69 protein-coding genes and 1 pseudogene (1 of these 70 running past the window's edge) are annotated in these 115343 nt (G+C 62.0%); 52 read left to right on the top strand and 18 right to left on the bottom strand.

The window, feature by feature from the left end:
- From Q0G75_RS01250 to Q0G75_RS01240, 3 genes are all read right to left on the bottom strand, one after another.
- On the bottom strand, positions 1-238 hold the 5' end (the start) of the coding sequence (locus Q0G75_RS01250; protein WP_294415797.1) for a DUF4012 domain-containing protein. Its footprint begins 1847 nt before the window's first position; only the first 238 of its 2085 coding nucleotides appear in the window; it begins with the start codon at positions 236-238; its stop codon lies off the left edge, out of view.
- Positions 239-522: 284 nt separating this feature from the next.
- Positions 523-2295: a hypothetical protein gene (locus Q0G75_RS01245; protein ID WP_294415795.1), complete on the bottom strand. Its 1773-nt coding sequence runs from the start codon at positions 2293-2295 to the stop codon at positions 523-525.
- A gap of 265 nt (positions 2296-2560) precedes the next feature.
- Positions 2561-4186, bottom strand: coding sequence for a DEAD/DEAH box helicase (locus tag Q0G75_RS01240; RefSeq protein WP_294415793.1), 1626 nt, complete (start codon positions 4184-4186; stop codon positions 2561-2563).
- Positions 4187-4586: 400 nt separating this feature from the next.
- On the opposite strand from Q0G75_RS01240, the gene Q0G75_RS01235 reads away from it, so the two are divergent.
- The 7 genes from Q0G75_RS01235 (at position 4587) to Q0G75_RS01205 (ending at position 11468) form a co-directional block, all read left to right on the top strand.
- The gene (locus Q0G75_RS01235) at positions 4587-5252 is read left to right on the top strand and encodes a Wzz/FepE/Etk N-terminal domain-containing protein (RefSeq protein WP_294415792.1); all 666 of its coding nucleotides are present in this window, start codon (positions 4587-4589) and stop codon (positions 5250-5252) included.
- A 3-nt stretch (positions 5253-5255) separates the two neighbouring features.
- Complete coding sequence (locus tag Q0G75_RS01230; protein ID WP_294415790.1) at positions 5256-6062, top strand: CpsD/CapB family tyrosine-protein kinase; 807 nt, start codon at positions 5256-5258, stop codon at positions 6060-6062.
- 3 nt (positions 6063-6065) lie between these two features.
- Positions 6066-6710, top strand: coding sequence for a CpsB/CapC family capsule biosynthesis tyrosine phosphatase (locus Q0G75_RS01225; protein ID WP_294415788.1), 645 nt, complete (start codon positions 6066-6068; stop codon positions 6708-6710).
- A gap of 295 nt (positions 6711-7005) precedes the next feature.
- On the top strand, positions 7006-8049 hold the full coding sequence (locus tag Q0G75_RS01220) for an aldo/keto reductase (RefSeq protein ID WP_294415786.1): 1044 nt from the start codon (positions 7006-7008) through the stop codon (positions 8047-8049).
- Positions 8050-8697: 648 nt separating this feature from the next.
- Complete coding sequence (locus tag Q0G75_RS01215) at positions 8698-9549, top strand: TRIC cation channel family protein (RefSeq protein WP_294415783.1); 852 nt, start codon at positions 8698-8700, stop codon at positions 9547-9549.
- Positions 9550-9743: 194 nt separating this feature from the next.
- Complete coding sequence (gene rlmB / locus Q0G75_RS01210; protein ID WP_042435702.1) at positions 9744-10499, top strand: 23S rRNA (guanosine(2251)-2'-O)-methyltransferase RlmB; 756 nt, start codon at positions 9744-9746, stop codon at positions 10497-10499.
- A gap of 429 nt (positions 10500-10928) precedes the next feature.
- The gene (locus Q0G75_RS01205) at positions 10929-11468 is read left to right on the top strand and encodes an NYN domain-containing protein (RefSeq protein ID WP_042435704.1); all 540 of its coding nucleotides are present in this window, start codon (positions 10929-10931) and stop codon (positions 11466-11468) included.
- A gap of 560 nt (positions 11469-12028) precedes the next feature.
- On the opposite strand, the gene Q0G75_RS01200 is transcribed toward Q0G75_RS01205, so the two are convergent.
- Together Q0G75_RS01200 and Q0G75_RS01195 are read right to left on the bottom strand one after the other, a co-directional pair.
- On the bottom strand, positions 12029-12991 hold the full coding sequence (locus Q0G75_RS01200; protein WP_294417064.1) for a glycosyltransferase family 2 protein: 963 nt from the start codon (positions 12989-12991) through the stop codon (positions 12029-12031).
- Between the two features lie 117 nt (positions 12992-13108).
- The gene (locus tag Q0G75_RS01195) at positions 13109-16156 is read right to left on the bottom strand and encodes a YfhO family protein (RefSeq protein WP_294417065.1); all 3048 of its coding nucleotides are present in this window, start codon (positions 16154-16156) and stop codon (positions 13109-13111) included.
- Between the two features lie 497 nt (positions 16157-16653).
- Between Q0G75_RS01195 and Q0G75_RS01190 the strand changes: the two genes are divergently transcribed.
- The 4 genes from Q0G75_RS01190 (at position 16654) to glmM (ending at position 26536) form a co-directional block, all read left to right on the top strand.
- On the top strand, positions 16654-20208 hold the full coding sequence (locus Q0G75_RS01190; RefSeq protein ID WP_294417683.1) for a DNA-directed RNA polymerase subunit beta: 3555 nt from the start codon (positions 16654-16656) through the stop codon (positions 20206-20208).
- Entirely contained in the window at positions 20209-24621 is a 4413-nt protein-coding gene (locus tag Q0G75_RS01185; RefSeq protein ID WP_294415365.1) for a DNA-directed RNA polymerase subunit beta', read from the top strand. It begins immediately after the preceding gene.
- Between the two features lie 99 nt (positions 24622-24720).
- On the top strand, positions 24721-25200 hold the full coding sequence (locus Q0G75_RS01180) for a hypothetical protein (protein ID WP_294415364.1): 480 nt from the start codon (positions 24721-24723) through the stop codon (positions 25198-25200).
- 1 nt (position 25201) lies between these two features.
- A complete protein-coding gene (gene glmM, locus Q0G75_RS01175; protein WP_276668143.1) occupies positions 25202-26536 on the top strand; it encodes a phosphoglucosamine mutase in 1335 nt (444 codons plus the stop codon).
- Between the two features lie 61 nt (positions 26537-26597).
- Here glmM and Q0G75_RS01170 read toward each other — a convergent pair whose 3' ends face one another.
- A complete protein-coding gene (locus Q0G75_RS01170) occupies positions 26598-28007 on the bottom strand; it encodes a glucosaminidase domain-containing protein (protein ID WP_294415362.1) in 1410 nt (469 codons plus the stop codon).
- A gap of 560 nt (positions 28008-28567) precedes the next feature.
- Here Q0G75_RS01170 and Q0G75_RS01165 point away from each other — a divergent pair.
- The 16 genes from Q0G75_RS01165 (at position 28568) to Q0G75_RS01090 (ending at position 55747) form a co-directional block, all read left to right on the top strand.
- The gene (locus Q0G75_RS01165) at positions 28568-29233 is read left to right on the top strand and encodes a PilZ domain-containing protein (protein ID WP_294415360.1); all 666 of its coding nucleotides are present in this window, start codon (positions 28568-28570) and stop codon (positions 29231-29233) included.
- 5 nt (positions 29234-29238) lie between these two features.
- On the top strand, positions 29239-30396 hold the full coding sequence (locus Q0G75_RS01160) for a hypothetical protein (protein WP_294415358.1): 1158 nt from the start codon (positions 29239-29241) through the stop codon (positions 30394-30396).
- A gap of 481 nt (positions 30397-30877) precedes the next feature.
- Complete coding sequence (locus Q0G75_RS01155) at positions 30878-31768, top strand: hypothetical protein (protein WP_294415356.1); 891 nt, start codon at positions 30878-30880, stop codon at positions 31766-31768.
- Between the two features lie 297 nt (positions 31769-32065).
- The gene (locus tag Q0G75_RS01150; RefSeq protein ID WP_294417680.1) at positions 32066-33121 is read left to right on the top strand and encodes a hypothetical protein; all 1056 of its coding nucleotides are present in this window, start codon (positions 32066-32068) and stop codon (positions 33119-33121) included.
- Entirely contained in the window at positions 33118-33804 is a 687-nt protein-coding gene (locus Q0G75_RS01145) for a hypothetical protein (protein WP_294417676.1), read from the top strand. Before Q0G75_RS01150 ends, Q0G75_RS01145 begins: the two co-directional genes overlap by 4 nt.
- A 12-nt stretch (positions 33805-33816) precedes the next feature.
- On the top strand, positions 33817-34824 hold the full coding sequence (locus Q0G75_RS01140; RefSeq protein WP_294415353.1) for a hypothetical protein: 1008 nt from the start codon (positions 33817-33819) through the stop codon (positions 34822-34824).
- 104 nt (positions 34825-34928) lie between these two features.
- Positions 34929-45998: a hypothetical protein gene (locus Q0G75_RS01135; protein ID WP_294415351.1), complete on the top strand. Its 11070-nt coding sequence runs from the start codon at positions 34929-34931 to the stop codon at positions 45996-45998.
- Positions 45999-46159: 161 nt separating this feature from the next.
- Positions 46160-47026 carry a hypothetical protein gene (locus Q0G75_RS01130; protein ID WP_294415349.1) on the top strand — a complete coding sequence of 289 codons (867 nt, stop codon included), beginning with the start codon at positions 46160-46162 and terminating at the stop codon, positions 47024-47026.
- A 9-nt stretch (positions 47027-47035) separates the two neighbouring features.
- Positions 47036-47887 carry a hypothetical protein gene (locus tag Q0G75_RS01125; protein ID WP_294415347.1) on the top strand — a complete coding sequence of 284 codons (852 nt, stop codon included), beginning with the start codon at positions 47036-47038 and terminating at the stop codon, positions 47885-47887.
- Positions 47888-47904: 17 nt separating this feature from the next.
- Complete coding sequence (locus tag Q0G75_RS01120; RefSeq protein ID WP_294415345.1) at positions 47905-48792, top strand: hypothetical protein; 888 nt, start codon at positions 47905-47907, stop codon at positions 48790-48792.
- Positions 48793-49566 (top strand): hypothetical protein, encoded by a 774-nt coding sequence (locus Q0G75_RS01115; protein ID WP_294415344.1) that lies wholly within the window; start codon positions 48793-48795, stop codon positions 49564-49566.
- Positions 49567-49605: 39 nt separating this feature from the next.
- On the top strand, positions 49606-50391 hold the full coding sequence (locus Q0G75_RS01110; RefSeq protein ID WP_294415342.1) for a signal peptidase I: 786 nt from the start codon (positions 49606-49608) through the stop codon (positions 50389-50391).
- A gap of 65 nt (positions 50392-50456) precedes the next feature.
- Entirely contained in the window at positions 50457-52145 is a 1689-nt protein-coding gene (locus Q0G75_RS01105; protein WP_294415341.1) for a hypothetical protein, read from the top strand.
- 57 nt (positions 52146-52202) lie between these two features.
- Positions 52203-53936: a DUF2357 domain-containing protein gene (locus Q0G75_RS01100; RefSeq protein WP_294415340.1), complete on the top strand. Its 1734-nt coding sequence runs from the start codon at positions 52203-52205 to the stop codon at positions 53934-53936.
- Entirely contained in the window at positions 53936-54628 is a 693-nt protein-coding gene (locus tag Q0G75_RS01095) for a signal peptidase I (RefSeq protein WP_294415337.1), read from the top strand. Before Q0G75_RS01100 ends, Q0G75_RS01095 begins: the two co-directional genes overlap by 1 nt.
- A gap of 201 nt (positions 54629-54829) precedes the next feature.
- Entirely contained in the window at positions 54830-55747 is a 918-nt protein-coding gene (locus Q0G75_RS01090; RefSeq protein ID WP_220240817.1) for a hypothetical protein, read from the top strand.
- Between the two features lie 494 nt (positions 55748-56241).
- On the opposite strand, the gene ppk1 is transcribed toward Q0G75_RS01090, so the two are convergent.
- Together ppk1 and Q0G75_RS01080 are read right to left on the bottom strand one after the other, a co-directional pair.
- Positions 56242-58833, bottom strand: a complete 2592-nt coding sequence (gene ppk1 / locus Q0G75_RS01085; protein WP_294415330.1) for a polyphosphate kinase 1 — start codon at positions 58831-58833, stop codon at positions 56242-56244.
- 261 nt (positions 58834-59094) lie between these two features.
- Positions 59095-60045, bottom strand: coding sequence for a hypothetical protein (locus tag Q0G75_RS01080; RefSeq protein WP_294415328.1), 951 nt, complete (start codon positions 60043-60045; stop codon positions 59095-59097).
- Positions 60046-60529: 484 nt separating this feature from the next.
- Between Q0G75_RS01080 and Q0G75_RS01075 the strand changes: the two genes are divergently transcribed.
- The 5 genes from Q0G75_RS01075 to purM all read left to right on the top strand — a co-directional run bounded on the left by Q0G75_RS01075 (position 60530) and on the right by purM (position 77011).
- Positions 60530-70876: a leucine-rich repeat protein gene (locus Q0G75_RS01075; protein ID WP_294415327.1), complete on the top strand. Its 10347-nt coding sequence runs from the start codon at positions 60530-60532 to the stop codon at positions 70874-70876.
- 156 nt (positions 70877-71032) lie between these two features.
- On the top strand, positions 71033-72772 hold the full coding sequence (locus Q0G75_RS01070; RefSeq protein WP_294415324.1) for a hypothetical protein: 1740 nt from the start codon (positions 71033-71035) through the stop codon (positions 72770-72772).
- 521 nt (positions 72773-73293) lie between these two features.
- Positions 73294-74181 carry a class B sortase gene (gene srtB / locus Q0G75_RS01065; RefSeq protein ID WP_294415321.1) on the top strand — a complete coding sequence of 296 codons (888 nt, stop codon included), beginning with the start codon at positions 73294-73296 and terminating at the stop codon, positions 74179-74181.
- Complete coding sequence (purF, locus tag Q0G75_RS01060) at positions 74178-75683, top strand: amidophosphoribosyltransferase (protein WP_294415317.1); 1506 nt, start codon at positions 74178-74180, stop codon at positions 75681-75683. The genes srtB and purF overlap by 4 nt, the downstream gene beginning before the upstream one ends.
- Before the next feature lie 245 nt (positions 75684-75928).
- The gene (purM, locus tag Q0G75_RS01055) at positions 75929-77011 is read left to right on the top strand and encodes a phosphoribosylformylglycinamidine cyclo-ligase (RefSeq protein WP_294415315.1); all 1083 of its coding nucleotides are present in this window, start codon (positions 75929-75931) and stop codon (positions 77009-77011) included.
- A 748-nt stretch (positions 77012-77759) separates the two neighbouring features.
- Here purM and Q0G75_RS01050 read toward each other — a convergent pair.
- On the bottom strand, positions 77760-79115 hold the full coding sequence (locus Q0G75_RS01050) for a hypothetical protein (protein ID WP_294415313.1): 1356 nt from the start codon (positions 79113-79115) through the stop codon (positions 77760-77762).
- A 671-nt stretch (positions 79116-79786) separates the two neighbouring features.
- On the opposite strand from Q0G75_RS01050, the gene Q0G75_RS01045 reads away from it, so the two are divergent.
- The gene (locus tag Q0G75_RS01045) at positions 79787-80524 is read left to right on the top strand and encodes an aminotransferase class I/II-fold pyridoxal phosphate-dependent enzyme (protein ID WP_294415310.1); all 738 of its coding nucleotides are present in this window, start codon (positions 79787-79789) and stop codon (positions 80522-80524) included.
- A gap of 570 nt (positions 80525-81094) precedes the next feature.
- Here the strand turns inward: Q0G75_RS01045 and Q0G75_RS01040 are convergent.
- Positions 81095-82222 carry a serpin family protein gene (locus Q0G75_RS01040; protein WP_294415308.1) on the bottom strand — a complete coding sequence of 376 codons (1128 nt, stop codon included), beginning with the start codon at positions 82220-82222 and terminating at the stop codon, positions 81095-81097.
- A gap of 399 nt (positions 82223-82621) precedes the next feature.
- Here Q0G75_RS01040 and Q0G75_RS01035 point away from each other — a divergent pair, with 399 nt between their 5' ends.
- From Q0G75_RS01035 to Q0G75_RS01010, 6 genes are all read left to right on the top strand, one after another.
- Positions 82622-83299, top strand: coding sequence for a DUF3800 domain-containing protein (locus tag Q0G75_RS01035; RefSeq protein ID WP_294415306.1), 678 nt, complete (start codon positions 82622-82624; stop codon positions 83297-83299).
- 212 nt (positions 83300-83511) lie between these two features.
- On the top strand, positions 83512-83925 hold the full coding sequence (locus tag Q0G75_RS01030; RefSeq protein WP_294415305.1) for a hypothetical protein: 414 nt from the start codon (positions 83512-83514) through the stop codon (positions 83923-83925).
- Between the two features lie 288 nt (positions 83926-84213).
- A complete protein-coding gene (locus Q0G75_RS01025) occupies positions 84214-84423 on the top strand; it encodes a hypothetical protein (protein WP_294415303.1) in 210 nt (69 codons plus the stop codon).
- A gap of 4 nt (positions 84424-84427) precedes the next feature.
- Positions 84428-85261, top strand: coding sequence for a GIY-YIG nuclease family protein (locus tag Q0G75_RS01020; protein ID WP_294415301.1), 834 nt, complete (start codon positions 84428-84430; stop codon positions 85259-85261).
- Positions 85262-87823, top strand: a complete 2562-nt coding sequence (locus tag Q0G75_RS01015) for a type I restriction-modification system subunit M (RefSeq protein ID WP_294415299.1) — start codon at positions 85262-85264, stop codon at positions 87821-87823.
- 1 nt (position 87824) lies between these two features.
- The gene (locus tag Q0G75_RS01010; protein ID WP_294415297.1) at positions 87825-88475 is read left to right on the top strand and encodes a restriction endonuclease subunit S; all 651 of its coding nucleotides are present in this window, start codon (positions 87825-87827) and stop codon (positions 88473-88475) included.
- Here Q0G75_RS01010 and Q0G75_RS01005 read toward each other — a convergent pair.
- From Q0G75_RS01005 to Q0G75_RS00990, 4 genes and pseudogenes are all read right to left on the bottom strand, one after another.
- The gene (locus Q0G75_RS01005; protein ID WP_294415295.1) at positions 88415-89344 is read right to left on the bottom strand and encodes a site-specific integrase; all 930 of its coding nucleotides are present in this window, start codon (positions 89342-89344) and stop codon (positions 88415-88417) included. The genes Q0G75_RS01010 and Q0G75_RS01005 overlap by 61 nt on opposite strands.
- A gap of 57 nt (positions 89345-89401) precedes the next feature.
- Positions 89402-92599: an HsdR family type I site-specific deoxyribonuclease gene (locus Q0G75_RS01000; RefSeq protein WP_294415292.1), complete on the bottom strand. Its 3198-nt coding sequence runs from the start codon at positions 92597-92599 to the stop codon at positions 89402-89404.
- 331 nt (positions 92600-92930) lie between these two features.
- Positions 92931-93182 carry a hypothetical protein gene (locus tag Q0G75_RS00995; RefSeq protein WP_294415291.1) on the bottom strand — a complete coding sequence of 84 codons (252 nt, stop codon included), beginning with the start codon at positions 93180-93182 and terminating at the stop codon, positions 92931-92933.
- Positions 93183-93212: 30 nt separating this feature from the next.
- A pseudogene (locus tag Q0G75_RS00990) lies at positions 93213-93320 on the bottom strand (Fic family protein); the annotation flags it as partial.
- Positions 93321-93490: 170 nt separating this feature from the next.
- Between Q0G75_RS00990 and purN the strand changes: the two are divergent.
- The 4 genes from purN to Q0G75_RS00970 all read left to right on the top strand — a co-directional run bounded on the left by purN (position 93491) and on the right by Q0G75_RS00970 (position 98038).
- Positions 93491-94105, top strand: coding sequence for a phosphoribosylglycinamide formyltransferase (gene purN / locus Q0G75_RS00985; protein ID WP_276667602.1), 615 nt, complete (start codon positions 93491-93493; stop codon positions 94103-94105).
- Positions 94095-95087 carry an XdhC family protein gene (locus Q0G75_RS00980; protein ID WP_294415289.1) on the top strand — a complete coding sequence of 331 codons (993 nt, stop codon included), beginning with the start codon at positions 94095-94097 and terminating at the stop codon, positions 95085-95087. Before purN ends, Q0G75_RS00980 begins: the two co-directional genes overlap by 11 nt.
- Before the next feature lie 114 nt (positions 95088-95201).
- Entirely contained in the window at positions 95202-96845 is a 1644-nt protein-coding gene (purH, locus tag Q0G75_RS00975; RefSeq protein ID WP_114619850.1) for a bifunctional phosphoribosylaminoimidazolecarboxamide formyltransferase/IMP cyclohydrolase, read from the top strand.
- 293 nt (positions 96846-97138) lie between these two features.
- Positions 97139-98038, top strand: coding sequence for a J domain-containing protein (locus Q0G75_RS00970; protein ID WP_294415287.1), 900 nt, complete (start codon positions 97139-97141; stop codon positions 98036-98038).
- A 171-nt stretch (positions 98039-98209) separates the two neighbouring features.
- Here Q0G75_RS00970 and Q0G75_RS00965 read toward each other — a convergent pair whose 3' ends face one another.
- Positions 98210-98590 carry a CrcB family protein gene (locus Q0G75_RS00965; protein ID WP_294415286.1) on the bottom strand — a complete coding sequence of 127 codons (381 nt, stop codon included), beginning with the start codon at positions 98588-98590 and terminating at the stop codon, positions 98210-98212.
- Positions 98587-99111: a CrcB family protein gene (locus Q0G75_RS00960; protein ID WP_294415284.1), complete on the bottom strand. Its 525-nt coding sequence runs from the start codon at positions 99109-99111 to the stop codon at positions 98587-98589. The genes Q0G75_RS00965 and Q0G75_RS00960 overlap by 4 nt, the downstream gene beginning before the upstream one ends.
- A gap of 273 nt (positions 99112-99384) precedes the next feature.
- On the opposite strand from Q0G75_RS00960, the gene Q0G75_RS00955 reads away from it, so the two are divergent.
- From Q0G75_RS00955 to Q0G75_RS00930, 6 genes are all read left to right on the top strand, one after another.
- Positions 99385-100683 carry a DUF4143 domain-containing protein gene (locus Q0G75_RS00955; RefSeq protein WP_294415281.1) on the top strand — a complete coding sequence of 433 codons (1299 nt, stop codon included), beginning with the start codon at positions 99385-99387 and terminating at the stop codon, positions 100681-100683.
- A 314-nt stretch (positions 100684-100997) separates the two neighbouring features.
- The gene (locus Q0G75_RS00950) at positions 100998-102197 is read left to right on the top strand and encodes an ATP-grasp domain-containing protein (protein WP_294415279.1); all 1200 of its coding nucleotides are present in this window, start codon (positions 100998-101000) and stop codon (positions 102195-102197) included.
- An 8-nt stretch (positions 102198-102205) separates the two neighbouring features.
- Positions 102206-103732 (top strand): flippase-like domain-containing protein, encoded by a 1527-nt coding sequence (locus Q0G75_RS00945; protein WP_294415277.1) that lies wholly within the window; start codon positions 102206-102208, stop codon positions 103730-103732.
- A 46-nt stretch (positions 103733-103778) separates the two neighbouring features.
- On the top strand, positions 103779-104198 hold the full coding sequence (locus tag Q0G75_RS00940; protein WP_294415275.1) for a PaaI family thioesterase: 420 nt from the start codon (positions 103779-103781) through the stop codon (positions 104196-104198).
- 326 nt (positions 104199-104524) lie between these two features.
- A complete protein-coding gene (locus Q0G75_RS00935) occupies positions 104525-104965 on the top strand; it encodes a PaaI family thioesterase (RefSeq protein WP_294415273.1) in 441 nt (146 codons plus the stop codon).
- Between the two features lie 306 nt (positions 104966-105271).
- Positions 105272-106705: a C39 family peptidase gene (locus tag Q0G75_RS00930; protein WP_294415271.1), complete on the top strand. Its 1434-nt coding sequence runs from the start codon at positions 105272-105274 to the stop codon at positions 106703-106705.
- A gap of 13 nt (positions 106706-106718) precedes the next feature.
- Here Q0G75_RS00930 and Q0G75_RS00925 read toward each other — a convergent pair whose 3' ends face one another.
- On the bottom strand, positions 106719-107987 hold the full coding sequence (locus tag Q0G75_RS00925; RefSeq protein ID WP_294415270.1) for an MFS transporter: 1269 nt from the start codon (positions 107985-107987) through the stop codon (positions 106719-106721).
- Positions 107988-108134: 147 nt separating this feature from the next.
- On the opposite strand from Q0G75_RS00925, the gene Q0G75_RS00920 reads away from it, so the two are divergent.
- Positions 108135-109538: an SLC13 family permease gene (locus Q0G75_RS00920; RefSeq protein ID WP_294417689.1), complete on the top strand. Its 1404-nt coding sequence runs from the start codon at positions 108135-108137 to the stop codon at positions 109536-109538.
- A 213-nt stretch (positions 109539-109751) separates the two neighbouring features.
- On the opposite strand, the gene Q0G75_RS00915 is transcribed toward Q0G75_RS00920, so the two are convergent.
- On the bottom strand, positions 109752-112397 hold the full coding sequence (locus Q0G75_RS00915; RefSeq protein ID WP_294415264.1) for an ATP-binding cassette domain-containing protein: 2646 nt from the start codon (positions 112395-112397) through the stop codon (positions 109752-109754).
- A 538-nt stretch (positions 112398-112935) separates the two neighbouring features.
- On the opposite strand from Q0G75_RS00915, the gene Q0G75_RS00910 reads away from it, so the two are divergent.
- Entirely contained in the window at positions 112936-113565 is a 630-nt protein-coding gene (locus Q0G75_RS00910) for a flavodoxin family protein (RefSeq protein ID WP_294415263.1), read from the top strand.
- A 301-nt stretch (positions 113566-113866) separates the two neighbouring features.
- Positions 113867-115090, top strand: coding sequence for an LL-diaminopimelate aminotransferase (locus Q0G75_RS00905; protein WP_294415261.1), 1224 nt, complete (start codon positions 113867-113869; stop codon positions 115088-115090).
- Positions 115091-115343 lie beyond the last annotated feature (253 nt).

Here is a 115343-nt window from a genome sequence, read left to right as displayed (position 1 = left end):
TCGGAAGTGGCTGGAAGTTGAAGTCCTGCCTTCCGTAGGGGTTGCCGTATCCGTTTTGCGGCTGCTGCTGCCCGGGTTGTTGGGCGTAGCGCGGCTGCTGATACGGGGGGCGTTGATATGCTTGCTGGCCGTATGGCTGTTGCGGGCGCGCCGGTGCTTGCCGGCCCATGTTGGCGGGTCGGTTGGCCTGTTGCCCATATGCCTGGTCCGGGCGCGAATGCTTTCCGTTGTTCTGCATAACACTCCTGACTTGCCTGAAACTACAAGAGGAAAGTGTATCACGCGCAATGTCGGCGGGGGACAATTGCACGTGAAGCCCAGATGACGGGCTTATCGGGAAGCCATCTGCCGATGGACCTGTCGTCAACGACGGCTTTTGCGCTATATGCGAGCGTTCGCCAAGTATGCGGGTTTCGGACACATAACGCTACGTCCCCAAGTGTCAGACGGGGAACGATTAGCGAACGCAAAAAGCCTGGGAATAGGCCCCGGGCCTTTTGCGCGCTATGTGCGTCCTGCTTATCAGTGGTTCTCGATGGTGTGCGGGATGACGCGGTGCCATGCCGTCCCGGTTTCCTGGTCGTAGATGACGTCGTTGGCCATCTCGTCGATGTAGAAGGAGATGTACACCCCGCTCGAGTCCCTCGTCCGGCAGGAACACCTTCCCTGGTTCAGCATCATGTCGACGACGCCGCTGCAGTATTCGAACTTCACGGGCGCGGAAGGCTGGGGCCTGCCAAGGGCGCGCGAGTCGATGAGCGAGTAATAGTCGTAGGTCACCAGGTCTCCCTTTGCGAGGAAATCGATATAGCGGGGCTCCTGGGCGTTCTGGTCGGGGCTCCAAAGGCCCACGATCATGTCGATCGTCAGTGCGGTCTCGGGCATGGGCGCCGTTTGTCCGTTGCTGTAAGCGTTCGAGCCGCTGTTGGCTGAGCTGCCGCCGCTCGACTCGCTCGGCTTGCTCTCGGTTGCGGGCAAGCCGCTGTTGGCTGAGCTGCCGCCGGTCGATCCGCTCGACTCGGATTCGGTCTCCTTGCCCGTGCTCGAGCTGTTCGAGCTGCTTGTCGAACCGGAATTCGAGCTGCTTCCAGCGGGCTTGTCCTCGGTTTTGCCCTTGCTCGTCGATGCCGCCTGCACCTTGAGGTCGCCCGCCTCGGTTCCGCCGAACAGCTTCACCTTGACGTTGCGCTGCGATTCGATGAAGTTGGCGTCCGCGCCCACGTGCTCAAGGTATTCGGCGGAATCGTTCCCGATGTTCTTCTTCGCCGTGCTCAGGCTTTTCGACAGCGTGGGGTAGTTGCCGTTCTCGTCGGGGGTCAAAAACGTGGTCAGCACGCCCTGGAGCATGGCGACGTTGTAGACGTGCGAGATCGACCCAGTGTTGCCGAACACGGCCGTTGCGCCGTTGTCCAGGAACGCGTCCGCCAGCTGGCTGTCTTCACCCGTGCTGCAGGCGCACAGGTAGACGACCGACCCGCCCAGGCCGCGCACGTAGCGCTTGACGAAGGAGGGCGTGATCGCAAGGTGGCTGTCGGGATCTCCGGCCACGTTGACGATCGTGGCGCGGTCGTTCTTGATCTCGATGAGCTGGGATTTGTCGCTGAGGTCGGAGTCGATCCCGGTGTCAAGGACGCTGCCGGTTTTGCGGTTGTACCCGCCGTGGCCGGCCCAGATGAGAAGCTGCTGCTTGCCGCCGAGCTCCTTAAGCCCCGCCAGCGTGATGTTGCTCGGGGTCTTCGCCGTGGAGGCGGACCATTTCGAGGAGGTCGAGGAAAACGCGTTGGTGACGGTGCTGATCGCCGCAACCGAATCAAGCCTGCCGGTGGTCTCCACGGAGGAGATGGTGGCTTCGGAGTCGGTGCTCAAGCCGTCGGTTCCCTCGGGCGCGGCTATATAAAGGTACGACAAGCCGTTCTCGAACTTGTAGTACACGCTGTTGTCGTCGACGGTGTAAGAGGACACCACCCCTTGCGCCTCAAGCTCCTTCGCATGGGCCTTTTGCGCCGCTATGGCGTTTTTGACGTCGTCCTCGGTCTGGAATCCGCCCGATGAGTACGCCGCAGCGGCGTTGTCGATTTGCGAAATGGTTTCCTCGAACTCGGCGATCTCGGCTTTGGAGAGCTCGGGGGCGGTGAATTCCTCCCAGATGCCCAAGGCGAAGTTCGTTCCCGTGAGGAAATACTGCACCGCAAGGACGACGATCGCGGCGATGACGATGAACGCCACGGTGTTGTCGCTGCTGCCGTTCTTGGAACCGTTCGATGAACTTTTCGAGGGTTTGTCGGGCGTTGCCATAGCTTCTCCTTGGCGTTCGTCTGCATGATGGAGCGTCGCTTCATATCATACGAGATGAACGCGCTGTTTTGGAGAGCTTTGTGCGCTTACAGATTGCAGAACGAAAAACGCCCCGGAATGGTTCCGGGGCGTTGGTTTCGTGTTGGCGGTCGTCGTCGGCGCTCAGGGGTTGGCGCAGCTCAGCGACTGCATTCGTTCTTATCGTGCAGCTGGGCGCGCGATGCTTCGAACGCTTTCGCTTGCGTGAGCGTTTAGGCGCGCAGTGCTACTTGGAGAAGCGGCTGTAATCGTAACCGCCCTCGCCGCCGCGCTTCTTGTTGTTGGCCTTGTGCGGGGCGCCGTTCTGAGCCTTGCGCTCCTTCTTGTGCAGGCGAGCCTGGGCGTTCTTGGCGTTACGGCGGGAGCGGAACTCCTCGTCGGAGAGCCACTCGCCGTTGCGGCCGGCGCCGCCCTTGCCGCGATAGCCGCCCTTGTTGCCGCCGCGATCGTTGCGGTTGTCGCGGTCGAAGCGGCCGCCACGGTCGTTGCGGCCCTTGCGATCGAAGCGGCCCTTGCCGCCGCGGCCGCCGCGCTCGCCGCGGGTGACCAGCGCGTCGTCCTCGCGACGGCGACGGCCCTCGCCGGCGTTGGGCCTGCGGCCCTCGCGCTCAGCGCGCTCGGCGTGCTTCTCGCCGGTGCGGCGGGCACCCGCCGGCTTGTTGCCGCCGCGGCGCGTGCCGCCCTTGCGCTCGCCGCGCTTGGGCTTCTCCAGCACGGATGGGTCGGTCTCGTAGCCCTCGATGGTGGTGAAGGGGATGTCCTTGCCGATGAGCTTTTCGATTTCCTTGAGCGTTTTCATGGTCTCGCGCGTGACGAAGGAGATGGCGAAGCCCTCCTCGCCGGCGCGGCCCGTGCGGCCGATGCGGTGCACGTAGTCCTCGGCCATGTCGGGCAGGTCGAAGTTGATGACGTAGTTCACATCGGGCACGTCGATGCCGCGCGCCAGCACGTCGGTGGCCACCAGGATGTCGGTCTTGCCGCGGCGGAAATTGTCAAGGGCGCGACGGCGGCGGCCCTGGGTCTTGTCGGAGTGGATGGACTCGGCGTGGAAGCCGGCGGCCTCAAGCGCCTCGGCGCACTCCTCGGTACGGTTCTTGGTGCGGGCGAACACGATGACGCGCTCGTGGCCCTTGTCGTTGAGCACCGCCTCCAGGAGTTCCTGCTTCTTGCGGTTGGCGATGGGCATGATGTACTGGGCCACGGTGGCTGCGGTTTCGCCGTTGCGGGCGATCTCGACGATGGCCGGGTCCTTCAGCAGGTTGCCCAGGTTCTTCTGGATGGAGCTGTCGATGGTCGCGGAGAACAGCAGCGTCTGGCGCTCGGCCGGCGTGTGCTCCACGATCTTGGTGACGTCGGGCAGAAAGCCCATGTCAAGCATGCGGTCGGCCTCGTCGAGCACGAGCACCTTCGTCTCGGACAGGTCCACCACGCCGCGGTCCATCAAGTCGTTCAGGCGGCCGGGCGTGGCGATGAGCACGTCGGTGCCGCCGCGCAGCTCGCGGATCTGCGGGCCGTAGGGGGTGCCGCCGTACACGGTGGTCACGAAGTGGCCGGTCTTGCGGGAGATCTGCATGCAGGTGCGGCTGATCTGCTGAGCCAGCTCGCGCGTGGGGCTGACGACGCACACGCGCGGGGCGCGGCCGCGGCCCTTCATGCGCTCGAGCGTGGACAGCGTGGGCAGCAGGAACGCTGCGGTCTTGCCGGTGCCGGTGGAAGCGGCGGCGATGACGTCGCGGCCTTCCAGGATGTAGGGGATGGACTGCTCCTGAACGGGCGTGGGGGAGTCGTAGCCCATGCGCTCGACGGCGGCGAGGGCGGCCTCGGACAGGCCCAGTTCTGCAAATGCGGTCATGAAAGATCCGTTCTCTTCGCGGAAGCAGCGCGCAGCAAACCAAGGCGTCCGGAAACGGGCGGCATCGGTTTCAGTCAAGCGCTTGCAACCTATGTACCAATTCATCGCACCCGCCCCAGGCGGCGTGCTTGCGCTTGACGCGAGCCGCTTTCTACATGCCTTGCGCGATGCGTGGAAGAGCGCGCGAAAAGAAGATTAGAAAGAATTTCGTGAGAAGCAACCCGCTTATTATGATGGTGTTTTCACAAAATGGAAGCGCTTGAGCCCGAAAAGACCGCGATTGTGCACGAATCTCCACGGCTTTCGGCCTTTTCTGCTGAAGTGGAGCAACTTTGTACCCGCCCCTCCATTGCGGGGTATAATAGCAAGGCTATTGCCCCGAGACTTGAGAGGTTTATTCATGACATTGCTCGAGCTGCTTCAGCTTATGCGCAAGCATCTGAAGCTCATGATCGTCCTGCCTATCGTGTGCGCGCTTGCGACCGCCGTGGTCTGCTTCGTCGCGCTGCCTAACACGTATACCGCTTCTACCAGCATGTACGTGCTTGCGAAGCAGTCTTCTGCGAACTCCGACAATGCTGCGAACTACTCTAACCTCAACGCCAGCCAGATGATGGCCAACGACGTGTCCACGCTGCTCAAGAGCGACCGCATCGAGGCCGACACCGCCAAGGACCTGCACCTCGAGTCTCTGAAGGGGTACTCCACCAAGGTCACTAGCGAAACCACTTCTCGCGTCATCACGCTGTCCGTCACCGGCACCGACCCGGAAATCGCCGCCACCATCGCCAATGATATGGCCAGCAACGTCTCCAAGGTCGCGCAGCAGGTCATGGACGTTCAGTCGGTCAACGTCATCGATCAGGCCACGGCCCCCACGGCGCCCTCCGGCCCTAATCGTCCCATGTACATCGCCGTCGCGCTGCTCGCCGGCTTGTTCGTCGCCATCGCCATCGTCGTGGTGTCCGATATGCTCAACACGAAGGTGCGCAACGCCGACGAGATCGAAGACCTGCTGGGCCTGCCCGTCATCGGCCGCATGCCTGCTCTCAAGGGAGGTAAATAAGCTATGGCTCGCAAACCTAAAGGCGGCGACGATATGGAGATGCAGAACGCCGCGAAGACCTTGATGGCCAACATCCGCTTCATGAGCGTCGATAACCCCATCCGTTCCCTGGTGTTTACCAGCTCCATTCCCAACGAAGGAAAATCCACGGTAACGTGCAACGTCGCCCGCGCCATCGCGTCCTCGGGCATGCGCGTGTGCCTGGTCGAGTGCGATATGCGCAACCGTACGCTGGCCGGCATGCTCGGCGTGCGCTCCACGGGCGGGCTGTATTCGGTGCTTTCCGATACCATGCCCATCCAGCAGGCCATCGTCTCCACCAACACCGAGAACATGTTCCTGCTCGATGCCGAGCCGCATATCCCCAACCCTGCCGACATCCTGGCATCCAAGCGCTTCGCCTCGCTGGTCCACAAGCTTGAGCAGATGTTCGACTACGTCATCTTCGACACGCCGCCTGTCGGCATGTTCGTCGACGCTGCTGTGGTCTCCACCATCGTCGATGCCGCCGTGCTGGTGGTGCGCGAGAACTTCACTAAGCGCCAGACCGTGCTGCAGGCCTACGACCAGCTGAAGAAGGCCGGCGGCAACGTGGTGGGCGTCGTCATGAACTACTGCAACGTCGAGAAGTCCGAGTACTACTACGCTTACTACAACCAGCAGGGCAAGCGCGAGAAGGGCGCCGCTTCCACGGTGAAGGTGGATTCGCGCAATCTCACCCCTAACGTCCCGCGCGGCGGCGGCAAGCACGGCGGTGCTACGAACCCCGCTAACTACGGACGCCAGAACAACGGTGCTCGCAGAGGGTAAAACGTGCTTGACCTGCATTGCCATATCCTTCCCGGCGTTGACGACGGGGCAAGCTGCCTCGGCGAGAGCGTGCGCATGATCCATGCCGCATACAAGGCCGGCATCACCGAGATCGTATGCACGCCGCATTGCCGTGACCCGTACTTCGATTTCGATGCCATGTGGGACGCGTTCAATCAGCTTGCCCCGCGTTCGCCCATTCCCATGCGCATGGGTTTCGAGGTGAACATCCGCAAGCTGCGCGAGCTGGGAATGGACTGGGCGCCCTACCTGTGCTTCCAGGATTCCAAGACGCTGCTGCTTGAGCTTTCCACGCATGCCACCAAGCGCGATTTCGAGGAGTATGAACGCGAAATCTACGAGCTGCAGGGTATGGGGCTCGACGTGATCATCGCTCATCCCGAGCGCTACAAGGCCATCCAGGAGGACGTCTCCATTGCGGAGCGCCTGGTCAGCTGCGGGTGTGTGTTGCAGGCGTCGTCCGACTTCATCCGCGGTGGGCGTATGGGCAAGGAGCGCAAACCCGCCCAGCGTTTGTTCGAAGCCGGTTTATACACCTACATCGGCAGCGACGCCCACTGCGTCGAACACTACGAGGCGTTTTCCGAAGCGGTGTACAAATTCGGGCACATGCTGCGAGCGGAATAGCCGACGAAGGAATAGAATAACAGCTAGGTTTTTCGGCCTGCCCTCTCAACGGAGGGTGGGCCTTTTTTCGAGAGATGAGCGTGAGCGGGGGCGAGTGAACAGGGGACGGAGGCGTGTTCACGTTAGCCATTCGGGATAATGGAGGTTACCCGTGAACACACCTCCGTCCCCTGTTCAGCCTGTTCATCCCGCGGGGGAGCGGGCGATGAACGCCGTTGCGTTCCCCGTTCGTTTACGTGAACACACCTCCGTCCCCTGTTCGCGATTATGGTTGCTAGTGGAGAGAGGAGCGCTTATGCGCACTGTTACGTTGGGATCTACCGGTATCGTCACGCCGCAGAATGCGTTCGGGGCGCTGCCGATTCAGCGCGTTTCCGAGCAGGACGCCGTGGCGCTGCTTCGTCGCGCGTTCGAGGGCGGCATGACGTTCTTCGACACGGCGCGCGCGTACTCCAACAGCGAGGAACGCGTCGGCCTTGCGTTCGAGGGCATGCGCGACAAGGTCGCCATCGCCACCAAAACCCAGGCCCGCACCCCCGAGGCGTTTTGGGAGGATCTGGAGACCTCGCTGCGGCTTTTGCGGACCGATCATGTCGACCTGTACCAGTTCCACTGCGTTGACCAGTGCTACAAGCCCGGCGACGGCACCGGCATGTACGAGTGCATGCTCGAGGCCAAGGAGCAGGGCAAGATCGCCCATATCGGCGTGACGGCGCACAAGCTCGAGGTTGCCTTCGAGTGCGTTGAAAGTGGCCTGTACGAAACCCTGCAATATCCGCTCAGCTACCTTGCCTCCGATCGCGAGCTGGAGCTGGTGGCGTTGTCTGAGCAGCGCAACGTCGGCTTCATCGCCATGAAGGGCCTGGCAGGCGGTCTGCTCAACAACGCTCGCGCCTGCATGGCGTTCATGACGCAGTTCCCCAATGTGCTGCCCATTTGGGGCGTGCAGCGCGAGGAGGAGCTTGATGAGTGGCTTGCGTTCATGGCCGACACGCCGCAGCTTGATGATGAAATGCGCGTGTTCGTCGCCTCCGAACGCGCCGAGCTGGCCGGCGATTTCTGCCGCGGCTGCGGCTACTGCATGCCGTGCCCGCAGGACATCGTCATCAACCAGTGCGCTCGCATGTCGCTCATGATCCGCCGCGCGCCGTCGAAGGGATGGCTCGGCGAAGAGTGGCAGCAGCGCATGAGCGCCATCGAGGAATGCACCGAGTGCTACGCTTGCACCGCGCGCTGCCCCTACGAGCTGGACATTCCCCAGCTTCTGAAGAAGAACCTTGCCGACTACCGCGCCGTTCTGGCAGGAACAGTGAACGTCAAGGGTGCGGGCGAGGAATAAATCCGGATTCGTCCTATGCTCGATGTCGCGTTCGATGCATCCCCTGGGCGATTCGAGCCGAGATGATGCGAGGGTGCTGGCGCTATTGCAGGGACGTCTCCTTCTGCGTTGCCATATCCTCAGGCTTTTGCGAATGCGGCGGCGAATACTTCGAGGCGGTTGCGCGGGTATCTGTTTCCGCGCTGCCGTATCTCGTGGGCTTTTGCGAACGCGTTGGCTCAAGCTTCGCGGTTGCCCCAGAACGAGCTCGTTGCAGCATGTCATCCCTGGTAATTTGACTTCCGATGTGGTTTCATAATCGCTAACAAGCGAAGCGGGCGCGCCCCTTTGGCGCGCCCGCTTTCACGTTCGGCGGGGCGGAATGAGGGCGCCTGCGCCGAACGGGGGAATAAGGTGGCGATGGCGCTGCGTCGGCGCCGGGGCCCGCGGTCGGGCGAAAGGCCGCGCGTCCAGGGCAGACGCTCGCGTCGTGGGTGCTTCGCATGGTGCGGGCCGAAAGCTTAGCGCGCTTCAGGGGGTCTCTTCGCGGCGTGCGAGCTGCAGGTCTTGGGTTCCTGCGGGGCGCTCCGTCGATGCGCGCGCTCGGATGCGGGCATCCTAGGGGCCGTGCAGCCCGCTTTCGCCACTGGCGGCTGAAAAGGGGTTCATATGGAAGCTTGGCTGCAGGGGATCTTCGCTGACACGCCGGTGCTCACGGTGCCGTGGAGCATCGACTATTTTAGCGTAATCGCCGGCGTGCTCACCGGCGCGCTGTTCGCGTGCGACCGCAAGCTCGACATCATCGGCACGGTGGTGTGCGGCCTGATCACGGGTTACGGCGGCGGTGTGCTGCGCGACACGCTCATGCAGGGTACGGGCGTGTACTTCACCTCGCACCCCGACCTTATCGTCACGTGCATCCTCATCTGCGCGTTCGTGTTCTATTTCCGCGGCATATTCAAGCATCTCGAGGCAACGGTGTTCCTGGCCGATGCGCTGTCGGTGGGCCTGTTCGCGCTGGCCGGCGCTTCGAAGGCGGTGGCCTTCGAGCAGGGGATGGTGCTGTCGGTCATCATGGGCGGCATCACCGCGGTCGGCGGCGGCGCCATCCGCGACATTTGCGTCGGTGAAGTGCCCGGCGTGTTCCAGCGCAGCAACTATTACGCTGTTGCCGGATTGGGTGGCGCGGCGGTGTACGTGGTGCTTGCGCGCTTCGGTTGCCCCTTGGCGCTTGCGGGTATCGCGTGCGTGTTCGCCGTGGTGGCGCTGCGCTACTGGAGCGTGTACTTCGATTGGCGCACCACCTCCGAGGCCGACCTGACGCCGCGCATCGCTCGCGGGCTGCATCGTGCCGGCGATGTGCTGTCGGGGGTCTTCCTGCACGGCGGCGATTCCGAGCGGCGTCAGCGCCACGCCGGCGCGCGCATCGCCCGCGGTGCGAGCCGTGATGACGAGGCGTGCAAGGGTGCATCGGGCGGCAGTGATGCCGCCAACAGCGATTGGCCCGCCAACATGCGCTAGCACATCCCGAAAACGACCCCTGAACCGAGTGAGGCTCCCTCGGCAGCCTGGCTTTCAATTTGCATGTCGACGGTGGGAATTCGGTGCATGGGGGTCTTGCGGCGATTGGCGCTGCGGGAAGCCCGCGCGCGCGGCGGCTGGTACAATAGCCCAATCGATCTACGTTATCTTGCAGAACCGAAAGGCCCTATCACATGGCTGATTACATCGAAGGCAAGCGCCCCGTCATCGAGGCGTTCCGTACCGGCGTGCCCATGCGCCGTATCCTCATGGGCGATTACATGAAGCGCGACCCCATGATCGAGGACATCATGCGCAAGGCCAAGCGCAACGGTGTGAAGGTCATCCAGGTGCCGCGCGACGAGCTTGACCAGAAGTCGGCCCGTGGCAGCCATCAGGGCGTCATGGCCGAGGCCGCGCCGTTCAACTACGTGGGCATCGGCCAGGTGGTCGACGCCGCGAACAGCTACGCCGAAGAGCACGACGGCCGCGCGCTCGTGGTCCTGTGCGACCACCTCACCGACGCGGGCAACCTGGGCGCCATCAGCCGCTCCTGCGAGGCCGTGGGCGCATCGGGCCTGATCATCCCCAACAAGCGCAGCGCGCGCGTCGAGGCCTCCACGTACAAGAGCTCCGCGGGCGCCATCACGCACGTGCCCGTGGCGCAGGTGTCCAACATCGTGCAGAGCATCCACCGTTTGCAGGAGGAGGGCTTCTGGGTGTGCGCCGCAACCGAGCACACCGACGATCTGGTGTGGAACGCGAACTTGAAGGGCAAGATCGCCATCGTTCTGGGCAACGAACACGACGGCGTGTCCCGCCTGGTGCTCGAGCATTGCGACATGTACGCGAAGCTGCCGCTGGAAGGCGAAGTGGCCAGCCTGAACGTGGCCCAGGCCGCTACCGCCGTCATGTACGAGTGGCTGCGCCAGAATATCCACACCGCCTAACGGCCAGCGAACCTGCTCGACGTTGCGGGGCGCTCTCGTACCCCGCTTTCGACTTCAGCTTGCACGGGCATGGCCCAAAGGCCTATGCCCGCTTGCTTCAGCCGAATTCGGGGCGCGAGAGCGCCCCTCACTGGCTTTTAGCGAACCTGTAATGTGCAATACGGTGAACAGGGGACGGAGGTGTTCACAGGTGCCATTGGGAACATGCAAGTCTCCGGCGTGAACACACCTCCGTCCCCTGTTCACGACGAAGACGACGCGCAAGCGTCTGCGCTGATTTTGACGGATCCGTGATAACTTTGGTGGACTCGCGTCGATCGATATGCGGGTCTGCTCGTGAACACGCCTCCGTCCCCCTGTTCATCGGGCGTTGGCTTTGATAGACCTGCGGCGGTTAGCTGCTACATTGTATGAAAGGAGGGATGCGTGATGGCAAAACAGCGGAAGAAGATATTACTGGTGGATGGCTATAACGTCTTGCGTTCGGGGTCGCGCTATCAAGAGGCGTTCGCGCATCCCGACTATACCGACGATGCGTTCAACACGGCTCGCGAGCGTCTGATCAACGACGTCATCAACTTCGCCGGTCGCGAATATAAGGCCGTCATCGTGTTCGACGGCGGCGACAACCAGTTCTCCACCGGCGAGGTGGAGACTATCGGCGGCGTGCGCATCATGTTCAGCCCCGCCGGCACCTCGGCTGACAAGGTCATCGAGAAGCTGGCCCACGACGCGCGCGTGCGCAACGTGGAAACCATGGTGGTCACCTCCGACGCCACCATCCAGGACACCGTGTTCGGCGGCGGCATCGACCGCATGTCGGCCAACGGGTTCTCGCGCGAGGTGGGCATGTACTACGAGGACGTGCACCTTGACGAAACGCCGAAGGTGGCGCTCAAGCGCACGCTCGGTGACCGGATTAAACCGGACGTCCTCGAAAAGCTCAAAGCCATGCGCGACGGCGCATAGCGGCTTTCTGGGCTAGCTGACCAGGGGATTTGCACGACAGTGCGTAACAACTATCCCAACTAGCTGACCAGGGGATTCGCGAAACAGGGGGGTCTTGCCCGAACCGCGCTCGAATCATCGGGCAAAGTTCAGGCAAGGCCCCTTTCGTTTTGGATGTCTGTCGTTTAGAACGCTGGGCGTATTCATAACGCCAACCTGGTTATCATCGTTGCTGTATGCGGTCGCCCTTTAACAGGCGGGCATCCTTGAATCGACCTCATCCCTATAGTTCTTGATGGTATTGCAGGTTTTGGGGCCATTTTTTGCCATGAGTTCCGGGTTCTGGGTGGTTTTAACGCCGAGATTTACGGTTGCGCCGACAAAACCCCAGGTCGGCATTGCTTCAAAGTGCACTTCAGCCTGCAAAACCGCCCAGAAGATTCTGCTCGGCATTCGGCATCGACGAATCGTTCTCATTGGGGGGTCGGCTTAGCGGTTCCCGAAACATGGACGAACCGGGGCGCGGACGGCGCGCGAACTGTCCACCCGGGCAAAGAAAGCGCCCCTTTCGGGGCGCTTCGCTATTCCTTCGTGCTGTCCAGGTGCTCTTTTGCCAGGTAGATGGGGCGGCGCTTGTTCTCGATGTAGTCGCGGCCCAGGTATTCGCCGATCACTCCCAGCACCGCTAGCTGCAGGCCGCCGAATAGCAGGATCAGGCAGGCCAGCGTGGGGTAGCCCGGGGCGTTAGTCCCGTACAACAGGTACTCGGCCAACACCGACAGCAGGTATATCACCGCGGCGACGGCGCAGAGGCTGCCCAGCCACACCGCGATCTTGAGCGGCCAGGTGGTGAACCCGAAGATGCCCGTGGCGGCGTAGCGGAACAGCTTCTTGAACGACCACTTGCTGGTGCCGGCGGCGCGCTGCTCGGCCTCGTAGGGGATCTCAAGCGTATTGAAGCCGATCCAGGCGAACAAGCCCTTGCTGAAGCGCTCGCGCTCGGGCAATGCGAGCAGCGCATCGCGCACGGGGCGGCGGAACACGCGGAAATCGCTGACGTTTGCGGGGATGGAGATGTCGTCGGCCATGCCGTTGAACGTACGGTAGAAGGCGCGCTTGAACAGCTTCAGTACGAAGCCCTCCTTGCGGTCGACTTGGCATGCGGCTACGCAGTCGACGTCGGCGTTCTCCATGAGCAGGCGATACATGCGCAACGCGTCGTGGGGCGTTTGCTGCATGTCCGCGTCGATAAGGCAGATGTTGTTGCCGCGCGCCGCCTGCATGCCGGCGTACAGCGCCGATTCCTTTCCGAAGTTGCGCGAGAAGTCGATGGCTTGCACAGCGTGCTTCCCGCGTGCGGATTCCACCACGCGGTGCAAAAGCTGCGCGGTGCCGTCTTGGCTGCCGTCATTGACGAACACGATTTCAACGCCCACGCCCGCTTGCTCGAAGCATTCGGTGGCCGTTTTGTAGAACAGCGGGATGTTGTCCGCCTCGTTGTAACAGGGGACCACCAGCGTCAGGTCGTACAGGGCGTCGCTCATGTGTTCGTTCCAATCTAGCTTTGCCGCCGCGCTCCCCGTCGGGTGCGGCGCTTCCTTGCGAAGTGGGCGTGCGATAGCGCCTTAGGGCTAATCGGTGCGCGCTCGAGCTACGCTCGATTATTCGCCATCTCGCAACATGCTACGCCTGCGCGCCGCTATGCGCCATACGGCGAACAGCGTAACGGACGCAATGCCCACAACCGCCCCCGGGACAAGCCCGGGCGTGAGGTAGCGCAGCTCGACGACGTTGTCACCGGTTTGCACCGGTATCCCCATCAGTCCGTCGTAGGCTGCCTGCACCTCGACCGGCTGGCCGTTGACTGTGGCGGTCCAGCCGTCCTCGTAGGGCTGGCTGATCACGAGCGTCTCATCTTGGGCGGCGTTGAACGTGGCTGCAATCCGTCCGTTTTCGTACGCGGTCAGCGCAAAACCGGCGGAATCGATGCGCGACAGCTGATCTTGCAGGGTTTGCAGGTCCACGGTGCCGGCCTGCGCCAGTTCGGCGGCGGGAACGTCCCAGAACGCGGATTGCGCGTTCGTCACGGTACCGTCCTCGAAGCGCAGCTCATAAGGCTGCTCGGCCAGCGGCTTGATGGCCACCTGCATGGATTGCCCGGCGCGCCCCCAGCCCAGGTACACCTGGTTGCACGACCCACGTCCGCCGATGGTTTGCACGAGCGAGCCGTCGGCCCACACCTCGCACACGACGCCGCCTTCGTAATACAGGTCGTTCACGAACGCCGTCGGCGTGTACAGGTACACCGGGCCGTCAGCCGAAGGGGTCAGCGTGAACGTGCGCGCATTCTGATCGCCGTCGCATTCCTGCACGTCGACAGTGGAAAGCGCGCTCGCGTTATTACCGGCGGCGTTTGCGAGCATGGCGTCCTGGTTGTCAAGCGGGCGACCCTCCTGCCAGTCGACGTGCGTGCTGCCCGTGGTGCCCCAGCCCAGCGGCAGCGCCAGCTCGTTGCGGTACGCGCGCCAGGTGCCGCGCAGTGTGGCCCCTTCGGGCTCGGTCGCGGCAGGAGGCTGGTCGTCCACGATGTCGGTGACGCCGAGCAGCGCGTCGGCGATGACGTTTGAGCTCATGTAATAGGTGCCGAACGGCGTGACCTTGCTATACCCCAGGTCGTGCAGCAGCTGCTGGATGCGGTATTCCTGCGTGGATGAATAGTGGTCGAACGTGCTCACGCCCAGCACAAGCGCCATGTTGTCCGGCCCGTTAACCTTGCTGCCGCCCCAATACGGCGCGGCGTTGCCCACGCGGGCGAAGGCGGAGGCGCCGTCCGCGTTGCCTGCGGCTGCGCCGTTAACGTCGGAAGCGTCGCCAGCCTTGCTCCCATCGGAGCTTGAATCTCCTTCCGAACCGGAAAGGGCATCGCTACCCGTAGTCGCGCCGTCAAGCTGACTGTAGAAGCCCTCCAGCTCCGTGAGCGTGTCGGTGTAGCCGCTGACCGTGTAGCGGCATCGCGAAAGCTGCGCCTGCGCGCTGAACACCTGCTCGCCGACGAACACGCAGGCTAGCGCGACGCACAACGCGGCGCGTAAGATCGGTCGGGCTCCGTGCTGCGGGCAGCCGGCTCGGTTTGCGCTGGGGAAGGCGGCGTCGCGCACGGCGTCTGCGTCCGCACGCTCGGCATTCGCCGTGCGGCTCGCCTGCTCCGCCTTGCTGCCGACCCGTTGCGTACCCCCGCCATCCGCCGTCGCAGCAACGCCGCGCATCCCGGCCGCGCCCGCGATCAGCAGCGTGAACGCCGCCAGCAGCCCGCATTCTAACGCCACCAGCTGGGGTGCTTGCGGCAAGCTTCCCTTTGCTATATACAGCCACGCGGCGGACCCGGCGACGCTCACGAGCGCCGCGCCGCCGCCTACCAGCGCGCAACGGCGTCGCGGCTTCGCATCAAGCCGCGAGAGCGCCAGCAGGCCCTCGGCGGCAAGCACCGTCATGACCAGCAGGATGGCGAACCCGTTGCGATTGGTGTAGGAGCTTTCGGGCACGAACCCGCTCCAGATGGTTGCCACGGGCGTGAGCACCAGGCTCGTGGCCATGACGAGCGCGAAAGCCGCGCCCGTCATGCGCTCGCGACGTCCGATGGCCCCGTTCGTCAGGAACACGCCGATGCCGACCAGCGCCAGCGCCGAAATCGTCAGGGCGGGCAGGTTCGCCTGCGTGGTGATGCCGGGCAAGGTGCCGATGCAGAACAGGTCGGCCACCGCAAGCGGGTTGCGCGCAAGGCCCGTGTTGCATGCGAGCGAGGCCAGCCCCGCGTGCGTGCCCTTGCCGCCAAGAAGCGACAGCGCGGTGGGAATGAGCACCACCATGCCCGCGCCCACGGCAAGCGCCATGGTGGCGGCGAAGCGCCAGCAGCGGCGCAGACGGTGTCCGCGCAGGCTGCGGTCGCGCGCCAGCTCGTAGAAGAACCACAGCACGCACAGCAGGCAGACCATATATCCCGTGTACCAATTGAACACGATGGCGCACGCGCACGCGGCGAACAGCCCGCCGCACGCGCGGCGCTGCACCAGACGGTACGCGCCCAGCGCCGCCAGCGGGGCCATGGTCACACCGTCGAGCCACATGATGTTGCTCGCGTATCCCAGCGCGTACGAGGTGAGCGCGTAGGCGCACGCGAGCAGTACGAGCAGCGCCTGCCTGCCGGCCGGGGCGCTTGCCGCGGCGGTGCGAGCCTCGCGCCAGGTTTCAGCATCCGCCGCCAGAAGCCTTCCGCGCAAAAGCACCAGGCAGCAGACGGCGCATGCGGGAATCTTCACCAGGTACAGGACGCTGAACAGCTGCGGCACGGTCTCAGGCGTGAAGAAGAACGCGATCAGGTTGAATGGGCTGGACAGGTAATAGGTGAACAGGCTGAACATGCCACCGCCCAGGCCGGCGGCGTTGCTGTACAGCAGGTTGCCCTGGCCGTGCAGCACTTGGATGAGCCAGCCGAAGTACTCGGCGTACTGCACGGGCATGTCGTAGAGCATCACCGACATGTCGCCGAACGGGTAGATCCCCCGCATGGCGAAGGCGGCAAGCAGCACGCAGAAGGGGATGGCGAAGGCCGCCAGGTACGGTGCGGCCGCGCGGGCAAAGCGGCTTGCGCGGGTGCGCGCCGCAGGGCGTCGATGCGGTTGCGCGATTGCGTCGTTGCCGGATATATACATGGTAAGGAGGTCCTCTCTTGTCATGCCCGGAAATCGGGTATGCAGCCCATGGTACCCCAGTCGACAGCCTATGGGGCCCCGGTGGCGGTTGTCTACGATAACGGCGGAATCCCGGCGTTATCGCATCCTTCCGCCGGCGAAGGAGAGCAGGTGCCGTCGCGGACGCAGACGGGGGCGACGGCGAGGCTACCGGCACCGCCCCGATCGCGTGGGCGCGCAGACGCCCGGCATCGCCATGGTCGCGCGGCTAAGTCTTAGATGCCGGCACTGCCATATAAGGCTTTTCCGCGCTCGATCGCCGTCGCGCCGCCTGCCGTGCTAGAATGCCTTCCGCACGAGAGAAGTCATATCTGCGTTTCCCCAGGTGAAGCGGCGAAAACCAACAAATTTCCACAGCTCGTGAAAAAATTCCTTGACGGGCTTGACATTTCGCCGTATTCTAACAAATTGCAACTTTTTCGCAGTTTTGCGGATGCACCTGAAGGAGGAAAAGCCTCGTGGCCCAAGACAAAAATGCTGGTCAGACAGTACTTTATCGCAATCGCTGCTCGTTTGCGAAGATTCCTGACGTCATGGACGTGCCCAACCTCATCGCCATTCAAACGGATAGTTTCAAATGGTTCATGAGCGAGGGTCTCGACCAGGCGTTCCAGGACATCGCTCCGATCGAGAACAATACGAAGGACATGTGCGTCGAGTTCGGCGACCATCGCTTCGGCGACCCGAAGTACACCGTCGACGAGTGCAAGGAAAAGGACGTCAGCTATCAGGCGCCCCTGTACGTCGAGATCCGTTACATCAACCGTGAGACGGGCGAGATCAAGGAGCAGGAGGTGTTCATGGGCGACTTCCCGCTCATGACCAACCGCGGCACCTTCATCATTAACGGCACCGAGCGCGTCGTGGTGTCCCAGCTCGTGCGTTCCCCGGGCGTGTACTTCGGCTCCGAGCGCGACAAGGCATCCGACAAAACGCTGTATAACGCAAAGGTCATCCCCAGCCGCGGTGCATGGCTGGAGTTCGAGACCGACAAGCGCGACATCCTGTCCGTGCGCATCGACCGCAAGCGCAAGCAGCCCGCTACGCTGCTCGTTCGCGCCCTCGGCCTGGCCGAGACCCGCGAGGAGATCATCGACCTGCTCGGCAGCGATGAGATGGTCCTGCGCACCCTCGACCGCGACCCCGCCACCACCAAGGAGGAGTCGCTCATCGAGCTGTACAAGCGCTTCCGTCCCGGCGAGCCGCCCACCATCGACTCCGCCCGTACGCTGCTCGAGGGCCTGTTCTTCAACCCGCAGCGCTACGACCTGGCGAAAGTGGGCCGTTACAAGATCAATAAGAAGCTCGGCTTCGATCAGGAGGAGGCAACCTGCTCCACGCTGACCGAGGAAGACATCACCAAGACCATGCAGTACATCATCGGCCTGCATGCCGGTGCCGAGGGCGTCAAGGTCGACGACATCGACCACTTCGGCAACCGCCGCATCCGCACGGTCGGCGAGCTGATCCAGAACCAGTTCCGCATCGGCCTGTCCCGCATGGAGCGCGTGGTGCGCGAGCGTATGAGCATGCAGGAGCCCGACGAGATCACCCCGCAGTCGCTCGTGAACATCCGCCCGATCGTGGCGGCCATCAAGGAGTTCTTCGGCTCCTCCCAGCTGTCCCAGTTCATGGACCAGGCCAACCTTGCCGCAGGTATCACGCACAAGCGCCGTCTGTCCGCACTCGGCCCGGGCGGTCTGTCCCGCGAGCGCGCAGGCTTCGAGGTCCGCGACGTCCACAACTCCCATTACGGCCGCATGTGCCCCATCGAGACGCCTGAAGGCCCGAACATCGGCCTTATCGGTTCGCTGGCAACCTTCGGCCGCATCAACCCCTACGGCTTCATCGAGACGCCCTACCGTCGCGTGGTCGACGGCAAGGTGACCGACGACATCGACTACCTGACGGCCGACGAGGAAGAGAACCACACGATCGCCCAGGCCAACGAGAAGTTCAACCTGGAGACTCGTGAGTTCGGCACCACCGACGAGAACGGCAACTTCGTGAAGGCCGCTCGCGTTCTCTGCCGTACCAAGGACGCCGACGGCGTGTTCGGCGAGCCTGGCGAGGTGCTGCCCGAGCAGGTCGACTATATGGACGTTTCCCCGCGTCAGATGACGTCGGTCGCAACGTCGCTCATCCCGTTCCTCGAGCACGACGACGCAAACCGCGCCCTCATGGGCTCGAACATGCAGCGTCAGGCTGTGCCGCTGCTCAAGCCGCACGCCCCGCTCGTAGGCACCGGCATGGAGCACCGCATCGCGGTCGACTCCGGCGAGATCCTCATCGCGCAGAACCCCGGCGTGGTCGACTACGTCGACGGCCAGACCATCATCGTGCTCAACAACGACGGCGAGTACGACGAGTACCTGGTGCCGAAGTTCCAGCGTTCCAACCAGTCCGGCTGCATGAACCATCGCCCCATCGTCCGCAAGGGCGACGAGGTGGCTGCCGGCGACGTGCTGGCAGACGGCCCGTCCTGCGACGGCGGCGAGCTGGCGCTGGGTCAGAACCTCATGGTCGCGTACATGCCCTGGGAAGGCTACAACTACGAGGACGCCATCATCGTGTCCGAGCGCGTGGTGTCCGAGGACCTGCTGACCTCCATCCACATCAGCGAGTACGAGCTTGACGCCCGTGACACGAAGCTGGGCCCGGAGGAGATCACCCGCGAGATCCCGAACATCTCCGACGACATGATCGGCGATCTGGATGCCGACGGCATCATCCGCGTGGGCGCCGAGGTGTTCCCGGGCGACGTTCTGGTTGGTAAGGTCACCCCGAAGGGCGAGACCGAGCTGACCGCCGAGGAGCGCCTGCTGCGCGCCATCTTCGGCGAGAAGGCCCGCGAGGTCCGCGACACCTCCCTGAAGGTGCCGCACGGCTCCGGCGGCCGCGTCATCGACATCCACCGCTTCAGCCGCGCCGCCGGCGACGAGCTGGCGCCGGGCGTCAACGAGCTCGTCCGCATCTACGTGGCTCAGAAGCGTAAGGTCCAGCAGGGCGACAAGCTCTCCGGCCGTCACGGTAACAAGGGCGTTATCTCCCGCGTGCTGCCGGTTGAGGACATGCCGTACCTGGCCGATGGCACGCCGATCGACGTCATGCTGAACCCCCTGGGCGTTCCGTCCCGTATGAACGTCGGTCAGCTGCTTGAGAACCACCTGGGCTGGGCCGCGAAGTGGGGCTGGAATGACGACCCGAACTCCGACGAGCCCGTTGAGGGCCCGCAGTTCGTGGCAACCCCGGTATTCGACGGCGCCACCGAGGAGGAGATCTCCGACGCCATCGACGCCGCCAACCGCAACCTCATCAACTGGAACCATAAGAAGTACGGCGACCTGGCGCGCGACGAGTTCGTCCCGCAGCTGTCCCGCACGGGCAAGGCATGGCTCTACGACGGCCGCACGGGCGAGAAGTTCCGCGAGCCCATCACCGTCGGCCAGACCTACATCCTGAAGCTGGGTCACATGGTCGACGACAAGATCCACGCCCGCTCGACCGGCCCTTACAGCCTGATCACGCAGCAGCCTCTGGGCGGCAAGGCGCAGTTCGGCGGCCAGCGCTTCGGCGAGATGGAAGTGTGGGCCCTGTACGCGTATGGCGCATCCAACGTGCTGCAGGAGATCCTGACCGTGAAGTCCGACGACACGTCGGGCCGCGTGAAGTCCTACGAGGCAATCGTCAAGGGCGAGAACACGCCGGCTCCCGAGGTGCCCGAGTCCTTCAAGGTTCTGGTGAAGGAAATGAAGTCGCTGTGCCTCAACGTCGAGCTTGAGGGACACGACCATCAGACCATCGACGTCACCCATGACCCCGATCTGGACGACGTGAAGCGCGACAACGCCGATTCGGCCCTGTACAACGCCATCGCAGACGATGCGCGCAAGACCGAGGCCGAGGAAGCCGGCGCTCTCGACGACATCGCCGCAGAGCTGGGCGAGCTGATGGCTGATACGAAGCAAGAAGAAGACGACAACGACCTGATCGGCAAGGAGGACGAGCGATAAATGACGACGGAATTCGACGTTAACAATTTCGACGCCCTGCGCATCTCCCTGGCTTCCGCCGAGGATATCCGCAGCTGGTCGCGTGGCGAGGTGAAGAAGCCCGAGACCATCAACTACCGCACGCTCAAGCCGGAGAAGGACGGCCTGTTCTGCGAGAAGATCTTCGGTCCCACCAAGGACTGGGAGTGCGCCTGCGGCAAATACAAGCGCGTGCGTTTCAAGGGCATCGTGTGCGAGCGCTGCGGCGTCGAGGTGACGCGCAGCAAGGTTCGTCGCGAGCGCATGGGCCACATCGAGCTGGCGGCCCCCGTCAGCCACATCTGGTACTTCAAGGGCTCCCCGTCCCGTCTGGGCTACCTGCTCGACATCCCGCCGAAGGAGCTGGAGAAGGTCCTGTACTTCGCAAGCTCCATCATCACCTCCGTCGACAAGGAGGCGCGCGACGAGGATGTCGAGGATCTGCGCGATGAGCTGGCCGCCGACCTGGAAGAGCTGGACGTCGAGCGCGATCGCTTGATCGAGCAGACCCGCAAGCTGTCGGTGGACTACGTCCCCGAGGACGACGACTTCGTCGACGACATCGACGAGGACGAGCGCCTCACGCCTGAAGAGGTGGAAGAGGAGATCGCCGACATCTACGAGGAGTTCAACGAGCGCAAGGCGCTGCGTCAGGACGCTTTCGACCTGTTCATGAAGATCGAGCCGAAGCAGCTGGTTCCCGACGAGTCCCTGTACCGTGAGATGCGCGCCAACTACCGCGATTACTTCACGGGCGGCATGGGCGCCGAGTCCGTGCGCGACCTGCTGGACGCCATGGACCTCGAGGCCACGGCCGAGGAGCTGCGCGACGTCATCGCCAACGGTAAGGGCCAGAAGCGCGCCAAGGCTATCAAGCGCCTGAAGGTGGTCGACGCGTTCCTGAAGTCCACCAACAAGCCGTCTGATATGATCCTGGACGTCGTCCCGGTCATCCCGCCCGACCTGCGCCCCATGGTGCAGCTCGACGGCGGCCGCTTCGCCACGTCCGACCTCAACGATCTGTATCGTCGCGTCATCAACCGCAATAACCGCCTGAAGCGCCTGCTCGACCTCGGTGCCCCCGAGATTATCGTGAACAACGAGAAGCGCATGCTGCAGGAGGCTGTGGACAGCCTGTTCGACAACGGCCGTCGCGGCCGTCCCGTCACGGGCCCCGGCAACCGTCCGCTGAAGTCGCTGTCCGACATGCTCAAGGGCAAGCAGGGCCGCTTCCGTCAGAACCTGCTCGGCAAGCGCGTCGACTACTCCGGCCGTTCGGTAATCGTCGTCGGCCCGTCGCTTAAGCTGCACCAGTGCGGCCTTCCTCAGCAGATGGCGCTGGAGCTGTTCAAGCCCTTCGTTATGAAGCGCCTGGTCGAGCTCGAGTACGCTGCTAACATCAAGGCCGCCAAGCGCGCCGTGGATCGTTGCGCCAGCTACGTGTGGGACGTGCTGGAAGAGGTCATCGTGGACCATCCGGTCCTGCTCAACCGCGCACCAACCCTGCACCGTCTGGGCATCCAAGCCTTCGAGCCGGTTCTCGTCGAGGGCAAGGCCATCAAGCTGCATCCGCTGGCCTGCACCGCCTTCAACGCCGACTTCGACGGCGACCAGATGGCCGTGCATGTGCCGCTCGGCGCCGAAGCCCAGGCCGAGGCCCGCGTGCTCATGCTGTCCGCGAACAACATCAAATCCCCGGCTCATGGCCGCCCGCTGACCGTGCCCACGCAGGACATGATCATCGGCTCCTACTACCTGACGGCAGCCCGCGACGGCTTCCCGGGCGAGGGCCGTGCGTTCATCGACTTCGCCGATGCTCGCAACGCCTATGACGCTCGCGCCGACGTGGACCTGCAGGCCAAGATCGAGGTGCGCCTGAGCAAGGACACCCGCGTGGCTAACGCGTTCGGCAAGTTCGAGGACATGAAGGCCGGTCAGCGCATCCACACCACCATCGGCCGCATCATCTTCAATGACTCCTTCCCGGAGGATTATCCCTTCTTGAACTACCAGATGAACAAGAAGGAGATCGGCCGTTTGGTCGAGGACGTCACGAATCGCTACCCGCTGGCCGATGTGCCGGAGATCCTGGACGGTTTGAAGGCCACGGGTTACCACTACGCAACCCGCGCCGGCATCACCGTGTCCGTCTACGACGCCACCGTGCCGCCGACGAAGGCCGACATCCTGGCCGCTGCCGATGACAAGGTCGCAGCCATCGATGAGGACTACGAGATGGGCCTGATGAGCCCCGAGGAGCGTCATAAGCAGGTCGTCGACATCTGGACGGATGCCAACGAAGAGGTCGGCGAGGCCATGGCTGCCAACTTCGACAGCTTCAACCCCATCTTCATGATGGCCGACTCCGGCGCTCGAGGTAACATCAAGCAGATCCGCCAGCTGGCCGGCATGCGCGGCCTGATGGCAGACACCAAGGGCGGCACCATCGACATTCCGGTTAAGTCGAACTTCCGCGAGGGTCTGTCGGTGTTGGAGTACTTCGTCTCCACGCACGGCACTCGTAAGGGTATGGCCGACACCGCTCTGCGTACCGCCGACTCTGGTTACCTGACCCGTCGTCTGGTCGACGTCGCGCAGGACGTCATCGTGCACGAGATCGACTGCGGCACGAACGTGGGCGTCCCGTACCCGCTGCACAACGAGAAGGGCGAGCTGGACGAGAACCTGATCGGCCGCTGCCTGCTCGAGGATGTCAAGGGCGCCGACGGCTCTGTGGTCATGGAGGGCGACAACTACATCACCTCCATCGATCAGCTTGCCGCCATGGAGGCCGCGGGCGTCGAGGAAGTCACCATCCGCACGGTCATGACCTGCCATGCCGAGCATGGCGTGTGCCAGAAGTGCTACGGTTGGGACCTTGCAACGGGCCGTCCGGTCAACATCGGCACCGCCGTCGGCATCATTGCCGCACAGTCCATCGGCGAGCCCGGCACGCAGCTGACCATGCGTACGTTCCACGCCGGCGGCGTCGCAGGCGAGGACATCACGCACGGCCTGCCGCGCGTCCAGGAGCTGTTCGAGGCCCGCAAGCCTAAGGGCCAGGCAGTGCTGGCGGAGATCTCCGGCACGCTGCAGATCAGCTCCGACAAGAACACGAAGACGCTGACCATCCACGACCAGGAGGGCAACTTCCGCGAGTACGTGGTGTCGGCCCGCGCCACCATGCTCCCGGGCGTGGAGGACGGCCGCCAGGTCCGCATCGGCCAGCAGCTGACCAAGGGTTCCGTGAACCCCCACGACCTGCTGCGCCTGACGGACCCGAACACCACGCTGCGCTACATCGTGGCCCAGGTCCAGGACGTGTACGTGTCCCAGGGCGTTGACATCAACGACAAGCACATCGAGGTCATCGCGCGCCAGATGCTGCGCAAGGTGGCCGTGCTCGACGCCGGCGACTCCGACTTCCTGCCGGGCCGCCAGGTCAACCGCTTCGAGTTCGAGAACGTTGCCAACGAGCTCATCGCCGAGGGCAAGAACCCGCCGGTGGGCCAGCCGCTGCTGCTGGGCATCACGAAGGCCTCCCTGGCCACCGATTCGTTCCTGTCCGCTGCATCGTTCCAGGAGACCACGAAGGTGCTCACCGACGCCGCCATCGAGGGCAAGGTCGACCACCTGGTGGGTCTGAAGGAGAACGTCATCATCGGCAAGCCGATCCCGGCTGGTACGGGTCTGAAGCGCTACCGCGATGTCGGCCTGACCTACAAGGGCAAGCCCACCGCTCCGGTCGAGGGCGACATGCTGCCCGAGTACGCTCCGGACGACCTGCGCCAGATCGAGGACCTGCTGCCCCAGCCCCAGGATTGGTCGCTGGACGGCGAGGGCTACCTCAACATGGGCGGCAACTACGGCAGCTACTACAGCGGCCTGTCCCTGGGTCATCGCGGCCCGCAGCTGTCCGACGAGGACGCGCGCCTGTACATCTACGACGATCTGGGCGTGTCGCAGCGCTGGGCGAACAAGTTCAGCGAGGCCGGCATCGAGACCGTGGCCGACCTGGTGGGCCACACCGAGGACGACCTGCTGCGCATCGAGGGCATCGGCGCGAAGGCCATCGAGGAGCTCAAGGAAGGCCTCGAGCAGCACAACCTGCTGCATGTGATCGAGGACGACCTGAGCGCATCCTCCGACGACATGAGCCAGCTGCTCGACATGGTGTTCAGCCCGGATGACACCATCCTCATCGGCGGCGACGAGCCGGCAACCTTCAACACCGAAGGCGAGGACATGCTGGGCGAGGCGCTGCCTCCGCGCAGCTATCACCGCAACCTCGAGGAGCTCGACGAGCTTCTGGGCAACGGCGCGTTGGGCTTCGGCCTGACCAGCCGTCAGGACGAGGAAGAGTCCAACGAGGCTCAGGCTAACGGCGAGGAATAACGCCAGCTGAAAGGGGCGCGCATCGGCGCGCCCCTTTTTTCGTTACGGCGGGCCGGGCGGCGACAGCGCCGGTGCCCGCTTACGTTCGAAAGGCTTTTCATGAGCGATAAAACTTACATCCCCGAGGGGGAGCAGGCTCCCGCATCGCAGATCGGCGCCACGCTCGAGGCGCTGGTGGGAACCATCCACGCTCGCCGCGACGCAGGGGAGGGCAGCTACACGTTCCGCCTGCTCACGGGTAATGCCGACTTGCCGTTGAAGAAGGTGGTCGAGGAGGCCAACGAGGTGGCTTTGGCCGCCAAGGACGTGGAAGCGGTGAAGATGATGCTGGCGGGCCTTGCCGGCCACGAGGGCTCGCACGCGGGCATGGCCGATGCGTTCGCCGCCAAGGCCGACGCGGCCTGCGACCATCTGCGCTATGAGGCCGCCGACGTGGTGTATCATCTTCTCGTCGTGCTTGAGCGCTACGGCATCGGCATCGACGAGTTCGCTGCCGAGCTGAACAACCGCATGACCGACGAGGAGCGCCCCCAAGGCGCCATCCGTCTTTTCGATGAGCATGTAAAGCGAGGGAAGTAATATGGCACGTCTTTTCGGTACTGATGGGGTTCGCGGCGTTGCGAACAAGGAGCTTACGTGCCAGATGGCCTTCCAGCTGGGTCAGGCGGCGGTGGCCTTCAAGGGCCGCACCATCCTGATCGGCAAGGATACGCGCCTGTCGGGCGATATGCTGGAGTCGGCCGTTGCCGCCGGCATCATGTCCATGGGCGGCACGGCGTTGCTGGCGGGCATCATCCCCACGCCGGCCATCGCCTTGCTCACCCGCGAGCTGCATTGCGACGGCGGCATCGTCATCTCCGCCTCGCACAACCCGCCGGAGTACAACGGCATCAAGATCTTCGACGGCCAGGGCTTCAAGCTGCCCGACTCCGTCGAGGATGAGATCGAGGCCTTTATGGCCCGCGGCGGCGCTGCTGCTGACGAACTTCCCAACGGCGACGAGGTGGGCGTGGCCGTGCCCGTCGAGGATGCTTGCGAGCTCTATATCCAACACGCGGTGCAGAGCGTGGAGAAGCAGGGCATCGACTTCAAGGGCCTGAAGGTGGCGCTTGACACGGGTCACGGCGCATCCTGCATGACCAGCGCCGAGGCGCTGCGCCGCTTGGGCGCCGACGTCACCGTCATCAACGACGATTACTGCGGCACGGACATCAACGTCCAGTGCGGTTCCACGCACCTTGAGCCCCTGCGCGCCCTGGTCGCCGAGTGTGGCGCCGATGTAGGTATCGCGCATGACGGCGACGCCGACCGCGTTATGCTCATGGACTCCGAGGGCAACGAGATCGACGGCGACATGGTGGAAGCCGTGTGCGCCATCGACCTGAAGCAGCGCGGCCTGCTGGCCGGCGACACCGCCGTGTCCACCGTTATGGCGAACCTGGGCCTTACGCATGCGCTGCGCGATGCGGGCATCAACCTCATTCAAACGAAGGTTGGCGACCGCTACGTGCTCGAGGCCATGCGCGAGGGCGGTTACGTCATCGGTGGCGAGCAGTCCGGCCACACCATCTTCCTGGAGCACAACTCCACGGGTGACGGCCTGGTCACGGCGCTGCAGTTCCTGGCCGCTTGCAAGCGCGCCGGCAAGTCCGCCGGCGAAGCGGCGAAGGCCATGACCCGCTTCCCGCAAACGCTCATCAACGTGCGCGTGAAGGACAAGCACGCGGCTGATGGCAACCAGGCCATCGCCGATGCCGTGGCAGCTGCCGAAGCGGCGCTTGGCGAGGACGGTCGCGTTCTGCTGCGTCCGAGCGGCACCGAGCCGGTCGTGCGCGTGATGGTGGAGGCCATGGACGAGCAGGCTGCCGAGCAGCATGCCAAGGCCATCGCCGAAGTGGTCGAGCGCGAGATTTAAACGATCGAGTAAAGAAATGAAAAGCCGGTAACCGGTCTACACCGGTTACCGGCTTTTGTTTTTAACGGTTGTCGCCTTTAGACCAGTCTGTGATCGCCTGAGCGACCGACCATGCTGCAGCGTCGTCTTGGCTGGCGGCGGCATTGCCCGATGCGTGTGCGCCTGCTGCGGCGTGGGCGGCGTTCTCGCCTTCGACTTTGCGGCGCCAGTACAGCCAGAAGCCCAGCGCGCCTGCGCCTGCTGCGACAAGGGCGGCCAGTATTCCTGCTATCACGGGGTTCATCTGCCGCTTGGGAAGGCCGGCCTCGGGCACGGTGATGCCGAAGTCATCGGAGCCGGTTTTGAACGATGCCTGCGAGGCGGTCGGCTTGAGCACGGATTCGAGCGTTGCGGCTTCGGCCTTCGCCTGCTCGCTGGGCGCGTCGAACTGGGTCAAATCGTACGTGTCGATATAGGCTTTCAGCGTGCGCGAGTACGTGGTGCTGGTGGCGTAGTGCCCCTGCAGGTAGTCGCACGCGTCCTCGTAGCTTTCCGTGTTCGACTTCTTCACCGGGGTGTACAGGGAATCGCCGGTGAGCAGCCCGACGTAGTCCTCAAGCGATTCCGTCAGGCTGGGGTAGCGGCGGAACTCGGCGACGATGGTCTCCAGATTGCCCTTGCCGTCGTCCTCCTGCGTTTTCATACGCACGCTTTTGCCCTCGTAGCTGCCCTTGATGCCGAACAGGTTGTTGTACGGCTCGCACGAGAGCCCCGATGAGCCGGATGCCGACTCCACTACGGCCTGCGCGATCATAACGGAGGCGTACAGGTCGTTTTCCTGGCACAGCTCGCGGGCCTGCTCGCCGATTTGGCTGATGAACTGCTCGGTGGTCAGGTTGCGCGAGACGTAGACCAGCTCGTCCTCGTCGAGGGTGGCGCTTTCCTGCACCATATCCTCGGGGGCGTCCTCCACGTCCTCGGCGGGCTTCTCCGCGGCGGTGTCGTTGCCGGTGCTCGCGGACGGGGCGCTGGACGCTGCGGGTGCGGCAGGGGTTTCGGCGGGTTGCGCGGGCGTGGCGGGCTCGGGCTTGGTCTCGGGCTCGGAGGCGGCGTTCGAATCAGCGATGGCCTTCTGCGTCTGCTTGACCAGTTTCGCCAGGTCGGCGTCTATGGTTGCCAGCGCGTCCACGTCGATGGCGAGGAAATCCGCTGCGGCCACGGTTTCGCCGGAAAGGTACGCTTTCAGCGGCTTTAGGCCGACGAGCTTGGCTGCTTCGGCTTTGTCGAGGATGGCCTGGTTCTCCGCATCGGTTGCGGTCCAGTCGCCGGTGATGGCGACGCTTTCGATGGGCGTTGCCTGCGCCGCGTACGCAACGCTTGCCGAGGCGGTGCCCTGGGTATGCGCAAGACCCGCCAAGGCGGGGGTTGTTGCCATGGATGTTGCCAGCACCGCGGCAAGCGCGGCGTTCGTGAAAATGGTGCCCTGCTTCATTACGCTATCGTACCGTTTCTCCTTGTTCGACCTAGTAAGCCAAGTATAACTTATAGCCCCTCCCTTTAGCGTTCCCCACGATAATCATCACGTCGGCTCCTTGCAATATCGGGGCGGCAACCGTTTGCCAATCGTCGCGATTCCTTCACGTTTTCCGCCGCTGAACAGGGCAAAACCCGCGAAAATGTCGACTGCGCTTGCGGGGGGGGGACGAGCCGGGTAACGAAAGGGACTGCCATTCAGTGCGTCGGGTGAATGGGCGGGCCGGGGAAGGGGCGGCGGAACATCCTGATGCCTAAGGTCGACGGCTTGGCCCTCGATCCCGGGATGTGAACAGGGGACGGAGGTGTGTTCATGTTGCGCGGGCGAAAGCGCGGGCTAGGGAAGGGGGTCGTGTGAACGCACCTCCGTCCCCTGTTCACGTGGCCCGCTTTTTGCGCCGCAGCTTGGAAACGTTGCGCTCCCCGTGTTGCTTCCCGTCATCGCTTCCGCTTTTCGTTATAATCATCTGAATCCGCGCGAGGGAGCGCGGCGATCGCTGAACGGGAAAGGAAGGTTTGATGGCCGAGCTGCAGATACAGCCAGGAACGAAGCTGAAAGTCGCTTTCGACACGGCCGTGGGCCAGCAAACCGATTTCAACATGATGGCCACCTTCAAGGGCGCCATCGACGAAGCCTATTTCCTTATCAGCGCGCCCATGCTTGCCGGCAAGCCGCTGATCTTGGACGAGAACCAGAAGCTCCTGTTCCAGTACACCGAAGGCGGGAACACCTTCATGCTGGCCGGCTATCCCGAATCCGTGGAGAAGGCGGGCATCCGCACGTTGTGGAAGATGCGTCAGGTGGCCGAGCATCGCACGTTCTTCAAGCGCCGCGACGAGCGTTTCAAGGTGTCCATGCGCCTGCGCTACCTGCGCGACGAGGCCCCCGAGGACCAGCTGGAAGAGGCTATGACCATCGACGTTTCCGCCGGCGGCCTGGCAATGTATCTCAACGATTGCCCCGACGTGGGCGAAGCCCTGCAGGTGAAGCTGCCCGTGGTGCGCGTGGACGACCAGCGTTACGAGCTGCCCGTGCAGCTGGGCATCGTGTGCTGGCTGCGTGAGGCGCCGAAGGGCAGCCTATTCCGCAACGCCTGCGGCATTCAGTTCCGCTACGCCGACGATTTGGAGCGCGAGGCCATGAAGGAGTACATGGAGCACGTGCGCGCAAAGTATAAGATCTAGGGCTCATGGCGTGGTTCGGTAAAAATAGGGAAAGCGAAGGCGGGCGGCCCGAGCGTGAATCGGCGTCCGATCAGGTGCAGGGCGCTGAACAGGAGCGTGCTCAGGCTGAAGGTGTGAATGCGGACGAGTCTGCGCAGGCCGAAGGCGTGGGCGCAGACGCGTCTGCGGAAGCGGAAGCGTCCGAAGGCACCGCGCGTTCTACGGCGCCCGCCAAGCGTCGTTTCGGCAAGAAGCGTGCCTGGAGCAAGCGCATGATCCGCGTGGAGGAGCTGGAAGAGGCTCTGGCGGACGATGAGGACATCGACGTCGACGCCATCGTCTCCATGTACATGCCCAAGCGCCGCATGGCCCGCATCGGCGAGGCGCTTTTGCGCGTCGGCACGCTGCAGAAGGTGCTCATTTGCGTTGCCCTGTTCATGGCAGTGCTGTTCGGCGTTTCGTTCATGCAGGAGAACATGGGCAACTTCACCATCAACTTGAACCGTTTGGAGCTGTTCAGGCGCGGTATCGCCATTGCCGACAACAGCCAGTTCGAAGGCGCCACTGCGCGTCTTGCCGCCGAGGCGGTTTCCTACGGCACCAACATCGCCGCGGATGATCTGCCCGACAACTTGGACGAGATCGACGGCAGCCACAACGGCAAAAGCTACGTCGCTTACACTTTTTATATCCGCAATGCCGGCAAGGAAGATCTGGGATACGACGGCAAGGTGAAGGTCGCCTCCGCGTCGAAGGGCGTGGAGAAGGCCGCGCGCGTGCGCGTGTACCGTAATGGCCAGGCGGTGACTTATGCCGCGCCCGCTTCCGATGGCGGCAACGAGCCCGGGTGTGAGAATTTCGAATCGAACGACGTGGTCTGCCACCTTGCCAACGACGACTTCAAGGTGGGCTACGTGGATAAGTACACGGTGGTCATCTGGCTTGACGGCGATGACCCCGAGTGCGTCGACGACATAGTGGGCGGCGAAGTCGAGTTCGCCATGGACTTCGATTCCGATGGAGCTGAGGATACGAATCTGCTCACCAAGTTCGTGCGGGATATCGGCGACACGCTCACGGGCACCGATCCCATCGGCGCGTCCGGCACCGATGCGCCCGACTACTATCAGAACAACACCGTCACCTGGGATAACCGTCGCAACCAGGACAATCCGCCCGCATAAGCCCGATGCCGGCGTTTGCCGGCGAGATGCTGCGCGTTGATGGCGTTGGCGGTTGCTGGCGCGTCGATTGGGCTGCGGGTTACGAACGCCGTTTGCGCATTTGCCGACTTGTTGCTCATCGATTTCATTGGCTGGGGCGTACGGCGAATCGACCGATGCCCACGGCGTTAGGTGTTGTCGAGGCATCTGCCGGTTCGCGGTCCTTGGTTTTGTTAGCTGTGCCCGCTCGCTTTGCGTAAAGGGAGGGAGCGCGACATCTGCTTTGCGGAAGTAGGGGATTGACGCCTTCGACGTTGATTTATTAGAGGGGGTACAATTTCTTGCGGAGAAACCATTGAATTGAGTGATTTACCTGGGGTAAGGCGGAGATATTCCGGGACAAAATATGGTAAGGTGCTCTTCGCATGTTCTTGAATGGAATGCAGGTGCCCGTTGGGTATTGATTTCATGAGCGAGGAAAAGGATCGAGAGAGGATCCGTTATGGAAACGAAGGCACTGAAAAAGCAGCTCGCCGCTGCTATCGCCATGGTGCTGGTGGCTGCCATAGCCTTGGGAGCCGCCACGTTCGCATGGTTCGTGAACAACAATGCCGTCACGGCAGAGGGCGTTAACGTGACTACGTCTTCTGCTGTGCCGAACCTGTATATTACGAGCGCGGGTAAGACGACGGGTGATATGACTAAGGCGGGTACCAGCCCGAGCAAGCTTTACCCTGTGTCCACCAACGATGCTAAATCCTTCTATGAAACATTGCATTGGACGAGCGCGACCGGCACGGGTTCCCACGCCGTGGCTGACAAGTATCAAAGCGCAATTGCTCGCGAGGACGAAAAAACCGTTTATATTGATTACACCTTTGCGCTTGGTGTAGCTAACGGTTCGATGGACGTGTACTTCAATTCCGACACCGCTGCTACTACTCTGCAGGCTAGCGACAAGATGGGTACCGCAGGTCGATTCGCCATTAGCTTCGATGGAGGGACGAGCTGGAATCTCTTCAAGGTTGCGTCTGCCGACAATTCAACCGCTACGAGGTATTACACCGATAAGGCTGCCGAAACTGCAACGCAAGGCGACTATTGGGTAACGGGTGCTGGCGATGCGGACAAGGTTGTCGAGGCGAGTTATTCAGACATGGCCGCTTACTCTGGCAGCATCAACGATAAGGGTCAGGCAGTTGCGGGGACGAGTAAACTTGCCACCATCAGTAGCAATAATGGACCTGTGACGGTTACTGTTCGCGTGTGGTATGAGGGTTGCGATCCGAGCTGCGTCTCCGAGAATGCCGCAGCAGGCATTTCCAATACAATCACTGGCAACCTTGGTTTCGTAGGCGTTCAGTCTCCGGCGACCTCCGGTGTTGGTGCGTAGCCAACAATCACGGTTCGACATTTGCTAACTGCTTAATACCCTCGGGCTTGTGCTCGGGGGTATTCTTTGTTGTCAGGGGGATTACTTTGTTGGGGTGCTGATGAGGCTTTAGCGTTCCGTCTTGCGACTTGCGGGAATCGTCAAAAGTGGGGTTGTTTTGGTTTGTTGCACTTAGGAATAAGCGGTGTCTTACATGCTAAAATCCTACGTTGAATGATTGTCGGAACTGGGCAATGGCTTCTTGTCATCTGAGCGGCGTATTCGCTCCGTTTCAGAATGAGAGGGCCCTGACATTGCTTGGGCGAACAAGGAGGAAAGCGGCCTCTTCGGGGCGTCGGCAGCATGAAGGCGACTGGCGAACATACCAACCACGGTGAGCTTCACGCAAGCGATAACGCTGCTGAGGGCTATCGCGCTGTGGCCGACGAGCATGCGCAAACCCTGAAGGATTTCTGGAAGCGTTTCATGGTCAGCGGTCTGTTCGTGGTAGCCGCCCTTGTCATTATCCTGGCCTGCTTGGCGTGGTTTCTGAATAACTCCCAGGTGAGGGTCAATGGCGTTGGGGTGGACGCGGCCGGCGCACGCTTCGCTATCTTTTCCGACGGCGACCGCCAGGGCGTCTATGATCAGGCAGCAGGCGATGTCGGGCTTGATGTGGCCGACTCCATGAACGTGAGTGCTACCAGCAATCTGGTTAACTTGAGCTTCGGCGATACTTTGGGTCCGGGTTCGTATGGCCAGCTTACCTTCACGGTGACACCGTATGCGAGCGATCTTCGTGACGTGCAAATCGATATCTCCCGCGAGTTTAGGGACAAGCAGGGGGGAGCCGAGGTTTCCGATACCGTGAAAGCGCTGGCGTCGGGTCATATCCTGTTCTTTACATCGCGCGACGCCAATGGGTATTATGAGTCGCCCATCCTTGGCGAGCAGTTGACTAAGGGGTCTTCGGTTCTCAGTTACCGGCTGACTGTCGCCAAAAGCGAATTCCAGGACACTTCAGGCAATACGACCAACTCCGTTACGAAAACGCTGTACTGGGTGTGGCCTGAGTACATCCAGAACTTCGTGTATACCGGCAACGCCAACTACTACAAAAACCTTTTCGCAACCGATGACGTTAAAGATCCTGCCGGGCAGAGCTATGCTGCTATGCAAGGCTATATCAACGACCATCAGGATTCTTTCTACTCCATATCGTCTGGTCAAACGATTCCTCGCCTAAGCAGCACCATGACCTCTGCGGACCTCTCAGCGTGCGCTGCGGCTTACAACAAGGCCGACGATGAGATCGGCAACGCGGTGGAGTATTACCAGGTGCGTCTTACCGCTAGCGAGGTGACGACCCCATGAGCGGCAACGAAGCGCGGATGACGTCGGCAAAAGAGTGGATGTACGAGCATCGCGGGCCGATTCTTGCGGCGTTGGCCGTTATCGCCGTCGTTCTGATCATCGCGGCGCTCACGCTTTCGTGGTTCCTGACCAACAACAGCCTTTCAACGGTTGCGAAGGTCGACTCTCCTGCCGAGCTGAAGATCACCGTGCCGGGCGAGTCGGCGGCAACCCAGCTCGACCTGACCAACGACGCGGACTACGACAAAGTCGACGAAAAAGGCAACGTTTGCCGCCGCCGCGCCTTCAGCGTGGACAGCGGCGGCAAGGCCTTTGAACTGCAAGTTGCGAACACCACGAACATCAAAGACCTGAGCGTGAAGATTTATCGCGCCACGGTGAACAGCCCCTCCGCCGCCGGCGACGTCCAAGGCAGCGGCTATTCCTGGAGCAAGGGTGACGAGGTTACGGGCTTTACCGACATCTACTCCGGTGAAGCCAAAACCAAAACCTTCGGCAACTATAGCAACATCCAAACAAACGCCGTTCCCAAGTACCGTTGGAAACGATTCGAGGTAGCTGAACTCGATAAAAAGACCGAAAGCGAAGCCGCTTCCGTGACCAACTTCATCATCGAATGCTCGTGGCCCAAAGATACCAACTACAAGGAAACCGACGTAGCGTATCTGATCGCGAAGTCGTAGAGAGGAGGGACCGTGCTCAGAAACCGCGATGACAACTGCATCAAGCAAGAACGCGAAAGCGAAGGGCGCGGTTCGCTCACCGCTTCGCTGAACGGCGCGATCGACGGTATGGCGAAAACGCTTCAAGCGCGTAAGGCGTTGTGGGTGGTTTCCTTCGTGCTGGTCATTGCGGCGCTGGTGTTCGGCGTCCGTTTGACCTACAGCGCCTTCAGCGCGAACGACCACTTGAAGGCCGTTGCCGTTACGGGCACTTCGCAAAGCCTGTTCGCTTCCGACGTGCTGGCTCCTTATTCGGAGAAGCCAGCAGAGCCCATGGCCAAAAGCGTTGTGGTCGATACGGGCAAAAGCGATGCGACCGACGCCAACGGTACTTGGTGCTCCTTCACCTTCCGCGTGTATAACTGCATGCTCGATGACCGGAATGTGTTCAACGACAAGGACGTCAAGTACGCGTTGAGCGTAAGCGCCGTTAGCGTCAATGGAAATGATGAAGTTACCTCGGGGTGGAGCATCAGCCCCGCGCAGGGTGACGTCGTGCTTCCCGGCACGCAGGCGAAGATCGTCACCTACACGATTTCCTTCGACAAGATCCTGCTGAACAACGTTGCGTTCAAGATCTTCGCCATCGTCGATCAGACGAATAGTCCTGGAACCAACTTGGCGTGTTTGGCGGCTACCGTCACGCCGGCGGAGCGTTCCGTGGTCGAGTCCGCTTCCGTCACTGGCGCATGGGCCGATACGGGCGACGTTGGCGATTATGCCGCATACAACTACCGCGTCAGCGTTACGGGCAAGCAGCAGACGGTAACCCTGAAGTGGGCCGAAAAGGTTGAGCTTGATCCTTATTTCGAAAAGAACCACGCGGGTGAGAACTCGAACTGCACCGTGAATACTGACGAACGCACGGCAACGTTCACGATGTCGCCGGGTTCCGAGATCGTGAACTTCTACTGGACTGGTGGAAGCGCCGGGCCTTCTGAATGGAGCGATCTTGGCGTATCGGTAACGGCAAGCGGTTAGTTGCGGACAGTCGAAAACAAATGGTCGGCAACCAACGGCAACGCCGAATGCCGACAGCAAGCAGAGGGGCCCTTCGGGGCATGGCGCAGAGAGGTTATCCATAGATGAGATTGGTAAAGTACATAATCGCCATGTACCTTACCTTTGCTATGGCTTTTCAGCTGCTCGTGCCGGCTCCTGCCGCTTTTGCGGAAGGGGTGAACGCTGTTTCGGGCGCCGCGGCGCAGTTGGGCGGCTCGGAAAACGCGAGCGATAACAGCGGCGGCTCCTCGGCGGATACGGGTGTCGGCAACGGCGATGACGCTTCGGCTTCGGGCGATGCTTCCACGGGCGAAAGCGAAACGGCCCAGGGTGGCGCCTCTTCGAGCGGCGCCGCCGATGGGCAGGAGTCCGCTGCGGGCGATGCGGCCGAGGAGCAAGGTTCTTCCGCAGCCGATGCCTCTGAGAGCCAGGAGTCCGCTGCGGACAAGTCCGCCAGCGCCGACGACGATGCGGCAGATGCGGGGGATGCTTCCGCAACGGTTGCCGCAGAGGCAACTATCACGAACGTTGCCGATTTGCAGAAGAAAATGGCGAAGGACAACCACGGCAGTGTTGAGGCGACGGGTGAAAACGTTACCGCCATCACGTTCAACGATGCCACGGCTTTGCGCATCGTCTCGAATACGGATCCTCGGTTGTACCAAACTGCGAAAATGACAAAAGGCCAAGGGTCGACGGGCGCCGAATTTGACGTGAGCAGCCCCGACGACGGCTATACGTTCCTTGGCCTTGGCAGCGCCGAGGTTCCCTTTAAGGGCTCGTTTGCCACCAATGGAACCTCGATCGCCTTGGCGACGTCGCTGTTCAACAATGTTGAGCTGAATGAGGATATTTCCATCCCGAACCTTATTTGGAAAGGGACGGGCAGCGATTCGGTAATCGCGGCCAAGGTTACAGGCAGCAGCCGAGAACTTACCGTCGCGATTCAGGTTGCCGATCCCGTCAACGGGGGCGCGCAGGAGCCAACTGCCGGTATCACCAGCGCACTGTTCGGAACGGTCACGGATTCGCTCACGCTGAGCGCAACCTATTCTTTCGTGGGCACGCGAAAAGGCCTTGGGGCTACTGCTGATTCCACGGGAAACGTGGGCTTGCTGGCGAATACGGTTGAAAGCGGCGTGTTCACGGTTAAGTCGGTCACCTTCCCCGACGACGTTGCCAAAGACGGTATGGTCAAGACGAGCGACGGCAACGCTGGTCTGCTCGTTGGCGCGGTCGAGGATGACGCTTCCTTGAGCGTTGGTACCCTGAACAATGTCCCAGCTGCTACGGTTCAGTCTGACAATGGCTGTGCCGGCGGCGTCGTGGGCAAGGTTGGGTCGGATACTGGCGCGACCGTTGACGTGACAAGCGAAATCAATCTTTCCAATCTCACGGTGAAAGGCACCGCTGCAGCTGGTGGCTTCATTGGTCAGGCAGCCAAGCTCACGTTGAAGCAGAACGACGACGCCAAGGTCACCTGTCCTCAGAATGTCGGGGATGCGAATAGTGGCAACGTCGGCGGTTTCATCGGCGAGGTGAGCTTCGGCAGTTCGGTCGCGTTTACTGGCAATGATCAAATCTATACGGGTGACGAAGGTGTCACACTTGCGGCCAAGGGCGCGACGGAAGATAACAAGTATGACGAGTCGAAAGGCGTCGGCTCTGCTATTGGCAAGTTGAACTACGACAGTTCGACAGCGGCGGCCTCGGTCTCGTTTTCTGGCGGCATGTTCAAGAGCACCTATGGAAAAGGGGAAGGCGCCGCAGTGTTCGGTGGCCTTGTCGGCTCTGTGACGGGATATGCTGCTGGAAGCGGAGATAAAAGAGTTGCATCAAAGCCGCTTACGGTGGAAAATGTCTCAACCGAATTTAAGCTCAATGCTAATCCGCAATTCACCGGCGGCCTTGTCGGTTGGCTGGGCCGCGCTCGCGGTGACAACGCGAGCGTGAGCGCAGCTCTCGAAGTCAAGAGCGCTTCGGTAAACTGCACCAAGCTCACCCAGTCGGTCAAAGGCTTCGGTGGCGTTGTCGGCTGCCTTGACCACGAGAGTATCCTCGACGTCAATGGCGTGACCGTTGCGAACGAAGGCGCGATTGAAAACGGCGCGGGTATTGCCGCTGAAAGCTGGGGCTCTGCGATTCGCTTGGGCGGGGTCACTGATTTTTCGGGCATGAAGTTTGCTCCAGAAAATAGCTTTAACATTACCGGCAAGAAGGTTGTTTCTCAAATCACGAACGTTAGTTCGAGCAACCCGACGCTCGTGTTCGCCCGCGGAACGGGAAACGATAGCGTTCCCGCAGACGCAGGTAATAGTGATTACTGGGTTTACAAGCGTTGTCCTGCAGCGAAAGTCGATGACTTGGGTAGCGATCAAAACGCTGGTTGCGGCTATGGTGAGGTTGTTAGGCTTGATGGGGAGAAGCTGAAAAAAGACCTCATCAAAATCAATATGGGTAAGCACGAGCTTGAGGGCCGCTCGACGACGGACTGGAGCTGGCAGGTTGGTTCGAGCGATGGGAAATGGTCCGAAGGTAACCGAACCCTGACGATAAAGAAAACGCAGGACTTCGTATGCCTTGCGCTTTCGGTGCAGTTCGCCAACCTTTGGAATGGGGTATATGGCTTAAACCCAAAGGACAAGGTGCAGCTCCTGGGCCCCGATGTGAAGATCGTGCTTGATTCAGATGTCGATCTGTCAGGCACGGGTGTGGTGGGCCTTGGATTCGATAGCGCTAACAAGCTTCAGACGTTCATGGGCACCTTTAATGGCAACAGCCACAAGGTTGCCCTCGCTATCGGTGAACCGTATGGCAAGCGCGGCGACGCTGCGATTGACGCGTCTGACGGTAACGGCAAGATTTATCGTCACAACCGCCTGGGCCTCTTCCCTGCCATTGGCGGTGGCGCGACGGTGAGCAATCTCACCGTCGATGGTGCTATGAACGGTGTTGCAATGAAGTTCGATAACGGCGTAAGCGTTGACGCCGGCTTGCTTGCAGCGACCATCACGGGCAATGCGACGATCAACGGCGTTACGTGCGGGCCGACGATCCCCCGTGACGATACTTCCAATCCGACGATTACCTGCGATGATACGTTTGCCAACGATGCCAATATCGGCGGCATGGCGGGTAGCGTGTCGGGCGGCGGAATCGTTACATTCGATAGCAGCACAAAGGCGCAATCGATCATCAACACGGGCGCTACTCTCAACGGCAACACGCGCATCGGCGGCGCTATCGGCTATGTGGGCGATTATGTCTCGACGTTCGATGTGAAAAGCCTGCAGGTGAGCGGTTCGATTGATTCTAAGGCTAGCTCGACGGCCGAGAGCGAGTTTGATGTCAACTCAGCAAAGATTGCCCAGGTCGGCGGCTTTATCGGCTGCATCGCGCAAGGCACTGCAGCGAATACGACCAGCGTTAACATCACAGGTCTTTCGTTCAGCTCATTCAACATGACCGTTGGCAAGAACGGCGACAAGCTCAATGGTGCCGGTGGTCTTCTGGGATATAGCTGGGGTAATGCTGTCGTTACCATCGGCGATAGCGGCATTAACAAGGATGCAGGCTCCTATGCGCTGAAAACAACCGACAACGCTACCGTAACTGCAAACGACTCAACCGAGGTTGGCGGCCTCGTATACGCCGCCAGCGGCCACTGGGTAATCAATGATTACGCCATCGATTTGAAAGGAGCTTCCTTCGCCGCGAATAGTGCCACCACGCTTGGCGTCCTCATTGCTCGAGGTAGTACGTCCGATTCAACTAACAGCTTTGGTGCCGAGACTTCCTATAGCGGTCTGTATCTGCAGGACAAGGCTTGGTGGGGTACCGCCTACGCCGTGGACGGCGTGTCTATTGGCGCCCCAAATGCGACGACGTTCGACGAATGGCTCGCACAGGGCGTGAAGCCTGGAAGCAAGCTGATCGACAACGGCTGCAACGCGATTGTCTCACTTCATACCAGCGCCGATAAGCTGGACATGAGCGGGGATCCTGCCATGGACAATAGCTATCAAAACCGCATTGCTCCTGATAAGTTTCCTCAAACAAACGGCTCTGTTCGCTACTACTACAATCTGGACAGGGCTTTTACAGTAGTGGATAACCTTGATGCGCCTGTAATGAATACACCCGAGCATCTTGTTTTGTGGGCCGCAAGGCAATACGCTCCAATCGCCACGCAGGCCTTTCTCACGGGTAATAGGAAGATTATCTTTACGAATAACGTGATTGGGTCTCCGGCAGGCAACCCGGTTCCTATCGACTTGACGGGATATAGCTACTATCCTTCAAACCCAGACGGCTCTAATGCAGTGACTGTCCAAAACGCAACAATCGTCTTTTGCTACTCGAAGATAAAGGCCGAGCAGCAGGGCAACAAAAGCAACGACTCGGCTACTCAGCACGAAAACATGCATTGCGGTCTTATGCGCACGCTTGCAAATAGAAATCTCACTGTCAACGATGTAACGCTATTGGGAACGGTCGGCAAGGTCAAAAACGATGCCGCTAAATGGAGCGACCCCGAGAGCGTGTCGGGCGCGCTGGTGATGCGTTGTGCCTACGCGGACAGCGGCAGTAAAGTGGCAGCTATCAAAATCGACACCCTAAGTCTTGACGGCTTGCGGGTAGACGGGGCGGAAGACAAACGATATGCTCCGTTGCTGATCAACGCCATCACAAGGTATGTCAATTTGGACGTCAAAAATGTAACGACGGCGAATTATGCTGATGCTTCTAACGTCAATAAGATTGCGGCATCGAGCCTGTTTGGTCGTCTGGGTTACGGCAATAATTCCAATCAGCTCACAGCGAAGTTTGAGCGAATCAGTCTGCCTAGTCAGACGGGCAATTCGATTTTCACGCACGCGAGCCTGTTGGAGAGTTTTGGCTATCAAAACACAGGCACGGGTTCCGCAAACTATACCTTTACCAAGGCCGATGCCGATGCTGGCATGGTGACGTACGGAAGCGAAATCGATGCCAAGGACAAGGAATACTCCGGCAAGCAGCTTTGGTATTACGATGAAAAGACGTACGGCACCGAAAATGGGTTGGTGAGAACGGATAAGGACGAGAAGGCGAGCGTCGAGAACCCGAAGTTTGGCGACTATCTTCCCTATGTGGCTAAAGGAAAAGCCACCGAGTCTGGCGTCCAGTACCACGAAATTAAAGTCAACCAGCGTATCCCCAACCTGATGACGGGGTGTGGAACGTATGGCGATCCGTACACCGTTAAGGACGCGACGGAGATGAATGCCATTGCCAACTACATCAACAATCAAGTGGCGTTGGATGGTTGGGAAGTCACTGTTGCCGCTGATCAGTCCAAACTTTGCGAACGGCGTAGCGACGAGACGAAGACTGGCAACGAGGTCGTGTACGTTTACAAGCAGAGCAATCCAAGCGAGACCAAATGGGAGAAAAAAACCGGCGGAACGGCCGATTCGCCCCAGACGCTGGATGACGAAACCATGCGCCGCTACGTGCAGAGCGCGTATTACAGCGTCGAACCGGCCAAGGACAACAAGATCGCCGTCGATGCGGCGTCGTTTGGCGGATTCGGCAATAAGGCCAACCCGTTTCGCGGCGTTATCGTTGGCGATCGTGGCGCTTCGCAGGCAACAATCGAAATCGAAAACAATGAGGGCGAGCTTCGCGGTCTTATCCCCTATAGCTATGGCAGCGTGGTGCGCAATCTTGATATTCGCTATGTTAATGCGAAAGCGACTATTGCTTATTCTGCTAAGGATGCCGACGGCGTTCTGACGGCGTTTTTCGGTGGCGTTATCGGCTGTGTCCTTGGCGGCGATAACATTATCGATGGCGTAGCCGTCAATAAGATGACTGGTGGTTCTGCAACTGGCTTTACCGTAGCGGGTGGCGGCATCAGACCGTATCTTGTTCCCATCGGCGGATACGTTGGCGCCGTTACGGGCGGCGGCGTGATCTTCCGCAATAGCTCGAATGTTGGCGGTACGCTTAATACTTGGCATGTTGCCGGCGCCTCGCGTTATGACAACCCCTATGTCGGCCGCGTAATTGACGGTTATGCGTTTAGCGAGCTTGGCGACAATAAGAGCCTTGACAACACTAACCGCAATTACAAGATCAACAACCTGAATACTGATGAAACGAACTGTGTGGTAACAGGCGATACGCAAGGCCGCTATCGGGGAGATGGGGGAGATGAGAGAAAGAATCCCGATAACCTTGCTATAACCACCACCGTCAACGATGCGCAGGGGTTGCTCGTGCTTTCTGCGATCATCAGCAGCGGTGCGGCTGGCGGTTCGGCGAATACGGCAACCACCAATGATGAGTACGGCACCTATGCCGGTTCGCGCGCATATTTGGGCGGCAATGCGTCTAAAAACGCCACGTATCAGTTCGGAAATCAGAATTATGGCAAGGTGCGCAATGCGAGCTACGCCGCTGTTGGCAAGCCAACTGAAGCGGTTGGCGACTTTGCAAAAGCGACCAAGGATGACACGCTCAGCCCTGGCAGCCAGTGGGAGGGCGATGCGCTTGCTAAGGGCGATGAGGCGCAAGCGCAGGTGAATTCCCCCTATCTGGTGTCGAAGTACGCCACCTGGCAGACGGGTAACATCTGTGCCGCGCAGGCCTCGGGCATGGATTTGCAATTCGTGAACACGGCCGAGGACATTGACTATGACATGATGCCCTACGGCACGGGTTACACGGGCCTTTCGGGCCGCTACTACTCCAACGCGTGCGCATCCGCCAAGGGTGCCGATCGCGACCGCATCGTGCCGCTCGTGGCGACCATCAACGGCAATGGCGCGACCATCAAAGTGGGCAGTAAGGAGAAAAGCACCGCCTACGACATCAAGGAATACGCTAACGACGATTACAAGCTCGCGGGTGTGGGCGCTTTGTTCGGTACGGTGACATACACCTCTGACAACGTGAAGGGGAGCATTGGCGCCGCTGCAGGGGACGGTGCCGAGGCTACCGGCAACGGCGGCTACACCGTTCAGAACCTGAACTTCAGCGACTGCAATATCTCGCTCACGTATACCGATGGATCGGGTAACGCAAGCGGCTTGGGCTATAACGAGGTTGGCATCGGCCTCCTGGCGGGCGCCACGGCAAATAACAACTCGTTGGAAGGCTATGGCAAGTATCATGCTGTCACTTTGACGAACTGCACCGTGAGCGGCTCGGCTGGCGCCTCCTCTTCTGACAGCGTTGCCAATGCTGGCGGCCTGTTGGGCTCGTCCGGTTATGGCAGCCGTAAAACCGACAAGAGCGATATCGGGATGGTGAATAAGGCCGGGGGGCAGCCGTCTCCTGTCAAGCTCTATGACTGCTCGTATAGCGGCATGGACGTCTCGGGCGTTCAAAACGTCGGCGGTTTCGTCGGCGAGCTGAACTCCGGCTCCCAAGGCGGTGTTTGGACGTCGGCGGACAAGGCCATCGCTGAGGGATCCACAATCACATCGAGTGCACCAGCTACGTCAAGCAAAGTCCAATCCAATGTCGGCGGTGTGTTCGGAGCAAGCGGCGACGTTATCTTCGTGAATGCTGATGAAACGACTAAAGCGACTGTCAGCGGCGGAAAAGCAACCATCTCGGGGGTGACGCTGACCGTTCCTGTAAACGCTGGCGCATCAGGTGGCGTTGGCGGCCTTGTCGGCAAAGCCGAAAGCAACATATATGCCTACAACTGTAAGGTAACGGGCGACGTTAAGGTAACGGACGACGCGAATAGCAAGGTGGTATTCGGCCGAACGGGTACGAGCGAGTTTAAGAACGCTGGCGGTATCGTGGGCAATGTATCGAGCGGCAGCGAATTCAAGTTCGATACGTGCGAAGTTAGCGATATCGATCTTGAGTCTCGCGAGGTCTCTGGCGGCATTTCCGGCAACATCTCCGGGTCGCCAACGGTTACCTGCAACAACGTGGTGGTGAGCGGCGTGACCTTCGGCAGCTCATATGCGGGCGGCATCAATGGCTCCATTGGGGGCGAAGGCGCGCCGACGTTCAACATCACGAACGCTGAAATCAAGAACAACGTGTTCATGAACCCGAGCAATTTGTCGGAGGATCCGAAGGGTTTGAACGGCAAGAGCCGTTCCGGCGGTATTGGCGGCGATGGCAGGGGCGTGTTCAGGCTTTCGAACGTCCTGCTCGATAGCAATGACTTCCAAGGCAAAGACGGCCAGGGCATCTTCTTCGGCGATGCAAAGGCGGGCCTGCAGGTTTATGCTGCGGGTATCGATATAAAGCCGGGTGAAGGTAAATCAACCAGCGATCTGCCTCCTTTGATGTTCGACAAGACCAGCGATCAGAGCATCGTGAAGCAGGTGAACGCTGCTTCGTACGTGGCTTTTGGCGTCTATGGCGATACGCCTGCCGCCCCCGATGGAGGCAAGACGCTCTATAGCGATGAGGCAAACGATGATGGCATCAAAGCCGTCTCGCCTTACGTGACCACGAGCCCGACGAGCGGCATTGCCGTACGTGCGTCCAACGACGCAGCTGGTCGCTACCTTTTTGGCGACGGCGCCAATGTTGGAAATGCTGGCACTATCAAGAGCCAAGCGGGCACTACTGAGGCTGGCCGTTATACCTACACCAATATCGGCGGGTGCGATGACTTGGGCGCTTACCAAAACACCAACGGTTACACCGATTCCTCTGCGCAATGGTACAACTCGGAGAACTCGGATGCTTCGAAGAAAGCCACGACCGATTTCAAGGTCCTTGAGGTCCCCGTTCAGGACGCCACGGTCGTAACCGACTACCTTAACTTGGTGACCAACGGCGGCTTTTCCGATGCGGTTCGTTTGAACAACGGCTCTGACAAGCGGTACGTGACGGCCAAAGCCGAGAAGTTCGAGCTCAAGCAGATAGGTGACGCTAAGGTCTTCGCTAAAAGCACTGAGCCCGCATCGCTTTCGGTTGTGGGCAACGGCACGAGCGACATGCAGTTCAGCGCACCTTCCAATTGGGACAACGATAATGGCCGGTTCACGCTGCTCTCCGTAACCTTCAACGATGGCGCCGGCAACACCTATAAGGTTCAGGTTCCCATTGTGGTTAAGCGCTTGTTCGAGGTTAACTTCGCGGCAACGTATACCTATGGCACCAACTTCAAGGCCGGCGATTACTCGACCAAGGACGATCACGTGCTCACCGGCGTCGGGGATGCCATGACGGGGTATCTCACCTGGACTTACAACAAGGCTCGTGCTACTGAAACGACATATGGGTGGAACACGTATCTGCAAGACGGCGGCTCCATGAAGGCGCTGAGCAAGCGGATTCTGTTCAGCGGCGATGGTGTAAGGGGAACCTTGCCCGAAGGCACGCAGCTTACATTGGTGGACACCGCGAACAACAACAAGGAATATCACTACACCGTGCTCGCTGGTGGAGCTGTTTCGGTTGCGTTGGCCGATTTTGTGGACTCCGATGGCGCCGACGGCAAGCACTATGAAGAGCAGTGGCTCAGCGAGCTGATGGGGGTCAAGGCTTCCGACAACCCCGACTCGGGCGCTTGGGTCAAGCTCGAGCCCAATGAGGACACCACCAACGCCGGCGTGCGGATCAAGACCAGCACGGGTTACGAATACTATCGTCCTTGGACGTCCGAGGACGAGAACAAGGGGAACAAGGCTGCTCGGTGCAACCTTTCCATCGGGGGTGACTCCGAACCTCATCCGTCCGAGAGCTTCTTCCTGGTGGTTCGCGTTCCAAAGGGTTCGAATGCAACCGTGAACGGTTATACCGGAACCTCGCTTTCGGGCGATGTGAGCACGCGCATCAACTACGTGAAGGGGTCGGACGAAAGCAAGGCGGACAACCATATCAACACCGCTTCGACCTATAGCGTTGCCTCGGGTTACGGGCAAACGCTTACCGATACTTTGGTTGAGGGTGATAAGGATGTAACTCGAGAAATGAGCGCCGATACGACCAACTCCTTCAAGATGGACGTTACCGATACTGTGAGCTGCAGTAACGCATACAACGATTCGGACACGCTGTACTACCAGCTGAACTCCTCGCTTGCAAGCTATAACGGTTCTGACCTTACGGGCGCGAGCGGCTATCCTAGCGGTACTTCCAGCACGTATTCCTTCTACGTGAAGGTCGGGGAAACCTATTACAAGCCCAGCAAATCGACCGATTCCGCGGGCAACGTGAAGTGGGCTTGGACGGCGGTTGAAGCGGGGGCGGATGATGCAGGCAAGGCTGCGGTAAGCGGCAAGTCGTGGAGCGCCGATGGCGGCGACATGCAGCTTGTCCTTTCCGACAGCGATGGAACGCCTATCGACCTGAGCGGCATCCGCAAGATTGCAACGGGCGCAACAGATGCAGCAGACGCAAATGCCTCGTTCTTCATCCAGATGAAGGCGGACTTGCGGATGTCGGGCCTCGCTTGCCAAAATGCGATCGCCGCATCGGAGGATGGAAAGGCTTACACGAAGCCCACGTATCGCTCGTTCCTTTCCCCGCATGCGGATACGTTGAGCACAAGCACCATGACCGTCGGCATCGATGGCAAGATGCGCTACTACCGCAAGGGCGGCGGCGCTTCCACCATTACCCTCACGGCAACCAAGAAAACGCAGTTGGGCATCAACGTGGACGATTTGGGAACCGCCGACGGCACCATCGCGCTGGCGGCAACCTATGACCTGTCCAAGTTGAGCGGTGCCGACGAGAAGCTGAGCAAGGCGACGAGCGCAACCTTCACGCTCATGCTGCAAAAGCGCAAGGATGACAAGGATGACAAGGATAGCGGCTACGACAGCGTTCCCATCGCCGACTACCTTTCCGTGCAGGAAAGCAGCAAGCTGGGAACGGGAACGGTGAGCGCCGACCACAACAGCATCGTGTTCATGGATACCGTTTCCAACGGCGTCCTTGCCACCCGTGACGACAGCAGCCCCATTCTCAGGCTCGGCTTCGTGGTGAAGGTGAACACCGACGTTGAGTCGGCGCAGCATTTCTACGCCAACTATCGCCTGGTTATGACGGCGCATCTGTCCGGCAATGGCGTGGACGACACGCCCGTGAACGCTTCCGGATCGATTACCGGGTACCCCAACTCGGACTATGTGACCTACACCTTGACCAGGGTGAACATGAAAGGCATCGACCACAACTAGGCCTAGCGCTCCTCATTCGCTTTTCGGGGCGCTGGCGTCTTTGGCCTTTCTGCGGTCTGGCCGGTCGACGATGTGAGTCCCCTGACATTTGACATAAAATAGCAAGTTACTTGGGCTTTAGGCTCGCGGCGGTTTTACAGAACGAACGGAGGTGACCCGCGATGGAGGAAGCGCGCGATTCCAAGCAGTTGCGCAAGCGCTTCAAGCGCATGCTGGCAACGCTTATCGTTGCTGCGCTCGCCACCGCGATGGTCACCTACGCGTGGTACATCTACCATGCCGATCGCCACATCACCGACGTGAAGATGGCCGCCGGAACGGGCGTGACCTTCCTCATCTCCGATTCCTACGATGGCGAATACAAGTCCAGCGCCGGCCTTTCCTTTCAGGGGCTTTTGAACCCTGTTTCGACGGACAACATCCTGAACGGGTTCCAGAAAGCGGTGGGCTTCACGGGCGGGGACACGCAGGATTCGCTGTTGGCCACCTTCTTCGGGCCTGCCCAGCGTTCCGACTACTACGAAACCTCGCTGTACCTGGCCACCAGCTCGCTTTCCACCGACGTGTACCTGTCGGACATCCGCTTCGACGACACGGATCCGCAAAACCCCGTTTCCACCGCCTTGCGCGTGGGCCTGGTGGTGCATCAACCTGGCGAAAACCAGCCTGTGGCCGGGCAATACGTGTTCGAGCTCACCCAGGCGCACAACCCGCAGGCCAGCTACAACACCAAGCAGGGCGAAGCGGGCCATGTCCTGGACAGCACCAAGACCGACGGTTCCACGGTCGCGTTCACGCCGCTCAATTCTACTGACTATTGCGAATATGACGAGGAAGAAGGCGTGGTCACCGAGCCCGGTACCAAGCTGGCAACGCTTCCCGCCGCCGCCGAGGGCGCAAACCGCAGCACGCCGGTGCAGGTGGACGTCTACGTGTGGTTGGAGGGTTGCGACGAGGACTGCACGAACAACCTGTGCGACACCAGCTTGGCGTCGCTTGCCCTGCATTTCGCGGGAAGCCGGGAATAGGGGGTGCGCATGGGTTCTCAGGGAAACAACGGACAAGCCAGCTTGCGCGACGCGTTTTCCGCGCGCAAGCGGATGGTCGCGGCGGCCACCTGGTTGGCGGTGCTGGCGCTGGTGCTGAGCGCTGCCACCTTCGCGTGGTTCTCCAATTCGCGCTTCACCAACGTCACGCCTGCGGCGCATACGGTCAGCGAAGATGGCTACGACCTGCTCATCTCCGCCAGCGAGCAAGGCCCCTTCGCAGAGCAATGTCAGCTGGGTTCCGCGGACAAAACCCTGTACCCGGTTTCCACGGCCGATCTTTCCGACTTTTGGCGCGCTGCGTTCCAAAACGCCGCCGGGATCACCACCGACTATGCGAACTGCACGTCCGAGCTGGGCGAATACGCCCTTACGGGCACGTTCTACCTGAAGGGGTCCAGCTTGCCGCTTGCGGTGTACCTGTATCCCGGCCAGATGAGCGTCTCCGCTGATTCCCAGCTTCTGGCGGCGACACGCGTGGGCTTCATCATCCAAAGCTCTGCAGGCACGCAAAGCTATATCTTCCGGTGCGACGATCTGGGCGACACGTCCGGGGCGGCTCAGCAGCGCACCACCGCGCAAAGCGATGTGGTCGTCAGCGGGCAGGGCTCGTGGGGCTACGTCGCCGATCCGGCGCAGTCCGTTTCCGCGTACAGCATGGACGGCTCGGGCGATACGCCTACGCCGCGCTCCGGCGCCACGCCCCTGTTCACGCTGGGCGCTGACGAGGTGGCAAGCGTGCGCTACTTCGTGTATATGGAAGGCTGCGACGCCAACTGCATCGGCGAGGCGCAGTCCCAGGCCATTTCCCTGCAATTCGCGTTCGCGGGCGCCAAGGCGTAAAGGGAGGGGGAGGCACCATGAGCGCGGGTTCCAGAACAACGAAATACCGGTTTGCCCAGGTCGGCGCGGTGTTCGCGCTGCTGGTGCTGGCGGCCGTGCTGGTTGCGGCAACCTATGCGTGGTTCACCAACAACACAAAGGTGAACACCGATTCGGTCTCGGTTCGCAGCGGCGACAGCAAGCTGGTGGTCGAGCTGGGCGATGCGTCCGCCGGCAGCTGGAGCGGCGATGGCGACGTTGCGTTCTCGTCCAACAGCCCCAACCCGCTCACGCTGTACCCGGTTTCCACGTTCGACCTAGAGGGGTTCGCAGAATGCGCGCGCACCGACGAGCAGGGCCGCGCCGTGAGCTTCAAGCAAGCCGAGGACGGCCAGCATTTCTACCACGGGTGGGTGGACATGCGCGCCAGCATCACCGGCTCGGGCGCCTCGAAGGCCTCGGGAACGGTGAATCTGTATCTGGGGGATACGCTGGCGCCGGAAGGCGCCGACCCTGAGCTTCTGAAGGCCACGCGCGTGGGCTTGAAGCTTTCCCGCGACGGGCAGGTGCTGCAAAGCCGCTATTTCACGCTGGACGATTCGGCAGGTTCGCATTGCTCAGAGCATCCCGCAACTGCGCCCTCGCTTCCGGGGTATTCCGATGACATGCTGCTCGGTTGGCAAAACGGCGCGCTGGCCTGCGCAAACGATGACGCCCGGGACTACACCGCCTATCTCATGGACGCCGACGAGTCCGCCACGCGCCCGCAAAACGCGCTGCTGGCCATGGACCTTGGGCAAACCTATCGGCTTGACGTGTACTACTACATAGAGGGCACCGACCAGGACAGCGCCGACTACCTGTACAACGACGCAGGCATCCTGCACGTGAACCTGTTCGCCGTGCTCGATGGGCAGGGGGTGTAAATGGACCAGGAAGGGAAGCGGGACCTGCGCCATCGCCTGGCGACCACGGTGCTGCTGGTGTTGTTCGCGCTGGTTGCCATCGCCATGGCGTCGTTTGCGTGGTTCTCCATCTCCGACCAGGCGAAAGCCCGCCAGCTGGCGCTTACCGCCAATGCCGGCAACGCCCTGCGCTTCGACTTGGACGCGCATGACAGCTTCGATCAGTATGTGAGCTCGCTGGGCTTCGACCAGATCTCCGCGCGCATCTCCTCGGAGCAGGGGGTGGGCATCGATTCCTCCAAGCTGCAGCCGGTGACCACTTCAGATGGGCAGAGCTTCACCTACGAGGACGGTTCGGAGGCGCAGGCGCGAACGGGCGCATATCTGGAGTTCACCCTGCACTTCATCAGCCACCAGGACGTCATCGTGCGCCTTACCGGCGAGTCGGGCGGCAACGGGGAAGCGGGAACGGCGTTCTCCTCGAACGTGGGTAGCTTGCCGCAGGCCATGCGCATGAGCTTCACGTGCGACGGGCAAACGTGGGTTTACAACCCGAACATGGGCTCTGACGCCTCAACATCGGGAGGGGTGACAACCTTCGGCATCCCCACAGGGGGCTCGAACGAGGCGGGAAACATGTTTAACCTGGTCGCAGAGGCGGACAAACCCACCGTCGTTCGGATTTGGTTGGAAGGAACCGACCCGAATTGCACTAATATTGTCAGGGGAGCCGATTACTCGGTCGCCATGCGATTCGAGGGCGTCGAACAGCAAGAACAACAAGATCAGCGGTAGCGGGCACGAGCTGCGCGCCGATGCATAGGAAAGGTCGAAATGAGTACGGTTAAAAAAGCTGCATCCATCGTGGTCAGCGTCATTATGTGGATCGTCATCCTGGTTGCGGCGTTGTTCGCGTTCACCACGCTTGCCACCAAAGACGACGGCAGCGCGTCAAGCCTTGCCGGGTTCACCCCACTGACGGTCCAGTCCGAGTCCATGGCGCCCACGTTCGACGAGAACGACCTGATCATCATCAAGAAGTGCGACCCGTCCACCCTGCAGGAGGGCGACATCGTCACCTTCCACACCATCATCGACAACCAGTACGCGCTCAACACCCACCGCATCGTCTCCATCAACCAGGTGGACGGGCTGAACAGCTACACCACCAAGGGCGACAACAACGAGTTCGCCGACCAGCACGTCATCGCCGATGGCGACATCGTGGGCAAATACGTGGGCAAGATCCCCTATATGGGCAAGGTCATCAGCTTCCTTTCCAGCACCTGGGGTTTCCTTGTGGTGATCGTGCTGCCCATGCTGCTGTTCTTCATCTACCAGGTCTACCACCTGGTCATCGTGGGCATGAACCTCAAGCGCGCCATGGCCGAGGAGGATCGCATGAAGCGGGCGGAGGCCATCGTCGATGGCGAGGATTCCCAAGCTGCGGCGGCAGATCGCGCCAAGGCCGAGGCGGCGCGTGCCGAGGCGGAAGCGGCGTTGGAGGAGGCCAAGCGCCTGAAGGCCGAAGCGGAGGTCAAGCTGGCGTCCGCCGAATCGGCCCGAAGCGGCGATTCCGGTTCCGAATCCGCCCCCGAATCCGGATCCGATTCGAAGTAAAAGGCAACTGTTCGCGCGCCGGGCGTCCCCGGTGCGCGTTTCGCGTATGAGAAAGGGCGTGGCCCGTGAGTGAGTTTCTAAGCTTTGCCTGGGAACTGCTGTCGAAAGTGGTGTACAACGTCGTTGCGGTGTTCGCTTCGATCCTGAATCTGCTCGTCTTCGGATGGGCCGACTACTTCAACATCTTTCTTTCGTACTTCAATTCGTTCGATCTGATGGGCAAGATCGGCGCGGTCGTCCTGTTTGCGTTGCTCGTGGCCATCCCCGTGCTTATCCTCATCATCTTGGTGCGCCGATGGAAGCTGCACGCCGACCTTAAGCGCGACAGCTCCGATAACAAGACGCTGTACCGCGAGATCGGGCGCCTGAACAAGCAGGTCCTCGACCTGATGGACGAGAAGAACAAGCTGCTCGCCCTGAAGGTGAACGCCATGGGCGGCACGCAGCGCATTCCCTACATGGGCGCTTCCGCCCTCACCGACGAGCACGTTCCCACCGTTGCCAACGTGCTCGGCAAGGCGTCTGCGGGCGGGGAAGGCGAAGTCGTCCCCGGCGTCGTTGCGGGCTCGGCGTCGCTTTCGCTTGACGGCGATTCGGTGTCCGGCGCCGCCGCTGCCATGGCCAAGGCCACGGTCGAGGCCAAGACGCTTGCCGAGGAGAAGGAAATCTCGCTGGCCAACCGCTTCCCCAAGCTCTCGCTCGTCGACCTGAAGTACCGCGACTGGCAGCCGCCCGTCTACGACGACGCCATCACCCTGGAGCATTTCGTGGAGGGCTACCGCGAGTTCGCCTGCAGCGAGCTGGGCCTGTACTACTCGCCCGAGATCGTGCGCCGCTATGTCGCCGGCATGGCCGCCAGCAAGCTGCTCATCTTGGAGGGCATCTCCGGTACCGGTAAAACGTCGCTGCCGTATTCGTTCAGCCGCTACGTGGACAACCCTGCCACCATCGTGTCGGTGCAGCCCTCGTTCCGCGACCGCACCGAGGTGCTCGGCTACTTCAACGAGTTCTCCAAGCGCTTCAACGAAACCGAGTTTTTGCGCGCTCTGTACGAAGCGGGTCTGCGCCGGGACCCCAGCTTCATCGTGCTCGACGAGATGAACCTGGCGCGCGTTGAGTACTACTTCGCCGAGATCCTGTCGGTTCTGGAAATGCCCAGCCATGACGAATGGGTGCTCGAGCTGGTTCCCACCGCCTGGGACGGCGACCCGAAGGGCCTTCACGACGGCAAGATCACCCTCCCCGACAGCCTGTGGTTCGTGGGCACCGCCAACAACGACGACTCCACGTTCACCATCACCGACAAGGTATACGACCGCGCCATCCCTATCGAGCTGAACGAGCGCGCCGACGCGTTCGAGTGCCCGCACCACGAGCGCGTGCACATCACCAGCGAGCACCTTCAGTACCTGTTCCAGAAGGCGAAGGTGGAGCACGTCATCTCCGAGGACGTGCTGGAGAAGATGCACAAGCTGGACCAGTACCTGCAAACGCGCTTCCGCCTGGCGTTCGGCAACCGCATCATCAAGCAGATGTACGACTTCATTCCCGTGTACGTGGCGTGCGGCGGCACCGAGCTGGGCGGCATGGACTACATCATCGCGCGCAAGGTGCTGAAGAAGTTCGAATCCATGAACGTCAGCTTCGTGCGCGACGAGATGACCGGCCTTATCGGCTACATCGAGAAGACCTTCGGCGAGGGCGGCCTGCCCGACAGCGTTTCGTACTTGCTGCGAATCCAGAACATGTACTAGGAATCGGTCCGAGCGCCCGCGGAGGCGCTCGGGCGTGTTTGCTTGCGGGGTATGTAGATGTCAGACACCATTCAAGACCTGTACGGCAGCTTTGCCGAGCAGATGGAGCCCATCCAAGAAGACGATCGGTATTTCCGCTACCTCTTCGAGCTGGCGCAGGCTTCCGACACCACCATCGATCAGCAGCGCGAAGAGCTGGTCAAGGTCGTCGACGGGGAGTGGATCTCGGTAATCGAGGATTCGCTCGACGCCATCAACAGTATCATCGAGAAGCCGCGGCGCTTCATCACCACCGAGGAAGAGGTGGTGCCGGTTTCGCTGGCCAAGAAAATCTCGGCCGACAGCGTGCGGCATCTCAGTCAGAACACGCAGTTCCTGGCGCCCTCTGACGACGGGGGCGTGCACCCCACCAAGATCTTGAACGTGAACATGGCCGAAACCTACGACTTGTATGAGAACCGTTTCGTATACCACCTGATCCAGCGCTTGCTCACCTTCGTGGATAAGCGCACGGACGTGATCTTCTGGTCCACGGGCAACGAGATCCGCAACCGCTTCACCATGCACAGCAAGATCGGCGATGCGTACGAGGAGATCGAGTACAACGTCGAGATGACGGTGAAGGACCGCCAGAACTTCGCCGAGAACGACGCCGACAACATGGATACCTTCATGCGCATCGACCGCGTGCGCCGCCTGGTCATGGCGCTGCGCGGCAGCTCGTTTTGCCAGATCATGAAGGGGTGCTCGGCGGTGCACAGCCCCATCCAGCGCACCAACCTGATTATGAAGGACCCGAATTACCGTAAGTGCTTCCAGCTGTGGCAGTTCATGGAGCGCTACGACAAGGTGGGTTACAGCATCCAGGTGAAGGACTCCGCGCTGGCGTTCGACGACGAGTACATGGCGCAGATGTACACCAACCTCATCAACAACTACGCGGTGTTCAAAAGCCTCGTTTCCGACGAGCGCAACCTCACCGAGCTTGCCAGTGAGCAGCGCGAGCCGGTGGAGCCGAAGTTCGTCAAGGAGATCAAGGAAGAGATAGTAGATAGCTGCGACATCCCCGATGTGGAGGTGCGCAAGGTCTTCGTCGAGGAAGTCACCAAGGCGCAACTTGACGCCGAGGCGGCGCTGGAGGAGCAGCGTGGGGAGAACGAGGAGCTGCAGGGCAAGCTGAAGGCGCTTACGGTGGAGGTCCATGCGCTTCATGATGAACGCGACGATCTTGCCGACGAGGTCGACCAGCTCAAGCAGCGGGAAACCGCATTGACGCAGCGCGCGCAGCTTGCCGAGGCGGAGCTGGACGAACTGCGCGATTCGCTGGAAGACGCCGAAGTGGGCAAGCGCGCCGCCGAGCAGGACGCCGCCCAGGTGCGTTCGGATGCCCAAGCGGAGCTCGAGCGCATGCGCGAGGAAACCGCGGCGGAGATCCGTGGTGCCCTCGACGACGCAGCTGCCAAGGTTGCGGTGGCGAAGGCGGAGGCCGACGAGGCGGTTGAGGCCGCCAGGGCGGAGGCCGCTTCCGCAGTGCAGATGGCGCAGGCTGAGGCGGCCGCGAAGGTGGAGGCCGCGCAAGCCGAGGCCGATGAGACCCAGCAGCGCCATGCCCAGGAGCTGGCGCAGATGAAGCGGGACTTCGAGCAGCGTTTGGCCCAGCTGAACGCCCGCTTGGAGCAATCGGAACGCGCAAGGGCTCGCGCGGAAAAGCGCGCCGAGGGCAACAAGCTTTCGAACTACCTGCTTGCCCGCCTGCGCGGCGAGGATGCATCGGAGGGCGACGACAAATAATGAAACACGTTCTTCGCGTTGTCAACGTGCTGGCGGCGGTGGTCATCGCCCTGGCGTTGTTGGTGCTACTGCGTACGGTGTTCACTCCGGCGGGCGAGGTGCCGACGCTTGGCGGCTATAGCTTCATGCGCACGCTCACCGGCTCCATGGAGCCCGCCATCCCCGTTCATTCGTTCCTGATCGCGCAGGATGTCGACCCCGAAACCCTGCAAGAGGGCGATATCATCACGTTCCGCTCGACGGAGCAGAACCTGGAGGGTGCGCTCAACACGCATCGCATCACCAGCGTGTACGAGGAAAACGGCCAGCTCATGTTCCATACCAAAGGCGATGCCAATGCCGTGGAGGATTCCGAGCCGGTCGCCTCGGTTAACGTGGTGGGCAAGGTGGTGTTCGTGTCCGCGGCGCTCGGGACCGTGGTCTCGCTGTTCGCGAACCCGCTGGTGTTCTTGCTGCTGGTCGTGGTGCCTCTGGTGCTGCTGCTGGGCTTCGAACTCGCCAACCTGGTGAAGTCCACCAAGGAGGTGGCGCGCGCCGAAGACGAGGCCGCCCTTCGCGCCGCCGTTGAGCAGGTTCGCCGCAAGCGTGCCGCCGAGAAGGCGAAAGCTGAGCAGGCCGCTGCCGCGCCGGCAGCTGAGAAGCCCGCTGAGAAGCCCGCTGAGAAGCCCGAGGATTCCCCTAAGGGCAAATAGCCCAGATTCTTCACCGCCCGAACCGTTGCACCCGCGCAGCCCGAGCCGCTGCGCTCCAGCGCCACGTCGGCCGGAGCGCGAACGGCGCAGACGCTGCCGCATCACATCGGTCTGTAACCGAAATGCCTACTATGTCTAGAGACAACCGTGATAAGATGGGGCCAGACATATAGGCGCTCACAGACGAGAGAGCGAGGCATCATGCTGGACAAGGATCAATTGAACGACATCGTTGCAGGTATCGCGAAAAACTACAGCGAGCGCGAGGAGATCTTCTTCACCGACCCGAACAAGCATTTCCCGAACAAGCTTGCCATCGTGAACATCGTGAAGGACCTGCGCCGCGTCATGTTCCCGCGTTACTTCGGCGACGAAACGCCCACGGGCATCAACCCCGAGTACTTCATCGGCGAAACGCTCATCCGCATCGAGGATTCGCTGCGTCGCGAGCTGCGCGAGGCGCTGCTGTTCCGCGGCGGGTTGGCAACGGAGGAGCTGGACGCGCGCGTCGACCAGATTTGCGCCACGTTCTTCAGCCGCCTGCCTGAAATCCAGCGCATCCTCCTGACTGACGTACAGGCAGCCTTCGACGGCGACCCGGCCGCCCAGAGCAAGGAAGAGATCATCTTCAGCTATCCGGGCTTCTTCGCCATCTTCGTGTACCGCATCGCGCACGAGCTGTACGTGCAGGACGTGCCGCTCATCCCGCGCATCATGTCCGAGTACGCCCACGGCCGCACGGGCGTCGATATCAACTCCGGTGCGACGATCGGCGAGTATTTCTTCATCGACCATGCAACCGGCGTCGTCATCGGCGAGACCACCACGATCGGCAACCATGTGAAGGTGTACCAGGGCGTCACGCTGGGCGCTCTGTCCACGCGCGCCGGCCAGGCGCTGTCCGGCGTGAAGCGCCATCCCACCATCGAGGACGACGTCACCATCTACAGCAACGCCAGCGTGCTGGGCGGCGAGACCGTCATCGGCGAGGGCTCGATCATCGCCGGCAGCGCGTTCGTCATCTCCAGCGTGCCTGCGGGCAGCCGCGTTTCCCTGAAGAACCAGGAAGTAAACGTGCGCACACCCAACAAGGACCACGCCAAGTGCTGGGAAATCTAAGCGGCGAACGTATGCGCCGTTGCGCGTCGGGCCTTCCGACCGCCCGAGCCTAAAGGCCGGGCAGCGATAGAAACTATAAAGGCTGAGCGGCGAAAGAAGCCATGCCACCAGGGCCGATTCCGCGATTCGCGGGGTCGGCCCTGCTTTGTTTGCGCCCCCGATACGTCCGCAGCCGAGTCCTCGAGTTCGCGAATCCGCTCTTCTCGCCATCCGCCACGCCAAACCATCGATACGTCTGCGTTTGAATGGGACATATCCAGGTAGCAATACAAGCGTCATCAGCATTTCCCCAGGTCAAAGGCTTGCAAAATATGCCTATACCGCAACCCATTCCAACCAAACGCAGACGTATCGCTCCTTCGGCCACGCAGGCGGCCCAGCTGCCAGATTCGCTGCCGCAACCGCCCACATACGGCCTTCGCAGGCAAAAAGAAACCCCGCGTGAGCGGGGTTTCTGAACCGCCTTCCATTTCTTGGCGAGCGGGGCTTCTTGGCTAGCGGATGAACTTCGCTAGGACGCGGGCGAGGAGGCTGGGCTTCTCGGGGCGGCGCTGGATGCCGGAGTGGCTGGGCGCCTGCATGGGCTCGTTGATGACCTGAGCCTTCACCGGCACGGGCTGGGCTGCGGCCTCGGCGGGCTTGGGGGTAGCCTGCAGCTGCGGCGCCGCTTGCGGCCTTGCGGCAGCTTCGGCCTCGGCGGCTTTCGCGGCGGCCTCGGCCTCAAGCGCGGCCTTATGGGCGGCTTCTGCCTCCCTGGCGGCCTCTGCGGCGGCGGCTTCCGCCTTCGCCACGGCCTCCACCTTGGCCTCGGCTTCTGCCATCTGCGCCTGACGCTGCTCGTTCATGAGCTTGCGGGAGTTTGCGTTGTGCGTGGCCTTGGCCTCGGCAGCGGCTGCACGGGCGCGCTGCGCCTCCTTGATAAGGAAGTCCTGCGACTCGAACTTCGGCTCATCGGGCTTGGCCAGCTCGCCGAGCTTGGTATAGGTTCCGTCGGCCTTCAGCTCGCGCAGCTTCGCCGTGTCGCGCAGGCACGTGGCGACGTAGTCGAGCACCTGGTTGCGCAGTCCCTCGTCAAGGATGGGCCAGGCGATCTCAACGCGCTTCTCCATGTTGCGCGTCATGAGGTCGGCGCTGGACAGGAAGATCTTGATGTCCTCGCGAGGGCCGAAGCCGTAAATGCGGCTGTGCTCGAGCAAACGGCCCACGATGGACACCACACGGACGTTGTCGGTGTAGCCGGACACGCCCGGGACCAGGCACGATATGCCGCGCACGAGAAGCGTGACCGGCACGCCCGCCTGGCTTGCCTCGGCGATCTTGACGATGATGTCCTTGTCGGTGACGCTGTTGGTCTTGAAGAACAGCCCGCACGGCTTGCCTTCGCGCGCAAGAGCGATCTGCTTGTCGATGTTGGCGATGATGCCGGGCTTGATCTGCAGCGGCGCCACGGACAGGATGTCATAGTTGTCGGAAGCGTTCTCCAGCTGCATGTTGCGGAAGAATTCGGTGGCATCGCGGCCGATGGTCTCGTCGGCGGTGATGAAGCTCAGGTCGGTGTAGAGCTTCGCCGTCTTCTCGTTGTAGTTGCCCGTGCCCAGCTGCGTGATGTACTGCAGGCCGTTCTTGGTTTGGCGCGTGATGCAGCAGATCTTGCTGTGCACCTTGTAATCGCGGAAGCCGTAGATGACGTTGCAGCCGGCTTCTTCGAAGCGCTGCGACCACTCGATGTTGTTGGACTCGTCGAAGCGTGCGCGCAGCTCGAACAGCGCGGTGACCTGCTTGCCGGACTCGGCGGCGGCGATGAGCGCCTCAGCCAGGTGCGACTGGCGCGCCAGGCGGTACAGCGTGATCTTGATGGAGATGACGGTGGGGTCGGCAGCGGCCTCGCGCAGCAGCTGCACGAACGCGTCCATGGACTCGTAGGGATAGCTGAGCAGCACCTCGCGCTCGCAGACCTGGTCGATGATGGAGCGGTTGCGGTCAAGGCATGCCGGCCACTGCGGGGTGAACGGGGGATTGGACAGCGCCATGCGCTCCTGCTCGGGCAGGTTGCTGCCAAGACCCCAGGTCCAGCTCATGTCGAGCGGCACGCTGGTGACGTAGGTCTGATGCGGCTTGAGGTTCAGGCGATCGAGCAGAAGCTCCTGCAGCACGCTGGAAAGCGGGCGCTCGGACTCCAGGCGCACCGGTGCCAGGCGACCGCGCTTCTTCAGGATGCGCTTCATGTGCTCGCGGTAATCCTCGTCGGACTCGTCGGTGTTCTCCGTGGCATCCAGGTCGGCATTGCGCGTGACGCACAGGACGTTGGTGTGCTTGACGGTGTACATGCTGAACACCTGCTCGGCGGTCATCTCCACCGCGTGCTCGAGCAGGATGAACTGGAAGCCCTCGCCCGGCAGCTTGATGACGCGCGCGCACTGGCGCGGCATGGGCAGGATGCCCACGGTGACGCCCTCGGCGCCCAGGTTCTCGCTTTCCTCGGCGGAAGGATGGATTTTGGCGGCTTTGACGGTTTTGCCGTCCTTGGCCTTGTCCTTCTTCTTGGGCTTCTTAGGGCCTACTTCCTCGTCAAGGCGCACGATGACGTAGAGCGACCCGTTCTCCAGGTGGGGGAAGGGGTGGCGCGAGTTGATGATCTGCGGGGACAAAAACGGCATGATGTTGGCTGCCGTGTAGTCGGCCAGGAAGGCGCGCTGCTCGTCGTTGAGATCGGCGGGGCGCAGGTGGCGAACGCCGTGCGCGGCCAGGGCCTCGCGCACCTCGGCGTAGGTTTGCTCCTGCACGGGATACAGCTCGTGGCAGCGCTTGTGGATGGCGGTCAGCTGCTCGGCCGGCGTCATGCCCGTCTTCGAGTCGAGGACCTGCTTCTTCAGAAGCGCCAGGTCGGTCAGGCTGCCCACGCGCACCATGAAGAACTCCTGGAGGTTGGACCAGAAGATGCTGATGAAGTTCAGGCGCTCGAGCAGCGGGACGGTCTCATCGGCGCCTTGGTCGAGCACGCGCTCGTTGAACGTGAGCCACGACAGCTCGCGGTTCTGCATGTAGGGCGTGTGTCCCGCGTGCGTGATAGGTTCGTTTGCTTTCATGGCGTTCCCTTCCCTCGACGTCATAAGTGAAACGTGCGTCGGGCGATGCGTGTTCGTTGATTCGATGCGAGTGCGGCCGCTTGTGAGCGGTCAAGTGGAATCGATGATTGCATAACGTTCGACGACAGGGCGGCGCGGTTCCCCAACAACCACGTCCCCTCAACTCATATTTTACTCTGTTTTGATGCTGCGACCGGCCGAATCCGCCACCAGGCTGGAAATAATGGGGTGAAAAAGGTAACGATTCGGTTTCGGGTGGGGTTAATCCGCTTGCGGGGGTGCCGACACGGCCCCGAGCATGCGCTCGATCAGGTACCCTTCGCGCACGCCGTGCTTGCAAATCACCAGCTTGTCGGCGCCAAGGTGGCGGAACAGCTCCGCTAAGATGACGCAGCCCGGCACCATGGTGTGCACGCGCTCGGCGGAGGCCTTCAGGGCTGTGTGCCCGAAGGCTGAGGGGTTTTCGCGGCAAGTGCGGAGGATCTGCTGCACCTGCTCGGCTTGGACCTCGCGCGGGCGCGTTTGCAGCTCGTCGAGCTGCTGGACCAGCTTGGCCGCCGCGCGCGTGGAGCCGCCCACGCCGTAGAGCGTGGGGGCCTTGTAGGGCTCGAGGTTGGGAAGCTTGCGCAGGTTGCTGCGGAACTCGCAGGCGATGGCGTCCATCTCGATGGGCGCGGGCAGGATGTTGCGGACGAAGCGCGCGAACGACGACAGCGATCCCTGCCCCAGGCTGACGTCGTCGCTGTCGATGCCGCCTTCGACGCGGGTGAGCTCGGTGGAGCCGCCGCCGATGTCGACGAGCGTGCCGCGTTCGAGCGGGGTGGAGCAACGGGCGCCGACGAACCCGAGGTGCGCCTCGTCGCGCGCCGAGAGCAGCGTGACCGCCAGCCCGCAGCGGCGCTCGATCTCGGCGATGGCGTCGGCGCAGTTCACGGCGTTGCGCAGCACGGCGGTGGCGAACACGTCGACGCGCTTGCAGCCGAAGTAGCGCACGCGCTTCATGTGGCTTTTCAGCACGTTGACGGCGCGGTCCACGCCGTCGGGCGTGAACATACCGTCTTCCACGAACGCGGCAAGGCCTGCCATCACTTTGTCGTTGATGATGCTTTTGAAGTCCTTGCTGGAATAGGTGCTGCGACGATCGTCCTTCACTTCGTAGATGACAAGGCGAATGGAGTTCGACCCCAGGTCGATGACGCCGTAGGTGGGCATTGCCGTTATCCTTCCTCGATGGCGCTGCGCGCCGGTCCCGCTTTGCGATGACGCCGGCGCGCTGCGTCGGCGTGAAGTGAGCCGTACCCATGATAAAGGTTGCGGGCCTTCGCTTGACGTGCGCGGGCGGCGCCGACGGTTTCTGGGCGAAGATTTTACGCTCCCTTAACGTTGCCGTCTTCAAGGGCGGGGAAGGCGGGGAAGGAGGGTCCATGGCGGCTTGTTACGGCCGGGATTCCAGTATAGTGAGGCCCTGAACAGGGAACGGAGGTGTGTTCACGTTACGTTGTGGGCGCGCGAAGATCAAACGTGAACACACCTCCGTCCCCTGTTCACTCGTCGGGGAGGGGAAGGTGACGGGCTGGGTTGGCAGCTGCCTTCAGCTGCCGATTTCCGTGTGGCGGGGCCCTGCCATCCCTTACAATATAAGGTATGCATTCCCTTGCGTTCCGCGGGTCGGAGACGCAGTTGAAAGGTGCCTTCCATGAAGAGCGTCGTTATTTGCAATGCCCTTCTCCGAGTGCTGCTTTCCGTGGCGCTCGTGGTCTCGTTCACGCCCATCCCTGCCAGTGCCACCGAGGATGCGGCGGTTGCCGGCGGGTCCCCCTCCACGTTGGCTGGCGATCTGGGTTCTGCGTTGTTGGAGGGCATGGGCGAAGCGGCGTCGAACGCCGATGGCGCCGCCGGGGCCTCGAACGGCGACGCTGCCGGCGATGCCTCGTCGCCGGCCGACAAGGGTGCTGGCGAAGGCGCCGATGCCTCTTCGCCTGCAGATGGTGAAGCGGGCTCCGAAGCCGCCGCATCGCCCGAAGGCGGCGAAACTGGCTCCAACGCCGCCGATGCGGCAGACGATCCGGCCGAGCGTGCCGCCGACGATGATCCGGCGCAGCAGGGGGTCCTGTACGCGTTCGGCAAGCTTATGGCCGGCGGGTACGTGTGCGCTTGCGACGAGCAGGGCAATCTGACGAAGCCCGTCGACGAGGACGACCCCGAGCGCAACGCCATCTCCGCGCGCGACGTCACGAACCTCATCATCGACTACCACGTTGCCGACATCCCCAAGGGCCTGTGCGAGGGCTCGACGAGCCTGACGTCGGTGCGGTTCGAGAACGACCGTCTGGATTCCATAGGCGATTTCGCCTTCGCCGCCTGCGCGAAGCTCTCCTTCATCAGCTTCTCGGATATGCATATCGGCTCGATCGGCGCGCAGGCGTTTGCCGGCTGCTCCTCGTTGACCAGCCTTTCCATTAAGAAGCCCGCTGAAATCGGCGCTTTGGGGGAAGCCTGCTTCATGAAAAGCGGCCTTGAGTCCACCGGTTTGGGGAATGTGAAGGGCTTGACGTCTATCCCCGCCGACGCGTACGAGGGGTGCCAGAACCTTTCCGACACGGGTCTGGGGCAAAACCAGCAGATCGTCTCGGTCGGCTTCGCGGCGTTCGCCAACTGCCCCAACCTGCACGTGACGGGCCTTGAGACGAACACGTCGGTAAGTCAGCTGGGCGACGCGTGCTTCTCCGGGTCGGACCTTGACGGCGGCTTGGTCTTGCCGAGCGGCTCGCAGATTGAGGAGCTGCCCAGCCGGGCGTTCGCCGACACGAACATGGACTATGTGTACTTCCGCTGCAACCATGCGGTGCTTATCGACTCCGACTCGTTCCCCAAGCGTGGGATGCAGGTGATGGTTCCGTCGAGCTTGGTCGGGCTGTACCGGTCGGGCATTCCGGAGCGGAACTGGGAAAGCTGCAACGGCCAAACCCCCGTCAGCGTTGTCGAGTGCATGAAGAGCCTTCGGATCGAGTGCGACCCCAGCGTCATGGAGTACGTCGAGGACGAAAAGGTCTCCCTTGCCGGCATGAAGGTCACGTTCGACCACGGTTACGGCAGGAGCTCGTTTGCTTATGAGGACTTGAAGAACTGCGCGTTCGCCCAGTTCATCGAGGTGTACCCCGATGACGGGTACCTGTTCCGCTCAAGCTTCCACGGCCAGCGCATCCATATGACCTATGACGATGGCGAGGTGTACCTTGACGCGTACTCTGCCGAGCCTATGCGCGAACGAGGCAACACCGACTTGGCGGTGGATATCCGCTACGACGGCGCGCTCTCTTCCGGGGACAGCGCGACCGGCGCGGGTCAGTACAAGCCCGGCGAAACCTGCGTGGTAGTGGCCAACGCCACCACGCCCGGCAGGACGTTCGCCTACTGGACCGACGAGGAAGGGAACATCCTTTCCGAGGACCAGTGGTACGAGTTCACGGTGGAACGCGACACGCTGCTGACGGCGGTGTTCGCCGACAAGGCGAAGGTGGCGCCCGAGGTCCGCCTAGGCAGCGCCGACGGGCGGCAGGTTATCGGCGCGCGGGCGAGCGTTATGGTCGACGGGCGCGACATGGGGACGAGCTTCACGACGTATGCGGGCAAGCATGTGACGCTGACCTGCGAATACAATGCGGCGAAGTACCACCTCGACCACTGGGAGAGCTTGCTTGACGGGCACTATCTGGGAAGCCGCCCCGGCGACACCATCGAATACGAAGCCGTTGTCGGCGAGACGCCCATCGCCGTGCTGGTGGAGTACGGACAGGTCAACGTGTCCGCGAAAAGCGCGTCGGGCCTGGCGCTTGGCACGGTGAGCGGCTCGGGCACGTACGAGCTGGGGCAGACCGTCAAGCTTTCGGCGATCCCGGCGAAGGGGTGCCGCTTCCTGGGCTGGATGCATCGCGGCGAACTGATGTCTACCGAGGCGTCGTACGCGTATCGGGTTCAGGATTTCGACGAGGTGACCGGCTGGTTCGCGTTCGACTTCTCGCAGACGTGGGTGGCCGTGCGCGCCGCGTCGGCGCAGCCCGATCGGGGCAGCGTTTCCGGCGCCGGTATGTATGAAGAAGGAACCCAGGTCACGCTTACCGCAACGCCGAATGCGGGCTTTGCCTTCTCCGGCTGGTTGCGCGACGGCGAGCCCATTGAAGGCGGGGCGAAGCTGGTCGTGAACGCCGAAAGCGCTGATCAGACGAATGCGTTGGTGAAACGGTCACCGCTTTACACCGCTACGTTCGAGCCGGTTCCCTGCGAGGTGAGCTACGAGCAGACGCTCGATACGGGCGGTCGGACGCTTATGGAAGGGGTGGAGGTCCCACAGGTGACGGGCAGCCTTTCCGCGGAAGGCGGCCAGACGGTCATGCTTGACGCCAAGGCTTTGGGCATGCTCGATGACGACACGGTCTTCACCGGCTGGTTCGATGCCGCCACGGGCGAGCGCGTGTGTGAATCCCCCGTGTACGAGTTCACGCCGGCGGGCGACGTTGCGCTGCAGGCGCGGTTCTCCCTCAAGGAAGTGGGGGTGCATATCAACCCTGCTCAAACAACCGATCATTCCGAAGCGTACGCCCATCTGCAGGTTGATGCGGCGAACTGCTACCGCAACGTCGGCGAGACCGTCCAGCTTTCCGCGACGCTTGACAACGCGCAGTTCGTGGGCTGGTACGCGGCGGATGGCGACGACTCCGTGGCCATCAGCGATCAGACAACCTGCGAATACGAAGTCGCGAAGCCCGCGAACGAATCCGCGCAGATGGAGCTCACGCCCTGGTACTCGGCGATTCCCGCGAGCGTGGTGCTGAGCGTCGCCGGCACCGACGAGGACGGCAACGCCCCTGGCTACTTCTTGACCTCGGGCCTATACGGCGTCGGCCAGCAGGTGACGGTGAACGCGGTGCCCGAGCCGGGCTACGTGTTCGATTACGCCACCGACGCGCTGGGCAACACAGTTCCCGCAGCGTCTGATGGCTCGTACACGTTCTTGTTGACCGGCGACACCGAGCTGGTGGCGCATTTCCGTGTGGCGGAAAACGACGACGAGGCGTTCGAAGCGCTTCAAATCGCGCTGCTCGCGGTGCTGGGCACGGTGGGGATCGTCGCCGCCGTGTACGGCTTGGGCGAGATCGTGGACCCCATCATCGCGCAGGCCATGATCGACATCGCCGGCGCCGAGACCATCGAGGAGCTGGCCCAGATCGGCAAGAACGTCCTCACCGAGATCAAGGACATCTTCGATCATCACAAGCACGACAACGACCCGAACAAGCCCCACGGCGACCATTCGGTCGAGATCGTGGCCACCGCTCATCCCACGGAGGGCGGCATCGTGCGCGGCGGCGGTATCCACTTCGAGGGCACCATCGCCGAGCTTGAAGCCGTTCCCAACCCGGGCTATCGCTTCGTGTGCTGGAAGGAGGACGGCGTCGAGCGCTCCGTGTCGCAGCGCATGCAGATCCGCATCACCGACGCAACGCCCGAGGTGGTGGCCATGACGGCCGTGTTCGAGCGCAACGTGCGCATCACCACGTCCGCCGAGGTGACGGGCGTCGATGCCGGCATCCCCACCGGATGCAACGCCACGCCCGACGTGCAGACGCCGCGGCAGGGCCAGGAGGCGAAGGTCATCGCCACGGAAGGCGAGGGCTACGCGTTCGTCGGCTGGTTCGAGGACGGCATCGAGGTCTCGAAGTCGCCCGTGTACGTGTTCCCCGCCGAGGTCGACAGACATCTGGTGGCGAAGTTCCGCAAGGCGGACCGCACCATCATGGTGGGCGCCGACCCTAGCGAGGGCGCGCAGGTGCTCTGCGACGGCGTGCCCGTGGAGGGCGGCGTGGTCAGGGCGGCCGATGGCGATATCCTCACGTTCACGGCGCTGCCCGCGGCGCGCGCCGACGACCCGGACAAGAAGTACAAGCTGGTGGAGTGGCGCAAAACCGACGATTCGGGGCGCACCGTCATCGACCGCGGCGATGTGTGCGAGTACCGTGTGGACGGCAACGGGCGCGTCACGGCCGTGATGGACGGCAAGGATGAGCATTCCGTCCGTGCAGCCGCCGATCCCGTCGAGGGCGGGACGGTTGCGCTCAAAAACGGGGAAAGCGTGGGCGAGGTGCTCGACGTGCCTGAAGGGGAAAGCGTCACCGCCACGGCGGAGGCCCGCGAGGGCTACCTGTTCGACGGCTGGTATATCAGCTACGGTGCCGCCGACGTCGCGCCCACGTTCGCCTCGCACGACCAAACCTATACGTTCGCACCGGTGGCCGACTGCACGGTGACCGCCCGCTTCCAGCGCCTATGCAAGGTGAGCGTGGTGGCCGAGCCCGTCGACCAGCTTGCCGGCAAGTACACGGTGACCGGCGACGGCTACTGCGAAAGCGGCAAGCTCGTCACGCTTTCCGTGAAGCTTGCCGACGACGTGCGCGACAAGTTCACGTTCAAGGGCTGGTACCTCGGCGATTCCGGGGTTCCCATGGGAACGGACCCCGACCACCTTGAGCTCACTCCCGAGCAGGACACGGTGGTGCGCGCGGTGTTCGTCCCCAAACGTTACCGCATAAGCGTGGAGACCGATTCCCTCCTGGTCGAACGCGGCACCGTCGAGATCGAGGGGCATCCCGGCGTCGACGCGGTCACGGTGGAGTACGGAAGCACGGTGACCATCAAGGCGAACCCGAACGAGGGCTTCCGGTTCGCCCATTGGAAGGACGGCAACCGCAAGAAGCATCCCGAGCAGCAGCTGACCGTGCGCGTGACGGGCGATCAGACGTACAAGGCGGTGTTCAAGGGCGCGGAGCCCGAGGTGGTGATCGCGGCCGACACGTGGCTTGGCGGAACGGTCACCTGCAACGGCATCGAGGTCACCCCGGCCACCGATTCCTTCTCGTTGGGCCAGACGCTGCACTTGAAGGCCGAGCCGAAGACGGGGTACTTCTTCTGGGGCTGGTACGTGAACGGCATCTTCACCAGCCTTGATATGGAATGCGAAGTGGTGGCGAAGGGCCTGACCCCCAGCTCGGAGCGGTGCACGGTCACGGCGGCGTTCAAGCCCTACGAAGTGGTCTGCCTGCCTGTGGCAAGCCCTGCCGACGGCGGGTCGGTGCGGGCCAGCCGCGTGTTCACCGAGCGCGGCGCGGAGGTCGCGCTCAAGGCGCAGGCATCGCCCGGGTACGAGTTCGCGGGCTGGTATTCCGCTACCGGCGAGCTGGAGTCCTTCGAGCCGGAGTTCACGTGCCGCCTGATGCGCAGCCACGTGCACGTGGCGCGTTTCGAGGAGCGCTCGTACGAGGTGTCGGCGGTGCCGGCGGTGGCCGATGCGGACGGGAACTTGGTCGAGAACCGGTCGGCGGGCTGGGTCGAAGGCGCCGGGACGGTGGGCGCCGGCTATTCGGCGAACCTTTCCGCCCATGCGCTTTCGGGCTATACATTCGAATACTGGGCCGATGCCAAGGGCAACGTGGTGAGCCGCGATGCGGACTACCGCTTGGTACCCTCAAGCGATACGAAGCTTTCCGCCGTGTTCGCTGCCAAGCAGTTCACCGTGAACGTTTCCGCAGGTGAAGGCTATGGCAGCGCCGCGGGCTCGGGCACTTACGCCGCGGGCGAGGTGGCGTGCGTCAGCGCCGTCCCGGCCGCAGGGGCGCATTTCGTCGGCTGGTTCAGCGGTGGCGCGTGCCTGTCCACCGATGCCACGTACCGCTTCCCGGTGAGTGCGGATATCGACTTGGAAGCCGTGTTCGGCATGGGTTCGTTCACGGTGAGCACCATCGCCTCCCCGGCGGAGGCGGGCTACGTGAGCGGCTTCGGCGGCTTCGACGAGGGGCAGCGCACCACGCTGTCGGCCACGGCCAAGCCCGGCTTCACCTTCGATTGCTGGCGCGACGCGCAGGGCGCGCAGGTCAGCGGCCTTCCCGACTGCACGGTGACCGTCACGGGCGATGCCGCGTACACCGCGTGCTTCACGCGCAACTCCTACGGCGTGTCGCTGAGCTCGAACGTCGAGGGCGTGGGCGAGCTTTCGGGCGAGGGCGTGTACGAGTTCGGCCAGGTGGTGCACATTCAGGCGCGGCAGACCGACGACCGACGTTTCGTTGGCTGGCAGCTGGTGGGGGCCGACGGCTCGAAGACGCATTTCGCCGACGACGCAGATACGTGGTTCGTGCTCGACGAGGACCTGGTCGAGGCCATAGACGACGGCGTGCTGGAGCTTGAGGCGCAGTTCGCCGACCCCTACGAGGTTGCGGTCAAGGCGACCCCGGTGGTGAAGGGTAAGTCCACGAACCGCCGTTGCCGCGTGCGGGGCACCGGCGCCTACGGGGCGGGGGAAACCGTCACGCTCAACGCCGTTGCGGGCCTGGGCTACCGGTTCGTCGGGTGGACCTCCGACCGGGAGGGGCATGTCGTGGTCAGCACGGACGAGGTGCTCAGCTTCGAGGCCAAGTCCGATGCGATGTACTATGCGCAGTTCGAGGCGGACGGGCAGGTCACCATCACCGCGTCCCAAAGCTCCATTTTGCGCGGAAAGGCATTCCTGACCAGCGGAAACGGCTTGACAAGCGCCACGAAGACCTGCGACAAGGGCGACCCGTTCGTTGCCATGGCCATCCCGTGGTCGACCTATCGCTTCTCGCATTGGATCGACGACGCGGGCGCCATCTTGAGCTACAACGCCGTGTACGTGGGTATAGCCCAGCAGGATATGCAGCTGACGGCGGTGTTCTACGACGCGGGCTTCGACCTGCAGGTGGACACGTATCCGGCCAGCGCGGGCTTCTCCACGGTGGTCCCCTTCACCGGCGACGGCTACCTGACGGCGACGTGGATGGTGACCATCCCGTTCCCCGGCTGGAGGTTCCGCTATTGGATCGATGAACGTGGCGCGCCGGTGGGCTTCAGCCCGATCATCGTGCGGCCGGCGGTGGCGAACAAGACCTACACGGCGTACTACGTAAGGGATTCGTGGAACGTTGTGGCGGTCGATCCGCGCGACGGTGGGTATGTTGATGGCTCGTCGGAAAACGATGAGTGGGGATGCGCCCTGGTCGACAAGGTGGAGAACGGCTCCTCGTGCACGTTGCGCGCCGTGCCCGATGAAGGCTACGTCTTCGATGGCTGGTATTCAATCGGGAAGGACGGCGCCGTGGGTTCCAGACCGGTGAGCACGGATGCGGCTTGGACGTTCGCGCCCGAAGACGACGTGACGGTGACGGCGCGGTTTGCGGAGGTTCCCAAGCTTGAGGTGAAGGCGTCGGCGATCAACGGCACGGTTGACCCGGTCGGCGCGGCCGTGCCCCAGGGCGGCAGCGCCTCGTTCACGGCGACGCCTTATGACGGGTGCTACCTGGAGCGCGCGACCGTGGCCGACGTGCGTGACGGCTCGATCGCGGATTCCGTCGAGCTGGACATCGCCGATTACCAGGGCGGAAGCTGCCGCGTCACCTTGAACGGCATCGAGGCGCCGCAGCGGCTGGCGTTCTCGTTTGCCCGCGCGGGTCAGCCGGTGGTGAAGGCGCAGCCGCAAGATGCTAGCGTGCACGAGGGCGGAACGGCAACGCTTTTGGTTGCGGCCGATGCCGCCGAGGAAATCCTTGCCCATGAGGAGGTTTCGTGCGGGGCCGCGGCGTCGCACGAGCTGGGCTATCAGTGGTTCCGCGTGATCGATGGCGGCGAGGACGTGGCGCTTGAGGGCGAAACGTCTGCTTCGCTGACGCTCGATCGCGCTGCGGTAGCGGATGCGGGTTCGTACTATTGCCGCGTTACGCAAACGTATCTGGGCACGGTGACGTCCGTCGAGACCGATCGGGCTGAAGTGTCCATAGCCAAGCGGGAGGACCTGGCGTTCAACGCATGCGGGTTGCCCGTTGCGACTGCTCATAGCGAATACGTCGGGGATTTCAAGCCCGCCACCGGCGGCACCGCGCCTTATACGTATGCGGTTGCGCCCGGTAGCACGCTGCCCGAGGGGTTGCACCTGGAGGTTGCCGAGGACGGCGCGGTGCGGATCGCGGGAACGCCGGAAAGCGCGGGAGTGTTCGGCTTCGATATCGTGTGCTCCGATTCCGCAGGTCAGACGCGTACCGCTCGCTTCGCGCTAACAGTGGCGCCGAAGAAGGTGGACATGTCGTTCGCCGAGGCAAACTTCATGTACAACGGCCAGCCGCAGGCCCCCGAGCTTAAGGGTGTCCCGGCTGAGTGCGCCGACTCCGTCAGGCTGTTCTTCACGGGAACGGGCGACACGCGCTATTCCGGCATCACTGCTCCCGCGGATGCGGGCACGTATCGGGTGGTGGCAAGGTTGGCCGCAAACGGGTACGTCGGGCGTGCCGTCGCCGAGTTCGCGATCGCGCAAAAGCCCGTTTCCTTCGACATCGCAGCAGCTGATTGTGTGTACGACGGGAATGCCCACGGCGTGCAGGTGGATGCGCACGGGCTGAGCGAGCAGGATTATTCCGTGACGTACGAGGGCGTCGACGGCACCGTGTATGGCCCGACCTCCGAGGCTCCGCGCGACAGCGGCAGCTACGTAGCGACCGCGCGGGTAGCGAACCCGAACCTGATCGGGGAGCAGAAGGCCGCGTTCGTCATAGCGAAGGCGCCGCAGGCCATCACGGGACCGACGTCGTATTCCGGCGTGTTCGGCGGGCCGGGCGTCGTCTTGCAGAACACGGCGAAGACTCCGGTGACGTTCGAACTTGTGCAGGACGCTGACGGCAACGCGCCCGTTTCGCTGCAGGGTTGCTATGCCACGATCAACGCTGCCGGCATCGCGCGCGTGATCGCTCGCGCGGCCGAGAGCCGCAACTATCTTGCCGCTGATGACGTGGAGCTGACCATCTCGGTTGCGCCCGCCCAGCTTCTGGTGGCGGTCGACGACGCCGAGCGCATGGAAGGGGAAGCCAACCCCGCCTTCACCAGCAGTTTGGTGAGCCGTGCGAGCACGGATGGGGCGGAGGTGCGCTATTCGTGCGATGCGGATGAGCGGTCTCCGGCTGGCGAATACGCTATTACTGCGAGCGTCGACAATCCGAACTTCGCCGCGACCATCGTGCCGGGCACGCTTACGGTGAAGGCGAAGCCGGAGCCCGATCCGGGTCCGACTCCTGACCCCGACCCTGACAACCCGGATCCTGGTCCGGGACCCGATCCCGACAACCCGGATCCCGACCCGGTTGATCCTCCGAATCCGCCTGAGCCGGGTCCCGATCCCGATCCTGACAATCCGGATCCCGGTCCGACCCCCGACCCCGACAACCCCGAGCCTGGGCCGGGCCCCGATAACCCCGATGGGCCTGACAACCCCGACAACCCCGATCCCGGACCGGGGCCCGAACCTGGGCCGGATAATCCGGATGGTCCCGACAACCCGGACGGGCCGGATAATCCGGACAACCCCGAACCGGGGCCTGGTCCCGACAACCCCGAGCCTGGTCCTGAGCCGGGTCCGGGGCCCGAGCCCGGACCGGACCCGGGGCCGTCGCCCGATCCTGGTCCGGTCAATCCGCCGTCTCCGGGTCCTGGCCCCGAGCCTGGGCCTGGGCCGGATCCGGTGGATCCCGACAAGCCCGACCCCGGACCTGGGCCTGGCCCGAATCCGGACAACCCGGATAACCCGAACGGGCCCGACAACCCCGACAACCCCGACAACCCCGACAACCCGGGCAAACCGGATAACCCGAATGGGCCCAATGATCCGGACAATCCAGACAAGCCGGACAATCCGGATAACCCCGACTCCTCCGATCCGTCGAACCCGGGTTCCGATTCCGACGATCATCCGGGCTCCGACTCCGATAAACCCGGCTCGGGCGATTCGGGCTCCGGCAACCCGGACAACCCGGACGACCCCAACGGCTCGCCGTCCGGCACCGGCTCCGCTAACGCTTCCGTGGCCGCAGCGCTCGGGCAAACGGGCGACGCGGCCGCCAAGACCGGTGCCGCGGCAACCGGGGTCGCAGCGCTTGTCGCGGCGTTGACGGCCCTTGCGGCAGCCGTCGCGATGCGCCGGCGTCGCAGCTAAAGTCAACGGTTGGTTACGATTTCCCGTCGCCGCCGTTCCCGCTTCGGCGTGTGCTAGCATGAAGGCAAGGATTCCCGCCATGCTGCACGCGCCGTCGCGCTATATGGGGCCGCTAGCCGTGCGGGATGGTATCGATTGTGAAGGGGAGGGCCGCCTATGCTGGAGACCGTCGATTTCTCTGAGGAACCGCTTCCGAAGGAAGAGTACAAGGCGCGCCGCGACGCGCTCACCGAGCGCTTGGTGGTGCTGCAGCAGGAGGCGCGCGCCGCCGGCGTGGGGCTCGTGGTGCTGTTCGAAGGTTGGAACGGCGCGGGCAAGGGCAGCCGCATCTCCGACCTTATGTACAACCTGGACGCCCGCGCCACCAGCGTGTACGTCACCGAGAACTTCAACGCCGTCGACGCGGCGTCGTTCGCGGGCGCCGAGCACGGCGTGGGCGGCTTCTATCCCATGATGCAGCAGTTCTGGAAGGCGCTCGGCGGTCGCGGCACCATCACCTTCTACGACCGCGGGTGGTACACCTCGGCCGTGCAGCGCATGCTCTACACCCAGTTCGGCGAGGTGAAGATCAAAAACGGCAAGGTGCTCCACCCCCGCGCCACCGTGGCGCGCGCCGTGCGCGAGGCCGCCGAGGAGCGCCACATCGATGCGCTGCGCGGCGCCCTTGCCAGCTCCGCCGACTTCGAGAAGCAGCTCACCGACGACGGCTACGTGGTGGTGAAGTTCTTCGTCCACGTGACCAAGGAAGCCCAGCGCAAGCGCCTGACGCGCCTGCGCCGCGACCCCGCCACCGCCTGGCGCGTGTCCGACGGCAAGATGGCCACCATCGGCGAATACGAGGAGGCGTACCGCCTGTACGACAACCTGCTCGAGGGCAGCGACTTCTCCTATGCGCCGTGGCACCTGATCAACGGCGAGGACAAACGCCGCGCCAACCTCAAGATCACCGAGACGCTGGTCGACGCGCTCGACAAGGCGCTTCATGCGAAGAAGGACCCCGCCGCCCTTGCGGCCGCTGCGAAGGCGCAGGCCAACAGCTCCGGCGCGGCCGAGGAGGTCCCGCTGGAGGGTCGTTCCCCCGAGCAGCAGCAGGCCGTCGCGCAAGCCGCCGCGGCGCAGGCGGCGGCGCAGGCCGCGCACGCCCCGCGAGCAAGCCGTTTCCGCATCGTGGATAAGGTTCCCAGCCTTGACGAGGTCGATCACAGCCTGGTCCTCGACCACGAAGAGTACAAGGACCGCCTGAAAAAGCAGCAGAAGCGCCTGAACAAGCTGGAGATGGAGATGTACCAGGCGCGCGTCCCGCTCGTGCTCATGTTCGAGGGCTGGGACGCAGCGGGCAAGGGCGGCGCCATCAAGCGCGTGGCCCAGGCCCTCGATGCGCGCGCCTACACCATCTTCCCCAGCCCGGCGCCCACCAAGCCCGAGCTTGCCCACCCTCACCTGTGGCGTTACTGGACGCGCCTTCCCAAGGCGGGGCACGTGGGTATCTACGACCGCAGCTGGTACGGCCGCGTGCTGGTCGAGCGCGTAGAGGGTTTCGCCACCGATGCCCAGTGGGCGCGCGCCTACGACGAGATCAACGAGTTCGAGCAGGAGCTTGTGCGCTGGGGCGCCGTGCTGCTGAAGTTCTGGGTGGATGTCAGCCAGGAAGAGCAGCTTGCCCGTTTCCGCGCCCGTCAGGAAGACCCTGCGAAGCAGTGGAAGATCACCGACGAGGACTGGCGCAATCGCGACAAGTATCCCCAGTACAAAAGCGCGGTTGAGGACATGTTCCGCCTGACGTCCACGCCGTTCGCGCCGTGGATCGTGCTGGAATCCGACGACAAGCGCTTCGCCCGCGTCAAGGCGCTCGAGGTCATCAACGACGCGCTCGAGGTGCGGTTGCACGGCGAGTGAAGGCGCGGTACTATTGCTCGATAACCACATTGGGTGCAGGGCGTCGGCCGGTTTAGGAGTCGGCCGACGTATATATAGATGAAAAGGGGTTGCATCATGCCAAGTTGGACTATTCCGGTTATAGTGGCGGTCATCGTCATCGTGATCATCGGCTTCATCTTGAAGGGCTTTCTCGACGAGATGAAGAAGAAGTAAGCCGAACGCGGAATGCCTAGCGGCAGTCCGAGGCGGGGGAGCGTGCCGTGCGTTGCGCATGGTGCGCTCCCTTGCGTTTTCGGCGCGGGTGCTGGGCGGTTTTTCGAACATCCTGCGTTGATTTGGGGCATTTCGCCGGCGGCGTGTCCCCCGACCTGGGGATGTTTCGTACTATGTAACAGGTAGATGAGGTTTCCGAGCTACTGCGGAGGCGTCCTTGCGTGCGTTGCGCGCTCCGACGCTTGGGAAGGCGAGAATTGTCCGAATACCAGCATAACCGCGCACGATCGCGCGGCGCGCACGCGGCCCCGCAAGGGCAAGGTCCCGTGCGGCCTGTTTCCGTCTCCCAGGGCAGGCGCAAGCCCAAGCGCTCGGGCGGCGTGTGGCACGTCGTCTTCGTCATCTCCCTTATCGTGTTCGTATGCGCCGCCGGCGCGCTGGCCTTCATCGGCTACGGCTATTGGCACGGTCAGCAGAACAACAAGCAGCTCGAGCAGATCGGCTTCAACGCCCCCGATGCCGCCGCGCTTCAGCGCATGGACCTTGCAAGCTTCACCGTCGACTGGGACGCCTTGCGAGCCATCAACCCCGACGTGGTGGGGTGGATTTACGTTCCCGGCACCACCGTCAACTTCCCCATAGTGCACGGCACCGACGACGAGCACTATCTCAAAACCGATTTCTACGGGCAGACCAGCTGGGTGTCGTTCGGCAGCATCTTCCTGTCCGCGGCCAACGCCGCCGACTTCTCCGATGCGAACAACATCGTGTACGGCCATCACATGAACGACGGCTCCATGTTCTCGCCCTTCGCCGATTTCGGCGACGCGGACACGTTCAACGGGCATCGCACCGTGTACGTGTTCACGCCTACGGTGAACTACCAGCTCACCACCTTCTCCATCGTGCATTGCGCGGCTGACGATCCCCTGGCTCAAACGGCGTTCGCCAACGAGCAGGAGCGCCAGGCCTACGTGCAGGACAAGGTCGACCGCTCCGTGGTCGCGGTGGCGGGCCTTCCCTCCGCCGCCGATATGAAGCACACGTTCGCGTTCTCCACCTGCGATAACCTGGCCAGCAACGGCCGGTGGGTGCTGTTCGCGTACGAATCCGGTTCAACAGCAGCGGCAAGCAGCGCCGTTGCCGACGATAGCAGCATCAACCCCGAGGACGTGGCCGCCGTCAGCGAAGCGGCAAAGGAGACAGCAGCATGAGCACCTCGATTCTGCCGGGAGAGCGCCCCGACCGCTTGGAGGAGGAGTGCGCCGTGTTCGGCGTGTTCGCCCCCGGCGAGGACGTTGCACGCATGACGTGCTTCGGCCTGCAGGCGTTGCAGCACCGTGGGCAGGAGTCGGCCGGCATCGCCGTGGGCGATGGCGAGACCATCATGGTGTCGAAGGACCTGGGCCTGGTCACCCAGGTGTTCGACGAGTCGCGCCTGGCCGCGCTCGAAGGCTATGTGGCCGTGGGCCACGCGCGCTATTCCACCAGCGGCGCCGCGGCGTCGTGGGAGGCCGCGCAGCCGCACATCTCGGCCATCGATGAGATCCTCATCGCGCTGGCGCACAACGGCACCCTGGTGAACACCAACAGCCTGCGCGCCCGCCTGATCGACGAGGGCATCCAGCTGCGCGCGGGCACCGACTCCGAGGTGGCCGCCAAGGCCATCGGCAGCGTCACGCAGAAGACGCATCATCTGCGCGAGGGCATTCGCTACGCCATGCAGTACATGGAGGGCGCCTACGCCATGGTGCTGGCCAGCCCCGACACGCTGTACGCGTTCCGCGACCCCAACGGCATCCGCCCGCTGTGCATCGGCAAGCTGCCCGATGATCGCGGCTGGGTGGTTTCCAGCGAAACCTGCGGCCTGGACATCGTGGGCGCAGAATACGTGCGCGACGTCGAGCCCGGCGAGATCGTGCGCTTCAACAAGGAGGGCGTCACCTCCGAGCAGGGCGTCGAGCCGCGAAAGCGCGCCAGCTGCATCTTCGAGTACGTGTACTTCGCCCGCCCCGACTCCATTATGGACGGCCAGTCGGTCTACCAGGCGCGCCGCAACATGGGCCGCATCTTGGCCCGCGAGGCGCCGGCCGATGCCGACCTGGTGCTCGGCGTGCCCGACAGCGGCATCCCGTCGGCCATGGGCTTCGCCTTCGAAAGCGGCATCCCGTATTCGGACGGCATCGTGAAGAACCGCTACGTGGGCCGCACGTTCATCCAGCCCACGCAGGCCATGCGCCAGCTGGGCATCCGCCTGAAGCTCAACCCGCTGCCTTCCGTCATCCGCGGCAAGCGCCTGGTGGTCATCGACGACTCCATCGTGCGCGGCAACACGTCGAAGAAGCTCATCGAGATGCTGCGCGACGCCGGCGCCACCGAGGTGCACATGCGCATCGTCAGCCCCGAGGTCATGTGGCCGTGCTTCTACGGCATCGACACCGACACGCGCGACCAGCTGATCGCAGCGAACATGACCAACGACGAGATGTGCGAGTGGATGGGCGCCGACTCGCTGGCGTTCATCAGCCTGCAGGGCCTGCGCGACAGCCTGCCCGACGTGCGCACGCCGGGCTACTGCGAGGCATGCTTCTCGGGCGAGTACCCCGTGGACATCCCCGCCTACACCGCGCGCAACAGCTTCATGACCAAGGCCGACTTCGCCGCCGCCTACGAAAAGGAAGCGCAAGAAGCCGAGAACACCCAGGTCAGCGTCTAGCAAGCGCAAGCACGCCGGACAGTTCGGGGACGTAGCACTAAGTGTCCGGAGTTGGGCGGACGGGAACGGGTCCCTGATCGCGAACGGGGGACGGAGGTGCGTTCGGCGCCAGTTGTCCGCGGTTCGCGCGAATCCGGGCAGATAGGGGTACGTCCCCGAAGTGTTCGGGTTTTAGCAGGTTAACGGTGCGGGAACGCTGGCCGCAGGGTCGGTCGGGTTCCCGCCTATCAGATAAGGAGCATCCAGTGACGAAGCAGGAAGTTACGTACCAGGCAGCAGGCGTGGACACCGCCGAGGGCGCTCGCGCCGTCGACGCCATCAAGGAGACGGTGCACTCCACGTATCGCCCGGAGGTCGTCGGCGACATCGGCGGCTTCGGCGGCCTGTTCAGCATCGCGGCGGCCAAGGACATGGCCGAGCCGCTGCTGGTTTCCGGCACCGACGGCGTGGGTACGAAGCTCAAGGTGGCCCAGCTGGCCGGCAAGCACGGCACGGTGGGCATCGATCTGGTGGCCATGTGCGTCAACGACATCCTGGCGTGCGGCGCCGAGCCGTTGTTCTTCCTGGACTACATCGCCATCGGCAAGCTGCGCAAGGAGCACGTGGCCGAGGTCGTCGCCGGCATCGGCGAGGGCTGCCGTCAGGCGGGCTGCGCGCTCATCGGCGGCGAGATGGCCGAGCACCCGGGCGTCATGGATCCCGACGACTACGACCTGTCCGGCTTCACCGTGGGCGTGGTCGACAAGCCGAAGATGCTCGACCCCGAAAGCGTGTCCGAGGGCGACGTGCTCATCGGCCTGGCATCCTCGGGCCTGCATTCCAACGGCTACTCGCTGGCCCGCAAGGTGTGCGTGGAGGGCAAAAGCCGCGAAGAGCTGCTGGCGCCGGTGGAGGCGCTGGACGGCCAATCCGTGGCCGACGCGCTGCTCGCGCCTACGCGCATCTACGTGAAGCAGGTGCTCGGCACGCTGAAGGCGTGCCCGGGCGCTGTGCGTGCGCTGGCCCACATCACGGGCGGCGGCATCTCCGAGAACCTCAACCGTGCGTTGAACGAGCGCGTTGACGCGCAGGTTGACCTGGGCACCTGGCCCGTGCCGGCCGTGGCGAAGTACGTGTGCGACGCCGCCGAGCTGTCCGAGCCGCAGGCGCTCAAGACGTTCAACATGGGCGTGGGCATGATCTTGATCGTGGACCCCGCGCGCGCCGAGGAAGTCGAGGCCGCTCTGGTCGAAGCCGGCGAGAAGACCTATCGCGTCGGCCGCATCGTCTCCGGCAACGGCGACGTGCAGTACACGGGCGAAGGCAACCTGTACGGGTACCAGGGCTAGGCCCCGCTTCGGCGTTACAGCTTGCATAACCGAAAGGACCGCTTCCGCGGTCCTTTTTTGATGCGCGGAAAACCTTGCGCCTGCGCGCATTGCGGGGTGAAGCCCTTTCGGGCGGCGAGGGGTGAACAGGGGACGGAGGTGTGTTCACGCGATGGTTCCTTGTGTTCCTGGGTATCTCCCGTGAACACACCTCCGTCCCCTGTTCACCTGTCTTGGACCGCCAGGGCTGAGCGCGTCAGAGGAGCGTTTCGTTGCATTTGAATGACGCTCACAGGTATCGAATAGATAGAACACATGTACTATATTTGCTATACTAGCGAAGCCAGCGAAGTCCAACGCGGGCGGAGCTTCGACCTATGTAGGAAGAGGCGATGCCTTATGCTGAAAGAAATTCTGAGTTTCATCTTGTCGGTGTTACCGAATTGGTTGGCAGTGCTTCTTATGGCTGTCGACCTTTGTGGGCGGAAGAAAAATAAGCGAGTGGACGAAGTCCAGGAGAAATAGAAAGGGCCGGCGGCAACCGACCCTAACTCGTTAATACTGGCTCCGCCCGTGACCCTTAATCCCACCGGGCTTCGCTGGTACGTTCTCATCTTATCATGCTCGGTATATTCACGCGAGGGCGATTTTGCGGCAATCCCTATAGCCAGCCCTGCGCTAGCGCATAAGCGGTGCGGCGCCGTTTGCTCTCGTGCCCGAGAAGCGGCAGGAAGCCCAAAAGGCCGTATATGCAGCCTTTTTGCGATGCTCAGAGGCTCGTACGAGTCTCGGCTTTCGAAAAACACAGATGGCGCTCTGCCTGCTTCGCTGCTGCGTCCGACGCGGCGGCGCCCATGTCGGGCACGATGAAATCGCGTCTGTGACGGACCTCGTGGGCATGTCTGGTCAGCGCCTTGATGCGCAGGTCGATGGCGGCCCTGATCTTGTCGATTCTGCCGGGTTCGTTGGCGACGAAGGGATTGCCGAGCAGGATGTCGCAGGCCTGCTCGGAGAAATCCTTGAACCCGGATGGGTCGAGCCAGGAGAGGTCGCGGCAATTCCGTTCGACCTGGTCATCGATTCTGCGGGCGAAGGGCCGCATCATGCCGGCGCGCGGGGTCGTGTAGCCGTTGAAGGGCTGGGCAAGCTCGCGGTCGCACCAGAGGGCGGCGCCGGTATCGAATATCGGTGCCGCGCGGAGCCACTCCCTGCTCTCGCTGTCGATGAGCACGCCGAAGTTGTTCCAATGCCTATCGAAGTTCGCCATGAGGTAATCGATTACGAGCATCTTCTCCACGTCTTTGCGTACGTCGAGCCCGTGGGCGGCGCAGGTGGACACGTAGAAATCGTACAGCCCCAGGTCCGAGGGGCGTTTCGACGCGCAAAGCAGCGCATAGGCCGGGACGAACTCGGTTGCCTGGTCGGTCATGGGCTTGCAGCGGGAGGCCCACTTCATGAAGCCGCCGTCCTCGAGTTCGTAGGCGACGTAGCCGCCCTCGTCGAGCAGCTGCGAGCACAGCACACTGGCGATCTTCTCGTTGAACGGTTCTTGGAACCTTCCGGAGGCGCGCCCCGACTTGACCAGTACCCGTTGTCCGCCTTCGATCGTCCAGCGCTTCGGCAGATTGCCGTTCAGCGCCGCATCGGGCGAGGAGGCGAGGATGTCCGCATCGCCCCTGATCTTCTCGATGAGAGAGGGGACAGATGAAGCGTCGTGCGGAAGCAGCAGCTCGCCGAGCTCTTCGCTGAAATCGTTTTCGAAGCAGTTGACGTCGCGCCATGTGGAAACCGAGCCGGCCGGGCGGATCCAGTATTGGTCGGACAGCGATGCTCCGAAGCCGGACGCCATGAGGGAGGCGGCCGACGGGAAGCCGACGGCGCGCAGCCGCTCGACGGCATCGGGGCGGAAGTCGGGGATGCTCCTGTTCTTGAACCAGGTCGAGAGCCGGTCCCGTGTGATGCTGCCGTGCGGGTCGACTGACATGAGCGGCGCATGGCTTGCATCGAAGATATGGGTTTTGCCGGTGACGGCCTGGCGGTCGTGGTTCCAGGTGAGTTCGGCGATCTCATGGTCGCGGCACATGAGGGTGAGCCGCGAGAATTCAGGCGGCTTGCCGTCCATCATCTGGCTCCGATCCTTTCATCTGCGGCAACGACGTGCTGCGATTCTACCGCATGGCCTTTACCCGCACGCAAACCTGCTCAAAGGCTGCATCTACTCTCAGTGTCAAACTGCATTGACGGCCCAGTGTTGGTGAACAGGGGACGGAGGTGTGTTCACGTTGGGTCTTCGCGTTCTCGAAAGGTTTCCGTGAACACACCTCCGTCCCCTGTTCACCCGGTAACCGTTCGCGTGAACTCGCCATCGTCCCCTGTTCGTTCTCTTGTCCGAGAGGCGGCAGGCAGCTCAAAAGGCCGCTTATGCACCCTTTTTTTGCGATGCCGAAACGCTAGTGCGAATCGGGGTATCTTTCCAAAAACCTATCCCTATTTTCGGGTTATAGGGGTGTTTGACCTGCGGAAACGGTGTGTTACCCCGACTTTTCCGCTTGCGAGGAAATCGGCGCTCAGGGGTGTTTTCTGCTTGCGGTGTGCGCTACAATCCCCATCGTTGCGAAAGCATCCTGCTCGGCTTGAGCATTTCTGATTTCTCCCATCGGGCATGCGTTATGACTCGATGCTCGATATGTTTCCCCATTGTTGTGGTTATCGTCGCGAAGGCGCGGCGTTGTCCCTTGCGCCGTATGCGCCGGGGTTGTCTCATAGTGCGCGGATTGCGCTTAGGAGGGAAGGGAAATGCTCGTTTCACAGTTCACGCAAGGACGTCTGGGCGCGTCGTCGGCTGTTGCTGCTTTGCTGGAGTGTCGTTTCGGCACCTCCTATGCCGCTTCCGACATCGTCATGACCGGCGGCGCCGACAGCGCTATCAATGCGTTCGTGGATGCGGTGCTCGAGCCCGAGGATGAGGTGCTCGCGTTTGCGCCTTGCGGCCAGATGTGTCGTGCGCTCGTCGAGGATCGGGGCGCTCGCCTGGTCGAGGTCCCGCTGGATGAGGAAACGATGCTGCCCGACCTTGGCGCCCTGGAGCGTGCGCTCACCCCGCGCACGAAGCTGGCCATCGTGAGCACGCCGAACGACCCGAGCGCCATGGCGTACCCGGAAGCTATCGCCGACGGGATCGCCGGCGCGCTGTTCCGCGCTCAGCGCGCGTTCGGCCGCTCGATTCTGCTGCTTGCCGACGAGGCGCAACGCGATATGGCGCACGATGGCGCGCAAACCCCTTGGTGGCCCGCCGTCTATCACAACACCGCGGTGGTGCGTCTGTCCGGCATGTCGGCTTCCGCCGCCGGGGAGCCTGCCGGCTATGTCGCGCTGACGCCGGAGATGGCCCAACGAGGTGCCGTTATCGCCGGCATCCGCCGCGCGCTTCGCGAATCCGGCGCCGCGAACGAGCCCGTCATGACGCCGCACGTGACGGTTTTGCCCTCGGCCGCCGCATCTCCCATCCCGTTCGCCGCCCGCTTCGCCTCGTAGCGCACGGGTTTTGTGCCGCGGGTGGGAAGCGCGTGAGGGTGCTAACCGCGGGCTTCAGGAGCATCGGGCTTGATGCGAATCTGTTGCTATAGTCGGCTTCTTCGGTGTTTCGTTTACTACCGGATTGCATCCTTCATTTAAGTTTGCACGTGTTAGCTTTTACAGGTTCCGTTAGCATAGTTAGCAATCGTCAGTTCCAGTGCGTTAGCAAAAGGGCTGCCAAGAGTGCTTGGCAGCCCTTCCTGTATCGGGCGTTGCTCGCTGGCGGTTCGTAACAAGTGGAAAGCGAGACAAGGACGGCTTTTTCCGGTTGTGACGTGGTGTCCTCGCGGGTTGAACAGGGGACGGAGGTGTGTTCTCATATCGGGTGAACACACCTCCGTCCCCTGTTCACTCGCGCGTATTCGGTGAAAAAACTAGGGCGCATCCGATTTCGCGGACACGCCCTTACAAAACCAATTGGTTTTTCCAGCAGAGAGCATCATGACCGCTTAGGCGGTCATGTGTCAATAAGCTGCAGCAGAAATTCCTGGCGTACGAAACCCGACTGCGGTCTTCTCGATTGCGGGCTTAGGGACCCATATATGCTCCAGTAAACAAAGGCGCGCCGGAACGCGAGAAGACGGCGAATGCGAACGGCTGATCGAAGACGACTCTCACGGAATCCGGCATGGGTTCCGGGATGCAGCCTATATCTGCAGCAATGACGGTATACGCTGCGCCCTCGGCTCCATTTTGATCAAGAGCCAGCTTGGCGCTTTGGATAACCTCGCTGATCATGGCGCCTGCCTTCGTTATGCCACCCAATTCGGCTTCTATCGTGAAAGCCCTTGCTATTCCCATGGCGCGAAGCGTTTCTTTGAGGTTTTGGTCGTCGGATTCGATCTCGAGTTCCGGTACTAGGAGCTCTATTCCACCGGCTGGTTGGGTGGTGCCTATGCGTTTGCGGCAACGCATGATGGCGTCCCAGGCTTCGCCGCTCCCGATGAAGTCGCCGATTGCAGCGGCGTCGGTGGGTTTGGCGAACACTACAGCGGCGCCAGACTCCATGGGCCACGAAACCGCAGTTGCCCTGTTGTCGCTAAGCAGGTGCCCGTTGAGGCCGAAGCCGCCCATCATCGTGACAGTCGGACCAGAAGCTATGTTGAAGGTCATCTCGACCTCCTCGTCTTCCAGGCGGTCGACCCAGTTGTCCTTGAAGTACAGCGCGCTGATGATGGCGAACAAGGTGTCGGTATCGAATTCTGGCGCCGAGTTGAACTTGCTCCCGGTGTTCCTGTCTAGCCATGCTGACATTTGGGTGTTGTCCCCGGGTGATGCGAAGTCCACTTCAGCAACCTGACCGTTAATGTCTGCTGTGGCCCGGGAAAAGCTAGAGCGCAGCGGGGCGCTGTGCTTGTTTGCCCACAACGAGGTGGCGATGCTGAGACGATAGTTGCTCGGGGTTTGATGCTTCGGGGTAGCTGCGAACAATAGGGAACATGCTTCTTGGCGTGTTTCCGCGTTGCCGAGGACCGATTCGAGCTCTTCGAGCGTTTTGCCCTCGGCTCCCCTGGCTAGCATCTCGAGCGCAGCGTAGAGGCACGCTGGCGACATGACAAAGCTGTCAGCGCCCGTGAAGCCGTCCTTGAGCAAGCGAGCGGCGATCGACATCAGCCTGGGTTCGCTCCATCTGTTCAGTGCGGAATCGGAATGCATCTTGGTGCTGCTCCTTTTGCTTGTGCTGACTTTTGCGTCGCTCGAGGCATGGGGGATTATAAGTTGTTTCTAGCGAAACAGGTGTCGTAATCATAGCCCAGGCCGTTTGCGCTCATGTGGCCTTCTTGTTGTTCTAGTTGGACAAGGGGGCCTGAAAACGAGACCTCAGACTGCACGCAGCTTCAACCGGCGTATGCTGGCCCACATACGCATCGAGCTGATTAGCGAGAAGGGCATCCCCGGGTCTTTCAGGGTATCCGACACTAGTTTCGCGAAGCGCCTATGCGCGACCTTGCGTGAATTTTTGGAGCATGGTATAAAGGCTTTGGTGGCTTGTTAGCTACCTCCAAGTGCCGGGGGAGTCCCCCGGCTTTTTTTATCAGAACCGTAGGAGGCTCAGTGGCCAAGGAGCTCAGCATCTTCGTGGACGAGAGCGGCGATCGTGGCGGGAAGGCGCGCTATTATTTGCTTACGCTCGTCTTCCACGATCAAGCGGAGAGCATTACCGAGGCGGTCACGGGCTACGAAACAAGGCTCGCAAGGGCTGATCTTCCCAATATTCCGTTCCATTCTGAGCCTCTTATAAACGGCCACAAGGATTACGCCAACCTTGGCATATCTCAGCGCAAGGCTATGCTTGCCTACTTTTCGTCGTTTGTTCGCAAGCTGCCTATTTCCTATACGACGTTTGCCTACCGTCGAAGCGAGTTTGCTGACTTGGATAAGCTCACGGAACGCATGAGGCGCGATATTTCGGAAGTCTTGCTCAACCACTTGGGCTTTTTCCAATCCTTCGACGACGTGAAGGTCTACTACGACAACGGCCAGGATATCGTGAAGCGGGCGCTTGACCGCTCGATAAGCAAGGTCCTTTCCAAGGGCGTGGTGCAGCGCCGCAAGACATCGATGACCGACTATCGCCTCGAACAGGTTGCCGACTACCTTTGCACGATAGAGTTGGCGTTGGTCAAGTACGAGGCCAAGGAGGATGGCGAGACATACAACAAGTTTTTTGGTGGGATAGGCCGTTTCAAAAAGAACTGGCTCAAGCAGGCGCGCGGTAAGCGAATGCGGTAGAGCGGGCAATCACCGCGTTGGCTAACTGGCAGCAAGCCTCTTTCGCTGAACTCGTTGGCGTTCGTGAATGATTGGAGGCCTCCCTCCTTAACTTTCCGGAAGCGAATGTGCAGGGGCGGTGCTTCTTGATGTGGCATGCCATCGGGCGGGTTGGTCGCGCACTGGACAAGCGGGCATTTATAATCGGGTGTAAGGAAGAAAGAGGTGCGCCGATGTCGCTTGGTTATGCGGGACACGCCCGGCTTGAGGTGGAGGACGATGAAATCGCTATCTACTCTTACACTGGCGAAAACTGGAACGTCCGAGATAAGGACGCGCGCAATGCGCTCGTAAGCGAGGAAGGGCAGTTCACCATCAGCAAGTCCTGTCTCATCGAGCTGGCGATGCACGGAAGGGTCAAAAGACTGCCTAACGGCGGGAAGGGGCGCGTCGAGAAAGCAATCGTTAGACACCCTGATTTTGCGGGGATGATGGACCGTGGCGACATCGTGGTCGACAAGCTGTGCGGCGTCGATGCCAAGACGTCTGGGTATCACCCGTGTATTTATCTATGCCTGCTCCGTCATATCTTTGAGAGCTACCAGCTGAACGGCCGGCTCCCTGAGGAAGAAGGGTTCGTTGTGTAGGCGTTCCTCCGCCCCCGTTCGGTTGATTGTCGTTCACTTAAACGGGTCAATGGCTTAACATGGTTCAAGTGAAATAGTCCTTGTGGACTCTACGTGAGGCGGGGACAAAGGAGGGTCGCTGGAACAACCAGCGGCCCTTTGATTTACGTGTCAGAAATGACGAATCGAAGTCCCTTGGGGTTCGGTTTGCCCAGGCTGCGACGTTGCGCTATGAGAGCCGATTGCAGCAGGTCGTAGCATATAATGCTTTAAAGTAATGCTATACACTTCATATGCAAGGAGCGTGCGATGAGGAGCTGCACGGAGTTGGTTGCATCCAAAGCCAGCAAGACCGATATAAGGCGCTACTCGGCAGGCGGCGACCAGGTCTCCGTGATTCCGCGCATCCCCGACATCTTCTGCGATGCGGCGAAAGAAGGGGCCTCTCTTTGCGGCATGAACTTCTCCACCTTCGTGCGCATCTGCATGATTGAAGAGTTCGCGAAGAAGGGGGCATAGAGGCGTGATTCGAGTCAAGACCCTCACGATCCAACTCATCGATGCGCAGCCGGACCGCATTCGCATCTGCCGTGTTGAGGGAGAGTCGCTGGTTGCCATCATCATCCCGAGGGAAGATCTCGCCGAGGCGAAGGCGCTGCCCAATATCCCACAACGCGGTATTTATTATCTGCTGGATGAGGACCACGGCAACGTGAGTCGTGTTTACGCTGGCAAAACTACTCAAGGTATCACGCGTCTTGACACTCACAAGGCAAGAAAAGAGTTCTGGAATAAAGCGGTCATGTTTCTCGACGACGACCAGAACATCAGCAAAGATGCCTTAGACGTTTTGGAAGCCAAGGCTATCGAATACGTTCGCACCCATGGCTCGTATGAAACCGATAATTCTGACACGCCCAAGCCTTATGTCGACCCGTACAAGGAGGAAGCGGTCGAGCGCCTTCACGAACGAATCCTATTCAGGATGGCGGCGCTGGGATACGACCTGAACAGAATCGATCAGGGCCCTGCCGGCGCTACGACCGTCTTCCATACGAAGAAGAATGGGATACGCGGAACAGGGCGCTACGATAAGGCAACTGGGCATTTTACGGTTCTCGCCGGCTCGAAGGTGAACCTCTCCAAGCCTGTGCTGAAGAATGCGAGCGTCGCAGCGCTGCGCAGCGAGATCTTCGACAGCTTTACAGGCGTCGCGGATCTTGCTGAAGACCTCGAATTCTCGACGCCCAGCGCTGCCGCCGTCTTCGTGCTTGGCGGCAGCCAGAATGGCTGGATCGAATGGGTGAACAACGACGGTGAGACGCTCAACCAAGTTTACAGAAGCGAGGATAAATAGATGAACAAGCAGCAATTGGCATCAAAGATATGGGAATCCGCTAACAAGATGCGTTCGAAAATCGAGGCAAACGAATACAAGGACTATATCCTGGGCTTCATCTTCTATAAGTTTCTCTCCGAAACCGAAATCGCCCGCCTGAAGGCGCGTGATTTCGCTGAGGAAGATTTGCCAAGCCTCGTGGAAGACGACGAGGAAACGGTCGAGTTCGTCAAGGGCGAGTGCGGCTACTTCATCGCTTACGAGAACCTCTTCTCTACCTGGGTCGCCAAGGGCGGCGACTTCGAGATTTCGAACGTTCGCGATGCTCTCAATGCCTTTAGCCGCAACATCGACCCTGCTCGCAAGCGTGTCTTCGACGGCATCTTCGACACGCTGCGGACCGGTCTCTCCAAGCTCGGCACCGACGCACGGAGCCAGTCCAAGGCTGCTCGTGACCTCATCTACCTCATCAAGGACATCCCGATGGACGGTCGCCAGGACTACGACGTGCTCGGCTTCATCTACGAGTACCTTATCAGCAACTTCGCCGCCAACGCTGGTAAGAAAGCCGGCGAGTTCTACACGCCGCACGAGGTGTCCATGCTCATGAGCGAGATAGTCTCGTGGCACCTGGCCGGACGCGAAAACATCACCATCTACGACCCCACGAGCGGATCGGGCTCGCTGCTTATCAATATCGGCAAGGCCGTGGCGCGCCGCAGCGGCGACCCGGACTCCATCAAATACTATGCGCAGGAGCTTAAGGAGAACACGTACAACCTCACGCGTATGAATCTGGTTATGCGCGGAATACTCCCCGACAATATTGTGGCGCGCAATGGTGATACGCTCGAAGACGATTGGCCCTGGTTTGATACGGTCGAGAACAAGGACGAGACCTACAACCCGCTGTTCGTCGATGCCGTGGTGTCGAACCCGCCATACTCCCAGAGCTGGGATCCGGAAGACAAGGAACTCGATCCGCGCTTCAAGTTCGGCGTTGCCCCCAAATCCAAAGCCGATTACGCCTTCCTTTTGCATGATTTGTATCACTTGCGCCCCGACGGCATCATGTGCATCGTTCTGCCCCACGGCGTTCTGTTCCGCGGCGGCGAGGAGGGCGCCATCCGCAAGAACCTGGTGGAGAACCGCCATATCCAGGCAATCATCGGGCTTCCTGCCAACATCTTCTTCGGTACCGGCATCCCAACCATCGTTATGGTGCTCCGCAAACAACGTGAGAGCAGCGATGTACTGGTCGTGGACGCTTCGAAGCATTTTGCGAAGGAAGGCAAGAACAACAAGCTCCGTGCGAGCGATATACGCCGCATCGTGGACGCGGTCACGGCTGGGGCGACCGTCGATAAGTTCAGCCGCCTGGTGACCATCGACGAGATACGCGCCAACGATTACAACCTCAATATCCCGCGCTATGTGGATTCGTCCGAAGCTGCTGAGAGCTGGGACATGTACGCCACTATGTTCGGCGGAGTTCCGAAGGCCGAGGTCGACGCTCTCGACCGCTACTGGAAGGTATGGCCGAGCCTGAAGGGCCAGCTGTACGGTGAGGGCGGCGGCCCGTGCCTTGCTTCCGTGGCAGACGACGTGACGGCAACGGTGAGGGCCAACGCCGACGTCGTCTCGTTTTTGGGTGGCTATCGGGATACACTGGCACAGCTGCCCGAGGAGCTGCGGAAGCGATTGGTGGATGGTGCATCGCAGGTCGATGCCGTGGCCGAAGAAGAACATATTGCAGCATGGCTCCGCGATGCCCTTCATGGTGTTGCGCTCGTCGACGGGTACGATGCCTACCAAGCTCTCGACGATGCGTGGACGGACATCTCCGGCGACCTCGAGGTTATCCAAACCGAGGGCAAAGAGGCCGTGCGCAAAGTCGATCCGAATATGGTGATGAAAAAGAAGAACGGCAAAGACGTCGAAGTGCAGGATGGCTGGACGGGCCGCATCTTGCCGTTTGCGCTCGTCCAAGAACAGCTGCTCGCCGACGATGTTAAGGAAATCGTCGCGCGCGATTCCCGTTTAAGTGAGATCTCCCAAGAGCTTGACGAGATTCTCGATAACCTCGATGAGGAGGAGAAGAACTCGAGCGATGTTTTCAACGATGACGGAGCGTTCGTTGCGGCATCCCTCAAGAAGGCCGTGAAAAGCATCGGCAAGCATCCGGATGGCGACTTCGAGCAGGGCCTTGTGCGCGCTCAGGTCCTGCTTGACGAGGAGAAAAACCTCAAAAAGGCAAGCAAGGAGGCGTTTGCCGCGCTCGAGGAAAAGACCAAGGAGGTCATCGAGGGCCTGACTGGCACCCAGTGCGACGAATTGCTTGCTGCGAAGTGGATTGAGCCTCTGCAATACGATTTGCTCAAGCTGCCTAATGCTGTCATAAGCGATTTCATCGCAAAGGTCGTCGCGTTGAACGCAAAGTACGCGACAACCTATTCGGACGTATGCAACCAGATTACTGAGGCGGAAAACGAGTTGGCGGTGATGTTGGGCCAGCTCACGGGCAACGAACACGATATGGCGGGCATTGCTGAGCTGCGGAAACTGTTGGGAGGTGAATAGCATGACGGAAAAGACCAATGTGCCTGAAATCCGCTTCGTCGGTTTTACTGACCCTTGGGAACAGCGTAAGTTCTCTGACCTGGTTCTTATCGAGCGAGGCGGATCGCCTCGTCCCATCGACGCATATATTACGGAAGACCCCGCAGGGCTGAACTGGGTAAAGATTGGTGACGCGCCTAGCATGGGGCGATACATCACTTCTACCTCAGAGAAAATTAAGCTCGAGGGGCTTTCGAAAACGAGGCAAGTATATCCAGGCGACCTAGTTCTCTCTAACTCTATGAGCTTCGGTAGACCGTACATTATGGCTGTTGAGGGCTGTATTCATGACGGATGGCTGCTAATCCGAGATACTCAAAACCAATTTGATCCTGTATTTCTCTGCCATATGTTGGGCACATCCCAAATGCTTGACCAGTACCGAATGTTCGCCTCTGGAAGCACGGTAAATAACCTGAACAAAGAGCTCGTAGGGAATGCCACGGTTCCTTTACCCAATAGAGACGAACAGGTAAGAATCGGCAAATACTTAGACGAGCTCGATACCCTCATCACCCTTCATCAGCGTGAGCCACAGTTTACTGATATGGGTTATATGAGGGTGGAAAGGGCTCTCATGACGATGTCGATGTCTTTGTTTTCAAGCTCTTGAATGACATGAAGATAAGTTTCCTGGGTGGTGGTCATGCTTGCATGACCGAGCCTTCTCGATACGCTCGCTATGGATACGCCGGCAAACAAGAGGAGCGATGCATGTGTGTGACGCAACCCATGGACGGATATCACCGGCGCGCCGACATTTTTGCAGTGGCGTGCCAGTACGCTGTTCGCTGTTGAGTTATATACCTTACCCTTGACGAATATTGGTTCGGTCGGGGGAAGGCTCCTCAAGAGCCCGGAAAGCTGCATTATTAGTTGCCAGTCGAGCTGAACCTTCCGTACTGACGAGGCGTTTTTCGTGGGAACGAAGCCGCCACCGTTTTTGTAGTCCCAGGTTTTGTTTACGGAAAGCGTTTGATGGGCAAAGTCGAAGTCCTCGGGGGTGAGTCCTAGCGCCTCGGAGAAGCGCAGGCCTGTTTTGGCGACGATGAGAATAAGCCAGTCCCAACTTGGTTCGCTTGTCGACAAGTCGAGGTCGCCAAGCATAGCATGGAGTTCGAATTGGTTGAGGTACTTTATCTTCTTTGCCCGCGGTTGCTTGCCCTTGATGATTGCCTTTCGCGTGGGATCGCGCGGGATGAGACCCTCATCAACGGCGTCGAGGATCGCGCCTTTCAGCTGGTGGTGAAAATCCATGGTCGTTTGCCGCTCGTGATGCTCGGCGTAACCATTGATGAGCTGCTGATACGAGGTTCGGTCCAGGTCCTTGATTTTGAGGTTAGGGATAAGCTTGGCAAGCCAAGATTGAGTGAGTCGATATTTCCCCATCGTGACCTCGCGGATGGCTCCCTCTTTATAGACACTGACCCATTGCGAGTAGTAATCGCAAAAGAGGGAGTCTTCGGTGATGGCGATGAGCATTATTTGTCTCCTTCATCATGTGTGGTGGCTCACGCTGATGAAGGATGATGATGCCGCTCACTCGTCGATGTCGAAGCCGCCTTCTAGGATAAACTTTTTGAGAAGCGCTGCAGCGCGGGTATTCACCTTGAACGGCGGCAGGCTTTTACCTTCCTTCTGCTCGAAGAAAGCTTTGGCACGAGCCTTGTCTACCGAGTCTTTCAGGTCGTCGAAGCGCCCGAATTCATTTATGTTCGATTCCGTCAAGTTAAGCGCGGTCATGGTGGTGAGAAGATCGCCATCTATGCCGAGCGCTTCGACGACGCGTTGGGCCTGAGCATTCTTGGCTTTGTGGGCATACGACGTAATGTAGTCTCTCAGCGTCATGCCCTCCTTAAGGGTTGCGTCGCCGCGCTCCACGTCGTGTAGGAACAGCTCTGCGAAGCGCTGGTCATCTTGGCTTAAAGATGCAAAAGAACGGTGTAGCTCTTCGCGTGCAGCTGCGAGGCCCTTATCGTCTTGCTCTAGGCACTTCAGCCACTTCTCGAAGTTAGAGTTCATGTAATCGCTGTCTATGAGGCCTGTGTCGATTTCCGTGATGTGCCCATCGAGTTCGTAAGGTGCGTCGGGGACGCTGTCCGCCGCACCCCCAGAGAAGAGCTCTTTATAGCGCTGTACGAGGATGAGATAGGTTCGCTCATCGATAATGGGCTGAACGATGATGGACTCGCCGCAGCGCGCGCCTTCTTTAGGCTCCTTCTTGAACACGTACGTGTCTTGCTCCCAGGTAAAACCTTGTACTTTCGCGGCTTCAAGGAATTCATTAAGTTCGACAAATTCCTTCGCGAACTTGCGTCTTGCTTCCTGCGATGCGGGGAGTTTGGAGAGGTCTCCAACACCCGCGGCCTCGAAGACCATGAGTATCTCCTGCAGGCGCGCATCCATCAGTGCGATATTGTCTGGTAGTTTCTGGACGAACATGTCGAGCGGGCGGTCTCCCGAATACAGCTTCACTGCTGCTTCGATATAGCCCTTCATGGTGTGGGGTCGGCGGTAATAGCGAATCGTCCCGAAAGGCTTATCGGGGCCGAACAGTCGGTTTGTGCGGCTGAACGCCTGGATGATACTTTCGTAATCGATGACCTTATCGAGGTAGAGCGTGTTGAGCCACTTGGAATCGAAGCCCGTGAGCATCTGGTCCACCACTATGAGCAGGTCGATGCGGGAATCGCGGTTGGAGTCAACGTTGACGTAGGGCTTCTTGTGGGACAGGCGCGCCGATATATCCTTCTTCATGGCGGGCCATGTAGGGATGGTAAACTCCTGGTCGTAAGCCTTGTTATAGTCTTCTATGAGCTCGGCCAGGGCGTCTTCCTTTACCGTGGAGCCGGCGTTGTTGTCGATGTTCGGGTCGAAAAGGGCGGCCACCTTCATCTGCGGAGCGCGTTCCTTGAAGGCTCGGTAATAGTCGATTGCCTCCGGGATGGAGCTCGTCGCCAAGATTGCATGGAACTTATTGCCGTGGGAGAGTACAGGGAAACGGCGCAGGATGTCCTCTACAACCTTTCCGTGGTGCGGGGTGCCGGGCCAGTATTGGGCGCGGGTGAGGAAATCCTCGATTCCCTTGATGTGGTTGCCGGCGCTGTCGACCATCGGTCCCATGGGGACCTTTGCCGAGTCCATATAGTGGTAGAAGACCTTGCTCTTCCGGTCGTCGGAGATGGCCTCGGCAACGGTTGCGGCCTTTGCTTGCTCGAGGGCAACCGCTTCGCGTACGTCGTGGTCGTCGAACGTTGTCACCATGTAGGGGTCGAAGCCTAGCACATTGCTGTCGCGAATACCGTCAGCAATGCTGTAGCGGTGCAGGCATTCGCCGAACACCATGGCCGTGGTCGATCCCTTCTTCTGGTTCTCATCGAGGATCGGTGTTCCCGTGAAACCGAAGAATAGGGCATTGGGGAACGCGCGGCGTATGTCCTGGAGCATATCGCCGAAGGTGGATCGATGGCACTCATCGATGATGAATACGATACGCTTGGCGGCAAGATGGTCAAGCTCGGCTTGAGTTATTCTGGCTTCGCCGGCCTTCACGTTGCTCATTTTCTGGATGGAGGTGACGATAAGGCGATTCTTGGGGTCGTCGCTGGCGAGTTTGGACTTGAGGACCTGCGTATTCTCGGTGCCCTGCACGTCATCGGCGTCGTCGGCAAAAGAGCGGTACTCCGAGAGCGACTGGGTGCCAAGCTCGATGCGATCCATTAGGAATACGACCTTGTCGGCATCATGAGAGTCGGCGATAAGCTGAGCAGATTTAAAGCTGGTCATGGTTTTACCGGAGCCGGTGGTGTGCCAGATGTAGCCACCGGGGCGACCGGGTGTGCTGCTGTGGCGTGGTTCGTCCCATTTACATCTGCGGACCTTGTCTGAGATGGCTGCGGCGGCGTAGTACTGGTAGCTGCGCATGACTTTTAGGCAACCATCAGAGCTGTCGGCCACGGTGTAGAACCCAATGAGCTGATGCGCCATGGGAATAGAGAGAAGTGTCGAGGTGAATCTCTTCCATTCGTCGGTGCCAGGTTTGTCGCCTGCGCAGACGAGCTCGTTATTGAAGTCTTCCCAGTGGAAGAAGAAGTTGGGGTTGAACGCGCCTGTTCCGGGGTTGGCAAAGTACCGTGCCTCGTCGGGAGTCAATCCCACGAAGATTTGCACCAGGCGGAAGAGGCCCGTGAACACACCTTCGTGGGCGTATTTTTCGATTTGGCCGGTTGCTTGGCTTACGGGCACGCCGCTGCGCTTGAGCTCGATGTGGATGACCGGCATGCCATTTATAAGCAGGCATAGATCACCACGACGATCGTTAAGGATTTTGCTTTTTGCGGGATAGATTGGCTGCTGGGCGATTTGGTAACGGCTTTGGCCTGCTGCGATCTCTTGCCGGTCGTAAATTTTCAGGCTGACTTCCTTACCCAGATGGAGGGCGTCATCGGGGTTGTCGCGCGTGATGGCGACGGTTTTGCCGTTGATGAACCCGTTGAGCGCCAACGGGGTCTTAAGTGTTTCGATTTGCTCGATGACCTGCGCCATCTCACCCTGCGTAAGCGGGCAGCCGTTCAGGCGGTCTATGCCGGCGTTGTTGTTGAATAGAATCTTTGCCCAGTTGTCGATAAGGTCTTGTTCGGTGGGGTACCGAAGGACTCCTTCCGCATCATTCCACCCGTGCTGTTTCAGTACGGTAATTACCGCCTCTTCAAACGAAGCCTCTTTGTCGAAAACCATGAGGAAACCTATCCGCGTAATTGTAAAAGCCATGCACCCATAATATTGACAATGATTATAAGACATACTCATAAACACTTGAGTGCAGCGTAAGTTGTCCGACCCGGTTCATATCGAGCACGACGGATCATTTTGTGCTATCGACGCATACGTTACGGAGGGTCCCGCATGCCCAAAATCGAGTAAAGATTGGTGGCACGCTGCTCATGCCGTTAGATTGGGGGACCGCCTGTACTGAAACGGAATCATTCCTCCGAGCGATTTCCTGATTTATATGTAGCCAAATCAGTGTTTAAGGAACTGCCGAAGTGAGTACGCCTCCGTTCCCCGTTCACGCATCCTTCCCTTTACGCAACGCATCCTTGGGGTCGACGTTGCGTAGCAGGGTGGGGTCGTCGAACAGGCGGGCACAGATCATGTCCGCGCGATTCATTTCGCCGCCGTCTTCTCCGATCACGTTTTTGTAGAACCGCATCAGGAACGTGTTGTCGGGGAAGATCTTCGCCGCTGCGTTACGGTACTGCGCGCGCACCAGCGCATCGCGGAAGTAGCGCGCGTGCTTGGCGAAGGGGTCGTTCGCCACCTGAAACCCCAGGCTGTTCAGGTACAACTCCGAGAACACGGCGACGGTACGGGTGTTCCCCTCGTAAAACGGATGTATCTGCCAGAGGAACGCGATGGTGTGGCAGAAGCGCTGCAGCTCCTCGTCCGTGAACGTCGTGTATGCTGCGGCGGCCTCGTTCGCGAACGCGCCCTCTCGTTTCTCCTTCCCCTTGAATACTTGATGGCGCTTGCCGAGAGCGGGGGGCTGGGCTTGCTGCCTGCACGTATACTGGTTGCATAGTGCGAATCGCGGGGCTGGTTGGGCGCCGCTTGATGAAAGGCTGTCTCGTGTCCGAAAAGTTGAAGATCGGCGTGCTGCTCTCCGGCAGCGGCACGAATTTCCAGGCCATTCTTGATGAGGCGGCGAAGGGCCTGCCCGTCGAGGTGGTGAAGGTGGTCGCGTCGCGTCCCGATGCGTACGGCATCGAGCGCGCCAACGCCGCCGGCATCCCCGTGCTGGTCATGAATCGTGAAAAGTACGCCGACCCCGAGGCGGCCGACGCGCAGATTGTGGCCGCGCTGCAGGAAGCCGGCGCGCAATACGTGGTCATGGCCGGCTACATGCGCAAGGTCACGCCCGTCATGCTCAACGCCTTCCCCAACCGCGTGCTCAACCTGCATCCGGCGCTTTTGCCCTCGTTCAAGGGCGCGCACGCCATCGCCGATGCGTTCAACGCGGGCGTGAAGGTCACGGGCGTCACCGTCCACTTCGCCAACGAGGACTACGACAAGGGCCCCATCGTGGCGCAGGAGCCGGTGCGCGTGGCCGAGGGCGACACGCTTGAAACCCTGGAAGCCCACATCCACCAGGTGGAACACGAGCTGTACCCGCGCGTGCTGGGCTGGTTGGCCGCCGGCCGCGTGAGCGTCGATGCGGAGGGCAAGGTGCACCTTGCTGAGTAGGGAAACGCTGGCGGGCATCGCCGCCGATCTGCGCGCGGGACGCGCGGTGGAGCTTTCGCCCGCCGACTTCCCGTGCTTTTCCGCTGAGGCGCTGAAGGGCAACATGCATGTTTCGCCCGATGACCTGGGGAAACTTTCCGCCGCCCTCACCGCTGATGACGCGCCCACCTTCGAGCGCGCCGCTCGCGCCATGGCCGAGGGCGACCTGGCATGGCTGGGCTTCAAGGTGGTGTTCGACCCCGCCGCCGCGCAGGCCAACACCGACAACGAGGTCACGAAGAAGTACGGCGACACCGGCTCGGCCGACGGCGCCGGCATGGTGTTCTTCTGCAACGACGCGAAGGAGATCGTCTCCGCGCGCACGCCCAGCCCGCGCGACGTGTTCCAGATGAAGGACATCACGCGCGGCCCCGGCATGCATAACGAGCAATTCGACGGCCTGACCTGGCTTTCCGTGCCGCTGTTTAACCAGGTGCGCGTGTGGCTGCTCGGCGCTTCCGACGCCGCTGCCGAGGTGAGCGCGCTGGCCGCGCATGTGGGCTTCGCCGTCACCGCGGTCGACTACGACCCGGCGTACCTCTCGCCCGAGCGCTTCCCCGACGCCGAGCGCGTGCTGCTCGACGGCGGCAACTTCGACGAGCTGGACAAGCTCGCCCCCGCGCCCGGCGACTACGTGTGCGTGCTCACGCGCGGCCACATGTTCGACCCCGAGGGCTGCGTGTGGGCCGTCAGGCACAACGTGCACTACGTCGGCATGATGGGCTGCAAGGGGAAGAACTCCACCGTGCACGATTTGGTGCTGGCTCGCGGCGCCTCCGAGGCTGACTGGGAACGCATCAAGCGGCCCATCGGCCTGAAATTCGGTGCCAAAACCCCGGCGGAATTGGCTATCTCCATCGTGGCTGAGCTGGTCGATGTACGATATACGCAGCGCTACAGCCCCGAGGCGCGGGCGCGCCACGAGGAAAGCCTGGGCCGTTAGGGCCCGGCAGGCAACCCCGAAACAGGCATCTTGCGGGCGGCGCTTCGGCGCAAAGCCCCGCTTTGCGATAAGGAACGGACTAACAAGGAACGGCTCAAGGTAAGGAGAGAGCAAGTGGCAGATCCGAAGGTCAAGCGCGTACTCATCTCGGTGACGGACAAGACGGGCGTCGTCGAGTTCGCCCGCGCGCTGCATGACGAATTCGGCGCGGAGATCATCTCCACGGGCGGCACCGCCCGCGTCATCGCGGAGGCCGGCGTGCCGGTCACGCCCATCGACGAGGTGACGAAGTTCCCCGAAATGATGGACGGCCGCGTGAAGACCCTGCATCCCATGGTGCACGGCGGCCTGCTGGCCAAGCGCGATAACGCCAAGCACATGGCCGAGGCGGCCGAGCACGGCATCCAGATGATCGACATGGTGGTCGTGAATCTGTACGCGTTCGAGAAGACGGTCGAGTCCGGCGCGGACTTCGGCACCTGCATCGAGAACATCGATATCGGCGGTCCTTCCATGCTGCGCAGCGCCGCGAAGAACTTCGAGAGCGTCACCGTGGTCACCGACCCCGAAACCTATGAGGGCATCCTCGCCGAGATGCGCGCCAACGGCGGCGCCACCACGCGCGAGACCCGCATGGAGCTGGCCCTCGAGGTGTTCGAGACCACCAACGCCTACGACGGCGCAATCGCCGACTTCCTGTTCGACCAGGTCCAGGCCGCGCATCCGCATGAGCACGGCGAGGGCTGCGGCTGCGGCTGCGAGGAGGGCATTGAGGCTCAGGGCGAGTTCCCGCCCGAGTGCGCCCTGTACATGCAGAAGCAGCAGGACCTGCGCTACGGCGAGAACCCGCATCAGCAGGCCGTCTTCTACCGCGTGGACGAGTTCGCCCATGAGCACAGCCTGGTCAATGCCCAGCAGCTCAACGGCAAGGAGCTGTCCTACAACAACATCCTGGACACCGACGCGTGCTGGTCGCTCGTGCGCGAGCTCGACGAGCCGGCGGTCATCATCCTGAAGCACCAGAACCCCTGCGGTTCCGCCACGGCCGAGAACATCACCGAGGCCTACGACAAGGCCTTCGCCTGCGACCCGAAGAGCGCCTTCGGTGGCATCATCGCGGCGAACCGCCAGGTCACGCTGGAGATGGTCGAGCACATCAACGAGAACAAGCAGTTCGTCGAGGTGCTCATCGCCCCCGAGTTCGAGTCCGCCGCGCTTGAGCTTCTGCAGCAGAAGAAGAACTTGCGCGTGCTGCGCACCGGCGGCATCGACGCCCCGGCTGCCGTCGAGGTCCGTTCCGTCGACGGCGGCGTGCTGGTGCAGGACGTCGATCACGTGTCCGAGGATCCGGCAACCTTCACCGTTCCCACCGATCGCAAGCCCACGGACGCCGAGATGCACGAGCTCATGTTCGCATGGCGCGTGTGCAAGGGCGTGAAGTCCAATGCCATCCTGGTGTCGCGCGACCATGCCGGCATCGGCATGGGCCCGGGCCAGCCCAACCGCGTGGACAGCGCGCTTTTGGCATGCAAGCGCGCCCATGAGGCGTGCGAGCGCATGGGCGTGGAGCCCAAGGGCCTGGTGTGCGCGTCCGACGCGTTCTTCCCGTTCCGCGACAATGTGGACACGCTGGCCGAGTGGGGCATCACTGCCATCATCCAGCCCGGCGGCTCCGTGCGCGACGAGGAGTCCATCCAGGCGTGCAACGAGCACGGCATCGCCATGGTGTTCACCGGCCATCGCCACTTCCGCCACTAGTTTGCGAAGCCGGCGGGCGGGGCGGGGGTGCGCCGCTTGGCGCGTCTGCCTCGCTGAGGGCGTGTGCGCGTGATGCGCTCGCGTTCGAGTTGCCGGCATCGTTTGCGTCCGCTGCGCCTGCAAGGGTGCGGGGAAGCGAAACCTGCGAGCGGTCCGCCTTTTCGGCGGGCCGCTTTCTTTATGCGCTGATTTCGGTGGTTCCGTGCGGTTTTCGCGCCGGTTTTTTCTGACGAATGCGTGACATCCCCGGCGTTTTGGTTGTGCGGTGGGCATCGTCCCGTATAGTCGGCGTTATGAAGAAATCAGAAGCACTCAAAATACTGGGCTTGGCCGATGGGGCTAGCGACGATGAGATCAAGAAGGCTCACCGCAAGCTCGTCATCGCCCATCATCCCGACAAGTTCCCCTTGGACTCGAAGGAGCACGCCGAGGCCGAGGAGCTTACCAAACAGATCAACGAAGCGCGCGACGTGCTGATCGACCGCAGCTGGTCGCCCGAGTTCGATCCGCGCCGCGACCCGCGTCCGTATGCGGGCAACCCCTATGCGCACCCGACGGGCTCGGCGGGGCAGGGCGGTGCGTCCGGTCAGGGCAACCCGTTCGACCCGTTCGCCGGCTGGCCGTTCGGCGACGCGGCTCAGGGCCAGACTACGTACGTGTGGACCAGCTGGGACGACATCTTCAGCGGTGCGGCTGGCTCGCAGCGCCCGGGTTCGGGGCAAAACGGCGCAGGTCAGCGCACCGGTGGCGTAGAATGGCCGTTCGGCGGCTTCACCGTGGAATACGACCCCTTCGACCCGTTCGCGCCGTTCCGCGCCGCAAGCGCGCCGCAGCAAACCGGCGAAGAGGTGTTCGCCCGCGCGAAGAAGGGCCTGCGCGACGAGGCGCTCATGGTCGCCGCCAAGGTGGCGGCGCTTGCGGTGCTCTCCATCGCTGGCTCCTCGGCAACGGGCCTGTTCCTGTATGTAATGGCGTCCATCATCTACGGCCTGTACAAGCGCATGGGCAGCCTGCTTGTGATGCTGCTGGTGCCCATCATGATCTTCGGCGCGCCGCTCATCTTCATGCTGGCGCCGCGCAACGGCTTCGTGGGCGCTCCGCTCACCGTGGCGTTTCTGGTGTCGGTGCTGTTCGATGTGCAGAACCTCCGCGACCGCATTCGCACCTATCAGGCGGCGAAGGTGGGGCTGTAGGGAAGCGTTGGGCCCGTGAGCTTGCGGGCGGCGTAACGGCGTGATCTTGCGGTAGGCGTGCGGCGCAGCGCGGGCGATTGTGCTCGCGCTGCGCCGCTTTGTGCGTTTGCGCAAAAGTATTGACGGCACCAAAGCTAAGGCTTGTGTGCTTGAAAGGGCTGCCGGCCTGCGTTAACTTCCCAGAACCGCGTGCGCTAAGGCGAAGCCCAGTGCGGCGGCGCCTAGGGTTGAGCCGTAGGTGACCACCAGGTATGCTGCCGCTTCTCCGTGATGTCCTTCCGTGGCCATATCGACAGCCTCGCAGTTCATGGTGGAAAGCGTGGAGAAGCCGCCCAGAAGCCCCATGGTCAGCGCTATGTAGGCGGTTTGGCCCAGTGCGGCGGCCCCTGCAAGTGCCGCCCCGGCGACCGTGCACGACGTAAGGTTCACCAGCAGCGTTGGCCAGGGAAACCAGCTGTTCGAGCGGGGTTTCATGAACGAAAGCGCCCTATGGCGGCACAGCGCGCCGGCTGCTCCGCCTAGGCCGACCATGATCAGCGTCAGCGGGCTCATCGCGCATCGCCTTCGTTCTGCGGGGAATCTGCTTGCGGGCCTGCGACCTGGTGTTGCGCACTGTCGCGTGGGGCCGCGATTTGGTGATACGCGCTATAGCGCGGGCCCATAGCGTCGGCGATGCGCTTCCCCGCGTAGGCGGCCCCGAACGTGGCGAACACGGTGATACCCAGGTACAACGCGAACATGCCGTAACGCCCCTGCTGCAAAAGCGCCAGATTCTCGGTGGAAAGCGCAGCGATGGTGGTGAACGCCCCGATAAGCCCGATGCCCATCGACCTCACCAACGGCGCCGGCAGGTTCGTTCGGCGCGCGACGAATTGATTGACGATCTCCAACGTGAAACAACCGAATATGTTCACTGCAAGCGTGGCGACGGGGAATCCGCATTGCGCGGGCAGGAGCATCTCCAGAGCATAGCGCGCCGTGGCGCCCAAAAAGCCCATGACCAGCACCAACGGCGCCAGGGAACGAGGACTGCGCAGCGCATGGTCTACCGCATCTGGGATATTGCCGTGCACCGATGCCCCCTGTCCGAATCGATTGTTCTGCGCAGCAGTATACCGCGCTCCGCAAGAGTCGGGCTATTCGCTGGGCATTGCGCTCCGCAAGGGGTGGGCTCGGTTGCCGGCTCCCAACTGCCCGCACGTCCCTCAATCGGGTGCGCACTGTTCTTCAAATTCTCGAAAATCACCGATATGAATCCTCGAAAACAGAGTGTATTCCTCCTCGAAAATCGAGTATGATAATCCTCGAAAATATAGTATGCCCATGTCAGAGAGGAATGTTCGACTATGCTAGCCTATGGAACGGAGAAGCCGAAAACGTATCATCCGCGCCTTGTGGACGAACGATTGCATCGGCTGCTTCATACCTTCGGTGCGGTCGAGATACGCGGTACGAAGTGGTGCGGCAAGTCCTGGACGGCGTTGGCGTTCGGCGAGAGCGTTGTGCACCTGGATGACCCGAATGTCAAGGCGTTGGCCGAAGCAGACCCCACGCTGGCTCTGCAGGGGGCGCACCCGCACGTTGTCGACGAGTGGCAGGAGGTTCCTTCCACGTGGGACGCCGCGCGCCGCGCGGTCGATGCCGCCGGCGGCGAGCGCGGGCTGTTCATCCTTACGGGTTCGTCCACCCCGGCCAAAGACGCCGTTACCCACAGTGGGGCAGGCCGCATAGCGCGTGTTGATATGAGCACCATGACGCTATGGGAACGCGGGCTGTCTACGGGCGCGGTGTCGCTGTCGGGGCTGTTCGAGGGTTCGTTTGAACCATCGGCGTGCGATGCTTCCTTGGCGCCCTTGGCTGATGCCATCTGTTGCGGAGGCTGGCCCGCCCTGCTCGGGGCCAACGCCCAAACGGCCGCAGAGGTCGTCGACCAGTACCTCGACGCCATGTTCGAGGTCAGCGTTCCCAGGAAGGGTGGCACGTCCGATATGGCCCGGCGTATCGTGTTCTCGCTGGCACGCAACGTTGCTACGGCGGCTACCCTGCAGACCATCGCTCAGGATGCGGCCCTTGGCGACGAGTTCGGTGCGCCGGCTACCTCTACCGTGACGTCCTATCTTGACATGCTCGAGAGCATGTACGTAATCGAAAGCCTGCACGGCTGGGATGCGCCCGTGCGCGCGAAGTCGCGCCTGCGCACCAAGCCCAAGCGCTACTTCGCCGACCCTTCAATCCCCGCCGCTGCGCTTGGCATGGGCCCTGAGCGCCTGTTGTCCGATGGGCAGACGTTCGGGTTGCTCTTCGAGTCATTGTGCATTCACGACCTCCGGGCCTACGCCGCCTGCATGCCCGGAGCTCACCCGGGGTCGTTGCGCTACTACGGCGACTCTGACGGTCTGGAGGTCGACGCCATCATCGAACTGCGCGACGGTCGCTGGGCGGCGCTGGAGGTCAAGCTCGGCGAGGCCAAGGTACCCGACGGCATCAGGAACATCGAGCGCTTGCGTCAGAAAGTCGCGGCGAACCCTGCCGCGCGCAATCCGAAGCCTGCGTTCTCGGCCGTCCTCACCGCAACCTCACCCTTCTGCCGCTACGACGCTGAGCACGACATCTACGTGTTCCCCATCACCGCCTTAAAGCCGTAGGACTGGCTGGCTTTCAGCAGGCACTTGTGCGTAGTCGAGACTACGTTTTAGTAAGGGACTGCGGTTGAAAGCCTGGCCCTCTTCTGGTCCAGGATTTCGCAGTCCCTTACTGAAATATTGCCGTGCACTGATGCCTCCTGTCCGAATCGGTTTCGCTGCGCAGCAGTATACCGCCGCCTGCAAGGGGTGGGCTGCAGCATACTCTTTGCGTGAGGGCTTTCCTGCGGCGGTGCGGCGGTGTGCGCGTGGGGGTATACTTTCTTATCATGCTTAGAGGGCTGCGCTTGCGTTGGCCGCTAGAGAAGGGGGTTGCCATGGTCATCCTTGACGAACCGTATGCTTCGCCGCAGTTGTTGGAATGGCTTGAATCTTCGCAACACCCTGTGCTTCGCAATGCGTTCTCCGAGCGCACGGCTTTTGCGTCCGGGCGGGCGTTGCACCTGGTCGATGAGGCCGAGGCCGCCTCGCGTCTTTCCGCGGGCGAGCGCGTTTACACCAACTCCGAGAACACGCTCGAGTGGATCTGCTCGCATGCGGACAATCCCGGCCTTACGCACGCCATCTCCGTGTTCAAGGACAAGGTTGCCATGCGCAAGCTTCTGGCACAGATGGATGAGGGCTTCTTCTTCCGTTCATGCACGGCTGATGAGCTGGGGAAACTTGATTTCGCCGAGCTTGAGCCGCATATGCCGTTCGTGGTGAAGCCCGCGCGCGGGTTCTGCAGCATGGGCGTGCATGCGGTGCGCTGCCGTGGTGATTGGGACGAGGCGCTGGCTGATTTCGCGTCGAACGCGGCTGCTTGGGCGGACATGTATCCCGACAGCGTGGTCGCTGGCAACGATTTCATCCTGGAGCAGTTCATCACGGGGCAGGAATATGCTCTGGACGCATTCTTCGATGAGCAGGGCGCGGCGCACGTGCTCAACGTGCTGCGTCATGATTTCGCCGGTCCCGACGACACGTCCGATCGCATGTACACTACCTCGGCGGCCATCGTGCGCGAGAAAGCGCCTGCCTTCGAGGAATGGCTTTCGCGCGTGAACGCCCTGGTAGGAGCACGTAACTTTCCGGTTCACGTGGAAGTGCGCGTGGACGAGCAGGGCGGCGGCGTCATTCGTCCCATCGAGTTCAACCCCTTGCGATTCGCCGGCCTGGGCGGCACCGATGTTGCCCAGCACGCCTATGGGTTCCGCACCTATGAGGCGTTTTTGACCGATACGCTGCCCGATTACGACGCGGCGTTCGCGTATGCGGGCGACCATGTGTACACCATGTCGCTGCTCAACCCGCCGGAGGGCGTGACGGGAACCGAGGAATTCGATTACCCGGCGTTTTCCGAGCGCTTCGATAGGGTTTTGGAGTTGCGCGAGTTCGACGTGCCCACGTTCGGCTGCTACGGCTTCCTGTTCGTGGAAACCGACCTTGACGAACGCGGCAAGGCCGAGCTTGATTTTCTGATGCATACCGATTTGCGCGAGTTTCTGAGCTGTAACGACACCGCGGGCCAACGTTAGGCGGCTGCATGAAATTCAACGTTAAGAACCTTTTCATGGGCGTGGTGCTCATCATCGTGCTTGCGGTGGTGTTTTTGCGCGGCGACCAGCTGGTTGAGTTGGGCGAGACCATGAAGCAGGGAAGCCCCCTGCCGCTGGTCGCGGCCGTCCTCACGCAGCTGGGGAAGTACTTCGCGCAAAGCTTCGCCTATTCGCGCAGCTTCGCCGCCGTGGGAGAGCGCATGGAGCCGAAATCAACGTTGCCGCTGGTCTTCGGCACGTTTTTCATGAATACCATCGCGCCGTCCATGAACCTGGCGGGCACCACGTTGGTGGTCGACGACGCGCGACGGCGCGGCATCCCCGCCGGCAAGGCCACGGGTGCGGCGCTGCTCATGCAGATCACCATCGACGGCGCGTTCTCCACGCTTATGGTGTGCGCGTTCATCTTCTTGGCCGTCACGGTGGGGCTGTCGCCTGTGTGGTTCCTTATGGGTATGGTGGTGTTGTGCCTGGTGGGAACCATGGTGGCGTTGCTTATCCTGGCGCACAAAAAGCCCGATTCGCTGATGCGCCTTTTGCGGCCCGTCGAGCGTTTGAGCCGCAAAGTGGTTGCGCGCGTGCGCAAAAAGCCGCTTGAGCCGTGGGCCGAACGCATCGCGCAGGCGTTTTCCGAGGCCGCCGGTATGATCGGCCACAGCCCCAAACCCACGCTGCAGGCGTACGGGTGCTCGCTGATCGCCAGTTTGTGCGAGCTTTCGTGCTTCGCGCTGGTGGGCATCGGGTTCGGCGTCGACACGGCGCCGGCTCTGGTGTGCGGTTACGTGGTGGCAACGCTGTTCGCTATGATCTCGGTCACGCCGCAGGGCGTGGGCGTGGTCGAGGCGGCGGTCGTTGTGGCGTTCACCAGCTTCGGCGAATCGGCGGCGGCCGGTACGGCCATCGGCCTAGTGTATCGCGGCATCGTGTTCTGGATGCCGTTCATCATCGGCGCCGTGCTGATCAACACCACGAAGGCGTTCAAGGGCGACGTGAAGAAGGCGGCGTACGACCAGGACATGGGCGCCGTCGCCGGCACGGCTGCTACCGCGGCGCGTTTGCAGGAAGAGGCGCACGCCGACGCGGTGCGCCGCAAGCGTGCGGCCGCGCTGCGCTCGCGCATGGCGGATGCAGCCGGTGCGCATGCGGCGCATGGCGGGCAGCGGGCCGCGGGTGTGGTACCGGCGGAAGTTGGCGGGGTCGCGGCGGACGGCGCTGTCGAGGTGGGCGGTGCCGTCACGGCGAGTGTCGCCGCTCAAACGGTGCCTTTTGCGGAAACGCATATGCCTGCGTCTGCCGCCCAGACGGTGCCTGTTGCGGCAGGAGCTGGGTCCGAGCGCGCTGGCGCGACGGTGCCGCTGGATGCGGCGCGGCCGGCGAACGCGGATGGCATGCCGCATGAGCGCGCTGCCGATTGGGCTGCCGATCTGCCGGAGGTTTCGCCTTCGGTCACGTCGGAGGATTTGCCCGGGGAAGGTCCGGGTTCGCCAACGTATACTGAAACGGATAAACAATAGGCTGCGGGCCGCGGTTTTCGCGGCCCCTTCGTTTTCGGAGGTTTTCATGACCCTTCTGGATACTTTGCACATCACCTGCGAACTGGTCACTCCCGAGCATATCGAGATGTCCATGCCCATTTCCGAGGAGATTTACCAGCCGCATGGCTTTTTGCACGGCGGCGCCACCCTTGCGTTGCTGGAATCGTGCGCAAGTCGCGGCGCCGAGGCGCGCACCGATTTCGACAAGGAGCTGCCGTTCGGCTTGGAGTCCGATATCCGCCACAAGAAGCCGGGCAAATCCGGCATCCTGCACGGTTTCGCCGACCTTGAGCACGAAGATCCCAGCTACGGCGGCCGCAAGCAGTTCTGGCACGTGGTGGCCAAAGACGACGCCGGCGACGTGGTTTCCGAGGGTACCTTCATCACCAAGATCGTCACCAAAGAGCACTTCGCCGAAAAGAAACGCCAGCGTGGACAACGCTAACCCGGACACATAATCCTACGTCCCCAAAGTGTCCGACCCCCAAAGTGTCCGACCCCGGACGCTTCGGCCGGACAATTCGGGGACGTAGAACCAAGTGTCCGGATTGTGTTTCGGGGTGACAGGCGGCTTGCGCGAATGCGTCTTTGCCCCCGGTTCGGCTGGTTTGACTTGTTTGGCCCGTTCTTGCCGCCGATTGACCCGGTTCGCTCCCTCCGCATTTCGGGGGTGTGGCGTCAAGCGTTTCAGGCCGCTTGGCAACGCGTCCGGTTTTTGCCGGCGGTTTGAGATGCCTGTTTGCGGCGATGGTTGAAGAGAGGAAGCTGCCCATGGAAGCGTTTGTGCGCGAGAGCCTTCTGGAGATGTACGAGACGAATCGTCAGTGGCTTGGCAACCTTGAGCCCAAGGTTATGGAAGAGGGCTTCGTGCGCAACTCGGTCGTCGTGCCCGAGAAGGCCTGCAACTTCTTCGGCAACGCCTTCGGCGGCTACCTTATGAGCTTGGTGGACGTTTGCGGGTGCGCGGCGCCTTGGACGCTGGGCAAGTACGTGGTCACGCAAACCTGTGACGTGCATTTCATCAGGGGAGTTATGCTCGGCGAGCACGTGTTCGTCGAGGCGCGCGATGTGCGCACGGGACGCACGAGCTCCATCGCCGACGTTCGCATCGTGGACGAGCAGGGCAACGTGCGCCTGACCGCCACCGTCACCATGCACATCGTGCGCGACATCCAGCCCGAGGACGTGGGCGTCCAGCAGAAGCTCGAGTAAGAGGCCCGTTGGCGCAGCTTTCGGGGGTTGTGCGCGAGCTGCTTCGGAAGGCGCTTGGTGCGGTTTTGCGCGGATGGCCGCCGCTGTTTTGCCGTTTTGCGGCTCCTGTGGGCGATGGTTTCCGAGAAGCAATCGAAGACGCAAAACTCCATCTAGTTCGCCTTTGTTGACTTTCTGTTACCCAATTGTGGTTTAACTGCAGCAAGGTTTTGGCTTTTCAGAAAGGCTTCAGCTGCGGTCGGTATCATGTTCGAAACGAACGTGAACCGTGCGCTTTTGCGTGCGCGCAATTCTAGGAAGAACGTGATGGGAGAACCTATCGACACTCATTTTGACAAGCAGGAGACGCCGCAAGGACGTCATGCGCGCCAGATTCCGCTCCCGGGTCGCCACGCGCGTGTGACGGCGGGCGGGCAAAGCGCGGCCGGCAAAGCGTCCGCCGCGCCGCGCGCAATCGGACAAGCGACTGAAGTTGCGTCGTCCGCCGCGGCGCGCGCAGCTGGCCGCGCCGCCGATGTCGCCTCGTCCGACTCGGTCGATGCGCCCGTTAAGCATCGTCCGCATGGCGATGCTGCCGAAGCTGCGCTGTTCGCCGTGCCGGTCGAGATGCTCGGCGAGCGCAGTGCATCTGGCGAACAGGCCGACGACTCCGCCGAGCGCGGCCGTGCCGCAGCCTCGCGCTCTTCAGCCCGTCACGCGCGCGTGACGGTTCCTCATGCTGCCCGTTCCCGTGGCGGTGCGCGACACGGCGCGGATGCTTCCCGTGTTGCTCACAATGGCGCGTTCATCAGCGTCGGCGGGGCGGTGATCGGCGGTAGCAGCTGGTCTGTGCGCGGGCGTTCGCTGATGGCGGCCGTGGCCGTTGTCGTGGCTGCATTGGTGGTCGTCGGCATTCTGGCAACGCATGGTCACGCCGGCGCAAACAGCGGCGATCAGGATGTTGCGCAGGAAGCCCTGGAATCCCAAACGCTGGAGACGGCGTACGCCGCCGACGACTCGGCAGAGGCGCAGCAGGAGCAGCAGCCGCATGATGCAGAAGCCGCGGAGGCCGTTGCGCCTGGCATGCGCCCCGACGATGCCGACGGGTTCTCCCGGAATCGTCGCGATGCCCTGGGCGCGATGAGGCAGGAAGCCGCGGGAGGTTTCGGTCGTGCTAACGTGATGCAGGTGGTCGACTTCACCGGCCTGAGCGGTACGAGCGCAAGCGTGCCCGAGCTGTTCCAGTACCCCAGCATGCCGGCGGGCTGCGAGGTGTATTCGCTCGCTGCGGTGCTGCAGGCAATGGGCCACGATGCCGACCCTGATTCCATCGTGGCGAACCAGCTGCCCTTCGACGTGGAAGGCGACGATTATGCCTCGGCGTTCTGGGGCGATCCGTACTGGGCGGGCGAGGGCATGCCGCCGGCGATCCAGACGGCGGGCAACGCCTATCTGGAGGAAGAGGGCGCTAGCGAGCGTTTTGCCAACCTCACCGGCACCGATTTCGACGAGCTTGCCAGCAAGGCGTCGTCTGGAACCCCGGTGCTCGTGTGGACCACGCTCGACTTCGAGGACCCGTATTTCGACGAGCCCTTGGAGGCGAATTCCTTCTATGACCTGGAGCATTGCGTGGTGCTGCTGGGCGTGGAGGGTCACCGCGCGTGCATCATGGATCCCACGCAGGGTTACGTGACCGTCAATTACAGCTGGTTCAAGTACCTCTACGAGCAGTGCGGCTCCATGGCGCTGGCGATTGAGTAAACGTTGCGCTGCTTTATGCGTTCGTGCGTTTGTCGGTGGCGGTGTAGACTCCGATCACGATGATGGCGGCAACCACCAGCATGGCCAGCAGGGCTGCGTATGACACCAGGTAGGTGCCGAATGCCTCGGTCAAAAAACCTGGTAGGAACGTGAAGATGAACCCGCCCAGCGCGTAGCATACCTGGAAGTTCTTGATGGTGCGCGTCTCCTTGCCGCGCGGAGCCAGCTCGATGGACCATACCGAAATGCCCACGGTGCCCAGCGACATGCCGATGCCGAACATGAGCACGCCCAGCCCTGCAAGCCCCGTGTTGCCCATATCCGACAGGCACAGCACCGCCGTGCCCGCGATGTACAAGGCGAAGAAGACCGCCGACCCGCGTTTGGTGCCGAAGCGGTCGAACGCCATGCCGCTGACCAGCTTCGCCACCGTCAAGCATGCGCCGTTGACTGCGACCAGCGTGGCGGCGTGCTCGGCGGAGAAGCCCTCGGAGGTGAACAGCACGGCCAGGTAGTTGCCGCCGCCCACCGACACGCAGCCGATGATGATCATGGCCAGGAACAGAAGCGGCATGGTGCGCGGGGAAAGATCGCGGTTGACGTGGCGTTTCCTTACGCGTTCAAGCTGCTGGGCGCTTTTCTCCTGCTCGCGTTGCACCGCCTTGGGGCTTCCCTCGTAGGGGGTAAGGCCCATGTCGCGCGGGTCGTTTCGCAGCAGGGCGAATACGGTCACGCCGATGACCAGGGCCAACGCCGCTTCCGCCCTGAACGCGGTCTGAAGGTCGAAGGCGCTGATGAGCGCCACCGCCGCGTTCGGGATGATGATGGCCGCCACGCCCGAGCCCACCGCGGCGACGCCGGCCACGGTGGCCACGTTCGCCCGGAACCACCGGTTGATCAGCATGGTCGAGGCGATCATGCCGCCGAAGCCGTAGCCCAGGCCCGTCAGCGCCGAGGCGCCGCACAGCATGCCGAAGTTGCTGTCGGCCAGCGAGTACAGCGCAAACCCGGCGCTGACGCATAGCGTTGCCAGGAACGCGCCGATGCGGCAATCGACCAGGTCGTAGTAGCGTCCGACCACCAGCATCGCCAGAAGCGACACGAATGTGCGCACCGACACGATGATCGACCCGCCCGAATGCCCGACGCCCGGTAGATCGACCAGGTAGGGTTGGTATACGGAAAACGACGTGGAGGGCAGGCCCACGTTCGTGAACAATATAAGGAAGCAGCACACCGCCACCACGGCTTCGTAATGCTGCTTGATCTTGGCGAATAACATGCGTTGGAACCACCTTCGGATGGGTATTGCCGTGCTGCGCATTGCGCGTACAGATATCTAGCATAACGGGGTCATGTTTCAATCGGCGAAAAGCTGACGGAATCGCGATAATGCGACGGGTGGGATGGCGTGTTACCCTTGCATCTCGTGATTAAGACGGGAAACATATCGATTCGCTCGGCTGCGCGCGCGATTCGGGCTTTTGCGGCGCGCGAGACCGTGCTGGTCGTTGCTGTTGCGGCGGCATGGGCGTCGTGCGCCCTTGTGCCGCCTGATGCCGGGTATGCCGCGTACGTTGATTGGCGTACGCTGGCGCTGCTCTTCTGTCTGATGACGGTGGTGGCGGGGTTTCGCTCGCTCGGCGTGTTGGATGCTGCGGGGGCGTGGTTGGTCGTGCGCGCTCGGACGCAACGTGCTGTTGCCGGCGTGCTGGTCGGGCTTGCGTTCTTCGCTAGCATGGCGGTGACCAACGACGTCGCGCTCATCACGTTCGTGCCGCTGGCTTTGGTGGTTTTGCGCCGCGCGGGCATGGAGGGCCGCATGTGCCTGGTGGCCACGCTCATGACCATTGCGGCGAATCTCGGCAGCATGTTCACGCCTGTGGGCAACCCGCAGAACCTGTACCTGTTCACGGCTTCAGGTATGAGCGTTGGGGAGTTTCTGCAGCTCATGGGCCCGTATACCGCTGCGTCCGCTGCAATGCTGGCGCTTGCGTGCGCGCTGTGCTTTCGAGGCGGGGAAGTGCGCGAGGCCGGTGGCGTTGGCCGATTTGCGCCATTGGGTGATTTTGCGACTGGGGATCTTGGGATTCGATGTTCATCATCGGGCGGTTTTGCGTCCGATGACGCTGCGGAAGATTCCGTGCATAACTATCAAGCTGCGCACGGGGTGGCTACGGAAAGATTTATGTCAGAAACCATAACCGCTTGTGTTGCGGACGGGGCTTCGAGCACTCGTCTGGCGGATGTGCATCCGTCGGTTGGCATATCGCCCGAATCCGCTTCCCCTGAATGCTTCTCCGCTTGCTCGCGTAAGCGGTTGGCGGTGTACGGCGTTTTGTTCGCATGCTGCTTGGCTGCGGTTTTGGGCGTGTTGGACGTCCGTGTTTTGCTGGCGTTGGTGCTGCTGGGCGTTTCCCTTTCGGACGCAAGCCTGTTGCGGCGGGTCGATTGGGGTTTGTTGGCGACTTTTGCGGCCCTGTTCGTGTTCGTGGGGAACATGGGTCGCGTTCCGGTGCTGCACGACGCGCTCTCGGCGGCGGTGGGCGGCAACGCGCTGCTTGCCGCAGTAGGGGGCAGCCAGGTTATCAGCAACGTGCCGGCCGCGGTGCTGCTTTCAGGGTTCACCGATCAGTGGCAGGCGCTGATCGTGGGCACGAACTTGGGCGGTTTGGGCACGCTCATCGCGTCTATGGCAAGCCTCATCACGTTCAAGGCGGTCATGGTAGGCCGCCCCGGCATTCGTGGGCGCTACCTGCTCGTGTTCACTGCGTGGAACGTTGCGTTTTTGGTAGTGTTGCTCGTGATTGCCGTGGTTTTGGGGGCCGTATAGGGCATTTTGCCGGGTGTGGTGTCGGTTGCGAGGACAAATCAGACGAATCGGCTGGGCCAACATAGGCATACAACGTTTTGGGCTTCGGTCGTTTGGCCGGCCATGATGAAGGGCGGTGCATCGAATCCCAACACGCCTCCCTTCCCGCGAGAGCTATCAGCGCGGACCGGAGTACCCTGCGAACGCATTGGCCAGCGCGCGTTTTCTTTCCCCTTATAGATAGCTGCCGGTTAGGCTGGCGGGGTTTTGGGCGATTTGCGCTGGGGTCCCGTGCGCTACCACGCGTCCGCCTGCTTGGCCGCCGCCCGGGCCCATGTCCACGACGTAGTCGGCGTTGCGGATGAAGTCCAGGTCGTGCTCGATCACCACCACGGTGGCGCCTTGCTCAACCAGGTGCTGGAACACGTTCAGCAGCGTGCGCACGTCGCGCGGGTGCAGGCCGATGGTGGGCTCGTCGAACACGAACAGCGCCCCGTCCTGGGCTTTCCCCATTTCGCTGGCAAGTTTGAGGCGCTGCGCCTCGCCGCCGGAGAGCGCCGGCGTGGCCTCGCCGAGCGTGAGGTAGCCAAGCCCCAGGCCATGCAGCGTTTGCAGCATGGCGTGCGCCTTCTTCAGGCTGGCGCACGCGTCGAGCGCCTCGTCGATGCTCATGGCCATGAGCTGCGCGAGCGTGTGCCCGTTCCAAGTGATGGCGTCGGCCTCGCCGCTGTAGCGGCGGCCGCGGCAATCGGGGCAGGGAACGTCCACGTCGGGAAGGAACTGCACGTCAAGCGACACCTGGCCGGTGCCGTCGCAGGTGGGGCAGCGCAGCTTGCCGGTGTTGTAGGAGAAGGCGCCCGCCTTCAGGCCCGCGGCTTTTGCCTCCTCGGTGCGCGCGAAAGCGCGGCGAAGGTCGTCGAGCACGCCGCAATAGGTGGCAACGGTCGAGCGCACGTTCGCGCCGATGGGGGTTGCGTCGATGAGCTGCGCGCGGACGATACCGGCGGGGTCGATCCCGCGCACGCTTGCGGGCAGGGTTTCGCCAGCGTTTGCGCTGTTCAGCGCGGGAATCAGCTCTTCGAGAACCAGCGTCGTCTTGCCGCTTCCGGATACGCCGGTGACCGCTGTCAACCGGTTGACGGGCAGGTCGACGGAAAGCGCGTGCACGGTATGCAACGGGCTGGTTTCCAGGTGGATGGTGCCGCGCTCGAACAGTTGGTTTTCCGGGCAGCGAGGTCGCGCATTCGCCATGGGGTCGGGTGTGGCGCACGCGAGTGCCTCGGTCTGCGGCTGCGTTTCGCCCATCGAGGTGACTGCTTCCGTTTTCGTTTGCGGACGCGACACGAGCTCATTGCCACGCGTCGGCGCGTCCGTGGTGTTCCCCGCTTCGCCAGTCACCGGCAAGTACCGCCCAATCAGCGAGTGCGCATCAGCCCGCAGCTCGGCCGGCGTTCCGCAGGCGACCACGTGCCCGCCGCCGGCTCCGGCTTCCGGGCCCATCTCCACCAGGTAGTCTGCCGCGGCCAGGATGCGCGTGTCGTGGTCGACCATCACCACCGAGTTTCCGTCGGCCAACAGGTCGCGCATGACGCCCAGCAGGCCGTCGATATTCGCCGGGTGCAGGCCGATCGAGGGCTCGTCCAGCACGTAGAGCACGCCGGTGGTGCGGTTGCGTACGGCGCGCGCCAGCTGCACGCGTTGGCGTTCGCCAGTGGACAGCGTGGAGCCCGCGCGGTCGAGCGACAGGTAGCCCAGCCCCAGCTCAAGCAGCCGCCGCGCCGTATGCTGGAACGACTCGCAGATGGAGACCGCCATGGGGCGCAGGTCCTCGGCAAGCGTTTCCGGGACGTCGTCTACCCAGGTCACTGCCTTGTCGAGCGTCATCTCGCACGCTTTCGCCAGGTTTATCCCGCGCACGAGCGGGCCGCGCGCCGCCGCCGACAGGCGCGTGCCCTTGCAATCCGGGCACGGCCCTTCGGTCAGGAAGCGGGCCACGCGCGCCAGGCCCTTTTCGTCCTTGGCCTTCGCCAGCGCGTTCTCCACGGTGTAGACGGCGTTGTAGTAGGTGAAGTCGAGCTCGGCGAAGTTGTCGCCTTTCTTCGCCTTGTACAGGATGTGCTTTTTCTCGGCGGGGCCATGGAAGACGATGTCTCGTTCCTCGGGCGTGAGCTGGGAAAACGGCACGTCAAGGCGCACGCCCATCTCGCCGCACACCTGCTTCATGAGGTCCCACATCAGGCTTCCCCAGGGAAGCACTGCGCCCTCGTTGATGGTTTTGCTCTCGTCGGGGACCAGCGCGGCCTCGTTCACGCGCCGCACGGTGCCAGTGCCGCCGCAGGTGGGGCAGGCGCCGCCGCTGTTGAAGGCAAGGTCCTCGGCGCCGGGTCCGAAGAAGGTCTTTCCGCAGTTCGCGCACGTGATCGGCTGCTCGGCCGCCACCGACATGGAGGGCGGGGCGAAGGTGCCGCAGTGTGGGCACGGGTGGCTGCCCACGCGGCTGAACAGCAGGCGCAGGCTGTTCAGCAGCTCGGACATGGTGCCGAAGGTGCTGCGCACGCCGGGGACGCTCGGGCGCTGATGCAGCGCCAGCGCGGCGGGGACGTAGCGCACTTCGTCGACGTCGGCGCGCGCGGCCTGCCCCATGCGGCGTCGCGTGTACGTGGACAGCGCCTCCAGGTAGCGTCGCGAGCCTTCCGCGTACAAAACGCCCAAGGCCAGCGAGCTTTTCCCGCTGCCCGAGACGCCGCACACGCCCACCAACTGGCCCAACGGGATGTCGACGTTCACGTTCCGCAGATTATGGACGCGCGCCCCGCGCACCTCGATATGCGTAGGGCTGGCGGGTGCGATGTCGGTTTGGTCGGTGGGCAGGTGGTTCATGGCGATGCCTTTCAGGCGACGGCGTGATGTTGCCCTTCATTATAAGGCGAGCCCGGGGTACGGGGCGCGGGCGGACACTTTGGGGACGTAGCGCTAACTGTCCGGAATCGCACTGCGCAAGGGGCGGGGTGATGTTGGCCGCGAGAGTGTGTGGTTGGGAGAGGAGCGGCGAAGCAGGCCGCGCGGTTCTAGAACATCGAATCTTCTGGGCGGTTCTGCAGGTCGAATTTGCCCGAAAGGCCTTCAGGGTTCGGTGTTTCCCCAGGTCGGCTGCATCGGTAATCAGAGAAGCTGGCGAAAAACCGCCCAGAACTTCAGACTCATGTCAAAATCCGGCCTGGTTTTCTGCAAAACCGTACAGAACTCTACCCCTGCCGCATCCCGGTGATCGCCATCGCACAAGCGAGCGTGCGAATGTCGGGTATACAGCGCCACCTCCCCGAAGTGCCCGGGGTGTGTGCTTCTTTGGTTGGCGGCCCTTGGCGCTTGTACAATGGGTTTGACATCTACAGGGTCATCCGGACGAGAGGATATTCCTATGAGCAAGGTTTTGCTGGTCAACGGCAGCTCGCGGCAGGAGGGCAACACGTCGGTTGCGCTCGCTGAGGTTGCCGCCGCGCTTGAGGGGCACGGCATCGAGACGGAAACCATGTGGCTGGGCAACATGCCCGTCAACGACTGCATCGCCTGCGGCAAGTGCGCCGAGCTGGGCGGGAAGTGCGCCATCGCTAACGACGTGGTGAACGAGTTGATCGCCAAGGCGGCGCAGGCCGACGGCTTCGTGTTCGGCACGCCAGTGTACTACGCGCACCCCTCGGGCCGCATCCTGTGCGCACTCGACCGCGCGTTTTATGCAGGCGGCGCGGCGTTTCGCCATAAGCCCGGCGCGGCGGTGGCCGTTGCGCGCCGCGGCGGCACCACGGCGTCGTTCGACGTGCTGAACAAGTATTTCACCATCTGCGAGATGCCCGTCGTGTCGTCCACGTACTGGAACAACGTGCACGGTCGCCTGCCGGGCGAGGCCGCGCAGGACGCGGAGGGCCTGCAGACCATGCGCAACATCGGGCAGAACATGGCCTGGCTGCTCAAGTGCATCGAGGCGGGGAAGGCCGCGGGCATCGACGTCCCCGTCGCCGAGCGCGGCCAGATGACGAACTGCATCCGCTAGGTCGGGCGACCGGATCGCGAACCACGCCGCTAGTTCGTGCGGCTTGATGATGAACCGCGTCCGCTAGCTCGGCTGCCATATGGCGAACCGCATCCGCTAGCTCGGGCGGCTCCCGGATCGTAATTTGATGCATTCGTGAAGCGCCGGCCTTGTGCCGACGCTTCCGTGTTAAATCCGGGAACCCCTACGTTACATTTCGGAAATCTTGGGGAAATCCGCTGCAAAATTGACCCGTATGAAAACTGCGGCGGTCGCGGCTGCGCCGCCGCTTGCGGAAACCGAACGTGCAAGGAGGCCCTTCGTGGCTAAGGTCAACCCGAATTACCAGAAACTTCCCGGCAGCTATCTGTTCTCCGAGATCGCCCGCCGTACTGCCGCTTATTCCGAGGCGCATCCCGAGGCGAAACTCATCAAGATGGGCATCGGCGACGTCACGCGCCCGCTGGTCCCGGCCGTTATCGAGGCCATGCACGCTGCCGTCGAGGACATGGCGAAGTCCGAGACCTTCCACGGCTACGGCCCCGAGCAGGGCTACGATTTCCTGCGCGCTGCCATCGCCAAGCGCGATTTCCACGCCCTTGGCGTCGATATCGCCGACGACGAGATCTTCATCTCCGACGGCGCGAAGTCCGACTGCGGCAACATCGGCGACATCCTCGACGTCGACAACGTGGTGGCCGTGTGCGATCCGGTGTACCCCGTGTACGTGGACTCAAACGCCATGGCCGGCCGCGCGGGCGACTACGACGAGGCCGCCGAGCGCTGGACGAACATCGTGTACATGCCCACCACCGCTGAGAACGGCTTTTGCCCGGCGCTGCCCGAGGGTCGCGCGGACGTCATCTACCTGTGCAGCCCGAACAACCCCACCGGCACCGTGCTCAACGCCGAGCAGCTGAAGGTGTGGGTCGACTACGCCAACGCCAACGACGCCATCATCATGTTCGATGCCGCTTACGAGCGCTTCATCACCGAAGAGGGCGTGCCGCACTCCATCTACGAGGTGGAAGGCGCCAAGACCTGCGCCATAGAGTTCCGCTCGTTCTCCAAGACGGCGGGCTTCACCGGCGCGCGCTGCGGCTACACCGTGGTGCCCAAGGAGCTGGTTCGCGACGGCCAGAGCCTCAACGCCATGTGGAACCGCCGCCAGTGCACGAAGTTCAACGGCGCCAGCTACATCATCCAGCGCGGTGCCGCGGCCATCTACACTGAGGAAGGCGAGCGCCAGATCGAGGAGACGCTGGCCTACTATCGCAATAACGCACGCGTGATTAAGGAGGGCCTCGAGGCCGCCGGCTTCACCGTGTACGGCGCGGTGAACAGCCCGTATATCTGGTGCAAGACGCCTGAGGGCGTGGGCAGCTGGGAGTTCTTCGACAAGCTGCTGACCGAGGCGAACATCATCACCACGCCGGGCGCAGGCTTCGGCCCCTCGGGCGAGGGCTACGTGCGCCTGACCGCCTTCGGTGACGCCGACGCCACGGTCGAGGCCATGGAGCGCATCCAGAAGCTCATGGGTAAGTAAGAGGTTGCGAGCGACCGTCCGTTGACGCTGCGGCTGCTGTTGCTGCTGCGCGCGGTAACGCGTGTGGTTACTAATGCGGGCGAGGGTGCGGCAGCGTGCAGCCGCCGTAGCGTTTGTAGTTGCGAAAAAAAGGGGGCCGCAGGCCCCCTTTTCGTATGTATTGGCGCACTTGCTGCGGTAGTGTCGGCAATGTTGGTGTAAGCCGTTCTCGCTAGGCGCTGCCGAGGGCAGCGCGAGCGGACGGCGAATCGGA

The sequence above is a fragment of the uncultured Senegalimassilia sp. genome (assembly GCF_934636665.1).
Taxonomy (GTDB): domain Bacteria; phylum Actinomycetota; class Coriobacteriia; order Coriobacteriales; family Eggerthellaceae; genus Senegalimassilia.
The sequence above is the reverse complement of the archived record's forward strand: the minus strand, read 5'-3'. Positions and strand labels throughout refer to the sequence as shown.

What these genes read in the sequence shown, in the direction of transcription:
- Q0G75_RS01245 (WP_294415795.1), bottom strand. Translation starts at nt 2,295, where the DNA reads ATGGCAACGCCCGACAAACCCTCGAAAAGTTCATCGAACGGTTCCAAG.
- Q0G75_RS01240 (WP_294415793.1), bottom strand. Translation starts at nt 4,186, where the DNA reads ATGACCGCATTTGCAGAACTGGGCCTGTCCGAGGCCGCCCTCGCCGCC.
- Q0G75_RS01235 (WP_294415792.1), top strand. Translation starts at nt 4,587, where the DNA reads ATGACATTGCTCGAGCTGCTTCAGCTTATGCGCAAGCATCTGAAGCTC.
- Q0G75_RS01230 (WP_294415790.1), top strand. Translation starts at nt 5,256, where the DNA reads ATGGCTCGCAAACCTAAAGGCGGCGACGATATGGAGATGCAGAACGCC.
- Q0G75_RS01220 (WP_294415786.1), top strand. Translation starts at nt 7,006, where the DNA reads ATGCGCACTGTTACGTTGGGATCTACCGGTATCGTCACGCCGCAGAAT.
- Q0G75_RS01215 (WP_294415783.1), top strand. Translation starts at nt 8,698, where the DNA reads ATGGAAGCTTGGCTGCAGGGGATCTTCGCTGACACGCCGGTGCTCACG.
- rlmB (WP_042435702.1), top strand. Translation starts at nt 9,744, where the DNA reads ATGGCTGATTACATCGAAGGCAAGCGCCCCGTCATCGAGGCGTTCCGT.
- Q0G75_RS01205 (WP_042435704.1), top strand. Translation starts at nt 10,929, where the DNA reads ATGGCAAAACAGCGGAAGAAGATATTACTGGTGGATGGCTATAACGTC.
- Q0G75_RS01200 (WP_294417064.1), bottom strand. Translation starts at nt 12,991, where the DNA reads ATGAGCGACGCCCTGTACGACCTGACGCTGGTGGTCCCCTGTTACAAC.
- Q0G75_RS01195 (WP_294417065.1), bottom strand. Translation starts at nt 16,156, where the DNA reads ATGTATATATCCGGCAACGACGCAATCGCGCAACCGCATCGACGCCCT.
- Q0G75_RS01185 (WP_294415365.1), top strand. Translation starts at nt 20,209, where the DNA reads ATGACGACGGAATTCGACGTTAACAATTTCGACGCCCTGCGCATCTCC.
- Q0G75_RS01180 (WP_294415364.1), top strand. Translation starts at nt 24,721, where the DNA reads ATGAGCGATAAAACTTACATCCCCGAGGGGGAGCAGGCTCCCGCATCG.
- glmM (WP_276668143.1), top strand. Translation starts at nt 25,202, where the DNA reads ATGGCACGTCTTTTCGGTACTGATGGGGTTCGCGGCGTTGCGAACAAG.
- Q0G75_RS01170 (WP_294415362.1), bottom strand. Translation starts at nt 28,007, where the DNA reads ATGAAGCAGGGCACCATTTTCACGAACGCCGCGCTTGCCGCGGTGCTG.
- Q0G75_RS01165 (WP_294415360.1), top strand. Translation starts at nt 28,568, where the DNA reads ATGGCCGAGCTGCAGATACAGCCAGGAACGAAGCTGAAAGTCGCTTTC.
- Q0G75_RS01160 (WP_294415358.1), top strand. Translation starts at nt 29,239, where the DNA reads ATGGCGTGGTTCGGTAAAAATAGGGAAAGCGAAGGCGGGCGGCCCGAG.
- Q0G75_RS01155 (WP_294415356.1), top strand. Translation starts at nt 30,878, where the DNA reads ATGGAAACGAAGGCACTGAAAAAGCAGCTCGCCGCTGCTATCGCCATG.
- Q0G75_RS01145 (WP_294417676.1), top strand. Translation starts at nt 33,118, where the DNA reads ATGAGCGGCAACGAAGCGCGGATGACGTCGGCAAAAGAGTGGATGTAC.
- Q0G75_RS01135 (WP_294415351.1), top strand. Translation starts at nt 34,929, where the DNA reads ATGAGATTGGTAAAGTACATAATCGCCATGTACCTTACCTTTGCTATG.
- Q0G75_RS01130 (WP_294415349.1), top strand. Translation starts at nt 46,160, where the DNA reads ATGGAGGAAGCGCGCGATTCCAAGCAGTTGCGCAAGCGCTTCAAGCGC.
- Q0G75_RS01125 (WP_294415347.1), top strand. Translation starts at nt 47,036, where the DNA reads ATGGGTTCTCAGGGAAACAACGGACAAGCCAGCTTGCGCGACGCGTTT.
- Q0G75_RS01120 (WP_294415345.1), top strand. Translation starts at nt 47,905, where the DNA reads ATGAGCGCGGGTTCCAGAACAACGAAATACCGGTTTGCCCAGGTCGGC.
- Q0G75_RS01115 (WP_294415344.1), top strand. Translation starts at nt 48,793, where the DNA reads ATGGACCAGGAAGGGAAGCGGGACCTGCGCCATCGCCTGGCGACCACG.
- Q0G75_RS01110 (WP_294415342.1), top strand. Translation starts at nt 49,606, where the DNA reads ATGAGTACGGTTAAAAAAGCTGCATCCATCGTGGTCAGCGTCATTATG.
- Q0G75_RS01100 (WP_294415340.1), top strand. Translation starts at nt 52,203, where the DNA reads ATGTCAGACACCATTCAAGACCTGTACGGCAGCTTTGCCGAGCAGATG.
- Q0G75_RS01095 (WP_294415337.1), top strand. Translation starts at nt 53,936, where the DNA reads ATGAAACACGTTCTTCGCGTTGTCAACGTGCTGGCGGCGGTGGTCATC.
- Q0G75_RS01090 (WP_220240817.1), top strand. Translation starts at nt 54,830, where the DNA reads ATGCTGGACAAGGATCAATTGAACGACATCGTTGCAGGTATCGCGAAA.
- ppk1 (WP_294415330.1), bottom strand. Translation starts at nt 58,833, where the DNA reads ATGAAAGCAAACGAACCTATCACGCACGCGGGACACACGCCCTACATG.
- Q0G75_RS01080 (WP_294415328.1), bottom strand. Translation starts at nt 60,045, where the DNA reads ATGCCCACCTACGGCGTCATCGACCTGGGGTCGAACTCCATTCGCCTT.
- Q0G75_RS01075 (WP_294415327.1), top strand. Translation starts at nt 60,530, where the DNA reads ATGAAGAGCGTCGTTATTTGCAATGCCCTTCTCCGAGTGCTGCTTTCC.
- Q0G75_RS01070 (WP_294415324.1), top strand. Translation starts at nt 71,033, where the DNA reads ATGCTGGAGACCGTCGATTTCTCTGAGGAACCGCTTCCGAAGGAAGAG.
- purF (WP_294415317.1), top strand. Translation starts at nt 74,178, where the DNA reads ATGAGCACCTCGATTCTGCCGGGAGAGCGCCCCGACCGCTTGGAGGAG.
- Q0G75_RS01050 (WP_294415313.1), bottom strand. Translation starts at nt 79,115, where the DNA reads ATGATGGACGGCAAGCCGCCTGAATTCTCGCGGCTCACCCTCATGTGC.
- Q0G75_RS01045 (WP_294415310.1), top strand. Translation starts at nt 79,787, where the DNA reads ATGCTCGTTTCACAGTTCACGCAAGGACGTCTGGGCGCGTCGTCGGCT.
- Q0G75_RS01040 (WP_294415308.1), bottom strand. Translation starts at nt 82,222, where the DNA reads ATGCATTCCGATTCCGCACTGAACAGATGGAGCGAACCCAGGCTGATG.
- Q0G75_RS01030 (WP_294415305.1), top strand. Translation starts at nt 83,512, where the DNA reads ATGTCGCTTGGTTATGCGGGACACGCCCGGCTTGAGGTGGAGGACGAT.
- Q0G75_RS01025 (WP_294415303.1), top strand. Translation starts at nt 84,214, where the DNA reads ATGAGGAGCTGCACGGAGTTGGTTGCATCCAAAGCCAGCAAGACCGAT.
- Q0G75_RS01015 (WP_294415299.1), top strand. Translation starts at nt 85,262, where the DNA reads ATGAACAAGCAGCAATTGGCATCAAAGATATGGGAATCCGCTAACAAG.
- Q0G75_RS01010 (WP_294415297.1), top strand. Translation starts at nt 87,825, where the DNA reads ATGACGGAAAAGACCAATGTGCCTGAAATCCGCTTCGTCGGTTTTACT.
- Q0G75_RS01005 (WP_294415295.1), bottom strand. Translation starts at nt 89,344, where the DNA reads ATGCTCATCGCCATCACCGAAGACTCCCTCTTTTGCGATTACTACTCG.
- Q0G75_RS01000 (WP_294415292.1), bottom strand. Translation starts at nt 92,599, where the DNA reads ATGGTTTTCGACAAAGAGGCTTCGTTTGAAGAGGCGGTAATTACCGTA.
- Q0G75_RS00970 (WP_294415287.1), top strand. Translation starts at nt 97,139, where the DNA reads ATGAAGAAATCAGAAGCACTCAAAATACTGGGCTTGGCCGATGGGGCT.
- Q0G75_RS00965 (WP_294415286.1), bottom strand. Translation starts at nt 98,590, where the DNA reads ATGAGCCCGCTGACGCTGATCATGGTCGGCCTAGGCGGAGCAGCCGGC.
- Q0G75_RS00955 (WP_294415281.1), top strand. Translation starts at nt 99,385, where the DNA reads ATGCTAGCCTATGGAACGGAGAAGCCGAAAACGTATCATCCGCGCCTT.
- Q0G75_RS00950 (WP_294415279.1), top strand. Translation starts at nt 100,998, where the DNA reads ATGGTCATCCTTGACGAACCGTATGCTTCGCCGCAGTTGTTGGAATGG.
- Q0G75_RS00945 (WP_294415277.1), top strand. Translation starts at nt 102,206, where the DNA reads ATGAAATTCAACGTTAAGAACCTTTTCATGGGCGTGGTGCTCATCATC.
- Q0G75_RS00940 (WP_294415275.1), top strand. Translation starts at nt 103,779, where the DNA reads ATGACCCTTCTGGATACTTTGCACATCACCTGCGAACTGGTCACTCCC.
- Q0G75_RS00935 (WP_294415273.1), top strand. Translation starts at nt 104,525, where the DNA reads ATGGAAGCGTTTGTGCGCGAGAGCCTTCTGGAGATGTACGAGACGAAT.
- Q0G75_RS00930 (WP_294415271.1), top strand. Translation starts at nt 105,272, where the DNA reads ATGGGAGAACCTATCGACACTCATTTTGACAAGCAGGAGACGCCGCAA.
- Q0G75_RS00925 (WP_294415270.1), bottom strand. Translation starts at nt 107,987, where the DNA reads ATGTTATTCGCCAAGATCAAGCAGCATTACGAAGCCGTGGTGGCGGTG.
- Q0G75_RS00915 (WP_294415264.1), bottom strand. Translation starts at nt 112,397, where the DNA reads ATGAACCACCTGCCCACCGACCAAACCGACATCGCACCCGCCAGCCCT.
- Q0G75_RS00910 (WP_294415263.1), top strand. Translation starts at nt 112,936, where the DNA reads ATGAGCAAGGTTTTGCTGGTCAACGGCAGCTCGCGGCAGGAGGGCAAC.